Genomic DNA, 112,959 nt, shown 5'->3' with positions numbered 1-112,959 from the left:
TGGCGGGAGGTGGGTCGGGCAGCACGAAGTCCCCCTGCGGGAGGGCGAGTCGCACGATCGTGCCGGGCGCGAGGCCGTTGACGAGGTGGTCGGAGAGGAAGCCCTCCGGCATCGCGCGCACAGTGATCGCCAGGGTGCGCCCGGTGCGCTTGGGCGCTGAGCTGACGGAGTACGAGCGCCAGTGGAACTTCCCGCCGATCTGGACGCCGATGCCGACGTACTGCCCGGGACGGTGCTGGTAGCGCCAGCCCCACCCCGGCCGGATCACCAGGGTCGCGGCGTCGTCCGTCTCGCGGACCACCGCCTCCACCCGCCCCCGCAGCTCGCGCGAGGACCACAGCGGGTTGATGAGCTGGAGGTAGTCGTCGGGGAGGAGAGGAGTCGTGAGGGTGTCGAGAGCCTGGCGCGCACGCTCCCAGGTGATGGTCTCCTGCGTCACCGAACTGAGTGAACTACTGTTCACTCAGTTCGTCAACCAGGTGGACGTCCGGGTCGTCGCGAGCGTCAGGCGTAGAGCTCGTCGATCTCGGTGGCGTACTTCTCCGCGATCGGACGCCGCTTGAGCTTCATCGTCGGCGTCAGTTCCTCGCCGCCCGGCTCCCAGACCGTGGGCAGGATCGTGAACTTCTTGATCTGCTCGACCCGGGCCAGCTTCTCGTTGGCCTGGTCGACGCCGGCCTGGACGTAGGCCACGACGGTCGGGTCGGTTGCCAGGGCCGCGGGGGAGGCGTCGGCCAGCCCGGCCTTCTCGGCGAAGACGGCGGCGGCGTCGGGGTCGAGGGTGACCAGGGCCGTGATGTAGGGACGGTCGTCGCCGATGGCGACGACGCTGAGGACGAGTGGGCAGGCGACCTTCACGGCGCCCTCGATGTTCTGCGGAGAGAGGTTCTTGCCGCCGGAGCTGATGATCAGCTCCTTCTTGCGGTCGACGATGCGGACGTAGCCGTCATCGTCGATGGTCGCGATGTCGCCGGTGTGCATCCAGCCGTCGGCGTCGATGGCCTCGGCCGTCCGCTGCGGGTCGTTGCGATAGCCCTTCATCACCAGCGGGCCGCGTACGAGCAGCTCCCCGTCCTCGCCGAGCGAGATCTCGGTGCCGCCCGGGACGACCTTGCCGACCGTCCCGATCCGGACCGCATCCGGCGGGTTGATCGTGACGACGGCGGAGGTCTCCGACATCCCCCAGACCTCCAGGACCGGGATGCCGAGACCGAGCATGAAGGCCAGGGCGTCCGGTGCGATGGCCGATGCGCCCGTCGCGGCGACCCGGACCCGCTCGAGGCCCATCCGCTCCCGCAGCTTGCTGAGCACGATCTTGTCCGCGACGGCGTGCTGCAACCGGAGCGGGAGCGGCACGGGCTTGCCGTCGGACCTGAGCCAGGCGACCTTGGTGCCGGTCTCGATCGCCCAGTTGGCGAGCTTGCGCTTCTTCTCGTTGGGCTCGGCGGCGAGCGCGGCCTCGATGCCGGCCTTGACCTTGTACCAGACCGCCGGCACGGCGCCGAAGAACGTCGGCCGCACGCCGGGCAGCGTCGCGATGAGCTGCTTGGGGTCATCGACCGTCGTGATCTGGATGCCGTAGCGCAGGTTGCTGTAGTGGGCGCCCCACCTGTTCGCGATGTGTGCGTCGGGCAGGTAGGAGACCAGGCAGTCGTCGTGGCTGAGCGGGAAGTAGCCATCCAGCGCGTCCATCTCCGCCATCAGGTTGGCGTGGGTGAGCTCGACGCCCTTCGGTGGACCGGTCGTTCCCGACGTGTAGATGAGGGTGAGGACGTCGGAGGGCTCGACCGCGCGCCAGGACGCCTCGAAGTCGAAGTCCGCGCTGCCGGCCGCCTCGAGCTCGGCGAGGGTCATCGCTCCGTCGGCCTCGCCGTCGACGACGACGAAGTGCTGCACCTGGCCGGACTCGTTCGCCTGCTTCAGGCGGTCGAGGAACTGCAGCTCGGTGATCACGACCGTGTTGCCGGCGTTGCCGAAGAGATAGGCGATCTGCTCGGTCGCCAGGGTGTTGTAGATCGAGAACGGCGTCGCTCCGGCATGCAGGGCGCCGGTGTCGACCACGTGGAACTCGGGGCGGTTGGTGAGCATGATCGCGACGGTGTCGCCGTGGGCGACGCCGAGGCTCGCGAGTCCGCCGGCGATCGCGCGGACGCGGTCGGCGTACTGCCGCCAGGTGATCTCGAGGCTCCCGTCGGCCGCGCGCAGGGCGACGCGGCCGGGGGACTGGGTGGCGGTCTGCTGGAAGGCGGTGCAGAGGGTGCGCCGGTCGGTCGCCATGGGCGGGGACTCCTCGGGTCGGGTGGGCTCAGGGGCCGAGACCGTGATGTGGGTCACGGGACGCCCATCCTTGCACGGGTGTGTGCAGATCCGCAGGGGTTGACCACCGCGGGTCCACAACGGCGGACGACGGGACTTCTCTCCACAGGCGGCTTCGTTCCATGGCCGCCGGGAGGCGCCGACTCCCTACGGTCGCCGGAGGCCGGCAGATCGCCGGTCCACCCACCTCTCGAGGAGCTGTCATGTCACCTGATCGCACGGATCGCCGCCCCGCCCGCCACCTCTGGCCGATCCTCGGCCTGCTTGCCGGTTCCGTCGGCGCCATCGGCGTCTCGGTGCTCACCCCGGCCGGAGCGTCCTCGCCGCAGCAGGCGCTGGCTGAGCGGCCCATCATCGTCGGCGTCGAGGGCGACGCCGCCAACGGCTTCGGCATCGACCATGCCGATGGCACGTCGCTCTATCCACCGACCGACTCCGAGGCGATCGCGGAGTGCGGGGAGTACGACACCCGGGCGCAGCGCATCCGGTGTCGCGTGGAGGTCCGCACCTGGTATCGCGACCTCGGCGACCTCCAGCGGTCGCTGGCCTGGGTGCGTGCCAACGAGTGAGGCCGCACCCGGTCGGAGGGGTGTGACACTTCTGGCGCCGCCGTCGCTGACTCAGTGATGACCACGCCACGAGACCCCGCGCTGACCCGCAAGGACGCCGAGAGGCTGATCGCCGGCCACCCCGTCGGGCGACCACACCTGGAGCAGGCTCTGGATGCCGTGCGCGCCGACGCGAGCTCCGTCGGCGGGGCGGCGGACGCGGTCGCCACGGCGCGCGAGGCGCAGGCGCTCGCCGCGTTCCGCGCTGCGTCGCCGGACCGGGCCCGGGGGCGTGCCGGCGGCCGCCGGGCGGCGCTCGTCGCAGCTCTGTCCAGCAAGGTCGTCGTCGCCACGGCGCTGACGGCCACGGCCGTGAGCGGCACGGTCGCGGTGACGGTCACCGGCGTCCTGCCCGGACCCGCGCAGCAGTCCGAGCGGGCCCCGTCAGCTCCGGCCGGCTCGACCACGCCCGCGCCGACGTCGGGGCCGGGAGGCACGGACCCGGTGCCGTCGGTGCCCGCGCTTCCGACCATGCCCGCGTTGCCGACACTCCCATCGGAGGCGGCAACGCCGCCGGTCGACACGCCGCCACGCGGCGGGATGCCGAGCCCGGGCCGACCGTCCGACCTGCCGTCGGGTGCGCCGTCGTCCGTGCCCACCGGTCCCGCTTCTCCCGGCGGCCGTCCCACGGACATCCCCTCGGGCGGACCCACCTCCCGCCCGTCCGGCGGTTCCAGCGGCCGCCCCGAGCAGGCAGCGACGTCGCGGCCGGCGGACATCCTCGGCGCTGACGCGGCAGGCCGCTGGTGAACGCGCTGCTCGACCGGCTGGACGACCTGCCGCTCGGCCTGCTCCTGGTCGGCGCAGCGATGGCCTGGGTCGCGGTCACCGCGCTCCTCGCCCTCCCGGTGCGCTGTCGTCGTCTCGGCTGCGCGGGTGCCGTGCTCGCCTCGGGCCTTGCGGCTCATGTCGTCGCGATGCTGGTCTGGGCCGACCGCTCGGTGTGGCTGCCCGTCGCGGCCACCGCGCTCGCGCTGGCGGCCGCCGGGGCGTCGTACGCCCGTCGACGGCCCGACCTGACTGCTGCGGGCGCCTTCGCCTGGGTGGTCTGGCTGGCCTTCGGTGCATTGATGCTCGTCTGGGGTGTGCGCTTCCTGGCGGGCTTGTCACTGAGCACGCCCTCCACGGCGCTGCTGTGGTCGGCGCTCGCACTGTCGATTGTGACGGTGCCCTCGGCCGTGGTCACCACCCGCGAGGGCTGGGAGCCGCTGCTGCAGGGGCGTCGTCACGACGACCGCCGGCGCCGTCCGCCACGCATCGCCCGCTTCCCGAAGGTCTCGATCCACGTGCCCGTGCACGCAGAGCCACCGGAGGTGGTCATCGCGACCCTCGACCGGCTGGCGCGCCTCGACTACCCCGACTTCGAGGTCCTCGTCGTCGACAACAACACCGAGGACCCGGAGCTCTGGCGTCCAGTGGAGGAGCAGTGCCGCCGTCTGGGGGGACGGTTCCGCTTCTTCCACGTCGACGGCATCACCGGGGCGAAGGCGGGAGCACTCAACTGGGTGCTCCCGCACGCCGATCCGGCGGCGGAGCTGATCGCTGTCGTCGACGCCGACTACCACGTCGAGCCGAGCTGGCTCCAGGACACGGTCGGGCACTTCGCCGAGCCGCGGATGGGCTTCGTCCAGGCGCCCCACGCCTACCGGGGGCACGAGGGCTCGCGGTTCGCGACGTGGGCCAACTGGGAGTACGCCGTGTTCTTCCGCACCGGCATGGTCAGCCTGGACCGGCACGGCGCCGGTCTCACCGTCGGCACCATGTCGCTGATCCGCACGTCAGCACTGGTGGAGGCCGGCGGGTGGGCCGAGTGGTGCCTGACCGAGGACTCGGAGCTGTCCATCCGGATCCACGCCCTCGGCTACCACTCCGTCTACCTCACGGAGCCCTACGGTCGCGGCCTCGTGCCGCCGACCTTCGAGGCCTACCGGCGCCAGCGCTTCCGCTGGACCTACGGTCCGGTGCAGGAGCTGGGAAGGCATGGCCGGCTGTTCCTGCCGTCCTTCCTCGGCGGCCGCGGCAGCGAGCTGACCCGCTCCCAGCGGCTGCACCACGCCAACCACGGCATCGACGTGGCAGGCATCGGCGTCAGGGCGATCGCACTCGGTCTGGGCGTCGCCGGCGCCGGGTCGATGGTCATCCACGACGAGGTCGTCCGCATGCCCTTCGAGCTGTGGCTCGGTGCGACCGCGTCGCTCCTCGGGAGCTGGGTGCTGCGCCTGCTGGTCCACCGGCGGGTCGTCGGCGCGTCCCTGGGACAGGCCGTCGGAGCCACGTTGGCCTTCGCGTCGCTCTCGCTGGTCATCACGGTGGCGAGCCTGCGTGCCACCTGCGGCGTCCCCGCGCAGTGGCATCGCACCACCAAGTTCCGGCCGCGGAGCAGTGCCCTGCGTGCCATCAGGGGAGCCTCGACGGAGACCCTGACGGGCAGCGCACTCCTCGCGCTCGGAGTCGCGTTGCTGACGAGCGCCTCCGGAGGGAGCGGCCTCGTCGTGATGGTGGCGATCGCGCTGTTCGCGAAGGGCCTGGTCTTCCTGAGTGCGACCGCCATGGCCCTGATGGCCGACCGCGACCTCCGTCGGGCCGTGGTTCGTCCGCAGGTCGAGTTCGAGTCCGTGGCAGCCTGAGGCACCACTTGCTGGACCTGGCGCTCTCGGGCGCGACCGTTGGAGAAACTGAGGCATGACCCGCTCGCCTGACGACGACGGCCAGGCCGACGTCAGGGCCGCGCAGGCCGGCGATGAAGCCGCCTTCGCCCGGCTCTACCGGGCGACGCACCCGGGTCTGCTGCGCTATGTGTCGGCGCTGTCCGGCGCCGACGCCGAGGACGTCTGTGCCGAGGCCTGGGCCCAGGCGTGCCGGGACCTCGGCCGCTTCCGCGGAGGCACCGACGACTTTCGCGCCTGGATAGCCCGCATCGCCCGCAACCGGGCGACGGATCTCCACCGCGCGCGAGGGCGACGCCCCGCGGAGTCTCTGCCACCGGACGCGATGCCGGACCGGCCGGCCGACGCGACGACCGACGCCGCGGCTCTCGAGGCGATGGACACGGCGCGAGTGCTGAGGGCGCTCGCGACACTGCCACCCGATCAGGCCGAAGCGGTGCTGCTGCGGGTGGTCCTCGGCCTGGACGCGAAGCGAGCCGGAGCCGTCCTGGGGAAGCGGGCGGGGGCGGTGCGGACGGCGTCGTACCGAGGCCTTCGCACTCTCGCCGCCACCTTCGACGAGGACGCCTCCAGCTGAAGCGAAGCGACTACTCGGCCCGCGCCGTGCAGGTATGAAACCCGACCGAATGCGTACCCTTGTCCGGCTTCGCCCGGGGTGGTTCGGTCGGAGGCATGGTCAAACTGGCGATCGTCTACTACCCCAGCTACGGCACCGCCCACGCGATGGCTTCCCGACTCGCCGAGACGGCCGAGGGCCTCGGCGCCGAGGTGCGTCTGCGCCGGGTTCGGGAGACCGCGCCGGACGAAGTGGTCCAGGGCGTCGACGCCTGGGCCGCCCACGCCGCATCGGTGGCCGACCAGCCCGTGGCCGAGCCGGAGGACCTGGCCTGGGCGGACGCGGTGATCATGGGGTCGGGCACGCGCTACGGCCATGTCACCAGCCAGCTGCAGGCCTTCATCGACACCCTCGGCCCGCTGTGGCAGGAGGGGGCGCTGGCGGACAAGGTCTATTCGGCCTTCACGTCGAGCTCGACCGTGCACGGGGGACAGGAGTCGACCATCCTCGCGATGCACACCACCTTCTGCCACCTGGGCGGGATCATCGTCCCGCCCGGCTACACCGACCAGGTCAAGTTCGACGACGGCAATCCCTACGGTGTCGGCGTGGTCACCGGTGGCGACGGAGGTCTGGGCGACACCGCCACGGCTGCCCTCGACCACCTCGTCACACGGGTGCTGGCGGTCGCCGGCAGGTTGTCCGACTGACGTCGAACGCCGGGCCGGGGCCGGCCCCGGTTGCGGCGAGCTGCGCGTTCGCGCTATCAAGATCCCCTGGGGGCACGAGACATGGGGTCTGAGCGATGCGCGTGAGCAGCACTGTCCTGAGAACGTGGGCGCTGCGTGGCGCCGCGGCCTTCGTCCTGGTCCTCCTCGTCGGGGCCTGGGCCGTCGGTCTGGCCCGCAACGGCGACGACGACGGACCGGCGCGGGACGAGACGGCGCCGGCCGCCCCGGACAGCTCGCTCGCACCGGTGGCCGAGCCGACTCCGGACAGCATCGCGTCGGAGCCGTCGACGACTGCCTCCGACTCGGGCGAGCCGTCGGAGACGAGCACGACGAGCGCTGCTGCCGAGGACTCCCCGGACACGGTGCCCGTCGTCGACCGGCCGGATGATCCCGATCGCGCGGGGCCGCCGACTCCGGCATCGACCCCGCGGCCGTCGGATCGCCCGACGCCGCGGCCCACGCCCAGCCCCACTCCGACGCCGACGAACCCGCCGACCCAGGACTGCGTCGAGCTGCTGGACGCACTCAACTGCGTGCTCGCGCCGATCACCTCGCGCCCCTGAGCCCTGCGCCGGCGACAGGGTCCGGGCGGGTGACGCTCAGCCCTGGGGCAGGCCGGCGCCGTCGCGCTGGAAGGCGAGAAGGTGGCTGTTCTCGTAGTCGATCCGCTCGGACGTGCGCTCGAGCTCGCGGAACATGACCTTGAGGTGCCGCACTCCAGCAGCCGACTGACGAGTGATCGCCTCGGCGAGCTCGAGCGCGGCGGCCTCGGCCGCGTCCGCCGGCAGGACCTCTCGGGCCAGACCCAGCGCAACGGCCTGCTCGGCGCCGATCGGCCGACCGGTGTAGATCAGCTCCTTGGCGCGGCTGAGGCCGATCAGCTGGGTCAGTCGCGCCGGCCCGACAGGCACGCCCAGGCGCGCGCCGGCCCAGGCGAGCTTGAGGTTGTCACCCACCACCCGCAGGTCGCAGCCGGCGATGATCTCGGCCCCGGCACCCACACAGTTGCCGACGGCCACCGCGATGGTCGGCACCGGGACCTCCTCGACGAGCCGATAGGTCTCCGCGAAGGCCTCCATCCGGGCCACTCCGCCGGCGGCATCAAGCGCCTCCCCGACGTCGGCGCCGGCGCAGAACGCGGTGCTCGACGTCGTGGAGAGGACGACCACGCGGAGGTCTGCATCGCTCGACAGCTCGCTCAACGCTGTGTTGAGCAGACGGAGCGTGGCGGTGTCGAGCGCGTTGCGCTTGCCGGGGCGGTCGAGACGCAGGATCTCAACGCCCTCCCGGCGTTCCCTGGTGAGGCTCATGGGGTCGAGTATCGCCCCGGGAGGGATCGACCGTGATGCCGGCCGGGGGTCGACCACGATCCGATCTGGGCCTCGGACTACGAAGCCCACGAGCAACGCATCCGCGGCGCCCTCGCCAGCGTGGCGATCACCGTCGCGCACATCGGCTCGACCTCGGTCCCGGCGTTGCCGACCAAGCCGATCATCGACGTGCTGGTGACCGTGCCCGACGCCGACGCCCAAGACTGCAGTCATCGAGGAGATCAAGGCCCGCGGCCGGTCCCTCAGGTGAGCGTGAGCGAGTGGAGGTGACGCGGGGCGCTCGTGCGTCGACGCCCTTGTGCAAATGAACAAGATGAGGCGGCGGCGCTGGACACGATGGGGGTGACCGTGACGCAGGCCACATGCTTGGGTTCTGGTATGTCCCGGAATTCCCTCTCCACCAGGCGGTCGCGGTCATGAGCGTTCTCGACCAGGTCATCAACAAGGCCCAGGCCACCATCCCGATGCAGCGGCAGATCCAGGGGATGCACGCGTTCCAGAGGGCCAAGAAGCGGGTGCTCGGCGACCAGCAGCCGGTCTTCGTCGAGGACGCGATCCCCGGCGTCGACGACGTCGCCTTGACCGAGATCGACATGAGCAACCCGTTCATGTGGAGGCAGGGCTCGTGGCGTCCGTACTTCAAGCGTCTGCGGGACGAGGCGCCGGTGCACTACCAGGCGAACAGCCCCTTCGGGCCCTACTGGTCGATCACCCGCTATGACGACATCGTCGCCGTCGACAAGGACTTCGAGACGTTCTCGGCCGAGCCGCAGATCGTCATCGGCACGCCGCCGGACGGCCTGGACATCGAGATGTTCATCGCGATGGACCCGCCGCGTCACGACCAGCAGCGCGGTGCGGTCCAGGGCGTCGTCGCTCCGCAGAACCTCGAGGAGATGGAGGGGCTGATCCGCTCCCGGGTGGCGGAGGTGCTCGACGACCTGCCGGTCGGCGAGCCGTTCGACTGGGTGGACAAGGTCAGCGTCGAGCTGACCGCGCGGATGCTCGCGACCCTGCTCGACTTCCCCTACGAGGAGCGACGCAAGCTCGTGTACTGGACCGAGGTGACCGCGGCCAGCGCCTCCGCGACCGGCGGTGACAGCGATGTTGACGAGACGTGGCGAGCTGCCGCCGACATGGCGAAGAGCTTCAGCGAGCTGTGGCACGACAAGGCCGCCCGCCTCGCGGCGGGAGAGAAGCCCGGCTACGACCTGATCACCCTCATGCAGATGTCGGAGGACACCAAGGACCTGATCCACCGGCCGATGGAGTTCCTCGGCAACCTCATCCTGCTCGTCGTCGGCGGCAACGACACCACCCGCAACTCGATGACCGGCGGGGTGCTCGCGCTCAACCAGTTCCCGGACGAGTTCGCGCGCCTCAGGGCCGACCCCGGGCTGGTCCCGAAGCTGGTCCACGAGATCATCCGCTGGCAGACGCCGCTCGCCTACATGCGCCGGATCGCCACGAAGGACACCGTGCTCAACGGCCAGTTCATCCGCAAGGGCGACAAGCTGGTGATGTGGTACGCCTCGGCCAACCGTGACGAGCGGACGTTCGAGAACCCCGACGACTTCGTCATCGGTCGCCCCAACGCACGCAACCACCTCTCGTTCGGCATCGGCGTGCACCGCTGCATGGGCAGCCGGCTGGCCGAGATGCAGCTGAGGATCCTGTGGGAGGAGCTGCTGGCGCGCTTCGACGACATCGAGGTCGTGGGGGAGCCCGACTACCTCCAGTCGAACTTCGTCCGGGGCTACACCGCGATGCAGGTCGTCCTCACGCCGAAGGGGCAGCAGAGCACCCGCCGCCGGCCTGCCCTCGCGACCCGGCCCGCCGTTCCCCAGTCCACGCGACTCGGCTCCCGCGACGGCTGGGTCACGGGCACCACGGAGACCGAGGTCGACCTGCAGGTCGCCGCTCGCCGTCAGGTGGCCGAGGGGGTCGTCGAGCTCACGCTCACCGACCCAGCAGGGACAGCGCTCCCGTCGTGGACCGCCGGCGCCCACATCGACCTCGTCCTCGACTCGTCGCTGACCCGGCAGTACTCCCTGTGCGGCAGCGCAGCCGACGAGTCGTCGTGGAAGGTCGGCGTACTCCTCGACCCGGACAGCCGGGGCGGCTCGGCGCACGTCCACGAGAAGCTGACCGAGGGTGCGACCGTGCGCGTGCGGGGCCCGCGCAACCACTTCCCGCTCGTCGCGTCGCCGCGCTACCAGTTCATCGCCGGCGGCATCGGCATCACGCCGATCCTCGCGATGATCGAGGCGGCCGAGGCGCGCTGCGCCGACTGGACGCTGTTGTACGTCGGCCGCTCCCGCGCGTCGATGGGCTTCCTCGACGTGCTGGAGGGCAACGACCGGGTGACGGTCTGGCCCAGCGACGAGAAGGGCCGGTTCGACCTCGCGTCGGTGCTCGGGACCCCGCAGCCGGACACCCTGGTCTACTGCTGTGGCCCGGAGGCCCTGCTCGACGCGGTCGAGGACGGCTGCGAGTCGTGGCCGGACGGCAGCCTGCACCTCGAGCGGTTCGTGGCCAGGAAGGTCGAGGCGTCCGAGGACGCGCTGGACTCGTTCGAGGTGGAGTGCTCGCGCTCGGGGGTGACCGTGACGGTGTCGGACGGGGAGACGGTCTTCGACGCGATCGAGAAGGCCGGGGTCGACGTACTCGGCTCGTGCATGGAGGGCATCTGCGGCACCTGCGAGGTCGACGTGGTGGAGGGCACGCCCGACCATCGGGACTCGATCCTGTCGAGGTCGGAGCGCGAGCGCGGCGACACAATCATGCTCTGCGTCTCCCGCTCGCTGTCGAAGAAGCTGGTGCTGGACGTATGACGAGCTATCCGAAGGACTGCTGGTACGTCGCCGCCACCCGCGACGAGCTCGACGAGGTCGGCAACGACTTCCTCGCCCGCCGCATCGCCGACTGCTCCGTCGTGTTCTTCCGGCTGTCCGACGGCTCGGTCGCGGCGTTGGAGGACCGGTGCGCGCACCGCCCCTACCCGCTCTCGGCCGGCCACCGCGAGGGCGATCTCGTCGTGTGCGGCTATCACGGCTGCACCTACGACGCGACGGGCCGCTGCGTGCGGGTGCCCTCCCAGGACACCCCGCCCTCGGGGGCCCTGGTGCGCGCCTTCCCGGTCGTCGAGCGTGGTCCGTTCGTCTGGGTCTGGACCGGCACGCCCGGCGGCTCGCGCCTGCGTCCTCCGCCCGCCACGCCGTGGCTCCACGGTGATGGCTGGAGCAGCGTGGGGGAGCGGCGCGAGGTCGCGGCCAACCTCCTGCTGCTGCACGAGCACTACCTCGACCTGACCAACGTCTTCGCGATGCACCCCGAGATGGTGCCGCCGGGCATCGAGGCGCTGCCGCCGCTCGAGGAGGTGGAGGTCTCCGAGGTGTCGGTGTCCTACGTCCGCGAGTTGCCCAAGGCACCCCTGGCGCCCTGGGAGGCCGCGGCCTCCGGGCTGGACAGCGCGGAGTCGTTCGGGCGGAGGGAGACCGGCACCTTCGTCACGCCGGGCCTGCACCAGCAGACCTACACGATCACCGGCTCCGACGGCCCGGTCTTCGAGCTCGTCCGCACCCACGGCTTCACGCCGGTCTCGCCACGAGCAACCACCGTCTTCCTGCAGATCTCCTGGCGCGGTGATGCTGTCTCGCCCGACGCTGGCGCCCAGCTGGCCGCCGTCTTCCACGAGATGGCCGACCGCGACATCGCCGTCCTCGAGACCGTGCAACGCTGCCTCGACGAGGACAGCACGCCGCGGCGCTACGTCAACGTCAAGGCCGACCGCGCCGCCGTACGCGCGCGCCGGATCCTGACCTCGATGGTGGAGGACGAGCGGGGCCGCTAAAGGAGCAACTCGTCCAGGCGGCTGCTGTTGCTCAGCCCCCGGCTTCCTGCGCCTCCCACAACGCCTGGTTGCGGTCACCCTCCGGAGGCTGGACGGCGCGCTCGTCGGCGCTGGTCACCGTCTGATCGATCGCGACCTGCTCGGGCAGCTGGGTGAAGTCACGTCCCTCGGTCATGCCTCCATGGTGCCACTCGGTCCTCGGGGCGGCGGCGCCTGGATTGGTTGAGAAGTCGGCCGCCGTCCAGACCGGCATCGTTGACGGACACCTTCGCCTAGGCGAACATGTATGTCATGTCGTTGCTTGCCGTCTCTGAGGCCGCTGAGCGTCTCGGTGTCTCGACGCGGCAGGTCCAGCACCTCGTCGCGCGGGGTGAGCTGCGCTCGTTGGCCAGGGGAGTGGTCGACGAGATGTCGGTGGAGCGGCTGCTGGCCGTTCGCCGGGGTTCGCACACGAGGGCGTGGGCTGAGGCGACGGCATGGGCCGCCGTGGGTTTGCTGTCTGGACGCGAGGCGAGGTGGCTGGGGCAGAGTCAGCGGTCCCGGCTCAGGGGACGACTCCGCCGGCTCGGGGCCGAGGAGCTGGTGGAGCGCGCGCGTGGGCGGGCCAGCGTGAGCCGGTACGTCGCGCACCGCAGCGCGGAGGAACGGCTGCGCGCTGAACTGGTCGACACCTCGTCGACGCCCGCGCGACTTGGGCTGGCGGCGACGAACGCGATCGACGGCTACCTGGCCACGACCGACGTGAAGGCGGTTGTTTCGCGCCATGGTCTGATGCGCGATGACACCGGGAGCGTGACCCTTCGCGCGACCTCCATGGATCTCGATCTGGTTCGCGACCTTGTCGGCGCCAGCGATGTCCTTGCTGCGCTTGACCTGGCCGAGTCCCTCGATGTCCGCGAACGCCGAGCCGGACTCGACGCGCTTGATCGAGCGCTGGGGGAGTTCCGTGGCTGATCGGCCGACCATCAACGTCACCACGCCCGCCGGTGGTTGGGGCGCGCCGTGGCCGAACGTCGCCGAGATCGAGGCGGTGCTGTCCCATGACAAGTGGACGCTCGTCAGCGGCCTGATGGCTCAGCTGCACGGCATCCACGCGGGCATCGATGCCATGCGCCCCACCAACGACGTCGACATCGTCCTCCACGTCGAGACCACCCGCGGCATCGCATCGGAGACCGCCAGGGCGCTCGAGTCGCTCGGCTACGAGCTCGCGCCTTCGATCGACGAACGCAACAGCACCGCCCATCGCTTCAAACGAGGGGAGTCGATGGTCGATGTCGTGACCAGCGGTACCGACGTGGTTGACGTCCTCGTCGCTGATCACGCCGCACCGCGAGTGGTCGAGAAGCTTCGTGGACGGACGATGGTCGCCATCGAGGGCGGCACCCAGGCCCTCCGCAGAACGATCAACGCACGGCTCCAGATCTCTGCCGGTCGTACCACCACGGTGAGCGTGCCGTCGCCGTTCGGTGCGGTCATCCTCAAGGCCGCCGCCTATCAGGCCGACTCGCGCGATCGGGAACGTCATCTCCAGGACGCTGCGCTCTTGCTCGCGGTCATCGACGATCCCTACGCCGAGCGAGAGCAGTTCGCCGGATCGGATCGTTCCCGCCTCCAGGCGTTGGCCCGCGCACTGCCTGCCGCCGCCGCCCGATGGCGGGCGCTACCGGCCGCCGCACGAGTCAGCGGCCAGACCGCGCTTCGCATTCTCAACGCCTTGACCAGCGGCGGGGGCGTCACTCGCGGCTGGAATGGGCTAGATCGGGCTGACACCGGTTGGCGCAGCAGTCCCATCAGCAGTCCCCAACGCTCCGTGCCGATCTGGCATCTGCGCTGTCGACGGAGCGAGCCAGCGAGCGGCTGCCGCCAGTTCGCTGACGGAGGTCTGCGATCCATCCGACGGTGGCGCTGGCGAGGATGATCCAGATCGGGACGAGCATGAAGGCGAAGATGGCGATGAGCTGGGCCACGACGGCTCCTTCGTGATGTCAGGCCCGAGCTGAGCGCTGAGCTGCGGTGGACGGGGCCGGGGCGCTGGTGTCGGTCGCCGGCCTGTTGGACGCGAGGTACCAGGTGAACAGGACGCAGAAGACGATGTCGCCGGCCACGACCGCCGCCAACCGTCCGTTCACGTCGCCCTCGACGAGGTTCGAAATCACGATCGACACGGCCAACACCTTGCCGGCGAGGCCCAGCCAGACGATGTCGCGATGACGCTCCGGCGCCGCGGCGGCAATCCAATATCCGACGCCGAAGATGCCGACGGCTGCGATCCCGACGTACTCGAAGGTGGTTCCGGTCGGGGCCCCCTCCAAGCCGGCGCGGTCGGCGAGTCCGAGGACGGGAAGAAAGAGGAGAACGGCCCCTGCGTTGAACAGCGCGGCGATGCGGAACAGAAGGCGAGCGGTTGGTGCGGACATCGTGACCTCCGGGATCAGGACTTGGCGAGGACGTGGACGGCGACGGCGGCTTCCTCGACGCCGACCAGGCCGCCGCCGTTCTCCTGGACGGCGAATCGAGCGCCCTCGACCTGCCGGGCGCCTGCTTCGCCGCGGAGCTGGGTGGTGAGCTCGTAGAGCTGACCGATGCCGGTGGCGCCGAGTGGATGACCCTTGGACTCGAGACCGCCGGAGGGATTGATCGGAATGCGACCCCCCAGGGTCAGCTCGCCCCGCTCGGCGGCCGGGCCGCCCATGCCGTTCGGGACGAGACCGAGGTTCTCGGCCTGGATGATCTCGCCGATCGCAGAGGCATCGTGCACCTCCGCGACGTTGATGTCGGCCGGCCCGATCCCGGCGTCGGCGTAGGCTTGCCGAGCCGCCCTACGGCCCACGCTCTGCTCGAAGTCCTCGGCATCGCGCCCCGTGAAGCTGAGAACCACGCTGGCCGCGACCCGGACCGCTCGCGAATGGTCGGCGCCGATCCGGCGCAGCCCCTCCTCGGTGCACAGCACGACAGCTGCGGCGCCGTCTGACATCGGCGCACACATCGGTAGCGTCAGCGGGTAGGTGATCGGAGGCGCGGCGAGGATCTCGTCGACGGTGTAGGGCATTCGGAACTGCGAGAACGGGTTGTGCACGGAGTGCCGATGGTTCTTGGCCGCCACCGCGGCGATTTGATCCGCCGTCGTGCCCCAGGTCTTCATGTGGTGGCGCGCCAGCGCGGCGTACACCGACATGAATCGGCTGTACGGCCTGTCTGACTCCGAACCCTCCGGTGGGACGACGCCGTTGCCCAGGCGGATCAGGGTCTCGTAGTTCTCCTCGGCGCGGGAGACGTCCCAGCCTCCCTCGAAGAGCGCCAAGGTCCGGGCCTTGTCGGGGATGTTCATCTTCTCGGCGCCCAGCGCCAGCGCGACGTCGGTGGTTCCTGCACGCAGGCTCTGGGCCGCCAGGTGGACGGCTGTGCTGCCCGACGCGCAGGCGTTCTCGACGTTGAAGATCGGGATGCCTTCGATCCCGATCCTGCCGAGCACCACCTGGCCCGGGATCGACACCTGGCCCTGCAGCGGCCCGTTCGTCACCCCGGCGTAGAAGGCTGCTCCCAGGTCCTTCGTTTCGCAATCGGCATCTGCGAGGGCCCCCCGGAGCGCTTCGCCGGCGAGGTCGTCGATGGTCCGCCCGGGATGCCGGCCGAAGACGGTCATCGCGATTCCGGCGATGTAGATGTCCGTCATGTCGCTCAGCCGAGCCGCGCCAGGACGGCGGGGAAGCGGTTCGGCAGGGCTCGGGACAGCCAGAAGATGCTGCGCGAGTACTTGCCGGTGAGGATCCGGCGGCGGCCGCGTTCGATCCCGTCCAGGATGTCGCTGGCAACCACCTCCGGTGGCGTGACCAGCATCTTGACCGCAGCCGCGGTGATGGCGACCTCGGCTTCGCCGGCGTTCACCGTGCGTCGCCCGGCTCGTTCGATGTTCGTCTGGATGCCACCGGGATGCACCAGCACGGCGCGGACGCCGGTCCCTGCGAGCTCGGACCACAGGGCCTCGGTGAGTCCCCTCACCCCGAACTTGGAGATGTTGTAGGCCGACTGTCCGGGGTAGCCCGCCAGTCCGAGGATGCTGGAGATGTTGACGATCCAGCCCTCACGCTGGGCCAGCATCGTGGGCAGGAAGGCCTTGCTGCCGACGACTACCCCTCGCAGGTTGATGCCCAGCAGCCAGTCGATCTCGTCGAGCTCGGTGTGGTCGAGGGTCCCGATCAACGTGGCGCCGGCGTTGTTGAAGACGAGGTGGACGGTGCCGAAGTCCTCCAGCACCTGCTGGGCGTGCGCCGCGAAATCCTCGGCGCTGGAGACGTCGAGCTTGTAGGCGCGGGCCTCAGCACCCGCACACAGCGTACGGGTCTCCTCCGCCGCGGCGCCGTCGATGTCGGAGAGCGCCACCCGGGCGCCTCGACGCGTCAGCTCGATCGCGAGTGCCCGGCCGATCCCCGAGCCCGCACCCGTGACGACGGCGACCTTTCCTTCAAGCGAGGTCATGAAGAGACTCCTGTTGCTGATCGACGGGGCGTGGCGGCGGACTGGCGGGCGGCGTGCGGGCCAGGTGCCTCCGGAGAGGCCGGGAAGCCATGCGGTCATCGGAGCTCCTCTCAGATGGCGCGCGCCGCGCCGGCCCAGTAGCGGTCGCGCAGGTCCTTCTTCAGCACCTTGCCGACCGCGCTGCGGGGGAGCGCCTCGACGAAGTCCACGCTCTTGGGCGCCTTGACCGACCCGAGCCGGCGCTTGCAGAGCTCGATCAGCTCCTCCGGGTCGAGGGTCTCTCCGGGATTGAGCTCCACGACGGCCTTGACCGCTTCCCCCCACTGCTCGTCCGGGGTGCCGATGACCGCGCAGTCCTGCACCTTGGGGTGCGACCAGATCACCTGCTCGACCTCGCTCGGGTAGACGTTGAAGCCGCCCGAGATGATCATGTCCTTCTTGCGGTCGGTGATGTGCAGGTAGCCCTCGTCGTCGAGGTGACCGATGTCGCCGGTGTGCAGCCACCCGTCGACGATCGTCTCGGCGGTCTGCTCGGGCGCCTTGTAGTAGCCCTTCATCACCAGGTCGCCGCGGACGCAGATCTCCCCGGACTCGCCGGCCTTCAGCACCCGGTTCTCCTCGTCGAGGATCTCCACGCGCACCAGCGGGCTGGGACGCCCGACGGACGACAGCCGCTCGTCGGAGCCGACCTGCCCGTCCCGGAAGTGCTCCGCGGGCGGGAGGAAGGCGATCGACGCCGGAGCCTCCGTCTGTCCGTAGCCACCGGCCATCACCGGGCCGAAGACGTCGAGGGCCTTCCGGAGCTTCTCCACCGACATCGGTGCGGCGCCGTAGAGGAAGTACTTCAGGCTCGAGAAGTCGACGCCCTCGATGCCGGGCGCCTCGAGCAGCCGGTAGATGACGGTGGGTGGCAGGAACAGCTCGGTGACCTGCTGCTTGACCAGCTGCTGGAGCATGAGGTCGGGCTGCGGGCTGGTCACCACGACCACCGTCCCGCCCCGGGCGGTCGTCGGCAGGGAGAGCGCTCCGGCCGTGTGGGTCATCGGTGCGGCGGCCAGGTTCACCGGCCGCTCGTCGGGAGCGTAGGGGAAGGCCATCAAGAAGTGCGCGATGAAGGTCTGCCAGCTGCGGTGGGTGTTCATCACCCCCTTGGGCGTGCCGGTGGTGCCGCCGGTCGGGGAGATCGAGATGACGTCGTCGAGGTCGACGACGAGCGCCGGATCGGTGGTCGACTGTCCCTCCAGCCAATCGTCGAGGGAGATCGCGTCGTCCACGTCAGCGTCGATGCACACCCAGCGCAGGACCTTCGGCAACTGGTCGCGAAGGGTGGCCAGCAGCGGCGCGAACGCGGACTGGAAGAACACGATCTCGCAGTCGAACGCGTCCAGGATGCGCTGGTTCTCGTCCGCCGAGTTGCGGGCGTTGACCGGGATCCAGGTCATGTTCGCCCGCCACAGGCCGAGGGTGCACAGCCAGGCGGTGACGTCGTTGGCCGCCCACACCGCGCCCTTGGTCCCGCTGGGCAGTCCGTCCGCGAGAAGCGCGTTCGCGACGCGGCACGTGAGCTCGCCGGCAGCCTGGAAGGTGACGCTGCGCTCATCCTGGACGAAGGCCACGCCGTCCGGGTCCGCCCGCCAGCCGCGGTCGAAGAAGTCGATGACAGCCATGGTCACAGCTCCTTGACGGAGGCGCGCGCGAGTCCACGCTGCTCGAGGAACCCGAGCAGGTAGCGGTGGCCGAACGCCTTGCATCCGGAGGTGAAGCCGACAGCGGCTGTCTCGCCCTCGATGAGCTTCATGACAGCAGCGGTCTGCAGGGCTCCGGTCGTGATGTACGGCGCCACGCTGGACACGCTCGCCCGCACGCCTGTGAGCTGCCCGCGTCCGATGGCGATGTCGACCGAGCGGTTCAGGGTGGTGCGCTCGCGAGGCGGCATCGACGGCGTCGTCGACGCGACCACCTGCGCGATCGCGGCGTCCTGGGCCTCGATCGGGAGGTGCTTGAGCTCGGCCTCCCAGTGCTCGACGAACCCGAGCACCATGCGCATCGCCGGGTTGTCGTAGAAGCTGGTGAGCGAGCTGCAGTACCGCACCCGCGAGTCGTCCTGGTAGAAGATCGGGAGCGAAGTGCCACCCCAGGGCAGGGCGAGCGTCGGCTTGAGAAGCTCCGGCACCGAGATCTCGAAGTGGTCACCCGCGCCCCACTCGACGAGCTGGTTGTCCCACAGGTGGTGCTGGGGGTGGCGGAACGTCTCGAAGATGGAGGCGGTGGAACCGATCGTGACGCCCGATCCCTCGCGGGGCCCGCGGCAGATGCTGGCCGTCTCCAGCGAGTCGATGCCGGGCGTCTCGAGCGTCAGCTCGGCTGCGATCTGGGCGATCGTGTGCATGTAGGACAGCGAAGGGCAGAGCACCAGGCCGGCATCGGCGTAGGCCTGGCCGAACTGCGCGCGGATCGCCATCGCGTAGCCCTGCTCGCCCGTCGTGTCGAGGTGGTGGCACCCGGCCTGCAGCGCTGCCTCGATCGCCACCGGCCCCAGGGTGCCGAAGGGTCCGACCGTGTTGCAGACGACCTTGGCGCCGGTGAAGGCGGCCGCCAGAGAGGCGACGTCGTGCTCGGCCTCGACGATCTCGTAGGTGGCGGACTCGAGGCGGACGACCCGCTCCGCCATCATTTCCTTGATGCGGCCCGTGTCGCGGCCCACCGCGGTGAACGGGATGTTCTGGTCGATCAACCAGTCCATCACCAGCATGCCGGTGTAACCGCTTGCGCCATACACGACGACGGGGTACTTGGCCATCTCGGAACTCCTGTGCTCTGTGGGATCCGCCTCTCGGATCGTTTCGAGCGTAGGGACAGGAGGCCCTCGGAGTTTTGTCCCCGAGCGCCAGCCATTTGTGATCTGATGACACCCGTGTCAGTCGTCCCGAGAAGCACGAGCGAGCCGTATCTCCGGGGGTGGGTGGTGGCGACCTTCGCCGACCTCATCGAGGAGCTTGGAGGCGACCCGCAGGACTACGAGCGGCGCTTCCACGTCTCGCTCCGCTTGACTGATCAGGGCAAGGAAGCCATCCCGGCAGCGCCACTGCTGCGCCTGATGGAGGCGGTCGCCGAGGAGCTCTCGTGCCCCGACTTCGGCATCCGTGTCGGCCTCGCCCAGGGTCAGGACTCGATCGGGCCGGTGATGGTCGCGGCGTTGAACTGCGCCAACGTCCGCGACGCCTACGCCTCCGCCATCCGCTACTTGAACGGTCTCTTCTCCGCCTTCGACATCGCCTTGGTCGACACCGCGGGCGGTCCGCGCACCGTCTACACGTTGAAGGTCCCCGGCGAGAGCCGTCAGTTCCAGCAGTGGAGTCTCGCGGTCACCACCAAGATCCTGCCCATCCTCGCTGGTCCCTCGGCACGCCTGCGCGGCGTCTACTTCTCGCACGCACCGCTGCTGGATCAGGAGTACTACGACGAGGTCTTCGGATGCCCGGTCCGTTTTGCCGAGGCCGCCTACGGCGTCGACTACTTCGCTGCCGACATGGAGCGCAGCATCCCGCGGAACAACCCGGAGATCCGGGCCATCATCAGCGACTACCTCGACGGGATCATCGCGTCAGCCGGGCTCTCCCTGGAACACCAGATCTTGGGGCTCGTCCGAGAGCTGCTCCCGACCGGCGGATGCACCCTCGAGGTGATCGCGGACCACCATTTCGTGAGCGTGCGGACAATGCAGCGTCGCCTTGCGGCGCAGGGCCTCATCTTCGAGCGGCTGGTTGACGACGTACGACGGGAACAGGCGTTGAACTACCTCCGCGACCCCGCCCGATCGATCTCGGAAGTCGCCGGGCTGCTGGGTTACGTGGAGCAGAGCTCGTTCTCGCACGCCTTCCGTCGGTGGAGCGGGACGTCGCCGCGCTCATGGCGAGCCGAGAACTGCCGGCCACGGGAGGCGTGATCAGGAAGCCGGCCGCTGCGAGCCCAGCTCTTCGATGAAGGAGGTGACGCGCACGTCGAAGCGCGCCGGGTGCTCGAGCATGGCGCAGTGTCCGGTGCGGTCCCACACCTCGAAGTGGGAGCCGCGGATGAGCTCGTGGAGCTCGTGCCCCATTTCGACAGGGAGCAGCGGGTCCTGGCGGCCCCAGACAACGAGCGTCGGTTTCCGGATGCCGGGTGCGCGGACCCGTGCGTCGTAGTCGCTTCCGGCATCGAGCGCCGCGGCGAAGCCGTGCGCGCCGAGACCGTCGAGTGCTGCCGAGAGCAGCTCCGGAGGAACGGACCGGGCGTCGAAGAACACCTGGCCACCCAGTAGGACGCGCGCCAACTGGCTGCGTCGGAGCGCCCAACGACAGACCGGTCGCCGCAGCAGGCGGTTCACTAACCTCGCCTGCGGGATGAGTACCCGCTGGTGCCGCCAAGAAGTGAGGGGGAGCCCGCCGGAGGACACCAGCACCGTCGCCGTCACGCGGTCGGGGCGGACGAGGGCCGTCTCCATCGCGAGCAGCCCGCCCATCGAGTTCCCGACGATGGTCGCCTCGAGCACGTCGAGCTGGTCCAGGAGCTCCACCAGGGTCGCGACGTACCGGGCGACACTCACCTCCCCGGCGTACGGCTCGGAGCCGCCGAATCCCGGCAGGTCCAGTGCGATGACCCGGTGGTGTCGCGCGAGCCCGGGGATGTTGGCCTCCCAGTTGCGCCAGGTGCCGCCAAGCCCGTGGATCAGCAGGAGCGGAGGCCCGGAACCGACATCGACGACACTGACGCGGCCGTGCTCCAGCACCCGCTCGCTCGGCGTCACTGCGCTGGCTCGGCCGGATCGACCCGGGTGCGTGCCCAGTCCCGCAGCTCGGCGAAGGAATGTTCGAGGGCCGACGCGAAACCAGCGGCATCCGGCACCACGTCCGGATCGGAGCTGACCGCGACGAACAGGGTCCCCAGGTAGGAGATCATCACCAGGTTCAGGCCGTGGCGCGGCATGGTCGTTCCGCTGGGAAGCACTTCGACCAGCTTCCGGCCGCGCAAGTAGTAGGGCGTGCCGGGTCCGGGCACGTTGGAGATGACCAGATTGTGGGCTCCGGGGTTGAGCAGCAGCAATCGCTGGACCTGCTCCATGATCGTGGGCGGCGCGAAGCCGCCCAGGTTCATCAAGCGTTCGAGCGCGACACCTTGGCCACCTCGCAGCTCCTCGACCTCCGCTGCGACCAGCGCCAGTCGCCGCTCGGGGTCCGTCTCGCCGACCGGCAAGACCGGGTAGATCGCCGATACCTGGTTGCCCAGCACCCCTCGGTCCGGGTCCAGCCGGACCGACACCGGCACCATGGCGCGCATCCCCGCCGTGATCGGCTCCCCCTGCCGCTCGAGGTAGCGGTGCAGGGCGCCGGTCGCGGCGGCGAGGACCACGTTGTTGAGTGTGGTCCCGACGAGGTTCTTGGTCTCCCGCAGCTCGGCCATCGGCAGCCGGACCCAGTCGGTCCGGCGTCGGGGCCCGCCCGGACGGTTGATCAAGGTGGTGGGGACGGCACCGGAGACCCCGGTCAGGGTGCCCAGCGTCCGCGCGCTCTGGACCGCGTCGTCCCACAGATCCCTCGGCGCTCGGGAGCCGCGGAGCAGTCCGGCGAGGACACGGCTGGAGTGTGCGGCCAGGTCGGAGAGGCCCGAGACCACCAGCTCAGCCTGCGACGGCACGTGGCCCGGACAGGCCGGCTCGGCGACAGGGCGGTCCTCCTCGGGTGAGGAGGAGAACATCATCCCCGAGATGTCTTGTGTCGCGACGCCGTCGACCATGCAGTGGTGGACGCGGTGGATGACGGCGAAGTGGTTCGCGGCGAGACCCTCGACCAGCCACATCTCCCACAACGGTCGGCCCAGGTCCAACGGCCGCTGGAGGAGACGGTTGGAGAGTGCGCGCAACTCCTCCTCGCCTCCCGGGGACGGCAGCGCCGTACGCCGGAGGTGGAAGTCCAAATCGAACCTCTCGTCGTCCACCCACGCCGGTCGACCGAGGTTGAACGGCACTCTGACCACCCGCTGCCGGAACCGCGGCGCCCCCAGAAGGCGCTGCTCAACGGTCTCGCGGAACTCCAGCGGTGTCGGTGGCTCGCCTTCGAACACGTAGATGACCTGGATGTGGCTGCCGTGGTCGGCATCCTCGATCGCCAGCATCGATGCATCCGTTGGTGTGAGGTGTTCGACCATAGCCACCGAGCCCTTTCCCTGTCGCCGGTCCAAGCGCTGTGCCGGACGCCTCGACGGTAGGGACCGAACAGCAGCACCGTCTTGTCGACGTACGCCTAGTACTTGTGATCAGGCGCCACGAGTCTGCGGGCTACACGGCGCGTTCCTGGACCCCGCCACCGATCGGGTGCCCGAACAGTGCCTTCGAACCTACGTGCGTGCGCGCCTCACTCCACGCCCGACGTCGACGCCGTCGTCGAGGCCATCCCGTGCCCTTCAGTGCCAGAGCGCCTCAACGCCGTCGATCCTCAACAGCTGATCGAACTGTTGTGCACCCCAGCTGCGCCCCACAAATGCCAGTGGCGGCTGAGTCTGCGGAGTTTCCGCAGGTCAGCCGCCACTACCGGCGCCTCAGGAGACTGAGTTCGATCAGATCTCCTATATCTAGGGCTAGATGTCGTAGTAGTGATGTCACTTGCCTGCTGACCTGCGCAAACTCTGAAATCTCGGTGGCCGAGGACACAACGGGGCCACGCGCCGATCACTCTCCGTTCGGTTCGCTCGGGCGCTCGCGGCGCGAGTTTGGCAAACGGGAAACCTGGGGCACGCGCGCATCAGTCCCCGTCATCGTCCCCATCCTCGTCGCTCGGGATGTCCGGCTCGTCAGGGTCACTCGAGGCGGGATCGATCTGTTCATCTGCCGGCGTTGCATGGCCGAACACCGCATCGACCGCACGCTTGGTTCGCTCGGCGCCGTCCTCGATGAGGTGGGTGTAAGTCCGGAGCGTGAAGCCGGGGTCAGCGTGGCCCAGGTACTCGCTGAGGGCCTTGATCGACTCGCCTTCGTGCAGGGCAGTGCTGGCGAAGAAGTGGCGGAGCGCGTGGCACCCATTCGCTCGGATCGGCTCGACGTCGACGGCGATAAGTGCCGGCTTCCAAAGGAAGCTGTTGAAGTAGTTCCGGCCCAGAGCCTTCTTTTCGCGCGAGTGGATGAGCAGAGAGACAGTCACTGGTCGGCCGGTGCTCGTCTCCCACGGCAAGGTCACGTCGACCGGGGGCCACTTCGTCATGTGGAGGTTGATTGCTTCGAGGACCGCGTCGGGGAGTGGGACCTCCCGGGTCTTGCGGCCCTTCGGGAGCCCGAAGATCTGCTTATTCGAGGGCAGGAGCTTCACCTGGCGTCGTACGTGGACTTCGCCGCGCTCCAAATCGATGTCCTCCGGCGAGAGGCCGAAGATCTCCCCTTGGCGAAGGCCCAGCCCTGCGCCAAGCCAGACCACGAGCTGGTAGCGCTCGGGCAATTGATCGCGTACCGCGAGGACGCGCTCCTTGGGCCAGGGGGTCACCTTGCGGCGGTCGAGCTTTGGCCGACGGACGGACTTGGCTCGACAGGGGTTAGCCGAGATCAGCGCATCATCGACCGCGGCGGTGAAGACCGACGAGACGTTGGCGAAGATGACTTGTCGGTACGTCGGCGCGAGGTCCCTCAACGAACTTACCCATGACTGGATCGAAGAGGGCTGGATGTCGTTGAGAAAGCGCTGGCCGAGCGCGGGGTACGCGTGGTTGCGGAGGCGTGACTCGACTGCGACGAACGTTCCTTCTTCGAAGGATTGCGCCTTCAGCCAGCGCTCGGCGTAGTCCTCGAACCGAACCTTGCCGGCGTCCGGGTCGATGTAGGAGCCCCGGACGATGTCGGCGGATACCGTCGCAGCGAACCGATCGGCGTCGACCTTCCGCTTGAAGCTCTTGCTGCGCTGCTTGCCGTTCGGTCCCCACCAGCGCACGCGGTAAGTACGGATGACCTCGCCGCTCCGTCCCTTCCGCTCCCGGCGCTCAACCGACGCCATGGTCGACCGCCAGGTGTTCCTCGAGCCACGCGCGAACCGTCGCCGGGTCGTACCGGAGATGCTTTCCGACGCGGTAGGCCTCAGGTCCGCACCCCTTGTGTCGCCACTGGTAGAGCGTGGCGACCGGGATGCCGAGGAACTCGGCCACCTCGTCGGCGGAGAGAAGTCGCTCCATCTTCCGCCGCGCGCTGGGGACGCCGCGCTTCGCGTTAGAGACCTGGGACATCGGACTGAGCTCCCTTCGCTGGCGGACGGTGGATGAGGGCGGCGTGGAGGTCAGCTCGGCTTGCTCCCGGCGACGAGGCGGAGGGCTCTTCCTGAGGTCGCAAGTGCTCGCGGGCGGTCCGGATGACCTGGAGGTCAGTTGCGCGTGCGACGGGCACGAAACGTTCGCGGACCGGGTGGACCAAGCGCCCGTCGCCGCTTACGAGCCGAGGGACGGTAACGCGCTGGACGAAGGCCCCTCGCTCGACTCCTGATTCGAGGATGTCGGTGATGCGGGAGTCGATCCGCCAGAACAAGGCCTGGAAGCCACCGAGCATCCTGGGCTCGACAACGAACTCGTGAGGCAGCGCCTTCAGTCGGCTGACGGCGTTCGCGGCTTCGCCGGCGGCGGCCTTGCCGTTGCCGAGCCGCCCTCCGATGTTGCGTAGCTCGCGTTGGATGCGTGAGTAGGTCTCGGCGCGGGCCCTCCATTGTCCGGCGAGGTCAGGGTCGATTCGCTCGGCGTACGGCACGAGGCCGGCGCTGAGCAGTCGCTGGGAGTCGACGACCAGGCGCAGGTTCATCGCGTCGGGGAAGGACGTCAGCCTCACGAGGAGGTTGTGCTCGGCTTGGAGGACGCCGAGCACTCCCGGCCTTGCTGGTCCTCCGATGGGCTTGGTCCGCGGGCGCCAGCCTGTTTGGTCGACGCTGTAGTCGGGCTGTCCGAGGCTGACGTCCAAGGCCGTGGCGAGCGCCGCCCAGCCGAGTCGATCGCACCCGGCGAGGGGCTCCCATCCGGGGGTGTTGCGATACCGGCGGTCGAGGACGACGAGAGCCTGACTGATCGCCGCGACGTCGCCTGCGATGGTTCGCGCTTGTGCTGCGGTCAGGTGGATCGCCTGGTCGGGCGCGGTGTCGTGTTCGGCGAGCGCTGCGGCCCGAGCTGCGAGTCGCCAGTGCTCGACGACGGTGTTCGCGCTGGGAGTTGTGAACTCCTGGCTCGACGCAGGCCGTGTCGTCGCCTGCTCGCGAGCCGCCTCCAAGGCCCGAGCCAGCTCAGCCACCGCCGCGCCATGGTCGGTCGCCGCACGGAACGGGTCGGCCGGCTTCTGCGGAACGTTCGGGAATGTGAGAGGTCGCGCCGCCCCTATGGCCTGCGCGCACCAGACGAGAATGGTCTGCCGGTATCGGAGGATCTGCTGGCCGGCCGCCGCGCGCTCAGCGGACGAGTCGGCAGCGAGTCGGCGCATGATCCGGTGCTGGCGAAGCAGCGCAGCCAGCTCCGTGCGCATCTGCGCGCCGTTCTCGCCGTACATCAGCCGATGTCCAGGTCGTGTGCGTCGACGAGCATCGCGAGGATCAGCTCGACCGACAGTGGGTCGATGCCGTAGCTCTCGAGCTCTTCGATGGCGTTGCTCGCGACGGCGAGCAGGATGTCTCGGTCGTCGGTGAGGTCCTCGGTATTGAGTGCCGGGCATTCGTCGCCGTGCACCCGGTCGAGTTCGAGCAGTGCGCGCTCGTACGCGGAGGATGCCTCGAGTGTCAGAGCTCGGTCGGCGAGGGCCGCTACGTAGGACCTCGCTTGAGCGAGCGTCTGTGCGTGGGGGAGAAGCATCGTCACTCCTTCAGTGGGTCAGATACCGACCCTGAGCGGGCAGTCGTGACCGGCGTTCGCTTGCTCGGACTTCTGTGGATGAGTGCGAGCACGAGCTGGCCATAACGGGCTCCTGGACTCAGCCGATGAGTTGCTGGCTGGCGATCGCCGCGATCCGGCGCCTACGCAGGGCGTCCTCGCGGACGAACTCCGCGAAGTCCTTGTCCCGATTCGGGATCTCGATCTCGGTACCGGCCTGGGGCGCTGACTCGCCTGGCCACGGCGTCTGCCGCGTAGGCCGGTCGCGATCGAGCCGCGTGCCGCAGATCGAGACCCAATCCCGCAGGCGGTAGCGAGCATCGGAGAACTCGCGCATCCACGCGATGGGAGCCGACGGTGACGCAGACTCGTGGTAGCAACTCAGCCAGTGGCAGTGAAGCGCGGAGAGCTCCCAGACGAGCTCGTCGTGGCGGTGCCAGTACGGCGGCACGATGTTGGGCGTCAGGCCGAACGTGATCTTGAGCCACTTCACCCAGTGGTCGAGGTCCCGCCACTCGATCTCGGCCTGCTCGGCGTCGAGCAGGTTCCAGTTGATCGGGGCCGGCGGCCGCTCGAGCAGGTCGGTCACGCTGCGGTAGCTGTCACCGTCGTCCGGCTCGTCCGGGAACGGACTCATCGCAGTGTCCGGTCAGAGGCCGACGGCGGGTGGTTGCGGTACTGCGGTCAGGGGCCGGTCGGCGGCGTGGCGTCCGCGATGGACGACGTAGTCGGTCTTGTTGGCGTTGTGGCCGATCTTGCGCGCGACGAACTCCTCCTTGATCACGCTGCCCTCGCGGCCGTCGACCTCGTACTCGTGGACGTAGCCACTGGCCACGAAGGAGTCGCCCTTGCGGAAGCGGGCGTACGTCTCGCGGGCGGTGCTCTCGAAGGCGACCATGTCGTGGAAGGTGGGGTCGAGCTTCGTGAAGCTCCCGTCGACCTCCTTGCGCCACTGCTCGACGCCGACACGCATCCGGCAGCACTCGGCGCCGGCCTTGGTGAAGTGCAGTTCAGGTGTTGAGGCGATGAAGCCGACCAGGCTCATCTGAGTTGGGATGGACATTCTTGACTCCTTGACATGAACGGCGTCCCGATGGCGCCGCGTTCACGAGTCAGGTGTCCGCGGTCCACCAACGTCTTTCACGTCGCGTCGGCGGAAGGGTGCAGCCTGAGCCTCGGGGGGCGCGGCTCTTATTGGGGCACGCCGGCGGAAGCAGGGGGAGTACCCAGTGACTCCTCGATGGCATCCACTGCGAAGGCCGCTAGCACGGTTCTGAAGCCACCCACACCGCAGTGCCAACCAGTCTCCACTGGTTCTCGCTCCGCAGCGCGAGGGACACTGTTGTGCCGAGCCAGGGGTTATCGGGTCGCCTAGTTCTTGGCTTGTGGTCTATGCCCTGCCCGGTCAGGAGTCTGACTCGGGAAGGGTCTTGACCTGAAGCACCTGGGCAGCGGCCACTCGGAGGACCACAGTGCCGGGGTCTTACTCCGTCTGTCGAGCGTAGAAGGTCACGAAACGGCCCTCTACGCGGTGGAAGTCGGCCTCGACCTCGGTCTCCATGTCAACGTGCAGGGCCGGGCTTTTTGGGGAGTAGATGATCTCGTACCTCAGCAATGCGTCCCCTACTTCGTCTTCGACGCCGACTGCTTCGGGGTGGCGTCCACGAAGATCGGCCGGATGTTGTGTTTGTCCTGTCGGGCCGCCTCGCATGCGGCCTCAACCCGAGAGCGTCTGGTGCCTTCGCCGGTGTAGAGGTGATCGGAGGTGAACCCGACACACAGCAGATAGCCGCAGTTGACCTGCTCGGAGACGAGGTACTGCGCGAGCTGGCCCGCGCCGGTGACCAACCGGGTGTGATCCATGTGCTTGACCTCGATGAGCGCACGGAACTTGCGACCGCGGCTGAAGTGGAAGTCGACCAATCCCCTGCCCACGTCCAGTTCGCGGCTGACTTGGACATCCTTCTGATCGCAGTGCGCGCGGAAGAACACGTTGGCGATCGCTTGCGTGATCTCCTCAACCACGTGCTCCCCGGTGCGCCGCTCCCAAAGGGCCTTCCATCCACCCTGCTGCTCTACAGCGTGAGCGAACTGTCGCGCCAGTGCGCCCACCCAGGCGCAGAAGTCGTCCCCCGGCTCGCCGAGGAGTTGATCGACAGTGGACAGTCGAAACAGGTCCATCCCGACCTCGGGGTAGCGCACGACGCCGTCCGGGTCGGACTCCACGTCGTACGGCTCGCGCGTGCCCTCCTGCTTATCCAGGAATGCTTCTGCGACCTCGGGGTGCTTCCACGTCAGGTCTCGGATCGCCTTGACCTTCTCGGCGCGGGTCAACTCCTCGAAGGCATCGAGGTTGAGCGCCGTGCGCAGGCTCTCGGCCTCTTCGGCGTATTCCGCCCAGCTGTAGAAGTCCTCGTTGGGATCGTTGAGTTTGCGGAGCCAGCGCTCCGGTATCAGGAGGACGCCGGTCGCCTTGCCCGTCGCCTCCGTTCGTGCCGGATTCAAGGGCAGTCGGATCTGCTCCTCGATCCACCGACCGGGCTCCATCCAGCGGGCGCCTTTCACCGTCACTTGCTCCATCGGGATGTTGTGCCGCTTCGCAACGTCCTGCGTGTAGGCGATCAGCTCCTGCTTGACGATGTTGCAGAACATGTCGCTGATCAGGTCGAAGGCAACCCCCGGCACGAACAACCGGAACACTTCGATGTGGGTGACTGGCGTGTCCGGATGGTTCTGAGCGAGTTGCTCCAGCGCCGCGACCATCTGTGCCGCGATGCTGAAGCCAGTCCCGTGCCCTGCCGGTGATCGAGTCGCAACGCCAAGGCAGAACTCCTGTGGTTCCCGGCAACGCAGGAACTTCACGGCTGGGTCCCTCGATGGTTTCGCCGCGCGGTGGGTGCGCTGCGCCAACTGGTGGGCAACGCGGAAGAAGTCGAACACGCGGTCTCGCAGCCCGCTCCACCTCGGGTCGGCGTCTGCGAAGGCGAGGTACGGATCCGCCGCGAGCATGGTGTCCTGGCCGAGAATGGGGTCGAACCAGTCGTCTGCATCAGATCGCTTGATCCCGTAGTGCTCGCTGAAGCGCATGTGAATGACCCTCACTCAGCCGAAGCGAAGCTTCGGCCGGTCCTCAGAAGCCGCCTGAATGACTTCCTCTGCAACCTCGGGAGCGATTCGTCCAGCGGTGAGGATGCTGTCAAAGTCGAAACCGCTATCGGTGATGACCTGTCGAGCCATGCCGAGCACCTGCGGCGATTCGGCGGGACCAAGCGGCCCCGGTTCCGGGTTGCCCCAAGCGGAGAGTTGCTGGTTGGCCCGCCGATAGGAGGCGTTTGATAGCTGACCGAGGGTATGCGCACGGAACACGAGGGCGCGAAGGCTGACTCCCCAGTGGCGCTTAAGGTCATGGAAGGTCGGCCAGTCGATCCGGCGTGGCAGGTCGTTGATGATCTCGTCGCGGGGCATCAGCAACTCACTAGCGAACCGATGCGCCTGATTCTCGACCAGTTTCGATCCCGGCTCCGTGTCGGGATGGAGAATCAAGTGCCCGAGTTCGTGAGCGGCGTCGAACCGGCTTCGCGCCTTGTCATCCTTCACTGGCGACAGGAATACCAGCGGTCTACGACCCGTGTACGTGGAGAACGCATCGACGGCCGTGTCCGTGCCACTTGGCAGACGAAGGGCGATGACCCCATTTGCCTCAATCGCCTGGACCACCGACGGGATCGGCCCCTGCTCGATCCCCCAGGTCTCACGGGTGATGCGGGCGGCTTCAGCGATGTCGTCGTCCGACAACTCATCGGGCAGTTCGAGGTCAGGAAGCAGGACTGGGGGAAGGTCGACGTACGCCCCGATCAGGTCGACCAACTCCAGGCACAGTTCTCCATAGGCAAGCGCCTGCTCGCGAGCAGCGGCCGAGGTGGACCGTAGAGATCTGAAGTGGGCCCCAGACGCTGGCAGCAAGGTGAGAGGCCGCCCGGCACCGAAGAACTCCCGGGGCAGTCCGAGTTGAAGACAGATTTGAGCGAGGACTCCCTGCGTGGGCTTCGAGATGTCCTTCTCAAACTGAGCGATCGCCGTCGGCGTGACTCCAACCTCCCGAGCCAGTGTCGTCTTCGTCTTTCGCCTTAGTCTCCGTGCAACGGTCAGTCGAGTCCCGTCGAAGTCAGAGCCTGCGGCGGGAGGACGCGAGGTGCGCGTCACGCCAGTCCTTCCTGGGGGCGGCGCTTGAGAGTGACCTCGGGCGTGACAGCGGGCCGCTCGTCAAAGTTCGGTCCTCGGTCGGGTGTCGTGCTCGCCGTGACGCGGTTGTGCGGCTCGTCGTCCCACCAGAGCAGCTTCCGTGCAATGAACGGCGTGTCGCCAAGGACGGGGACGCCGAGCCAGCCCGCGGTGAGCGCGGCGTCAGCCTCGCCGGCCCAGAGCATCATGTAGTTCCGAACGACTCCCGGAGAGCCGGTGTGCGGGAATAGCCCGTCCGACTCAGCGTGGCTCCGGTACCGGAGTACGCGAGAGCTCTCGGTCGCGATGGCCCGACGGATCTGGCTGTCTTGGTCCCAGTCGCCGATGCGATCCCACCTGGGGGAGCGGCCCTCTGCGAACGGGAGCTTCATCGTGACGACCCGGGCGCTCGCGGAACTGAAGGTGAGCACGTTCCGCGGGGTCCAGACGCGGAGCCCGTCGATGTCCCAGTGATCATCATCGGCCTCGAGTTCGTCATGGCGGAACCGTCGGATGGCCCTCGTCTTGAGGTTCTCGGAGCATTGGATACCGAGGGTCATGGGGGTGTCGCCGAGCTCATCTGGCTCGTAGCGGTCCAAGTTGGTGGAGTAGACATCCTGGACAAGTCCGCGCCATGCGGCAATCAGTCCGGCGGCGGAGCACGCCTCAACAGTTGCTTCGAGGGCCTGGTCGGCCGCCACCTGCGCTTGGTGCATGAGCATAGTCAAGCACACATGCGCCTCAGGTGGACGGAACGCCACTCCGGACGCGCAGCGCGCGTTGAAAACTGAAGTAAATCGGGAAGGTGGCCGATTCCCGGGCACCGATCGGAGGGGAGTCAAGACATGCGGACGTGCGTCATTTGGTGCGGAGTGGGCGACCATCAATGCGATCGGTACACGGACGGAGGGCAGAAACAATCGGCGGAGTGCTCCGGAGCAGTACGAGCCCGGTCCCGAACGGAAGCGTCCGGATCCGCTCCGGTGGCATCACAGCGACCCGGCGCGTCGACCGCTGGAGCGAGCGCTGGCCGTAGTCACCGATGCTCACGGTGTCGGTGCGCTCCTCGCGTTCGCCGATGAGGACCGATAGCTCCTGGAGATCCCTGGAGGCTGACGCGCCGCCAAGGATGACCTTGACGATGCTCGCGTCCCAGATCGTGCTGGCCGCATGTTCGCCCCACTTGTTGCGCGCCTGTGCCAGCGACTGGAGGACGGGCATCGTCGTGATGCCGGTGCCGCCTCCCTCGGCCATGAGGACGGGAAGCGAGGGCAGCGGTGCGAGGTTGCCGATCTCGTCGAGCGCCATCAGCACGGGAGGGTCCAAGCGTGCGCCCGGTGACGCGGCGGCGAAGTGGCGTGCGACTTCGGTGAGGTCTTCCATGAACGCGGCGACGAGCGGCCATGAGGCACCTGCGCCGGCTCCCGTGGCGAGTAGGTAAAGCGTGCCGTTCTGGGTGAGGAAGTCGCGTGGGTCGAACGCCTCGCCCGGCTCCGGGCTGACGGCATCCAGCACGGCAGGGTCGGCGAGGCAGGAGAGGGCTTGGGCGACGGCCATCCAGATGGAGTCACGGGTGCGCGGGTCGGAGCTGATCATGCCCTCGAGCGAGTCCGACCATCCTGCAGCGGCTTGCGGGTGACTGGCGAGGATGCCGACGGCGTCCATTGCGGCGGACGCGGACAGCGACCACTCGAAGAGGGCCCGAGTCGGTAGCTTCTCGAGCGCGGCGGCGTGGAGGAGTGCTTGGAGCGCGGAGCGGGCCTTGCCTTCCCAGAAGCCGCCAGACTCCGTGCCGCCGGAGGAGAGTCCGGTCGACGATGCCAGCCCTGAAGCGCGGATCATTGCGGTGAGGGGCTGTTCGCAGCCACGGATCGGCGACCATCGAACACCGCAACCGTCGACGGCGGGCAATCCCCCCGTGAGGTGTTGAGGGTCGAAGACGGCGACCGGCCCGCGCTCCCGCCGGGCGTCGATGGTGGCGGCGATGTTGTCTGGCCGTGTGGAGGTGGTGACGACGGCGCCCGGCGCGTCGAGGATGGCGTTGATGGCGAGGTGCAGTCCTTTGCCGGAACGCGGCGGACCGATCACGAGGATCGAGTCCTCGACCGACGCCCAGATCTCGCGTCCGCAACTGCGCCCGATCAGGTAGCCGACATCGTTCGCACGAGGGTGGCGGATCGAGGGGCGGAGGGTGGCGGCGCGCCGTACGAGGGCCTTCTTCGATGCGGTTGCATCGATTTCGCGCGCGGTTGCGATGCCTTGGATGCGGTGGGGATCTCGAGCCGCCCGGTGTCGGAGGCGAGCGACCAGTCTCCACACGCACGAGGCGAATGTCGCGAGGACGCCGAGGAACAGCGCCACTGCGGTCCAGTACGCGATCGCTGACAGCCCGGGCGCCTCGAACGCGCGCGCCGGTTGCCCTGGATCGGTGAGGACGCGCAGCCCGCTCGCGATGCCGACCCCGGGGGTGGCCGCACCCGTCGCAACTGCGGCGGCCGTTGCAGCGACGCGAAGCACGAGCGCCAGTGCGAACGCCGCCACCAGCCCGATGAGTGCGATGTTCACGAGCTCGTCGTTCGCACCGCGTGCAGCACGGGTCATGCCGGCGCCTCGAACGGGGTGACCGTGCGTGAACTCATCCCGAGGAGCACGAGCCCGCCGCGGGTTGCGGCGAGCAGTGCGGGCGGGAGGTTGAGGGACGCGTTGCCTTCGGCGTCGGCGTTCTGGCGTGCGACGACGTACGCCAGTGCGACCTCCTCGCCTGGCTGGAACCCGGCACCAGCGAGGGCCGGAGTTGACGCGTTGGGTGGCGGCTCCGCCGCCTCCGGTGCCGGGGCTTCTGGGGGAGTCGCGATGTCGGCGTATGTCGAGCCGTCGGCCTCGCGGACCTCGACGCGCACGGGCGCGCCGAGCTCGGACGTGATCTCGTCGATGACAGCGCGAAGGTCACCGCGAGTCCTGCACTGTCCGGAATCGCGCGTGACACCGTCGACGTCGACCGTCATGACGCCGTCGGCGTCGATGGCGACGTGAACAACGCTCAGGACGACGGGGATCTTCATAGCCCGAGGCCCGATCCATCGCGCCGCGCGGCGGTGACGACCGGAGCCGTCCCGGTCCGGCGGCTGAGGGCTTCGCGGTCGAGCCCAGGCGGATTGCCGTCGCCGACCTGCTGGGTGTCGACCTTGTCGAGAATGCCGAGCGCGGTCGCGCGGACGCGCTCGGCGGTCGACTGGACGACCTCGACCGGGTTCTTGCCGGGGACGCTTGCTGCCCAGGTCGAGACGTACGGCACCGTGTAGGACGAGGTGTCAAGCCCATGCGCGGCACCGACCATGAGTGCGACTGATTCTGCTTCCACCTCGGCGATCCCACGGTGCAGGGTTGCGTCGGCGGCGGACTCGGTCGACAGGGCGCTGTCAGGTGGCGCGTGGAGGAGAACATGGCCGAGCTCGTGGGCGAGCGTCTTCACCTGGGCCGCCTCGTCCATGTCCATGCGGATCGAGACTTCGCGGGAGAGGAAGTCGGTCAGGCCGTTGGCACCGCCGATCGCCGCGGCTGAGGAGAGGAGCCGGAGCTCGAAGCCGGCCGCGGTGATTTGGTCGGCCAGTCCGTCCCACAGCCCGGCTGGGGCCTCGCCCTGAAGTAGGGACGGGCGGGGGAGTTCGGGCACAGGGTCGCCTGTGGTCTGGGAGATGTCCCATACGTAGGTCGGCTTGACCCCGATCATGCGGGTGCGGGCGCACTCGCCAGACATCGGCTTCTCGTTGCGCGCCAAGCGTCGCCAGGAGTTCGGGTCGTCGGGCGTGAACGACGCGAACCGACCTGTGACCGGGGCGAGGATGCCGTAGCCGTGCTGGCCTTTCGCGACGCTGCGGCCCAGCGAGAGCCACTGGTGGAAACCGGCGACGTACCTCGGCGTCGGCTCGGGCACCCTGCCCTCCTTGTACGCCGCGAAGTGCTGCGCCGCGATCAGAATCGAGTTCCCGAAGCTGCGTCCGCGGAACTGCGCGGCGAAGGTCAGGGCGCGCCTCCAGTCCTCGCCGGTCACCAGCGCAGCGACGGACTCGGACAACTGCTTCTGGAGCGCCTCGAGCTTCGCTTCTCGGGCCGTTTGACCGCGAACCTGAGTGGTCATGACGCTGCTGTCTCTAGGCGCTTAGGTTCGATCGGCGGCATTGGAGGTCTGGATCCGCGTTTGTGCAGGTGACGTGGGTTCCCTGCCTCCTTGGACTTGAAGTGATTGGTCGTCACTGTGACTGACGGTTTCGGTGTAGCATCGACGCATGCTCGGCTCCTGTGAAGTCGGTATCTGATGGGTCTGGTGGCGCTGCCTGGTGGCAGTGCCGGGGATCTGGTGCTGTCGAGTGCGCAGGCGGCCGAGGACTTCGAGCAGGAGCTCGTGGACCAGTACGCGCTGGCGATGTCGGCGGCCGGCCTGAGTGACGGGCACATTCGAGCGACCCGCTCGGTGGTGATCGAGTTCGCCCGATCGCTGACCAAGCCGCTGTGGGAGGCGACCTGCGCGGACGCTGACGCATTCCTGGCTGATCAGCGCCGGCTGGGCCACAGCGTGGCCACCAGGGCCGGCAAGGCCGGGACCTTGTCGCTGTTCTACGAGTTCGTGCTGGCCCGCTACGAGGGCACGATCCGCCGTGCGACCGGCGTGCTGGTCGAGCAGCCGATCGACGAGTTCAACCGCCAGTCGGGGGCGTCGCTGGCCAAGGTCCGCGTCCCGCCCTCGGATGAGGAGATCGACTCGCTGTTCACCGCGTGGCGCGGCTCGATCCCGCAGGCCCGCAAGTACTTGCCCGCGGCCCGCGACTACTTCGCCGCCTCGCTGTGGCGTCGGCTGGGGCTGCGGATCAACGAGACCGTCATGCTCGACATCCGCGACTGGCGTCCCGATCTGGGCGAGTTCGGCAAGCTCCACGTCCGGTTCGGCAAGGGCAGCCGGGGGCGCGGGCACAAGCCGCGGCTGGTGCCGGCGATCAACGGCGCGGACCAGCTGATCGACTGGTGGCTGGCCGAGGTCCGCCACCAGTACGGTCAGGACTGGGACAACCCGGACGCGCCGATGCTTCCCTCGGAGCGGTTCGATCGTGACCTGGGGCGTTGTGGCCGCGTGGGCAGCAACGCACTGCGCCGCGGCCTGGCGATCCACGTCGATCAGTGGCTGCCGGCCTGGTCGGACCGGATGACGCCCCACGTGCTGCGGCACTACTGCGCCTCGTCGCTGTACGCCGTCGGCATGGACATCAAGGCGATCCAGGAGCTGCTGGGCCACCAGTGGCTGGCCACCACCTCGGGCTACATCCACGTGCGCAGCGAGCACATCGTGCACGCGTGGAACACCGCCAACGACCGTGTTGAAGCCCGTCTGGGACTCCGGACCGACTGACTTCCCGCGATGAAAGGAGAGGATCAAGATGCAGTGGAGCCTGCGGCTTCGGGCCGCCGAGCGAGGGATCTGGAAGTCAGCGGAACTACGGCGCATGCTGGCCGATGCCGGCCTGGAGATTAGCGCCGGGAAGATGTCGTCGTGGTGGGCGGGCACCCCGCCGACCATGCGCCTGGAGGAGCTCGACGTGCTGTGCGCGGTGCTCGAGTGCACCCCCAACGACCTGATGACCCCCGAGCCGGACAAGGTCGCCGCCCGCCGTGCCCGCGACGCCGAGGCCGCCAACGGGGGCAACGGGAACGGCGATGACAACCCGAACGGCGGCGGGAACGGCCCGGTGGTCAGTCCGCGGTTCGGCCAGCCGCGTTCGACCCCGCCGCTGTAGACCACGGCGAGCTCGACGAGTACGCACGGGACAAGAACTGCATGCCGGGACCAGGACCTGAGGCACCGTTGCGGCTGCCGCCGCGGTGCAACCGGTGTCAGGCCAACCCCGTCGCGTGGACGGCTCCGCGGGTCGACGTCTGCTACGAGTGCTTGCCCGGCGGCCCGTTCCCCACGCCGCCGTGCCGCTGGTGCGGGACGACCAAGGACTACTTCAGCCAAGGCCTGTGCAGCCTGTGCCACCCCCGCAGCCCGCAACGGCCCGGGGCCTGCAAGGGCTGCCTGGCGTGGGGCGTCTACCCGCGCCTCAACTGGACCTGCGGACCCTGCCGCTGGTGGCGCACCCACTACCCCGAAGGCGTCTGCGACTACTGCAGCCGACACATTCCCGTCGGACTGTCGGGCGCCTGCCGGCTGTGCGTCGAGCAGGCCCAGATGACCCAGGAGCCCGGACGGGCCCTCGACTACGCCGGCGCCAACCGGCACAGCCAACAACTGTTCTTGGCCAACATGCTGTTCAAGAAGCGCGTCACGCCGCGCCTCGCGCCCGAGCCCAGCCTGCGACCCGGGCCACGGGCACGCAAGGCGGCCACGGCGAGCGTGCGCACCGGCGAGGAGCCCTGGAGAAGCCGCTACAAGAACCAGCTGCCCTACCCCGCGGGGACCGGCTTCGACGACGAGACCTCGATCCAGCTCGCCCTGTTCGACATGACACCCGACCCCGAAGCCGTGCGCCGACGGGTCCTGATCGAAGACAGCGAGCTCACCCGCTTGTGCGCCGCGATCGTCGACCAGCACGCCGAGCGCTACGGCTGGTCGGTGCGCCAGCGCAACGACGTGACGAGGTCCCTGCGGCTGCTGCAGACCCTGCGCGAGAACCCCACGGCCAAGATCCGTGCCAGCGACGTGATGCAGCTGCCGCGCTACGACGGCAACATCATCTCCACCATCGACGTCCTCGACGAAGCAGGACTGCTCATCGAGGACCGGCCCAGCCGCGTCGAGCTCTACTTCGCCAAACGCGCCGCCGGGCTGCCACCAGTGATGCGCGAGCACCTCGAGCTGTGGCTCCACGTCATGCTCGAAGGCTCCGAACTGACCCCGCGGCAGGTGCCCCGCGACTCCCAGACAGTCCGCGTCCAGATCCTCGGCCTGGTCACCGTGGTCAACACCTGGGTCGCTGCTGGCTACCACTCCTTCGCCCAGGTCACGCGCGCCGACATCGTGAACGCGCTGGCGTCGCTGCCACCCGGTCGACGCCACGCAGCCGAACTCGCGTGCAGGTCGCTGTTCAAGACCCTCAAGGGCCAGCGCCTGATCTTCGCCAACCCGATGCGCGGCATGAAGCACACCCCGCTCGCCCGGACGACTCCCCTCGCGCTCGACCCCGCCGTGATCCGCGCCGAGCTCAACCACCCCGACCCCGTCGTCGCGCTCGCGGTGGCCCTGGTCGCCTTCCATGCCCTGAGCGGCAAGCAACTGCGGGCCGTGAGGCTGACCGACATCATCGACGGACGGCTCACCATCGGCGATCGCGTCATCCCGCTCGCGGCCCCAGTCCGGACCCGGCTGACGGCCTGGCTCGACCACCGCAACCAGCGCTGGCCCGGCTGCATCAACCCCCACCTGCTGGTCAGCAGACGCACCGCCCCACGGCTGGTCCCGGTCGGCCACAGCTTCCCCTGGCGTGGCATCACGCTGCGCCCCCAAGCACTGCGCGAAGACCGCATCCTGCACGAGATCCACGCCACCGGCGGCGACATCCGCCGCATCTGCGACCTCTTCGGCCTCAGCGTCGAAGGCGCCACCCGATACCTCAAGACCATCGAGCATCCCGACCTCACCGTCGACGGTGAACCGAGCCGAGGTTGAGCGCAGCAGCGACGGAGTGATGTCGTCAAACAAGATCATTGCCTCCGTGCCTTTCCCGCTCGGGCCGTGACAACTGGGCCAGGGACCTTGACTCCGTACCTAGGTCCAGGGTTCAGGATGGGGTCATGCGATCCAGTGAGCTGGCCCAGCGCGCCAGCGTGAACACCGAGACGCTGCGCTACTACGAGCGCCGCGGCCTGCTGCAGCCGCCACCACGGACTCCCGGTGGCTACCGCGACTACCCGCCCGCGGCTGTCGAACTGCTGCGGTTCATCAAGCGCGCCCAAGAACTCGGCTTCACCCTGGACGAGGTCGAAGAACTGCTGCACCTCAACGCCGGCGGGCCCGACAGCTGTGACGCCGCCCGAGAACTCGCTCAATCCCGGCGGGCCGACCTCGAGACACGGATCGTGGACCTGCAACGGATGCACGACTCCCTGACCGACCTGATCGCCACCTGCGAACTCCCGGCGGCCGACCGGGCTTGTGCCTTGCTGGACGCGATCGCGAAACCGACACCACACCAACGACCCGGAGCGGATCATGACTAGCTCGAATAGACAGCCCGCGGTGACCATCGAGGTCCTGCACGTTCCCGACTGCCCGAACCTGATACCGATGCTGGATCGACTCCGCGAGGTCACCGACATCCCAGCCACAACGCGCGAGGTCACCACTGACGCCGAGGCAGCCGCCCGGGGCATGACGGGCTCGCCAACCTTGCTGATCAACGGCGTCGACCCGTTCGCCCTGGGCACGTCTGGCGAATGCAGCATCGCCTGCCGGCTGTACCGCGACGAGAACAACCAGATCGTGCCCGCACCCTCAGCCGACCAGCTTCGGGCGGCCCTGACCCGAACCACCGACCCCGACGAGTCCGAACGCTTGTAACTTGTACCTAGGTCCGGATTTACCCCGGTCGGTCCCACCTGTCCGCCGTGCTTCTGGCCGGCCTGCTTCTCAACGCCACACTCGGTTGGTCCTGGGCCGACCCCATCGCCGTCCTGGTGATCGCCGCTGTCGCCGTCCGAGAGGGGCTGGAGGCCTGGCGCGGCGAAGGATGCGCCTGCGGCCCCACCCCGGCCAGCGAGAACCCCCTCGAGGCGACCCCCGTCCAGAACGGCGTCGACGACTGCTGCAGCGACCCCGCCGAACACCGATCGGAACAGAGCGCCACCGCCGAGCAGAAGACCGCGCAGGTTCCCCGAACCTGAGCTCCCACGTACGCTCTGAGCCCCGTGAATGCTCAGGTTCGCGTCAAAACCGTCAAATTTCATGCGAACTTCTAACCTGCCCCCGTCATGCGTCCGGTGGTGTCGAAGAGTTCGAGCTCGGCGGGGTGCATCTGGTGCTGGACGACGAAGGAGCGGTTCTTGATCCGCCACAGTCCTTGGCCGGTGCCGAGGGTGGGGATCAGTGACTGCTCCGTGCCAGTGAGCCCCAGCGCTGCCGAGGTCGCGCCGAGCTGGTCGGCTTCCTGGCGGTAGACGATGCGGGTCTCGGCGTTCGCGAGGAGTGACGAGGCGAGCGCGCGCATGGCGGAGCCGGAGTCGCCGACGTTGTCAAGGTCGGTGAGCTTGTGGAAGATCAGCATGTTCGCGATTCCGTAGTGCCGCGCGAGGCGCCAGTGGGCGTCCATCCGGCGCAGCAGTGCAGGGTGGGACATCAGGCGCCACGCCTCGTCGTACACGACCCAACGCTGGCCACCGCTCGGGTCGAGCAACGCCGATTCCATCCACGCCGACGCGCAGGTCATCAAGACCGAGATGAGCGTGGCGTTCTCGGTGACGCGAGACAGATCGAGGGAGATCATCGGGAGGCTCGGGTCGAACGCCACCGTCGAGGGGCCGTCGAAGAGCCCGGCGAGGTCTCCCGCGACGAGGCGCCGGAGTGCGTGGCCAACCAGTCGTCCGTCCTCCGTGAGGCGTCCGTCGGGGTCGTCGGCCGGATCCGGGGCCAGGAGCCGGTCGACGACCATCGGGAGGACTGGGACGTCGGCTCCGCGGACGGTGCGGTCGATGGCGATGTCGACAGCCGTGTGCTCGAGTGGAGTGAGCCGGCGTTCGAGCACGGTCTCCGCGAGGGCGCCGACGAGATCGCGGCGACGGGATGCGACCTGGCTGGTCCACTGGACGTCGTCGTACCCGGACGGACGGTGGCCCTCATCGAGAGGGTTCAGGCGGTTGGCCATGCCATGGCCCAGCGCAATGGCGCGCCCGCCGACGGCTTCTGCGACGGCCGTGTGCTCGCCCTTGGGGTCGCCAGGGACGTAGACGCGGCGACCGAATGAGATCGACCTCGTGTAGAGGCTCTTGGCGAGGCAAGACTTGCCGGAGCCCACGATGCCGGCGAGGACGAGGTTCGGTGCGGTGATGAGCCCGCGTGCGTAGAGGATCCAGGGGTCGTAGACGAAAGAGCTCCCGGAGTAGAGGTCCTGGCCGACGAACACGCCTTCGCTGCCGAGGCCGCCCTCGGCGAGGAAGGGGTACGCGCCCGCCAGGGTCGCCGAGGTGTCCTGGTGGCGTGGCACGCGGAATCGTCCGGGCGTCCGGAGGGTGGCGGGACCGTGTTCGCCGGCGCGGGGGAGCGTCACGGTCGCCCGCTTCTCCGCAGACAGTTCCTCGGCCTTGCGCTTGGCTTCGGCGCGCCGGGCTTCGCGGTGGGCGGAGAGGAGTTCGCGTGCCGCCGCCTTGCGGAGCCTGCGATCGTGCCGCCGTTCTCGTCCTGGTGAGACGAGTACGGCGGAGTGGAGCCGCCCGTCCTGCCACCCGGTCACAGCGACATCCCTGGCTGGTGCGTGGAGCGCTGAACTGGAGCGAATGACGGGTAGTCACGGACGTCGTAGGCGATCGTCGCCTCGATCTCGTGCGCCCGATCTACGCATTCGGCGATCTGGTGGATCATCTCGGCGGCGCGCTGAAGCTCCCAGGACTCCCTGTACGACGCTGCGCGCCCGGCGTTGGCATCGCCGTTCATCCACGCCTGCTTGCGAGTCGGCCCGTTGTGGAACTCGCCGAGCTGGTGCAGACACTGGCTCAGCGACGCGAGAGCGGAACTGATGGAACCCAGAACTGCGTAGATCGCGGTCGGGTCGTCGATCGTGCGCGTCGCGTGAGCAAGGCCGCGGACTGCTTCCCGGAGTTCGTCGGCGTCTGCGACCGGGTCGTCGAAGGTAGGCATCGGTGGCTCCTCGGTCGATGGGTTCTCATCGATGAGGTACGCGGGGCAGTCCGTCTCGTCGCCGCAGCAGCTGTCGACGGCCCACGCACCCTCTCGCGGTGGCACATCTCAAGGAACGTTGTCCGAGCTCCAACACGCTGAAGCGCTGGAGGCCCGTGAATATCCTGGCTAGTTGTCGCCATCTGGTCGGTTTCCCAAGTTGGCGAAACTCGCCTTGGTGACCCGGCGTAGGCTTAGGTTGACTGACCGGAGATGAGGCCTCCATCCGGACACCGCTGTGCCGGTCGAGAGGCGGACGTCATGTCGACGTCAAACGGTCCTATTCTCGTTCCTTGGGTTCCTACGCCGAGCCGTCTTCCGCTTCGGCTTCGCATGGCCGAGCACCCGGGCAAAGATCATCTGGACGGGGGTTGGTGGCCCCAGACCCGGGAGCTGGCCGTGGAACTGGCGGACTTGGTCGATCACTTCCCGGCGCAGTCCGGCCGGGTTGTCCGGGCGTTGGTTTCGCCGCCCGACTGGGATTCCACGCCGCGCGTGGTTCCGGTCACGGGTCGCTACGTGAAGGTCGGCGCGTTCCCACGCGACGATACCCACCTCATCCTGCTCAAGATGTCGGATCGGCGCACGCTCTACGTCCTGGTTGTTCCGCCCGGGTTCACTCCTGACCAGGGCGACGAAGCGCTCCGGGCGTCGGCCGAGGCCGGGAATGACCATACGGCCACCGAAGTCCTGCACGAGGTGGCCGGCCACCCGGACCTCGATCCCGGCGGACACTGGAGCGACGACGGCGGTTCGTGGTGGGGACCAGAGGCGGGTAAGTCTTCGTCGCGAACGGGTGCGTGACCGTGGGCTACCTGATGCTCTATGGGAACGGTTGGACCCAACGCTGGGCGATCGCCCCGGGGACGGAGGATCACATCCGAACCCAGATAGCCGAGATCGGCACCCCCGCCACCGGGCAGCTGACCGTGGTCGATCCCGGTTCGGATTCCGAAGTCACACTGTGGGTGGCGTGGGCGCTGGTCGCCGCCGCCGTCGTGCTTGACGGGTCGCCTCGATCGGTCGAAGACGGGGCATCTGGGCAATACGCGTGACGAGACTCCGCCACCGTGAACCCGAAGGGGTAGCAATGAAGTTCTTCATCGAGACGAATCTGGCAAGCAAGCCCGCATGGTGGCTGCTCGAGGACGACAATCGGGTCGTTGCCTGGGCCGGTCGGACGTACAACAGTCTCGCCTATGCGGATCAGGCAGCCCATGACTTCCGGGTGAACGCCGACGACCCCTACTACCGGGTCCGGTCCACGACCGGTGGTCGTTGGCAGTGGACCGCCTGGCGCCCGGAGGGGATTCGAGTCGCGGTGTCGGGAGACTGGTTCACCAGCGAGGCGGGTGCCCGCGCCGCGGCCCGACGAGTGCAGCAGCAGGCCTGCACCGCCATAGGCCCATGACCATGGGCGGCATCGTGCTACGTGTACGGCTCGTCGGCGGTGACAGCATGGATGTCACCTATGAACACCCCGATGAGGCAAGCGACGCCGAGGTGATTGACCACGTCCTGGCCACGCTGTCGAACGACTCGGGCGTCCTGCGCTGCGGGCACGGCGATCGGCTACTGGTGTTGTACGCGAGAGGCGTTTCTGCCGTGGAAGTAGGGCCACGGGGCGCCGTCCTGTGAACTCCTCATCCTCCGGCGCGCTGCACGATGCTGCTGCCGCGTAACCCCATGCGGATGAGGTGGCGCGGAAGCCGGGAGCGCGTTAGGACAGCAGGGTAGGGTGGAGTTAATCACCTGCCAGGCCGGACTCGCCGAGTCCGCGAGGGCAGATCGGAAGGTGGACGTCATGACGACGTCACCGACAGTTTCCCTTTCATCGCAGATGCCGGGCGAGCGCGTTGCGCTGCGACTCCGCCTCGACACCAGCTTCCAATCCGGTCCGCTGGACGGGGCCTGGTGGCCCCAGTCCCGTGATCTTCAAGTCGAAGCCGCAGACCTCGTGGATCACTTTCCCGATCTGATCGGCAGGATCGAGCGGCTGCTGTTCTCCCGACCCGACTGGGACGCGGTCAGCGGCGCCCCGAGCATGCACCGGATCCATGCCGCCCGCGGCAGGGTCAAGGTGGGCTCCTTCCCGAGCGACGACACCCACGTGATGATCGTGAAGATGTCGTCGGGGCAACGGCTGCGGCTGTTGGTCGTCCCCAGCGATACCGAGCCCGGGCTCGCATCGAGGGTCATGCAGCAGGCGGCTGACGATCGCAACACCGAGTCGCCCAGCACGCTCCTCGGCTTGTCCGGACCGGACCAGAGCCACATCGGGGACGCCGTCTGGGACGACCATGCGGCCAGCCACGCATAGGGGCTGTGTTCGTCATCGACTGGCGGGATCCACCTCGGCTGGCCCCTCCCGCCTGATGCGGGGAGTCAAGGGCGCCGGAGTTGGTCGACGGTCAGGACCCGATTGATCACGCCCTGGGCCACGGTCTTGACCGGCTGATTGTTGCGGCGGCTGTAGTCACGCATCAAATGGAAGGCCTGGTCCACGTCGATGCCGGCGCTTGCCAGCAGCACGCCCTTGGCCTGCTCGACCAGGATGCGACTGTTGAGTGCGGTCTGAAGCTGCTCGGCGATCAGCCCTGACTGGCGAACGGCACGCTCCTGCAGCAGGCCGATCGTGGCGATGTCGGCCAACGCCTGGCCGAGCGCGACATCCTCCTCGCTGAGGCGAGAAGCGCTCACGCAGAACAGGTTCATGGCTCCGACCACGGAGTCCCGCAGGTGCAGGGGGATCGCGTGCGCGGACGAGTAGCCCACCTCAGTCGCAGCGGCGGTGAACCGTGGCCACCGGGAGCGGGCTTCGGCAATCGCCACGTTGACGACCGCGCGACCGCTGTTGAAGCAGTCAAGGCACGGCCCTTCGTCGTTCTGGAGCTCGAAGAGTTCGAGAATCTGAGCCTGGTCGCTCGTCGAGGCGACCACGTGCAGGCTGCCACGCAGATCACTGAGGATCACACCCGCCGCGTCCGCATGGAGAAACTCGACACTTCGCTCGGTGAGCGTGGACAAGAAGTCCAGTGCGTCGAACTCGTCGACGAGCGTGTCGGCGAGCTCGACGAACACCTCGGTCAACCGTTGTTCAGCGCTCATGAGAGTGGCCTCTTATTGGTCTGACGAATGTCGCGGGCGGGTATGTCAGTCATCTTCGTCTTCTTCCAGAGGAATGCGAAGACGCCCCGCCAGCACGTCACGCGCGACTTCCAGGAAAGAACGCTCGCCGGCGAACGCATGGGCCCGAAGTAGCAGCAGGGCGTCCGCGAGACCGACCGACGCCTGAACCGAGAGAAACCCCGTCGCCTGGTGGACCTCGGCGCGGTATTCCAACGGCTCGCCCAGGTCGGGATAGAGCACTGATCCCGGCTGCATCTCGGCCTGCAGACGCAGAAGCACCACCAGCGCGGCATCGGCGTAGGCGAGGGCGCTCGCCATCTCCTCGCGATCAAGTTGAGCAGCGGTCGAGCGATACAGGCAGAGCGTGCCCAGACGCACGCCGCCCACCTGGAGTGGAAACGCGAACACCGCCCGCACTCCAGCGCCCACCGCCTCGGGTCCGAACCCCGGCCATGCCGACATCTCGCCGGCCGTCACCAGGTCGGAATGGAAGACGGGGCGCGCGAAGTAAGACGCGTTGACGCTCGGCCCCTCGCCCAACTCGAACTGGAGGTCCTCCAACTGGGCGGCGACCCCGCCCGAGGCTCCGACCACCCCCTGATGACCGGCATCGTTCATGAGCGCCATCACGCAACCGCTCAGGCCGAGTGCCGTTTTGCAGTCGACGCACAGCAACTCCGGGAGCGACCGCCCCGACCCGGCTGCGGCGTCGATCGCCGCGAGGATCTGGGCCGTGGTCTTCACGCTTCCACCGACCTCAGGGTCGGGGGAGTAGCCTCGAATCGAGGCCACCTCGGACCCCGGCGGCGCCATCTGCGAACAGTCGGGATCCTCATGTCCACCACCACTGGGTCAGCGCTTCCGCCCCTCCAGAGCGACTACAGCGAGCTGGTTCGGGAAATCCGGAGTCGAGGACTCCTCCAGCCTAGACCTGCGTTCTACGCCGTCCTGGGAACCCTCAACCTCGCCGGACTGGCTCTGGTCGTGGCGGGTCTCTTCCTTCTGCGCGACTCGTGGTGGGCGCTCCTGCTGGCCCCGGGGTTCGCGATCGTGTCCACCCAGATCGCGTTCTTCTCCCACGACGCCGCACATCGCCAGATCGCTCATCGTGGCCGGACCATCGCCCTGCTCTGCCTGGTGCACGGCAACCTGCTGAACGGGCTCAGCTACGGCTGGTGGATCGCCAAGCACAACGCCCACCACGCCCACCCGAACGACCTGGAGGCCGACCCCGATGTCGCTGTCGGTGCGTTCGTGTTCGACTCTGACCAGGCCAGCGCGCGCAGAGGAGCGGCCGCCTGGCTGACGCGGCATCAGGCCGGTCTGTTCTTCCCGACGCTGACGCTCGAGGCGTTCAACCTTCGGGTCTCGAGCGCGCGTTCGGTTCTCAGGCCCGGACTCCGCTACCGGAAAGTCGAGAGCCTCTTGCTGCTCGGTCACCTTACCCTGTACCTCACGTTGCTCTTGAGCACCCTCACTTGGATCCAGGCGCTGGTGTTTCTCGTGATCCACCAGGCCTTGTTCGGTGTCTACCTCGGCTGCTCGTTCGCCCCGTCGCACAAGGGGATGCCAGCGCTGACGCCGCAGCAAGCCGCGGACCCGCTGCTCCGTCAGGTACTGTCCGCCCGCAACATCCGAGGAGGACGATTCGTCGACTTGGCCCTTGGCGGCCTCAACCTTCAGATCGAGCACCACCTCTTCCCGAGCATGCCCCGTCCCAACCTCAGACGAGCCCAACCCATCATCGAGCGCCACTGCCGGGCCCGCGGGATCTCGTACTCGGAAACGACGCTGCATGAGTCGTACGGGCTGGCACTCCGACACCTGCACCAGGTGGGCGCCCCGCTACGCGGTGGGGTGTCGAGTTCAAGGTGACGCGGACGTCTCCTGCTCCCGCGCTCGGGGTCGGCCTGCCGCAGGAAGCTGATCCATTCCGGAGCCGACCGTCCCGGATCAGGCCTTGCAGTGCCTCAGAGCCGACGGCACAGCGGCAGCGCGGCCACCGCAAAGCCCTGAGCCTGTTGTCCCCAGACCCGCCGGGTCTCGCAGGATGCTTGAATCGCCGCCTGCTCGATCGCCGCGACAGCGCGCTCGAGTTCGTCGGCGTCACTGGCGCTGACGGCGACGAACCCGGTCGCCCGCAGCACCCCGTGCCCGGCGGTCAGGTCGGCCTCTTGCTGGAGGACGTCCTGGTACTCGGCGGCCTGCTGGGCGTCCTCGATCTGACCGAGCTTCTGGCGCTGGGCGGCGTCGGAGATGTACTCGGTCTTCTTCTTGCGGATGTCGCGGGCAGCGGAGTCGGTGCGCATCGGCGTGTAGAGCAGCGTGAAGGTGCGCCGGATCCCCGAAGACAGCAGCAGCGGCGCGAGGAAGCCGGGGTACACGAGCGACCGCGGCCACTCACTGATCCAGAGCACGCAGTGGTGCGCGGAGTCGCTGCGCAACGAGCCCCACGATTCGGTGACCGCGACGGGTCCCGCGGTGGCGAGGTCCCGGCCGATGTCGCCCTTGCGCTCAAGCGCGCCCGCGACGGCGGGGTCGTACGCCGACCGCAGGATCAGCGCCAGGTCGCCGGGCGTGAGCCATTCGCTGGGGGCGAGGTCGGCGGACCGGAGGGCGGCCAGCAGGGTCGCCATCTCCTGCCGGAGTACGGCGGCTGCCCCTCGCATGCCTCCGCCGGCAGCCCGGATCGCGCGCCCGGCAACCTTCATGTCCAACGAGATGGAAACGGTCGACGCGTGGCGCTCGCCCGCGGGTCCGGCGCGGTCGACCAGTTCGCCGTACGTCGTCGAGGCCCACGAGCCTGAGCGGTTGCCGTGCTGCTCCCACCAGTCCGCCAGGCCCTTGCCGGAGTCGGGCAGCGTCCGCTCCATCACCTGGACGGAGGCGATTCGCCCGGATCGGCAAGCCGTCGCGAGGACCCGGCCCCACGAGACGACTCGGCGTTCCTGCTCAGCTGGGTCGAGGAGCACGAACGCGGGATGGGAGACACCGACGATCGCGGTCAGGGTCGCCGCGTGCGGGTCGTGAACCATGACGGCCGCGGTCTCGGGGTCGACCCATTGACGCAGCCGAGCCGCGTCACCGGGCAGCGCCAGCGTTCCCGCGGGACGCGGCTTCACGACTCGACGGCGGTACAGCAGTTGCCCGCCCGCTGATCGCCAGAGCCAGCGCGCGCCGATCGGCGCCCACTCGATGAGCTTGCGCCCTCCGACACCGACGAATGCCAGCGTGACGAAGAACAGGATGATCGGGAAGGTCATCACCACGGCGCCGACGTACAGACCGATGATCAACGTGCCCGACGCGAGGCTGGCCATCACGAGTTGGGGCCCGGAGAGGCCCAGCAGGACGCCGCGCCGGGCCAGGCGCGAGAACTTGATCGGGGTCAGTTCTGGTTCGCCGGTCGTCGTGGCCACGGCCGATCACTTCTTCCCAGCGGTGTCGACCAGCGTCGAGTCCGCGACTGGCGGTGGGACTGTCGAAGGAGCAGCGGACTCATGCGCCTCTGCCTGTCCGGTCGCCTGGGCGGCGACGAAGTTGCCGAGCCGAGGACCGGCCGCTGCCGCCTCCTTCGCGACCACGACTCCTGCGGCAACCGCTCCGCCTGCTGCCGCCGCACCTCCAGAGGCAGCACCGGATCCGGCGCTTCCGCCGCCCCCTCCGCTCGACGGTCCGCCAGCGGATGGTCCCGTGGCCGCGGGAGAGCCGCTGGACGTCGTACCGCCGCCACCGCCTGCGCCGCCCCCGCCTAGGACCTTCGCCGGCTCGCTGCCGGTGCGGCGAGAGAGCGGGATCGGCATCGGCCGGTTGAGCGACGACTTGGCCTCCTGCTCGGCCGACATCGCGTGGTACATGTCGAAGCCCATGAAGGCGATGGCCTTGTAGGTCAGGTACGGCGCGAACCCGGCCATAAGCATGAGTACGACGCCCGCCATCGGCTGGCTGACGGACTCCAGGTCGGCATCGATCGGCGCCGAGACCTGGGCGGTGGCGAGCAGGAAGATCACCACGAGGACGACCTTCGACAGGATCATCGCGATCACGAACGTCGCCCAGCGGCTCAGCCACGTCCGGGTGTGGTCCCAGCTGGCACCCGCGAGCGCGATCGGTGCGAAGACGATCGCGATCAGAAGGAGGGCTTTGCGGATCAGAAGGCTGATCCACACCACCATCGCTCCGATGATGGCCAGGCTGGCCAGGAAGATCGTCAGGATCGCGCCAGCTCCTGGGGCGCTCAGGTTGATGGCACCGAGTCCGGCGGCGAGTACGGCGACCTTGTCGCCCATCTCGTTCATGTTGGTGCCGGCGGCGTTGACGATGCCGATGCAGAGCTGATCAGTGATCTCGAGCGCGGTCGCGAGGAGCGCGAGTGCGACGAACGATCCGAGGATCGACTTGGCGAGTCCGAGTGCGGCTCTGGAGAGTGCGGCTGGTTCGCGGCGGATCATGCCGCCGATGACCTGGAGCATGAAGAAGCCGAGCATCACGAAGACGCCGACGCCGAACATGATGTTGTAGACCTTCGTGTACTCGCCGCTGGTCACGTCGACGTACGTCGTGGTGTCGATGACCTTCCAGACGGAGGTGAACATCCACTCGGCCGCGCCGCCCATGCCTTGAGCGAGCCAGTCGAACGGCGCGGTGATGACCGCGCCGGCCGCGTCGCCGGCGGCGTTGCAGACCTCGTGGATCACCGGTACGTCGCAGACACCCATGATCGATTCCTCAGACCTGCTGGCCGACGTTCCAGAAGAAGTTCACGAGAGTCACCGAGGCGCCACAGACGATCGCGGCACCGAGGGCGACGAGTACGCCAAGCTTGCCCCGGCCGGCCAGGTGCGGGTTCGACGAGTTGGCTCCGAGCGCCCACACGATCGCCGAGATGATCAACGCGAGTACGGCCAGTACCAGACCGACCGTCATGGAGGCTCCGACGATCTTCTTGAGCTGGCCGATCCCCGGCAGGCCGTTGGAGTTCGGGTCGATCGAGATGTCGAGGGGGAGCAGGAGAGCTGTTGTGAGTAGGTCCATCGGAGGCTCCTTACGTCGGACGGGCGGACGCCTTAGAGGTGCGGGCCGATGTCCAGCAGCCAGTTGGCCCACGTGAGTGCGGCGCCCGTGATTGCTGCTCCGCCGATTGCGACGAAGCAGCCGAGCTTCGCCTTCTGAGCGGTGTGCCAACTGCCCGAGCTAGAAGCGATCGCCCAGGTTGTCGCCGAGATGACGAGCATGAGCACCGCGACGATCAGGCCATAGGTCAGGAGCGCGCCGACGATGGCGCGGAGGTCACCTGAGCCGCCGACTGCGCCGAAATCGGGGCCGATGTCTTGCGCAACTGAATGACCGATGGTCATGCCACCGAGGTGCTACGCGGCCTCCATGTGCCTCTCGGACGGATGCCGAGCCGTATGCTGCCAATCGTGGAGCCGAGCGAGGACCGCTTCCCGTATCACCGGCGCGCGGAGATGGCGCGGATCATCTTGGGCGCCGTCGAGGAGCGGGTCGAGCGTGGCCAGCCGGGCGATCGGATGGATGGTCTGCTAGCCGCGACCGAATGGGTCGGCGACGTGCTGATGGATGCTCTGGAGGACGCGGTGTTCACCACCGCGGGCGGCGTACTCGATGCCTTGGGCGCCGGCGCTGTCAGGGAGGATGCCGAGGCCGCTGATGCCAGCTACGCAGACGCAGGCTGGCTGATTCTCATCAAGGCGGCCGACTGGTCCGATGCCTCGAACGACCGCGACTCAATCGTTGCCTTGGGGGCCGAGACGCCTGAGGCTGTTGCCGCTGATGCCGGCTTCAATCGATGGCTCGATCGTTGCAGACCCGATCAAGAGCCTGAGATCGAAGATCTCGCAGAGGCCGGCGTCGTCGCGTTGGCGCAGATGTGGCCACACTTCACTCGCGCCACCACGGACCAGACCATTCGATGGTGGCTCGGACCGGATCCCAATCCGAATCAGGCGCCCGGCGGCCCGGAGATCCAGTGGAATCCGATCGCACGTCATCTGCTCGCTGCGATCGATGTTTGTCGCGGTTCGGATGGCCCGGATGTCGCCGCAATTGCACTGCAGCAGGCTGATGCGCTGCTCGTCTCCTGTAGCCGGGAGGCGGCGCTAGAGGTCGTGGAAGATGCATTGTGGGGCACGGCGGCCTGGGCCGAGGTGGAGTTCGACGAGAAGGCAGATCGGGTAGACGCCATGGACGCTGTGTTCCCACGTGCCGGGGAACTCTGGAAGGCAGTCGAAGCGGACTTGGCCCTAGCGGGCGGCTGGTACGAGGATCTTCAAGGCAGCTGTGACATCGAGCCTCTGAGCGCGGTCAAGGAAGCTCCAGCGCTGATGAGGTGGACTGGCTCGGATCGTTGGAGCGATGAGGGCGCGCGCTCATACATTGCTGCGGCGCTCGTCGTCTTCACTGACGAGCGGATCGACTGGGTGGTCGCGGACCGGTCCGACGACGAGGTGCTGGACCTGTGGGCGGACAGGTACAACTCGTTCCGAGTCGGCCCGCAACCGCGTCAGTGGCCGCCTGCGGTGCACGACGGATGATCACCGAGCGGCCCAGGCGTGTCCAACTCGCTTGGGCACCTGCCGTCTGCCCTGTTCGGAGGCTCGATAACTGATGGCTGGAGCAGCACTGCGTCGAGGTGTGTGGTTCAAGACCCAGCCGACTCGAGAGCCTTGGAGTTCCAAGAAGGTGCCGCCCACCGTGTTCTGGCACATGTGGAAGATCAGGCAGTGGCCTTATTCGCACATCAACAACGGCGACTTCTGCTACCTCGTGAGCTCCGGAGGGGCCGAGGCTGAGATCTTCGCCGAACTCGTGATCGACCGAGTTGTCCGACTGAAGTACTTCGGCCATGCTGCCGCCTGGGATGGCGTGAAGGGGGTTCTCGACGGTGCGCACTTCTCCGGACTCTCCCGTAAGAAGTTCCTCAGCCATCCTGAGACGGTCGACCGTCCCGTTGTCGGCTACCTTCTTGCTTTCGTGGGCTATCCGCTATCACCGAAGCCGCTAGGCATGACGCGCCCGGACTGGCTGCGCATCCAGCAGCAGGGGTGGGCCCAATACGACCTGCTCCGTTAGTGCGGCTGCGCCAGGCTCGCTGGTGGTTCGCTGCGGATCATGGTCGTGGAGCCGCTCAGGGCTGATGACCGCCATTAAGCCGGCGGATGGTCATGACCTCGCCCGCGAACTCGCCGATCGTCCCGTAGCGGACGACGTCACCGGTTCGCGGCGCGTGCAGGATTCGGTCGCCGCCGACGTAGATCGCGACGTGATGCGGGCCGCCGGCGCCGGGGTAGCTGAAGAAGATCAGGTCGCCGGGCTTCTTCTCGCCAAAGGGGGTGCCCGTGCCGGCGTGGATCTGGTCGCCGGAGTAGTGGGGGAGACGGATGCGTCCTTCGGAGGCTTGGTACGCGGCGTACAGGACGAGACCGGAGCAGTCGAAGCCACCGCCTGTCGGGCCCTCGAAGCTGCCTCCGCCCCAGACGTAGGGCTTGCCGAGCTGTGATGCGGCGGCCTTGATGAAGTCCCCAGCGAACCCCGGGGGTAGGTTCATCGGCACCTCGCCCGCTGACTGAGCACACGCGAGGTCGGTCGAGAGCGATACGCCGCTCAGCGTCGCCAGGACCTTCTCCGCGATCGGCTGGTTGACGGCGTACCGGTCGGGATAGGCCGAGACCTGCACGGCTTGGGCCGCAGCGCCGGGGTCCATCGATGCCCATCCGTCGATGTCGAGCAGGCCCCGTGGCGAGCCGTGGTTCGGGCCGCTGGGTCCGCCGTAGAAGGCACGGGATGACCAGACGGGGTCCATCAGGTTCTCGACGCTGCCCCATCCGGCGGCGGGGCGTTGCTGGAAGAGGCCCACGGAGTCGTGGTCGCTACCGTCACCGTCGTTCGGGATATCGCCGGAGTGGGGGTAGGCGCCGGTGTTCGACAGGACCCGAAGAGACGACTCGGTCAGCGCAGTCATGACCGCGATCATCTGGCCGCGGGCCGGGATGTTCTCGCTCTGGCCGGTGGCGATGATCGCCGCGGCCCGGGTGAGCTGCTGTTGGTTGAGGGTGACGGTCTCACCGTTGGTGTTCGTCGCGCTGAGGCTGTCCGACACCGGGCCGCTGACGCCGAGGCTCTCGGTCGCCTGACCATCCCACATGCAGCTGCCCGATCCGGCAGCCGCGGGGCTGATCAGCGTCGCGACGCCCAGGACGGCTGCGCCGGGGGCGAGGAGTACGGCGGCCGCCGCGCCAACCGCGAGCAGCTTGATACCCATGGCGTCGTCACCTGAGTGGGTTGTCGAGCTGCGAGAGCCGCAGGACGTGACAGCGATCGAACGAGGGCTCGCAAGCGACGAAGACGGTGAACGCGACTGGGTGCGACGACTCGGCGCCCTCGCCGTTCCACACGCCGCTTCGGTGCCGCGTGCCGGCAATTGTCACGGCCGTCGTGCCCGGTCGGGGGTGGCCGTGGGCTTGCTGGACCGCGGCGGTCCAGGACTCCGGGACGTACGCGTCGTCGATCTCGATCGTCTGCCGTACCTCCATCGCTCCGAGGTCGAGCCATTGGTCGACGGTCGGCAGGTAGGTCGCGACATCGGCGATCAGGCCGGGCGTCTCCTCGCCGGAGGGGTCGGCGTCGGCGAGGACGGCGGCGGTGTAGTCGGTCGGCAGGAAGCCGAGGCTGGTGTTCCAGTCGAACAGTGACGACGCGACGGCGCGTGAGTACGCGATCGGATCGCTCGTGTGGGGGAGCGCGCGATCTTTGAGCGTGACCACCGGAGTCGCCTCCTCCGGGATCGCCCCGACCTCTCCGGGCGGTGGAGGCGCCGGGGTGGACTCGGCGGGCTGGGGCCCACGCACGACTCCGTAGATGCCGACGGCGAGGGTCGCGAGGGTCAGGACGCAGCCGAGGATGACGGCGATCTGGCGCCAGGTGAGGTTGCGCATCGAGGCTCCGAGGTCGAGGTGGCGGACACTCGGGAGGTACGCCGATCAGGCCGACGCGGCCGCCGTACGTGCTTCACGGAGCTGGTCACGCAAGTCGATCGTCTCGGCGACGACGCGTTCGAAACGTGCCCAGTCATCGTCCTTGAGAGCAGCCGCAAGCTCCGCGACGTCGTACAGCGCGGTCCACCCTTCGAGCTCGGACCACATCAGCACGAACGACCGCGGACTGTGGTGCTTCGGTGCGCGCTTGGCCTTGCTCCGCAGAGCGCGTAGCCGCTTGGCGTTCTCTTCCTCTTGGACGCGCTTGAGCGCTTCGGCGGCCAGTCGGGCGACTTCGTCCTGCTCCTCCTGGGACGCCGGAGGGGGCTGGCTCGCCAGTTCGACGGCGGCCTTCACGCGCTTGTACGCCGGCGACACCGGTGCACCGCCTTCGATCTCACTCAGCATGTTGGCTGCGAACTCGCGCACTGACTCGCTCAGCGTCTCGTCCCTAGTGACCGACTCGATCCAGTTGATCTGCTCCAGTCGGTGGTATGAGTTCCCGCCGGTGGCTAGTTGGGCAGCGCGTGCGCGGGAGTCGCCGCACGGCTCCGGCGAATCGCCGGAGCCGGAGGCTCCGCCAGCGCGCCCGGCGCCGCCGAACTGCGTGGCGGCCATGCGGCGCTGGGCGTCCTCTTGCTCGAGCATCTTGATCTCGGCGTACAGACGCGCGGTCTCCACCGGGGAGAGCGGCTTGCGCTGCTCGTTCTCGTCCTGCTGGGCGAGCAGGTGCGAGAGCTGATCGGAGATTCCTGAGCGGACCCACACGTTCAAGGTGCGCCGCCCGAGCCGGCGCAACGCTTCGAGCCGACGCCAGCCGCAGATCAGGACGCCGTCGGGGGTGATGGTGACCGGCTGGAGGAGGCCGACCTCCTCGATCGACTTCATCAGCGCGTTCAGGTCGCCGGGGTCCTTGCGGTGGCGTACGCCGACGGTGATCGAATCGATCTGGCGCTCGAGTTCGATGTGGCCCTTGTCAGACATCGATCCTCCTGGCGACCTTCGGTGCGGAGTCGCGGATCTCCACGACGAGCCCGTCGTCGGCGAGCAGGTCGATGACCTTCCAGTCGCAGACGAGCATGGCGAGGACGCCGACGCCGGCCCGAGTCGCGGCAGCGGCCTTGTCCGGGTTGCCGAGCACGATCCGCAGCACGGTGGCCCAGGAGTCGCGGTCCAGGTCGAGGGCCACGCGGCCGGCCAGGTCACGCCGAAGGTAGGCGTGGGCGACGTGGCGGTCGCCGGCCTCCATCAGCCGTGTGGCGATGTAGTCGAGCGTGCAGGTCGCGCTGCTGCTCGGCCAGCCGAGGGCGACGAACATGCTGATCACGAGGTTGAGCGCCTCGAACGCTGTCGTTGGCGCTGTCTCTCCGGGCTCCAACCGCGGCGCGGCCCGGGCGGGGTCCACCGGCGACGGGCCTCGACTCTCAGCGAGGAGTTCGAGGAACCCCGTCTCGTCTTCGCCGAAGCGGCGCGCGTCGTGGTGACGCATGACCTCCCGCCTGCGCGCCTGGGCCGTCGAGCAGAGCAGCCCGGCCGCGCGCTCCTCAGCGATCAGGCTGACCTGGACGGCACGAGTGATGACGGCCCACGGGTCGTCCGCGCACCTCACCGCGCGCGTGCGCATTGCCTCGAAGGCGGCGTACGCCGAGTCTTCCGGCTCGCAGTTGTGTGCGCGCGCGAGCGATCGGTACTTGCGGATCGTGAACTGCATCAGCCGCTCCGCCTCGGGGTCGTGCCGCCAGGCCCAGTAGCCGACGCTGTCGCGGTCGTGCAGGCGTTGCAGGAGTGCGCGGAGTCCTTCGGGGGTGGCGAACGAGGCGTTCACAGTCCCAGTCCTTCCTGGCTTGGGGTGGGCGTCGCCGATCGATCTGGTCCGGGGTGGCGAAGCGTCTTGGACGTCGTGGCCGGCGTACGGCGCGCTCGTCGTACGAGCTCGGCCTGGAGGTCGATCCCGCGGCCGACCATGGGGCCGATGTAGGAGCCCAGCTCGGTGGGGCGTACCCAGGCGATCCGCTTCTGCATCTGCTCGCGTGCCGGCTGTTCGGGCCCGAGTGACGGATCACGGTGGCGTGCAAGCTCGCTGGCGGTGGGCTCGAGACCCTCGGCAGGGCCCGGGCGCTCCGGTGGCCGATAGCTGTGGCGGCGGTACTCGGCGTGCGTGTTCACAGGTGGATCCCTTCACTCGCTGGGGTAGGGCCCGGGCGGCTCCCCGGGCCCAGCCGGGTGGCAATGCGGAACGCGGAGTCAACCGTGGTCTCGATCTCGCGGTCCGGGAGCCCGGCGTACTGTGCCGCCGGCCCGAGCCAGCCCATGACTTCCGTGTGGCTCAGCCCGTTCTCGACCATCCGGCACGACGCCCAGAAGAGGGCGCGGTTACGGCCGCCCTCCGGCGTGAGCGCGACGGTTCGAGCCAGGGCGTCGGGGCGGCATCCCTCGGTGGGCATGCCGGGCGGTGGGGCAGTCCGCACCGGTCGCGGTGGTTCCAGGAATCGGCGGAGCGCGACCGCATCGACGGGCTTCGGAGGGTGCGTGGCGACGGCGATGACGTCGTACGACCGCTGGGCGCCGTCGATCGTGACGCGCGATGGAGGAGCGATGACGTAGCCGCCGTTGCCGCGGAAGTCGATGTGTGCCGCGGGGACCTGCCAGCTGCGCTGCTCCTGGCCGCGGACGTTCGGGTAGTAGGCGTGGAGCCCGCCCGAAGGCGTGCGCACCAGCCACGCCCAGTCGTTTGCGAAACCCTCGCTCCGCGCTCGTTCGAAGGCGTCGAACCCGCTCGCGCCGGGATGGACGTCGACATCGACGACGAGGACGCCGGTCGTTGCGCCTGTGGGTAGGCCGATGTTCGCGTCGGGGGTGCGTTGCCACCAGGCGTGGACGACGCGGGCGACGGAGGTCGCGTCGTGGAAGCCATTGGGCGTGAGCGGCTGCTTGCCGCCCGGGACGCACGGGAAGACCGGGATGCCGAGGTTGGCATAGCGCAGCGCGGCGGCCGCGAGCGTGGGCTCGTCGGCGACTCGCTGCATCGTCGACGCCGACCACGTCGGGATCGGGTTGTTGGGGTCGAACATGCCCCCGACGATGCGGTGTCAGGTATCCACGATTTCGGGATACCTGGCCGGATTCGGGAGGGGGATACCTGCGTTTCCGCAGGTCAGGAGGTATCCCTAAGTCGTTGCTATGAACCCCTTGACCGGACCGCCCATGTCACCCGGTCGCGGTGTTGGTCTCTCGATGGTGGCTCAGGCCGTTGGCATCTTCGTAGTCCCAGAGCGCCCACTCGTACCCGGCGATGTATGCGCTGTCGGCATCGCGGTGCTCCTCGAGCCAGCTGCGTCCGGCATCGACCGAACCGGTCGTCAGCGCGCTCGTCCGGCCCGCGTTGTAGCCCGCCATGTACTGCTGCTCCCCAGTTGTCGCCACAGCCTGAGTCGAACATATGTACGAACGTCGGTCAAGATGGAGTCGTGTCCGCGAATCCGCCGAAGAGCGATGCCTGGCCGCAGCCCAGGCGTTGGCGGCATTGCTGGGTTCGCCTTGATCGTCGGAACTACCCACCGCCCGCACCAGGGTTGATTCTCGACTGGCGGCGCGAGCGTGGGCAGTGGTTCGCGTGGGTGATCTGGGTCGACAACGGCGGCCTGCGGGAGGGCGTGCGGCAGGCGTGGCTGCCCCTGTCCGTGTTGCGGCCTGCGAGGAGCGACATCAATATCTGGAACGACGGGCCATGGCGCTAACTGGGTGTGTCCCATTTGGAGCGGAGAACGGAACAGGCCGTAGCCGGGCGTTGCTGCTCGGCGTCCTCGGCTGTCATGCCGGGAGTCGATACTGCTCAGGTGGAGACCTCAGCCCAAGTTGCCCAAGAGGCCAGTCCTGCACTGGTCGTGTTGTCTGGCCGCCCAGGTACCGGGAAGACGACGATCGCGCGTGAGGTGTGCCGACGCTTGGGAGCCTGCTACCTCCGCGTCGATGCTGCGGAGACTGCGCTCGCCAGGACGGGCGCTGCGGTCGGCGTCGGGGGCTATGCGGTGATACACGAGCTGGCGGTCTCGAACCTGCTGCTCGGCAACACCGTCGTCGTTGACGCGGTGAACCCTGTGCCGGAAGCGCGCATGTCATGGCGGGATGCGGCACGGCGAGCCGGAGTGCCCCTGGTGAACTTGGAAACGGTGCTGCCCGACCGGGAGGAGCACCGACGACGAGTCGAACGCCGCGTCGCCGACATCCCTGGTCACGAGGTCCCGACGTGGGAAGTGGTGCAGAGCGGAGAGTGGAGTGCCTGGGACGAAGGCCGCGACGGCCCTCGGGTCTTGGTCGACGCCACGGATACAGCCGCCGCGGTGGCCCTCGTGCTCGATGCTGTCTGCCGCCCGAACGGCTAGCACGAGCAGGCTCTCATGCGTGCCGCCCGTCGGCAGCCCCGTGGCTCAGCCTGCGAGCGGCTGTGCAGGACTGTGGGCAGGGGTGCGCGAGAGGTGGCGCAGTGTGGTTGCGATGCAGGCGACCTGGAGCCAGCCGGTGGCCGAGGTGGTGGTGTTCTCGAACGACTTCGCCAGCCGGCGGGCACGTCCGAGACGACCGTGGGCGACCTCGACGCGCCAGGCGTGCCGGATGGGGCGGAACACCGGCTGCTTGTCGTCCCAGCCGACCCGGCGCAGCTCAAGGTCGTAGTCCCGGCCGAGCTTTCGGGCCGCTGCCTCGGTGACGCCGCGGTCCACCAGGACCAGCTCGAGCCGGCCGGTGACACCCTGCTGGGTCAAGTGCTGCAACATCAGCTCCGTGGTCCGGTTCTCGTGGGTGGAGGCCGGGACGACCAGCGCACCCACGGGCAGTCCGGTCACATCGACCGCCACCACCCGCTTTGCGCCCTTGGTCCGGCCGTAGGGGCCGCCGCGGTCGTGGAAAGTGAACCCGCCGTTGGAGGACCCGCGTGCCAGATGGGTGTCGATGACCACCATCGACGGGGTCGCCTCGGCGCGGCCGTCGGCTTCGCGTGCGGCCTCATGCAGCACGGCCAACGCTCGCGCCCAAGTGCCGTTGCGGGACCAGCGGCGGAACTGGGACCACACGCGGGTCCAGGGCCCGAACGTCGCCGGCAGATACCGCCACTGGCAGCCGGTGTGGGAGATGTAGAGCATCGCGTTGACGACTTTCCGCAGACCAGCTCCGTGCTTGGGTCCGCGCTTGCCTGGAGGGTTGAAGACCGGCTCCAGCAGCGCCCACTGCTCGCTTGTCACATCGCTCGGGTAGGACATGCCGCGCACCGTGCTCGCTGGCCCGTGGGACGCAGTCGACCTCAAATGGGACACACCCAGTAAGGCGGCCAGCAGTTTGTGTCGGGGCCCGCTCATAGCTTGTCGGCCGTGAAGATCTTCTCGCGCATCGCCGCAGTCCTTTTGGCAACTCTGCTCCCGTTCACTGCCTGCTCGTCGGCCGACGACCCCGACAAGGCCGGGTCCACGCCTGCGGCGACACCTGACGAGGCCGCGCCGCGCAGCGGTACCGCGGAGGCGGCGCCTGGCGAGGAGATTGAGGTCAAGCCGCTGGCATTCAATGCCTCCGGGCTCCTGGGTGGCACCGCCCGCCCGCGCTTCGATGACGGTGAGGCCGGGGAGGTCTCTGTCGTCCAGGTTGGGCCGCTCGACACTGACCAGGGAATCCTGTTGTTCGCGTTCCGGAACAACACCGCCGAGGGCATCTCGCACGTCGACTGGACCGCGACCGCTCGCAGCGGTGGCTCCATCGCCGGGACCGGATCCAGCCAGGGCACCATCCCCGCCCAGATCGCGCCGGGCGAAGTTGGGCTGAGCTACATCTTTTTCGAGAACGCCGAGGCGATCCCCGGCAACGCTCAATACGAGTTCGCGGTCGAGACCAGCCCTGTGGACACGACCTCCTACAACACGGCGCCCTTAGCTGTGACCGAGGTGAACCTCGTCGGCGAGGCGATCGTCGGCTCTGCCACGAATGCGACGGGCGCCTCGACCGAAGGCCCGTACAGCGTCGCGATGTACTGCTTCGAAGGCAACGACCTGGCTTGGTACACGAGTTCCTTCACCGAGCAGGACGGCCCAATCGAGGACGGCGGCACCGCCACCTTCACCGTAGACCTCTACGGCGACAAGTGCGCGAAGTACGTCATCGGCGTTGGCGGCTACTTCTCCTGATCATCTGGCATCGGTTCGGCGGATTCTCAGAACCGCCGCTCAACATCCGGGTAGCGTCGTGCGCTGCATCAGGTCTGGAGGGGGAGGCAGGAGTGGGGCGAGCTGACTCTCGTCGCCGAAAGCGCAATGTCGCGCGCGACGAACTGCGGTACAAGCGCAAGTCCGTCCGCGTCCTCCGCCGAAGGCAAGACAGCGTGCGAGCCAAGTGGGAGGACCGCGGCTGGGAGTTCGAGGAGCAGCGAGACCGCAGGTTCAGGACGGACCTAGCCTTTAAGCGCGCCCTACCGGAGCCGCGCTGGCGCTTACGGATCGGCTTCGCCCTCGTGGCCCTGCTCGCCATTATCGGCGTGGTCGTCGGCGGACTGAAGTATCTCCCGCAGTACGAACCGACCGCCGCAGAACTGGCACAGGAAGACGCTGCGGTCGCTCTGCGGGCACTCCGCGGTGCGGACCTGGCGGCGCTCGGGGAGCACCTGGCGGCTCATCGAGGCAACCGGGACTTTGCGTACTACTTCGCCGCCCAGGCGACCCCTCGCGAACTCGGGGACGCGCTGGCCTCGGTGGCTGGCGTCAACGACGAACCGCTCGGTCCCGATGTCGACTCCCACGAGTACGACATCACCCTCACGGACCTGGCTGGTGTGCTTGCATTGGCGACCCACGGCACCGGAGACCGCATGCTGCCACCGTCGTGGACCGAGGACTTCGCCACCGCAACGACGACCCCGGAAGTCCTCTACGGCGCGCCCGATGAGAATCCCGACGCCGACGCCGACGCTGAGCAGCGCGCCGACCAAGACGTTGCCAACAAGCAGAATCTCCTCCTGCTCCTGTCGCGAGGGTATTGGTCAACGGAGTTTCTCGAGACGGTCACCGACGCTTACTGGACCTTCGACCGAGATGAAGGTGATGACGCCTGGCCGGGCGTAGTGGACGGCGATGCGAAGTACGCTCCAGCGCCGACCGGCACCTACCTGACCGACGGCATCCTTGCGCTCACCGCAGCACTGACCGCGAACCCGGAGGCCAGCGCGTGGGCCTTCACCGACTTCCAGCCGGGCACCGAGACGATCACGTACGACGATGACGATCACGCCATCGGCAAGTTCACGCACTATCTCTTCTTCGAGCACCAGTTCCCGGGTGGCTCCGACGAGGGCAGCGTTGGGATGACGGCGTCACTCACCGCGCTGTCCTCGGCCATCGATGCCACGAGTGATCCGTTAGGTGAGCCTGACTCGTCAGCCGGCAGCCCCATGGCTGACTCGCGGGTGTTGGAAGGCCTCGCGAACAGTCTGCAGGATCAGAGCGAGTGCTCGTGGAACCCGCTCGACTACGGCCACTGCGTGGTCGAAGCGGTCGAAGCGGCTTTTCACTGGGTTAAGCGCTGGGGGCACTCGGTGCTCAACATCCTCTCGCTCGCCACGTTCGTTCCCCCGCCGTTCAACGTCATCGGCGTCGGCGCAGCCGCCACCAACGCGACCTGGTACGCGATCGAGGGTGACTACACGAACGCCGGGCTGTCGTTGGCCGCAGCGGTCCCCGGGCTCGCTTTCACCAAGCTCGTGAAGGGCGTCAAGGCGACCAAGAGCGCTGGTTCGGCGGCCGCAGCCGAGAAGGCGGCGGCTCAAGCGGACGATGTCGCCCGAGTCGCGAACGAGATTCGGGCGAAGGTCGGCACCGGGAGCACGATCACAAGGCCTGTCACCACCGACTATCTGAGGTATCGACCGACCCTTCGAACTTCGACGAAGCAGCAGATCCGGGATGCCGCCCCAAAGAACGCCGACGGAGACTTCATCGACCCCAACACCGGACAGGTCGTTCCAGCCGGTGCGGCCGATATCGGCCACAAGCCCGGACATGAGTGGCGATGCATCAAGGAGAAGGCCTTGGCTCAAGCTTGGAGCGTTCAGGACTTCCTCGACCACATCAATGATCCGGAGCTGTACCAGATGGAGGATCCGGCCTCGAACCGCAGCCACCAGTACGAATCCGACGTGTGTGCGGTCTAGAGGCCATGACAACCCCCACGACCTCGCCGATGCATGCTGCAGTCATGGCCAGTGACTTGTCGACCCTCCAGGACCTTCTCGCGCGCGGCGAATCTCCTGACGTCAGCGACCATCTTGGGTTCACGCCGCTTCACTTGGCGGCCCAGCAATGGTCGGTCCCAGCGGCGGAGGCGCTACTAGGTGCGGGCGCGTCGGTCGACCCAGAGAATACGTTCGGCAACACACCCCTGTTCGTCGCCGTGTTCAACTCGAAGGGCCGTGGCGAGCTGATTGAACTGCTGCGCACCCACGGGGCTGACGCCTTGCACGCAAACAGGAGTGGGCAGACGCCGGTCGGACTAGCGCGGCTGATCGCGAACTACAACGTCGCGCAATGGTTTGCGGACCTTCCTACGTAGCCATCAGCCGGTTTGGCGCCGCGCTGGCGAAGGATGTCGCTGGCCCTCAAGGACTTGTGTGGTTCGTGGAGGTAGGTCGATCGGTCCATAGCCGTCATCGCTCCTATTCGTGACACCGTTACGCATCCGAGCGTCAGCTTCGTCGACGTTCCCTATTGCTCGATCAACAGCGATGCGGTCGAGGTTCGCGATCTCGTCGTACGGCGACGCGGCGAGGGTGACGCTGGACGCGAAGTCGGCAAGACCGAGGTCGCCAACGACCAGTGCGTGGGTGGTGACGATATGGCCGACATCGACGATCGCGGCGGTCATGATGTGGTCGAGTCGGTCGCCCTCAAGAAGCCATCCCCACCCGTCCTTGCGGAGGTCGGTGAACGGCTCTCCGCTGACGAGGTGCAGCGCGGCGATGAGGTCGGCCATCCCCTCGGCGCCGCGGCTCTGGCCGCGGGCACGGAGGCGCCTGAACAGGTCGAGATCGCAGAGAACCCCGTCGAGGGCGTAGGTCGCCGGGACGCCGTCCCGATGGGTCTGCTGCGCGCGGGGGAGGAACGGCTTGTCCGCCCGGCTCTGTCCGAGCCACTTCCGGATGATGCTCAAGTCCGACCGCGCCTTCTGAGGACGGATGCAGAGGTCCTCTGCGAGCTTCTCCGCGGTGACCCCGTTCGGGTGGAGCGCGAGGTAGGCGAGGAACTCGACGTAGTAGGGCCGTCGGTGGGCCGTGGCTGTCGCGTCGCCCAGGGTCCTGACCGTGACCGGTCCCAGCAGGGTGACCTTCGGCGCGACGGGAACCGGAGAATCCCATCGGGCGAGGTCCTCGTCCAGGTCCGGATCGGAGGCATGAATGGCCGCTGCGGCTTCCGGAGACGCGTTGGGGGCGAGAGTCTCGACGTCATCGACAGTCGTCGCTGCGCGGTCGGCATACACGTGGGTGTCGAGCGGCAGAAGTGACGATGCGCCCGCCTGCTGGCCTTCTGGGCGCGGTTCCGTCAGTTCGTCGACGAGCGCACCTCCGCTATCCGTCACGGTCCGTTCGTCGGCGGCACGGGGGACCGGCACCACCTCGGCATCCGTGGTGAGATCGACCAGCGCGGCACACGCCTCCGCCTCCGCGGCAGTCAGCCCCGCGGAAGCGAGATCCAGCTCAAGAGCTGGGATCCGCAGACGGCCCTCGGCGCTCAGGTGGACGTCGACGAACGGCGGGCACGGTTCTCCTCCGACGCTGACCAGAGCCAGGCCGGCGCGTCCCGGGAAGCCAACGAGGGCCCCGGCCAAGTGCGTCAGGCCCGGACCGTTGTCGCCGCCTGCGATGACCGCGGCGTGGAACTCATCCGGCTCTCCGATCGGGCTGGCGGTCGCGAGGTCGTCGGCCAGAGCGCGAAGGAACGCGTCATCTCCGGGTTCGTGGACGCGGACGAAGTCGCGATTGATCGAGGCCAGCTCTCCGCCGAGTCCCAGCGCCTCGATGTGCACGGGAGAGGCCCAAGGATTGACGACCAACTCCGCCATGAGGTGGCGAGCCAGCGCCGCGCTGCGATCGCTGTCCCCGGTCACTGCCAGCGCACGAAGCTCCTCGAGATTGAGCAGAGCCAGCGCTCCGTCGTCTGCCTGACCGACGCTGACCAGCATCGGGTACGGCGACAGCGCGTCCGGGGGCGGAGTCGGGACCGCCTCGACAGGGATGTGCCACGCAGCGCCTTCTCCGGTCCATGGCTTAGGGAGCTCAGCAAGCTCCGCGAGCGTCAGCACGATCCGGCTGGAAGAGAGCCGGACGGAGAGCAGGCGAGGTGCAGGGGCCAGGCCCCGGAGGGCCGCATCGAGTTCTTCGATCGGGTGGGCGGTAACGGCTCCGGACACCTGAACGGACTTCTCGACTGCGAGCAGTTCGTCCGGCGGCGGGGCGATGATCCTGCCGGGCCGGCGATAGCGCAGCTGTGTCCGCCGATGCTGTCGGAGCGCCAGCCAGAGCGACCCTGCCAGGAGTGCTCCCGCGCCGGCCAGTCCAGGGAGCAGCCACGTCGGGGTGATGTCGTCCTCGGCAGATTCGGGGGAAGCCTGCTCGGGTGCGGGTTCGGCTACTTCCGGAACGGGAGGAGTCGCGCGCTCGGTGGGAGGAATCGTCTCGGGGAGAGGTGGGTCCTGATCATGGTTCGGCTTCTGCGGCTCAACGGGATCCGACTGCCCCGGGATCGTGAGCTTCCAGCCGGGGAGGATGAGATCCGGGTCCGAGAGGTGGGCGCCGTTCGGCTGAGCAGTGTCGCGCGATGCTCGGAAGATCGACGGGTACCCGTCAGCGTCGCCCAGTTGGTCTTCGGCGATCTCGGAGAGGGTGTCACCGGGCTGGACGACGTACGAGCCGCCCGAAGGGTCGTCCGCGACGGGGACCTTGAGCACGGTTCCGGGCAGGAGAAAGTCGGGACGCCCGTCGAGGACGGCCTCGTTGAGGGCAACGAGCTCGACGTACCGCGTGCCGTCGCCGAGTCGCTCTTCGGCGATCTTCCAGAGGCTGTCGCCGCGCTTCACCGTGTAGCGCTCAGTCTGCGGCTGCACCGTCTGCACGTGCTCTTCTGCTACAGGATCTGCGGGCGCGTCCAGGGCGACTGCTACGTGCGGCTCGTCCGGCAACGGCGCGGCGACTGCAGCATGCGCCCGAGGCTGGGGCAGTACGGCGCTGACCGTGGGGACGGCGACGAACAGCAGCGCCGCGGCCGCGACCAAGCGGTCGGCGGCGAGCTGAGGAACCCCGAGACCTGGGAGGCGCGGCGTACGGATGCCGCGAGCCTGCGACAGGATCGAGGCGAGGAGTTGGCACGTGAAGACGGCCCACGCGATCCAGCAGATAGCGGTGATGACCTGGAGGGCGAGAGTGCCGTCGTCCTGAGCTGTCAGCCTCGACCACGTGAACGCGCTCGGGTCGGGGAGCGCGTCGATGGAGATGAGCACGACGGGCACCCCGACCACGAAGGCGACGAGGGTGAGGGTGGCCAGGAGGCCGCGTAGCCTGGAGTCGGTCCTGTTCATTGCTCGCTACCTCCGAGGGTGCGGACGAGTCGTGCGGTCGCGGTGCCGGTGACGTCGAGGCGGTTGATGCCGATGAGACCGAGGAACTGCGGGTCGTAGTAGTCCGTGACGGTCACGGTGATCGTGGTGCCGTCATTGATGGCCACCGTCCCGGTAACGCCCGCAGCGTCGAGGTAGCGCTGGGCTGCGGCACGCGCGGCGGCGGGGGAGATCGCGAGGTCGTGGCCTTGGATGGCGGAGCTTCCTTCGACCTCCTCGCCGCCGGCCCGTGCGGCCTGTGCGGCGACGTCGTGGGCTCGCTCGTGGGCGTGGACCTGGCCTCCGACGTCGACCGCCAGTCCGACGAGGAAGATCATCACGAAGCTGGACAGGGCCAGCCACACGGTGATGGAGCCGCGCTCGTCTCGGCGGCTCATCGTTCCCGCCAGGTGTCGATCGGGCTGGACATCGTCGCGCGCATTAAGCGGGATCCGGGGACTCCCGGAACGGCGAGATCGGACAGGTCGAGTCGGCACGAGACAGTCACGTTCACCGAGCCCGGAACGCCTGGTTGCTTGTCGAAGTCGCTTGTGTCGACGACGACGTCGATGGCCGAGCAGCCGATCTTCTGGTTGATGATGCTCGCGGTCGCTGCCGCGCGTGCATCGGCTCGGGCGACGTCCGCGTTGCGGGCGAGTGAGGCTGACCGGGCGGCGTCGGCGGCGGCGGACTGAAGCGCCTGATGGGTGGTCGCCGTACGGCCTCCGAAGATGACCAGGCCGACGAAGAGTGCGAAGGCGGGTACGCCGATCGCCGCCTCGATCGCAGCTGAACCGCGTTCGTCCCGGCGGATCACGGCGCCGTCACCTGCTCGACCGGCACGCTCGCGCTCTGGGTAATGCGGACCTTCCACCCCGGAATGACGCTCAGGGAGAAGCCGCTGACAGTCACGGTGGCAGTCGTCGCGGTCCGGTTCGCACTCGTCGAGGTCGCGGTGATGACGTCATCGCCACCGGCCTCGGCGAGGAAGTCGTTGGCGGCGCCGACCCCGTCGGACTCCCGGCCGTGCTCGGCTCCAGCGGCTCTGGCGCCCTGCTGCGCAGCAGCGATGGCGACCGTCTTCGCGTGGTAGTAGAGCGCTGCCTGCATCCCGAGAAACATGACCGCGAACAGTGCGGGCAGCAGGACGACGAGCTCGATCGAGACCGAGCCCCGTTCGCCGCGTCGCCGGCGGCGGCTACTTGATCTTGCCCGCTTCTGAGGTGACATAGTTCGTGACCGCGAGGACCACGATGCCGACGATGCCGATGACTGCGACGGCCCAGAGGACGTGCTCCATCGTCACCGACCCGCGTTCGCTGCGGCGGGATGCTCGCAGGTCGTCGTACTTGCTGAGTGCTGCGATCTGCAGCAGGACCAGAACCTTCAACATGGGGTTTCCTCCTGTGGATGTGTCCTTCCGTGTCACGAGTTCGTGAACATGCGAAGCAAAGAGGGCGCGACGAGAAGCGCCATGAAGATCACGCCCAGCAGTGAGCCGGGCATCGACATGCGCTCGCCGACGGCGTTCGCCTGGGCGAGTTCGTCGTTGAGCATTGCTGTGCGCATGGCGGCGGACCGGGCGCGCAGGGTGGCGTACACGCCGGCTCCTTCCTCGCCCGAGAGGCGCATGATGTCGGCGAAGTCGTCGAGCTCGGGCAGTCCGAGCTCCTCTGCCAAGGTGTGCAGCGCGTCCCAGGGCGGCAGTCCTGACCAGCGCGATCGTGTGAGCTCCTCGGACAGGCGCGTGAACACCCACGAGTCGCCGACCTCGGCGGCAGCCTCCATCGCCTGGCGGTGGCCGATGCCGTTGTTCCGCTCCAGTGCCACGAGGTCGATGTAGGCGCCGAGCGCGCGGGCGAAGTCGGCCCGTGCCTTCTTGGCGTCGTCGAGGGCGTTGTAGTTCGGGATGAAGAACATGACGGCGGCCAGCGCGAGCGATGCGACGGCCGGGAGTTGGAACGGGATGCTCAGCCCGAAGGCGTTGAAGAGCGTGACGAGGACCGGCGGGATGACGAGGCCGAGCCCGGCGAACATGAGCTTCTCGCCATAGAAATGCGCGACCGGGATCCGCAGCAGCGCGAGTTCGCGAGTCGGCGTCCGAACCCAGAGACCGGGCGGCAGGACACGCAGGCCCCACAGGCCGAGCCGCTCCTTGCTCGACCGCGCGGAATCGGAGGCGGTTGAACGCGGACGCGACGAGGACACCCGCTCGAGCGCATCCGCGAGGTCGGGCTCCGCGGGCAGAAGGCGTGCAACGAGAAGCACGAGGCCGAGGCCGACGAGGCCCCCGGCAAGGATCGCCAACTGCAGCCCGGTAATCATCGCGGCGCCTCCGCGACTGCGCGGGTCGCCAGGAACCGGGGGAGAGGCTTGCCTGCGGCCATGCGTCGCATCCAGATCAGGGTCGCGACGTACGCCGACAGGAGGAGCACGAGAAGCACCTGGCCCACCGGGGTGCGGTACGGCTCGACGTACGTCCCGGACAGTGCGAGTACGACGAGCACGCTGGCGCTGATCAACGTGACCCACCGCGCGGTCGCTCGCGGCTTGGCCCGGTCGGCCTCGACCTGGCGGCGCGCGCGAACGTCGGCGCCGACCGACTCGGCGAGTCCTTCGAGGACACTCGCAAGCCCGGCTCCGCGCCGGCGGGCGCCCAGGATCAGGTTGGCGGCGATCAGGTCGCCGGTCGCGTCGTCGAGTTCGTCGGCGAACGCGCGCAGAGCCCTCTCGGTGTCCCAGCGTGCCCGCAGCCGGGTCACCAGTCGGTGGACCTCATCGGCGATGGGCGCGGGCGTCGACCGCAGAGTGGCGACCAGTGCTTGCTCCAGGCCGATGCCGACGGTGAGGACTCCGGAGAGCGAACGCGTCCACTCCTCCATCGCTTCGAGACGTGCGATCTGCGTGGCGGCCGGCGGCGCGCTGAGCAGGATGGGCAGTCCGATGACGGCGACCGGCGCGATGACGAGCGCCAGGATCCAGCCCGTGATGAGCCATCCGACGAGGCCGAGCGCGCCACCGGCAAGAAGCAGGACTCGGGTTCGCCGGTTGAGGGCGCGGCGCCGACTGGCTGCGGTGGGCTCCCGCGGCGGAATCGCGGTTGGGCGCAGGCCGACGACCACCCCGAGGAGCCCCAAGGCGACGAGTCCACCTGCGAGTGCGGGAAGGATGGTGGTCATGTCCGGGCTCCCACCGGTTGACTCGCGAGGTACGCCGGGAGGTCGAAGCCGTGCTGCGCAAGCCGTCGGTACTCGTCGGGCAGGACATCGGGGACTGCGACGCCGGTGGCATCGGCGCGGAACACGTGGGTGGTCGCGTAGCCGGGCTCCTTCTCGCCCGGCGCGAGCGCGATGACCTCGGCGACCCGTCTGGTCCGCTGAGCCCCGCCCGGCACGACCTTGGTCTCCAGGCTCAACTGGACGATCAGGTCGACGGTCGCCGCGAGCTTGCTGGTCGCGAGACCCTGCGTGACGTGCGGACCCGCCTCCATAGCGCAGGTCACGAGCTTGCGTACGGCGGCCACGGCGTCGGCCGCGTGAGTGGTGGAGATGGACCCCGTGCCGGACTCCATCGCCTTGATCATCGCCCAGATCTCCTTGCCACGGACCTCGCCGACGATCTGCCGCGAGAGGTTGAAGCGGAAGGAGTCGACGAGTGCCTCGTCGAGCGTGAACTCACCTGACTGGCGCCCGTCGGGACCACGTTCACCCGATCCGGGCCGGGCCTCCCAGGGGATGACCACCTTGTGCCGGCCGAGCTCGTGGAGGTGCAGCTCGTACTCGGTCTCGAAGGTGCCGATGGCCTCGAGCTCGTCGATCTCGGCGCAGAGCGCACGGACCAGCGTGGTCTTCCCGGCCCCCTGGGCGCCGGCTACCACGATCGAGCACCGAGCCCGCACGGCAGCTCTCAGGAATGAGGCGACGACAGGCGTCATCATGTCGCGCTTGACGAGGTCGTCCAGCGTCACCCGCATCAGCCGATGCCGACGGATCACGACGGACGGTCGCGTGGTCACCCACGCCACCGCCGCCAGCCGCGAGCCGCCGTCGAGCCTCATGTGGAGGCTCGGCTGCGCCTCGGAGAACGAACGCGCGTTCACCTCGCTGCGCGAGGCAAGGAAGACGAGGAAGTCGATGAGCTCCTGATCGGAGTCGGCCACAGGCGGTCCGGGAACGAGCGTCCCGTCGATCAGCTCGAGCTGTACGTTGTCGTGACCGACGATGACGATGTTCTCGATCCGGTCGTCATCCACCAACGGCTGGAGGCGGCCGAGGCGGAAGAGGGAGTCGAACACGGCCTGGGCGGTCGCCTGCTGCTTCTTGGGACTCCACGAACCGAGGCCGGCGTCGACATCCTCCGCCATCGCAGACTCGATGAGGTCCAGCACGATCGAGCGGCCCAGCTCCTGCTGTGCCTCCTTGTCGAGACGGCCGCGGCCGGACTGGACGGCCTGGCTGAGCTGCTCGGAGGCCTGGGCGCGCAGTGTCGAGACGAGCGACCAGTCGACATCGGAGGTGGCAGGGGGCGGTGACGCGACGGTCGGGTCGAGACCGCTCGGCACCTCGTGAGGGACGCCGTTGGTCGTCTGGCTGAAGAGGGGCAGGCGCGTCAGGTCGCCGTACTCGTTGGCGAATCGGTAGGTCTCGGTCATGGCCGCGCCTCCTCGACGAGCGCGAACCGACCACGGGCGACGTGCGCCTGGACGGACTGGACCGCGGCCTGGAGCGCGCGGATGTAGGGACCGGTCTCGAAGTGTTTCGGCGGGGCCGCGCCGCGGTGGTACACGGCCGCGGTTGCCGGATCGTCCGGCAGGTCGGCGACGACCGGGATGCCGAGGACCTTGGCTACCTCGGAGGCCCGGTACGGCTGGCCCTCGGCGATGAGAAGCAAGCCGGGATGACGCCATCCGGTGGCGGGCTGCCGGACGGTCTCCGCCCACGAACGAGCCGCCGAGATCGCGGGCAGAGTGGCTCTGGTGATCAGGAGAGCCGCGTCGGCGGCGTCCAGCAGCGGGGTCGGCGAGCCCATGAGGCCGAGCCTCCCGGCGTCGACGATGACGTCCTGGCCGTTGTCATCCAGATCGCGGAGTGCGGCCGCCAACGGCTCCCAGACGTCACGCAGCGCCGTTGCCTGCGCGTGCGACCGGATGCCGGCGACAAGGGAGACGTTCGGGCTCAGCGGCCGTACGACGTCCCGCAGCGCGTCCGCCGCGCCGAGGGGTGAGAGGGCGAGCTCGATCAACCCGGCGTCGTACGGCGTCGTGCCGCGGAGGAATCCGGCGAGGACGCCGGATCCGCCGGTCGGGTCGGCCTCGAGGAGAAGGACGGGCCGAGGCCAGCTGAACGCCATGCCCACTGCGGTGGTGGTGACGCCGGGCGAACCGGAGGCCGATGTCAGGCACACGATCGCCATCACTGGGCTCCCGAGTCGAGGATCAGCGCGACGTTGCCGGTCGCAGCGCGTGCCGCGAGGACGCTCGCGTCGGCGTACGGCACTAGGACGTTGACGACGGTGTTGCCAGTGGTCTCGTCGATCGCTGTGTAGACGACCTCGGCGGCCGTGAACTGTGGCACGCCGGTTGGGGCATCGCCGTTGGCAGCAGGGGTGACGATGATGCGGACCTTGTCACCGCCGTGCATGGGGAGCGCTGGGACCTGGGCCGGGGTCAGCGAGATGCCGACGATCGACTGGCCCTCCGGTGGCATCGGCGCATCGGTCGTCGACTCGGTCGTGATCAGCCCACCGGCCGAGATGTCGAGCGCGGCGCGCTGGCCGACGATCTCGTCGTACGCCGAAGCAGGGAGTGGCTCCAGAGCCGGGTCGCGGCTGATCCGGATGCGCCGGATGTCGTCGGCGGTAATGACCTCGCCTCGATGGATCGTCTTCGTCGCAGCGAGGACCTCCTCGGTGCTGGTCGTCGCGTTCCATGCCCAGGCGCCGAGCAGGCAGCCTAGGGCGGTGACGACGACGGCGGCGACCACCAGTCCGGGCCGCCTGCGGAGCTTGGGCGGGGGAGTGACCGGGGGGCCGGCGTCGGGCGCGGTGCGGTGGGGGCCGGGCTTCCGGTCCTCTCGGGCAGTCGTGGTCACTTCGTCCCTCCCCGCGCAGCGCTCGTCAGTTCACGAGCACCTGCGCTTCGCCGATCCGGATCTGGGTCGAGCGGTTGAGGCCGTCGAGGCGGATCGTCCCGGTCTGGCCCGCGCCCGACCAGGTGATGACCCAACTCGAGGTCGCGGTGACGGTGTAGGCGTCATCGGTCTGGCCCGCGCTCGACTTCTTGTAGGTGTGGCCGCAGTCGGGGGAGTCCTTCCGCCCGAATTCCGGCTTGTACGGCGTGCCCGCCGTGTCGCAGACGACCTCGGTTCCGTCGCCCATGTCCCAGGTGATGTGCAGGACCTTCGCCGTCGCGGTGATCGTGATGCCGCCTGCCGACGCGCTCTCGGTGATCGGGCCGAAGGTCTGGCTGCTCGGTGCCTTGGCCCACATCCACACGGGCATGCCGACGAGTCCGATGCTGTCGGGACCGGGCTCGGGAGCGATGCCGATGTCTATCGCCCTGAGGTGCATGTTCTCGATCGCGATCTGCGCGACCTCTCTCGGTGTCGGTCCCGTACCCGAGTTCGGCGGCGGATCCTGCGTCCAGATCGTGATGAGCAGCCCGGTCTGCGGCTGGTCGCAGTAGTAGACGGCGCCGTCGCCGGGCTCATGGCCCTGCCACGACGGGTCACCCGCGGGCGGCTGCGGTTCGACGAGCGAGATGTAGCAGTGGTAGGCGTTCGACCAGTAGGCGCCGTTCTTCGTGCAGGGGACCGGACCGGGCGGTGGCTTCGTGATGCCTTGGCTGGTGCCGTCCCAGTAGCAGGCCGCGCCGCTGCCGGTGTCCTCTGGTCCGTCGTCGCCCGGCGTCCCAGGCGTGCCGGGATTGCCCGGGACGTGGATCCAGATCAGACACTCGCCGGTCGCCGGGTCGGTCTGACCGCAGACCGTGCCGTCGGCGTACGACGGTGCGGCGGCAAGGGCAGTGAGGCTGGCGGTGGCGAGGGCAGTCAGCAGGAGGCGAATCAGGAGGCCGCGCATGGCGTCTGCTTGAGGTCCTGGCCAGTCGCCACGCGCCATCCGCCGGTGGGGTCGGCGGCGTACTCGTAGTTCGCGACGGTGTAACGCGTCCACCCGGTGTCCGGGCGGTTGGGGGACACGATCGACTTGCCGCTCTTGTCGAGCACGTCGACCTTGGTGACGTCCCAGCAGACGTCAATGACGACCGAAGGCACCTTGCCGGCGTCCGCGTCGGAGTTGTCGAGGGTGACCGACTGGACCTTCAGCTCGCTGATGGCCGTGGTGCCGGTCTGGCGCTGGCCCTGATCGCGGTGCCGCTGTACAAGGGTCTGCACCGCATTGAGCTGCGCGCCGATCGCAACGGTCTCGAGCTTCTTGAGGTCGCTGGACGGATCGGCCCGGAGCCCATCGAGGACGGCGTAGTAGTCGGTCATTGCCGTCGTCGCATTCGCCGACGCGGCGTCGTTCGGAGATGTCGGAGAGTCGCTGGCCGTCGGATCCGTCGACTCAGCGGGGGTCGACGTGGCTGGCGTCGTCGGTGGAGGATCCGCGTCGTTGTCAGCACACGCCGACACCGCGGCCAACAGAAATGTGCCGGTCGCCAGGAAGGTCAACCCGAGTCGATTCTTCATGGGGGATCTTGCTTCCTCTCGCCTTAGGGCGATGAGGCGCGACGACGTCCCAGGGGCGGTGCGTGCATCGTCTGAACCTCATCGTAAGCCTGATTCACGGATCCGGACCCGACGTCTTTGCCCGGGTCGTTTCAGGGGTCAGGTGCTCGTCTCTGCCCAAGCCCGTCGTCGCACCTCAGCCCTCTGTCCTCTCTCCCGTCGCTCCTTCAGTCCCTCTCGGTCACCACGTCCTCTCACCTGCCCATCGCGTCCTCCGCCCTCGTCCCGTCCCGCTTCCGCCATTCCTGGACTACCGCCTCCTCGCCGTCACACGGTGTGCAGATCGAGGGGGTTGTGGAGAAGGACGCGCACCTGAGCGCTGTGGGACGGAAACGGCCGTGACGGTCTCGATGCGCCGGATGTCCGCGGGCAGCGGCTACCAGTACCTGCTGCGCAGCGTCGCGGCCGGCGACGGCAACCGGGTCCTGTCGACGCCGCTGACCCGCTACTACTCCGATGTCGGTACGCCGCCCGGCCGCTGGCTCGGATCCGGTGTCGGCGCATTCGGCGTCGGCCAGCTCCGCCCGGGCATGCACGTGAGCGAGGAGCAGCTCGCGCTGCTGGTCGGCATGGGCCGAGACCCGATCACGGGAGAACAACTCGGCCGCGCGTATCCGTCGTACAAGAGGCTCTCGGATCGCATCGACGAACGCGTCGCCGCTCTCGATCCGGAGATGACTCAGGAGGACTGCGCTGCCGAGACGACACGGATCGAGGCTGAGGAGACCGCGGCCGGTATGCGGCGAGCGGTGGCGGGGTTCGACCTCACGTTCAGCGTCCCGAAGTCGGTCTCCGTGCTCTGGGGTGTCGCCGACGCCGTCACCCAGGCGCGGATCGTCGACGCCCATCATGCGGCGGTCGCCGACGCCATCGCGCTGTTCGAGCGAGAGGTCGCCGCTACCCGTGCGGGCATCTCCGACGCTGACGGCGCCGTCGCCCAGGTCGACGTGGCGGGTGTCGCGGCCGTCGCCTACGACCACTTCGACTCCCGCGCCGGGGACCCGCAGCTCCACACGCACGTCGTCGTCGCCAACAAGGTCCTCACCGTCATGGACGGCCGCTGGCGCAGCCTCGACGGACGCCCGGTCTTCGCCTCGCGCACCGGCTTGTCTGCCCACTACGACGCACTCCTGGCGGACCGGCTGTCGCGCGACCTCGGCATCGAGTGGGAGCTGCGGCAGCGCGGACCCGACCGGAATCCCCGATGGGAGATCGTCGGCGTCACTGACGACCTGATCACCGAGTTCTCCAGCCGCACCCGCGAGATCGAGCTCAAGAAGGACGAGCTCATCGCGGAGTACGTCGCTCGCCACGGGCGGATGCCATCGACGAGGACGATCGTCGAGCTCCGGGCCCAAGCCACGCTCGCCACGCGCCCGCCGAAGGAGGTCCGGTCGCTCGCCGACCTCACCGCGGGCTGGCGGCAACGGGCCGCCAAGCGGTCGGGCGCCGAGCCCACAGGCTGGTCGCAGTCGGTGATCGGCCGAGACGGTGACCACCTGACAGCGGAGGACGTGACACTGGCTGCCATCGAGGCGATCGGCGCCGAGGTGGTCGCGGCGGTGGCCGTGAAGCGGGCTGTGTGGACGCACTGGAACCTGATGGCCGAGGCAGCGAAGCGGACGATGGATCTGAGGTTCGCGACGACCGAGGACCGCGAGGCCGTCCTCGGCCTCGTCGTGGACGCGGCGCAGGCACGCTCCGTCGTCCTCACTCCGCCGGAGCTCGCAGTGAGCCCGGTCCGGTTTCAGCGTGAGGACGGCACGAGCCGGTTCCGCCCACGGCATGGTGAGAAGTACTCCTCCATCGCAGTGCTCGAGGCCGAGGGGCGGCTGTTGGCACGCGCCGAGAAGGTGACCGCGCCAACGGTGTCCGTCGGCGTCGCTGGGCGAGCGTGCGGCAATGGCAAGGTCTCGCTGACCGATCAGCAGCGCCGCGCGGTGGAAAGCATCTGTCGCTCAGGGCGCCAGGTCGACCTCCTGGTCGGACCGGCTGGGGCCGGCAAGACCACGACCATGAGAGCGCTCCGCGCTGCCTGGATCAGTAAGCACGGGCGGGGGAGTGTCGTCGGGCTGGCGCCATCCGCCGCGGCCGCCCAGGCCCTGGCAGACGACCTCGGTGTCGCCTGCGAGAACACCTCGAAGTGGCTCCACGAGTACGACCGCGGCCGCACCGAACAGCGGCGCGGTCAGCTGGTGATCGTCGACGAGGCGACGCTGGCCGACACGGTGACCCTCGACCGGCTGACGGGGATTGCCGCGGGCGCGGGCGCCAAGATCTTGCTGGTCGGCGACCCCCACCAACTCCAGTCCGTCGACGCCGGTGGAGCCTTCGCACTTCTGGTCGATCGGCGCGCGGACGTGTCGGAGCTGAGGGAGATCCACCGGTTCGCCAACGACTGGGAGAAGGAGGCCTCCCTCGCGTTGAGCCGCGGCGACGTCCAGGTCATCTCGACGTACGGCCGCCACAAGCGGATTCGCGAAGGCCTCACCGACGAGATGGTCGACGCGGCGTACGTCGCCTGGCGCGACGATTGCGCTGCCGGGCGCGCCAGCATCCTCGTGACGGAGTCGGCGGGGGACGTCCGCGCGCTCAACGAACGCGCGCGGGCCGAGCGGCTGCTCCTGGATGGTGCGGTCGACCACCGCGAGGTCGACCTGGTCGACGGCTGCCGAGCCTCGGTGGGCGACATTGTCATCACGCGTCAGAACGACCGCCGGATCCGGACCATGCGCGGCGGGTGGGTGAAGAACGGCGACCGCTGGCTGGTCACCGACATTCGGCGTGACGGCTCTGTCCTGGTCAAGCGCCTCGATGGCCGCGGTGGGCGAGCGGTCCTGCCGCCGGAGTACGTCGCCGAGCACGTCGACCTCGGCTACGCGGTCACCGCGCATCGCGCTCAGGGCGTCACCGTCGACACGGCGCACGTCGTCGTGACCGCATCCACGACCCGAGAGAACCTCTACGTCTCGATGACCCGCGGCCGCGAGTCCAACATCGCGTACGTCGCCCTCGACCAGCCCGACGACAGCCACTCCACGCCGGAGGCGGATGACGTGACGGCCCGAACAGTCCTGTACGGCGTCCTCCAGCACAGCGGCGCCGACCTCTCGGCCACGCAGACCATTGAGGCCGAATACGAACTCCACGGTGGCATTGATCGCCTCGCGGCCGAACTCGAGACGATCGCCGCGGAAGCTCAGCACGACCGCTTCGCTGACCTGCTCAGCCGTTCCGGGCTGACCGCCGAGCAGCATGCCGCGGTCGTCGAGTCGACAGCCTTCGGTCCGCTCGCGGCGGCACTCCGTCGAGCCGAGGCCTACCACCACGACCTTGAAAGTCTGCTGCCTCGGGTCGTCGGACGACACGGGCTTGACGACGCCGATGACATCGCAGCGGTCCTCCGCTACCGAGTCGACAAGCTCGCAGCGACTCCGCCACGCGGCTGCCGGCTCCGTCCACGACTCATCGCCGGATTGATCCCCGAGCCGCTCGGCCCGATGTCAGCCGAGGACCGACAGGCGATCGACCAACGCAAGGAACTGATCGAGTCCCGCGCTCGTGCCCTTGCTGAGGAGGCCGTGGTCAGCGGCGAAGCATGGACTCGGCGACTCGTCGGGGACCATGGCGAAGCCTGGATTGAGGCGGCAACGACAGTCGCGGCGTACCGCGACCGCTACAAGGTCATGTCCGACCTGCCGGTCGGTGGCAGCACGAAGACCGACTCTCAAAGGGCGGATCGCCAGCGCGCCATTGCTGCCGTGCGAGCGCCCGCGTCGCCACCGTCTACCGGATGCTCGCCCGCCACGCGTTCGCCCGAACTGAGTGCCGCGTCGCGTCCATAGGTCGACTGGTGCCGCGGTCTTCCACAGGGCTAGCTGGGGCCAGCCTTGTCTGTCGTCGGACTGGCGTAACGAGGAGATACCAACTGTTTGGAGGCAGTCATGCTGATCCTTCTGGCCCTGCCCGTCATCGTCAGCGTCGCAGCGGTGCACCGCTACATCGCGCTCTACGCGCCGACCAACTTGCTTGTCCGTCACGTGCGAACTCGGGAGCCCCGCTGGTCGACCGTTGGTTGGGTTGCTGCCGTCGCGACTTGCCTGTTGTTGGTCGCGGACGCGCTGGCGGTCGCGGTAGCAAGCGGTGCCCCAGGCTGGCTCAACTTGGTTCTGCTGGTCGTCGCCTGGGACGCCATCAAGCTGGGCGTGCTGGCGGTCTTGACGATGGCACGGGCTTGGCTCCTCGGGGCGAATCGAGCTTGGCCTTGGATGCCGCGCCGCCGACCAACGTCAGCCCTCGGCAAGCTCGCGCAGGATGGCAGATGAACCTCGCGAGTTGACTTGGATGATGGGTCGGCCTCCGCGGTGGTCCTTGATGAAGTTCGTCGCGGCATGCTTCGCGGATGCCGCGACCATCACGAAAATATCGGCGTTCGCACTGAGCGCAGCCAACTGCTGACTGCCGTCATGGTCGGACGTCGTCCGTACGTCGATGCCCGGAATGAGCCGCCTAAGGACTTGAGCAGCGCGGGTAATCGCGGACTCCGTGAGTGAGTAGAGCACCACGACTGAACCTTCAAGATGCCGGTAGGGAGCAGCCGGGTCTGCAGTTGATGCCTCGATCTCGAAGTCGTCGGGCAGGCTGGTTGCCAGTTCTTCGGCGACCAACCGCAGTCCTTCAATGTCCGCGAGGCTGAGACTGGAGCGCACGGGCCTCAGCACATCCAATGCGGTGTAGAACAGTCGAGTCTTGGCGTCGAGCGCTTGTGGGCTGGCAGTTGCGGTCTGGAGCACGTCAACGGTCCAACCTGCTGTGACCGCCGAGGTGCCCGCCCGCAGAATGTCCTCCGTCCACAGCAAGGAAGCGGCCAGGGACTCCTTGCCTGCGTCAGCAGCGGCCAGGTACTCGAGCAGTGCGACCGTCTGAAGGCGGATTCCTGCGGTGTTCTTCTCGCTGACAGCGAAGCCTGCGAGCACCCGTTCGCAGAGTTGAGCCCCATCCTGGCCCGCGAACAGGGACGAATGCGTTGCCATGAATGCGCCGCCGTGGTCTCCGAGACGAGCTAGTGCCTCTTCGTCGAGCGACGAGAGGCAGTTGGCGACAGTCGCCTGGTCGAGCGGGGCCCAGTCGGCGCAGACGCTGAAATCGACGTCCATTCCCACCGCGTCGTTCGCTTGGAGGGCATCGAACCATCCGAGCCACCCAAGGTGTCGCTGCGGGGTTAGGAAGTGGGCGAGCCAGTCAAGATCGGCGCGCACAACGATGTCGTGTTCGCTGGACTCTGCCTCAAGTCCCGAGGCCTCGACGAAGGCCGCGACTTCACCGGCGAGACGCGGGTCCTCGAGTTCCCTAACGCATCCGAGCAGTAGCGCAGCCGTCGTCGTCGATGGCGGCTCGGCCAGACCAGCGACGATCGCCGCAGCGAACTCTCCTTCCTCGATTAGTCGGTGGAGTTCGTCGCGCGGTGTGACGTCTGGCTTCGCCGCGGGGGCTCCAGGAGGCGTCCGAGTTGGTTCAGCCTCAGGCGTAATCAGCAGGCGGAGCGTGTCCGCCAACGTCGGTGAGATGGTCTGAGCTTCATCGGCCAACCGCTCAAGAGTGGCAGTTGCGGCGCCGTTAAGTCTGGCGAGGACGAACTCGACAACAAGCGCCCGCCGACTCCCTGCGGTGCCTCCTGTTGTGAGTGTTCGGAGACCAGTGGGGATCCGCTCGGCAGCTTCGATCAGTGATTCTCCGTCGCCGGATGCGTCGGCCTCTTCTAGGTAGCGCTCGTAGACAGCGAACTGAAGCAGTCGAGTGATCCCGAGTGGGCGACGCAGTTGGAGGACGTGTTCCAAGTCCTGGTCGGCGAAGATCGCGGCAATGTCGCCAAGCCCGGCGTGAACGCGCAAGCGGAGGAACGCGAGGTTCGAGTGGTCGAGATCGGCGAAGGCTTCGAGTTCACGCAGGCATGCAAGGGCGATTCGCCGATCCTGAGCACCTATGGCGTGGCCTAGGTCGTCGAGCACCTCGACCGTGGTTCGAGGCGCGTCGAACTCAGAGCGGGGACGCTTCCAGACCAACTTCGAGAGAACGAGGAGTGCTTGGCGTACCTCGTCGCGAGCCGTCCCGCTGCCTCGAGGCAGTACCTCAAAGCGAAGCGGCGGCACGTCGTTGGCGGCGAGCGCCGTGTCAAACGGATCCTGCGGGTACAGCCGCCCTCGGCTCCTAGGCAGGTCACTGAACGTTGGCCCTACCCAGGCATCTAGGAGCGTGAGCAACTCCTTCTGCTCTCGCTTCGTAGGAGCGAACCCATACCAGTACAGGTTGCCCTTGGTCGACCTCGGAAGAAACGCGATCTGCCCGCGTCGAATGGCATCTCGCCAGTTCTCGATCGATGTCTCGTGCTCCGGTTGCAGGCGAGCGGGCTTGATGTCGTTGCCGGGGCCAAAGAACTCGTCATCCTGCATGACCGGCACCTTCGTAGAGAGCGTTGTAAGCGATCCGCGTCTCCGCAATGGCGTGGGGATCGCGCGTCAATGTCACGCCTTCTGCGTTGACGGCCTGTCCGAAGTAGGTGAAGTTCATCGAGCCCTGAAGGTGGAACCGGTCACCCAGGATGCCCTTGTCGTGCAACTTGGGATGGATTCGTACCGCTGGCTTGGCACCTAGGCCGCCGACGTTTTCGAGTCGCTGCCGAGCAATGATGTTGCTCTCGACGTCACGTGTCAGGACGCGGACGTCGCTCCCACGACGAGCCAGTTCGATCAAGACCTCGGTCAGGCGAATCCATCGTGATGGGAGACCCGGCAGCACAGTCTTGAACTGGCCCGCCGTGTTGTCGATTACGTCAATATCGGAGATCCACGGCGACAGGACCCACAGTTGCCCGGAAGGGACCAGGAGCTCTGTGACCAGCAGGTTCTGCATGAGGTCATTGAGAACTCGCGTCTGCCCGCGGCCCCCAGTCGTAATCCGTCTCACGCCGACACCTCGGCCAGTTCGAGGGCGACGACGACGTCGCCGTTCGCCCGGTGGTCGATCTCCACAACTCGCGGATAGACATTGAGGTATTCGGTGACTACGGGCTCGACGCTGACGTCCACGAGCAGATCCGCGAGCTCTCCGGCCTGACCGGGAGTGGCTAGGACCTGCGTAGACCCCGTGCGCGCCAGGGCTTGCCGAACTCGTACACGGAAGTCGCCGGTGAGCGGGAGCGGGGGATCGCCCGCGGTAGCGAGAGACCGCAGCAGGTCGGGTGCTGCGGGCGGGTTCTCGGCAAACGGATTCCACGCGTTCAGTTGTTCAGCACGGAGTTGCCATCCGCGTGGCCACAGCATGCTCTGCACCGCATCCATTCGCTGGCGCTCGCCGCCTCCACCTGCGAGGACGAGACCAGGATCCAAGTCGACGCGATCACGCATCAGATACGCCCAGGTGCGAGGTGGGATCTCGACGCCGAGCCGCCGCTCTTCTGCCTTCCACTCGGTGGTTACAGTTGACAACGCCAAGTCCGTTGCTGGGGTCGATCCTGGCCGCAGAACGCGACTCGCAAGCGACGACACCACCGACTGTTCTGCGCCGTAGATGCCGGATCGGCGAAGGCCATCCCGGATCCGACCGAGCGCCTCGATGCGGCTTGCCTGATCAGGCGCAGTCCGAAAGTCGTTGACGAGGCCAGACCACGTTCCGTCGGTCGTCGTCAGATCGATAACGCGCTGAAGATGGCCGTCAACGAGTTCGTATGTACTGGGCTGTGTAGCTCGAAGGATAAGCCGAAGGAGTCGTCGAGGATCGGGGCGGACGCGCGCTCCGAGGGCCTCTATGAATCCACCGCCCCCGATCGACGATTCCGACAGCCAGATCTCCCCGACTCGCGGTCGGCCGTCGGAGTCATATCCGGGTTCGATGTCAACGATGACGCTTTCAGGATCGTGCTCCGGGCAGATCTGTCTGGCTGCAGCGAGCGTCGCGTGCCCGAGAGTCGAAAGCGTCCGTTCGCGGAGCCATCGATTGAATGCTGTGGGCTCAGGAGACCAGTACTGCGGTGCCAGTGCGTCGAGACGGGAGGCGATGGCCGGGTTCTTTAGTGCCTCCTTGAGTCGGGCGCCCATTCGTGACAGCACCGCGGACTCTGACTCGATCACGCTCGACGCCCGGAACATGGCGTCGAGGGTTTCCTCCAGTTTGTCGTCGAAGGAGTCATGGATCGATGTGTACGCCTCCGCGAGGGTGATCTGATCCCGTACTGCCGTCGTGAGCAGCATGGCCTCGAGGCACTGGTGAAGCCAGTCGATTCGGAAGCTATTCAGGAAGCTCAGCAACTCACCATCATTGAGCAGGACGTGCTTGAACCAGGCACTGCGCAGCCCGGGCATGAGGTCGTCCGGGACGGCGATATCCGCCGGCAGGTCGACTCGGATGCGCAATCCGTCCACGTCAAAGGTCGACCCCATCGCTGCCGGCTCGCCATGAAGCGCGAAGCGAGATCGCACCCGCTGCTCGCTGCCGTCCTCGAGGTTGAGGGTGGCATCAGCACTCACGGCCGCACGATGGACGTTGACGTGCGCGTTCTGAGCATGCAGAAAGAAGCGCGCGTCCTTGATCAGGCGCCCGACAGGGTCGGCGCGTGGCACACGGATGATCAGGCCGGTCCCCGTTTCGATGAACTGCGACCTCCATTGCATCGTCGCGTTGGACGAGTCCTTCACCGTCTTCGGCGGCAGTTCGAGTAGCACCCGATCGGGACGAACCACCGTGGTGGTCGTCGGAACGCCGTCGATGTCGATGGTGCAAGGCTCCTCGATCCCAAACAGGGGCAGGATCGTTGTGAGCTCAAGTACCGGCTCAGCAATGCCGATCGGTACGGGGATCCAGTGGCGGTGCTCGAGATTCCTTGTTGCGAATCGGCGTGAAACCCGGCCTGGCGCGTACTCGCGGAGCATCTGGCCGAGTCCCATCGGCTGGAGTTCGCGTTCTGTATCCCGATCCGACTGGGGCGGAATGCTCACGAAGGCCTCGGGTAACGCCAGTTCGCTGAACAAGTTCATCGGGAAGAAGTCGGGCAGGGGATTGCCGCCCATGAGATCGCGAAACTCGTGGACTCGGGTGACATCGGCCACGCCCCAGTTGTGCTGGAGGCGGCGACGCAACGTCGGGATCGCCTGGAGCAAGAGTGGCCTTGGCGGATGCCACAAGACCTCGCTGGCCTCTGCGTCGGACAGGCCGAGTGCATTCTGCACCCACGTGCGGAGGCTGCGCTGGCGGTCAGGATCGCGGAGGGCTTCGTTGAGGATCTCAACGGCCTTGAGTTGAGTTTCGCGGCCCGGCTTGGCGAAGCTCTCGGCCGGCTTCTGCCCGAGGGCGGTCCAGCCGATAGTAGTTCTCGGGATGCCCTGTTGACGGAGTTGCGTTGTCAACCAATCGACCATCGCGATGGTTGCTTGCATGCGTAGTACGGCTCGGTTGCGGATCGGCAGCACGAGATCAGGGAGCACTGGGTCGAACAAGGTGTCCCACGACTCGTACGTCGCGCGGTCGCGGCCGTAGTCAGACAGCACGACTACGGTGTACGGCCGCATCGTCCGCTTGCGTCCCGCGCGCCCTTTCCGCTGAAGGAAGGCGGCGACTCCGCGGGGTGCCTTGTGCTGGAGAACCACACCGACATCGGGGTCGTCGAACCCGACCTCGAGAGACGCGGTTGCAACGATCAACTGGCTGTCGGCCGTAACGCCTGCGTCCTGTGAAGTGGTTCGGCTCACCCGAAGACCGTCTCCGAGCGTCGCGAACTTGTGGCCGATCGCAATTGGCAGATCCCAGAGTTGGCCGGCACGACGCTGTTGCGTGACGTCCCCTCCATTGGCGTTCGAACGCAGTGACGCTAGAGGAGGTTTGAACGACTTCGTCTTTCCGAAGGCGTACCGCTGCCCCTCGGCGTCGAGGAGGTATGAGAACAGGCGATTCGTGACGTCGAGATCGTCTGTGAAGACGAACGCCTTCGTTCCGTACACACCCGACGAGATTCTGGTTGCCGGCTCATCCTGAGTTCGTGGGAGCAGCATCGCAGCCTGGATGGTGGAGGACAGTACCGACGCGCCACTGGTGGGATCGCTACGGAGCGCGAGCAGGTACTCCGCGCCCTCGTACTCCAGTTCTTCGGCTTCTGGGGTGATGCTGGTGACGAGTTCGTCGTCGACTCCGGTCAGATCTGCCATGTGACGGATCGGGTTGGACAGGGTCGCAGACAGGCCGACGAAGGCGATGGGAGCTTGAACGCTGTGGTGCCAACGGCGGAGCACCATGGCGGCCTGGGCGCCGGTGGTGCCGTCGTAGGTGTGAATCTCATCGAGGAGCATCATCCGAGGCTTCTTGCTGACCGGTACGTCGATGCCCAGAGGCCGTGTGAGATTCAGATCGGAGAGTCCGCGATTCAGCATCTCGGTCGTCACGAAAAGCAGGTCCGGAGGTGAGCTCTGCATGGATTGGCGGGTGAGGACAACCTGGTCCTGTCCGAACGAGCGCCGGCAGGTCCCGCACACCAGTCGTTCGACTCCGGCGTCGATGTCTTCGTTCGGCCAGACGAGTTCGCCTCCACATTGGGCGAAGCCATCGCCGGGGCAGCGCATCTGTGGCGAAGCCATGCCGTGAGCGCGACGTCCCCACCCTCGATAAGGAAGCCTGACGTTCTTCGCATTGGTGGGGGTACTGCCGTAGAGGGCGCCGATCGTCATCGATCGTCCAATGGACCGCTTCCACAGATCGTCGAGTCGGCAGGAGTGGGCGAACGCCGTGTCAAGCTGATCCTTCAGCAGTTCGGTCCGCGGGTAGACAGCAAGTGCGCGAGTCCATGCGGAAGGGTTGGTGATACCGGCCAGATAGCTGAAGGCAGGAAGGTAGAACGCGTTTGTCTTTCCGCTTCCCGTTCCAGCTCCGACCACGGTGGCAGTTGTGGTCTGACTCTGCAGCGCCGTCAAGATGTGCCTCGTAGCGCGGACCTGGAACCCGCCTAGGAGGTCATGTTTGCCGTCGCGTTGCGTCATGACCTCGACCACGTTGCGATATGCGTCGACGGGGCCGGCTGCCCCCTCGATGGCGGCGGTCCACGGGTGATCCCGCTTTGGGTAGAACCGGGGACGGCGTGCGTACCGGAAGTCGGAGATCAGGTTGGTTCCCGATTGCCACGGCTGGCCGAGGAACGTTTGCCGGAGCCGCGCCACTAAGCGAATGGTCTCGCCATTGCGGGTGCGCCAACGGGCAGGTGACGAACTGGAATCGTGGACCAGCAGAGCCTGCGTGGTCATCGCCTCGATGATGTCGTCGGCGCCCAGGTCCCATTCGTGGCTTGCGGTGAGCTCGTCGCTGATCACCTTGCTGAGCTCGTCGGTGCTGAAGCCGCCGTCGACGACTCCCCAGCACAGCAATGGATCCTCGAGCGACTCGAGTCGGTCAAGGATTCGGGTTAGCAGGGCTGGCGTCATCGCAGCCTCACCTGGAAACGGTCGAGGATGCCGAGCGCCCGGAGCTTTTCGAGTCGTTCTGGCGTGAACCAGGTGAGCGGGACCCCAGACGGCTCCTGAGACTCCACGATGCCCTCAGCGATGTCGGCGTCCACGACCTTTCCGATCTGTTCGCCGCAGCGGTGGATCGACTCGATTGCGTCACGGTATTTCTGGACCGCACCGCGGTCCGGGATCAGCCTGCTGGTGATCGCGAGTAGGTGGCCGCGCGCCGTTTCCAACTCATCGCGAATCGCCTCGACGTCAACTCCGCCCTGTGCCAGGGCGTCGATGAGATCGCCGTTGATCGCCGGTGGAGGTTGGCTCACGTATGTCTGCCAGGTGCCTGCTACGAAAGCGCGCAACTGGTTGGTGTACTTCTCGGCCGAGCGGACGCGCTCTTTCGCGAGGTCAAGGTTCTGGTCGATGCCTAGCGTTGGCAATTCGGCCGCCAGGGCACGGAGACCGTCAGCTACCTGGGCGGCATCCTGTTCACGACCGTCAGGCAGATCGACATCGAGTTGGGCAACTTCGCTCAGCGCGATGTTGAGCGCGGGCAACTCCTCCAGAGCCGGGGCGAGGCGGGCACTGAGTTCTGCGAACTGTCCTGTCCGGACCTTGACCCGGTGCTCGTCGTTGGCGACGTCGGCGCAAGCGCGCAGATCCTGGATCGTGCTTCGCAAAGTCATGCGAGCTCCTCCGCTCCAGATGGATCTTCGGTTGCTGGGCTTGAGATCGAGTCGGCTGTGGCGATGAGATCCGCGACCAATTGGTCGCGGGCCTCAGCGTATTCGCGCTGCACGTCAGAGGGACTGCCGTTGCCGAGGCTGTGCTCGAGCAGGCGGACCGTTTGGGTTGCCATCCGGAGCCATGCACCTGCTCGTCGTGCGGGCTCATCCCAGTCTCCGTTGAGGACCTGCAACTTCTCGTCGTGTGAGAGTTGATCCCAGCGGCTCAGTTCGGCAAAGGCGGCCTCGACCTTCCGTTGGTCACCGGGCTTGACGGACTTGGCTGCGGCCTGGAGGTCGCCGGGGTTGATTCCGCCTGGCAGCGCGCCGGCGGAGGCGCGCTCGTTGACGAGAACGAGAAGTTCCCCCGCGACGTCGGCGAGATCCCCGCCGAGGTCGGACAGGTCGGGTACAAGGTTCGAAGCTTCCGCGTGCAACGAGTCGATCGATGCCAGTCGGGCCTCGATGGTCGCGACCGACGTCTTGATCAGGTCAGGTGTCGAGTCGGGCCATGGCGCTCCAATCGCTCCGCTGCGGACGACCTTCGCTAGCTTGCTGAGGTCCAGCGCAAGGGGCTTACCAGAACCCTGGCTGTAGGAGGCGTGACGCAGCAGTCGCTGCTGGAGGTGGCTGCGGCCGACTCGAGTCACGCTATTCCCGCTGCCGGCGCCGTCCACGAGGAAGCCGTGGAGGGACCGGAGCCCAGGCCTCAGCTCGAGATCTGTCCGTGCAGGAACCGGGGCGAACAGAGCCCGGATCCGACTAGCGGTATCGGACTTGAACGCGTCGGGGACTCCGAGGGCTCGCGCCATGCTGAGGAGCACTTCCACGAGCCTCGCCAGTTCGGTGTTCTCGTTGGGGTGCCGCGGGGGGAGAAGTGCAGCGCCAACCCGCGTTGCCCATCGGTCGATGGCAGTCTCAGTAAGCCTCTGCAGACGTTCTCCGTCAGGCACTTCCGCCCAATTGTTCTTGTAGTTTGCCCATGCGAGTGCCCGCAGTGCCCGCATGTCGTCTGGGTTCGATCGGTCCATCGGCAAGACAGCGCCAGCGATTTTCGCCTGGTTGAACTCGACCATCTTCGCTTCGAACCCTGGTGCGAGGGCCTTGTCGTTGCTCCACAGGCTGTCGCCGCCGTACCCGTCCTCGAACGCGAGTCGCTGGCGCACAGCTTGAAAGACGATGTTCCGAAGGTCGTTGATCTCGCCTTGCAGGATGTTGCCGGTTGCGAGCCAGCCATCGACGGCCTTGACCAGCGGGGGATCCGCCGCGACTGGTTGTGGCGTCGGGGTGGGAGTCCGCGGACGCTCGGTCGGCGGAACTGGACTCGGCTCCACGATCGCCTTCTCCGGATCGTTGAGTCCGGCGACTGGCGTAATTTCAAAGGCTTCATGGATGGTCGGCGCGAGATTCTCCGCACCCGCCCCGGAACCCCAGAATCGGACGAGTCGGATGCGACGTTCGGAGAGTTCCTCGTCTCCAGGCGACCGCAGTTTGAACTGGTCCTCGATGTTCGCCAGGCGGTCGCTTGCGCCGGTCCGAAAATCATTGGCAAAGCCGTCGCTCGGGAATCGACCATTGTTGATCTCGGCCTCATCACGATGCAGGACCGGTCGAAGGACCCGGGTTAGCACGTCGCGAGCCACGAAGCTGCCATCCGCCGATTGGCTCTTGATGGCCCGGTCGAGCGCGGCGGGGTTGAACGGGAAGAGGCCGTAGCCGTCAACCTGCCCGAACGACGAGTGGCACTGCGCGTTGACAGGGCACTGTTCGCAGGCGTTGGGCACCTCATCCCCGCGCGCATGGGCAGTTTCGAGCTCAGCAGCCCCGACCCGAACGGCGTTGAGGTATCGACTAGCGAACCCGGACGGCTGGAACGATCCATCGATCCCGTCGGGTAGATCGAGGTCGAAGACCCGGTACGTCCTCGTGTAAACCGTCTCCGGCATCTGATTAATGAAGTAGCCGGTGGTGACAGCCATCACAACTCGCATCGGACACAGTCTTTGCGCCTCGGTGGAGATGAGGGTGATGGCATCGATCAGTCCGCCCTGGATGCCTTGGAAGATCGAGAAGTCTTCGATGAGCACCAGTAGTTCCAGGCCCTGCTGGTCCATCTCGACCCGGACGTCTGTGAGGATCTGCTTGAGATCGTCGCCTCCCACGCCGAAGACCTCGCTCACGGACGGACCGAGTTGCTCGTTGATCATTCGCGCGGCGAGTTCACGGAACGAGAGTTCGCTCGTCAGCGCGCCGGCGACCTCGCGAGCGGCGTGACCGGCGCGGTTCACGTCGTCAACGGAGAGGTTCAGATCGTCGGCGGTGAAGCCAAAAGCGTCCTCCTTGTCTTCGTCGCCCTTCCCGGACAACTTCTCACGCACCAGGCGGGCAATAGGCCCGTTCTGGTCGAGTAGGCGGCTACGGAAGACGTCGTCGCCAAAGAGAGCCGGAAGGCCACCGGGGGAGGCGAGGTACGCACGAAGTTCGATCTCCTCGGGCGAGCCGTCGGCGCGGTTCCCGCGCGTCTCGATGTTGACCGCAAGAGCGTTGCGCAGTTTCAGTTGCGCGGTCTTTTCATCCGCTGCGGCATCAACCGCGGTCGCCACCTTTGCCCGAAGCTCGTCGGCCCGCTCGCCGCTTGCATGCTCAAGGATCAGTTCGAGGATCCCCCGGAGCGACATCCGGTGCTTGGGGACGAAGATCAGGCGCGTCGACTCCTTCGTTTCCAGATGAGCCCGTAGCCACCGGACGAGGTGGGATTTGCCTGTACCGGACTTGCCGAGGATAGGAATGATCGGCTGGTCCGCGGGCTGCTCCTGCACCGCGCGGAGCAATGCTCGCTCATCGACCACGGCGCCGCCGCGGGCGTTGTCGACCTGATCGCGCTGGGTGATCGGGATGGTGCTGTGCGTGGCGAGGAAGACGCCGTCGGAGGTGCTTTCCGCCTCGACGGGAATGATGGCGGAAGCCTCACGCGCGCTCCAGCAGGCCGCTGGGAGTGTGCCACGCCAACTCACTTGCTTCCTCCGGTCTTCACGATGGCGTGCGCCTGGCGCGCGGCGTCGAATCGGGAGAGGCGAATGCCTTGTGCATCAGGAAGCGTCTCGAATCGGATCCGACCGCGCTCCTCGAGAATGCGCAGTGCCTGTCCAATCGAACTGTCCGCGCAGTCGGCGTTGATACCTGGGTCTGGGTCGACACCGAGCAGAGACACCAGCCCGGAACGCATCGACCCGCCATGAAGGACCGGGATGGCCTGTCCAATGCGCGCCAGGAGTTCATGGATCGGGAGACGCTCCGAGGGCACGGTTCGCAGGACGTCCGCGACCGCGGCAACCGGTAGTGGAACGACGCCGTTCCGGTCCTTCATAACCGACGGGGTCGCCAAGCCGAGCGCAACAATCCATCGGGACGCCGCCACCCATCGCGTGTCGTTGACGATGGCCCACGATTCACGATCGGTTGTCCCGAACTGCTCAGCTTGGAGCGTTTGCAGGTTCTCGGTCCATGACAGCGGTTGGCCCAGCGCGTCCTGAGCCATCACCCAGGTGAGGGCCCGGTTAAGGTCGCGAGCACCACTCGTGTGGCCGTCGCCAAGTTGCGTTGCCCAGACGTCGCCATCCCGCCCGAGGTCGAAGACTCGGGATTGAAGGACTCGACGAAACTCCGGAGCGTCGAAGTGAGACTTCGGGGTCGGGACCTGCGCGCCCAACCGGAGTGTTCCGTCAGGATTCGTTTCCAGAACGTTGATCGCGCGCAGCGAGGAAATTGTGTTCTTCATTCCGCCCGCAGCCTCGGCGCCGGGATTAAGGCCTTCAGGCTTGAACGCGGCGACAAGGTCCTCCTCCGTTGGAGAACGCCGCGCATCGAGGAGGTAGTTCACGATGGCGCGGCCGAGACCCGGCAGTGTGCGTGGCGGGTTGAGTACTGCCATCACAAACTCCTAAGGAAGTACGAAAGTGTCCAATGCGGGAAGCGAATGCTCTTCACAGGTTGGCCGGGATACTGGGGGTCCGGGGTTTCTTCCGGCAGCACGACGATCCGAAGTGCACCAGTCTGGCCGGCGAGCCAACTCAACTGCGGCGGATCGGTCCGGTCCAACAGGATCAATGTGGGGATAGGGAACGTTCTGGGCGGACCCGCGACGATCTGTTCCACCGGGACCAGTCCCTCGGGTGCAGAGCGACCTGCGTCCACCACTCCGGGCAAGCCGGCCAGACCTGCAGACGCCAGAATTCCTCGGACGCCGTGTGTCACGGCCTTCGTGACGAGTTCGGCGAGGTGGATCCGGAGCTCTCCCTCTAGATAGGTCACCACCAATGTCCGGCCACTGGTGGCCATCGACGCAAGCTTCGGACTTACCTCGCGGTGCAGCAGGGGGAGGGATGCTTCTTGAACAACGGGTCGCGCTGCCCGCAACGACGGCTCGTGGACGTGCGCGGAAGCGGGGCATCCCGAACACGCGGGTGCGACGACCTGGTGAGCGCGCATCGGTCCGACGTCGTCGTACGCATATTCCTCGCTCAGGATTGAACCCCAGCATTCATCCAGCCTGAACATGCGCTCGATGCGGTCGCGCGAGTCGGATTCTGAATCACGGATCTCCCGTCGGACTCTGTCGATCGCACGCAGGACGGTCGCCTCATCAACATTCGCAATGCCCGGGCGAATGCGCACGGTCGCATGCTTCACGTATGCCGACCAGGCAGCATCGACTCGGATCCGCCAATCGGCTTCCGATTCGTCCTCGGCGCGCTCCAGGGCAGGCGGGGGAGTGTCGACAATGTCGAGTACTCCAGCCCGTTGCAGGAGAACCAGAGTGTTGCGATTCCACAGTTGGTTGCTATCGGAGGCGTACTGGAGCCAGGGAGGAATGGTGCTGGTGTCCACGACAAGCTGCCGGCGCGAGGGGTCGTCCGAGATGCGAGCCGAGCGCATTGCATCCCAGCGTCCCCAACTCTTCTTGTCGCCGAGAACGGTCGCGTTCTCGATGGCGCGTCCCTCCTGGGCATCGGTACTGCTCGGCATCCAGATCGACACGGCTGCGTGCCCATCACGCCCACCGCGTCCGACTTCTTGGTAGAAGCGGTCGACGGAAGCCGGCACGCAGGCGTGGATGACCGTACGGACGTCGCTTTGGTCCACGCCGAGCCCGAAGGCACTGGTCCCCACCACCACGTCAACGGAAGTCGGGCCGGCATCGCCCGACCATGCCCTCAGGATCTCGAGCCTGTCGTCGGCGTGCACATCGCCATGGAAGACCGCCGTGCGACCAAATCCCGCCTCTCGGAGTCGAACTGCGAGCGTGTCGGCCGACTCCTTCTTGGTCGTGTAAACGATCGCGGGTCGCGGTACGTGGTGGAGCGCTTCGACTACTCGGTCGAGTCGCGATTCGTTGGAGACCGGCGGCGCAAAGAGGTAGCGGATCTCCGTGCGCAGGTACGTCGAACCTACGAACAGGGAGGTGTCGTCCCCCGCGAACAGTTCGTCGTTCAGCAACAGGCTCTGTCGTGAGAGCGTCGCTGTCAGAAGTACTACGTGCGGCGGTGCTACCCCTTGAGCCCGTGCGACCTCTCTCAGTTCGGCGATCAGGGAGGCAACGACCTGAAACTCGGGTCGGAAGCTCAGGCCCCAGGTACGTACGAGGTGGGCTTCGTCGATCACAACGTGGCTCAGTTCGCCCCGGGCAGCCAGGCGCCGCAGAGTTTCCGCCAGACCGGTGACCAGAGTCTCAGGCGAGGTAAAGAGAACCCTCTGCGTTCCTTCGCGCAGACGCTCCCTGATCGCTTCCTTTTCAGTCGCCGGACGATCGCCGTAGTAGGCCATTTCCTGAGGGAGGCCCTGGTTTGGAAACCGTTGATGAAGTTGGCGCTCCTGGTCGAGGGCGAGCGCGACCGTCGGGACCACGATGACTGTCACGCCCGTACGAGCCAGCAGGCCCGGCGCGATGCCTACCAAGGACTTACCTGTTCCGGTGGGTAGGACTACGTGGAGTGTGCTGCCTGCAGGTGCAAGGGCTGCCGCCCGGACGGCGCTCGCTTGGCTTCGCGAACGGTAGGTACCAATGCCAGCAATCGCGGCCACGGACGGGTCTACGGGCACAGCCATGTCGTGGCGGGCAGAGGTGGATACCACGCCCTCCGGACCGTCGAAGTTGTCGGGGCTTGTGCAGGCCAAGTCGATCCAGCGCCCGTCGCCGTGGAGCCAGTCAGGAGCCCAATCTGGGCCAAGAGCGACGCGGTGCTCGTGTAGCCCGAACTTGGTGACTTCGAGGTTGGCCCGGCGAAACGTCTCAAGCGGCAGGCCGCGGGCGTCGAGGCGAAGGATCAGGTAGCTGTTGGAATGCCCTGTTGTCCCTCGGCGGTGACGCAGTACCTGGCCGAGGAGCGCGGCGATATCACCCGCGATCTCGGCTCCCGGCACATCTGAGAACCATGCATCCACCAGTCGGCGGTGGGGCCCGGTCAGAAGGTCACGGCTGCTCGTGGCACCAGCGAGGTTCGCTGTCGCCAGGTTCCACTGATCGGTCATGTCAGCTCGTCAGGGCTCGGCCGGAGAGGACCACAATCCCCGTGCTGTCTAGCCGCAGGGAGGGTGCGGTCACGGCGGCGGCCATGGCACGCGCGATGACTTCCTCGCGCTGGATTTCCTCCTGTAGACGGACGAGTTCCGATCCTGCAGTGCGCATGGCCCGGAGTCGCAACTGTGACAGCCTCGCTGACGCATCACGTTCGGCGATGGCAGTGGCTCGTTGGACCGCCGAACGAACGTCCTCGCGACTGCGGATGAGATGTTGGGCTGCTCTTTCCGCGGATCGCCAGGACTCACCCCAGTGGTGTTCGGGGATGAGTTCGTAGGCGTCCTGGATCCTTACGCGGTTGAGCGAGTAGTCACCGCCGGCACGAGTGGTGCCCGGCTTCGCGTATGGGGCGCCGAGCGCGTCAAGATGCGGCTGCGAGGTCAACTCCTGCGCGCCGGCTGTCATCCAGACGCTGACGATCATGGGCGGGAAGATCCCATCGGCCCGCCGCGTAAGCGCGAGTTGGTCGATACCGGCAGTCACCGTCACGAGTTCGCTACGCGGGTCTCTTGAGGAGGGAACCTCGAGTGGGTTCGCCTCGACGGCGTAGTCGAATCTGTAGAGCGGGGTGTCCTCACGGGGCCACTCGGGCATCCAACGCCACATGCCGAACGCTCGGCCACGATCGTCGTGCCAGAGGAAGTCGCTGACGGCGTCGATGAACGGGTCTCCGTAGCGGTAAAGGTGGACGTCCTCGCACGAGAGGGCTACCTCCCGAATGAAGGTTCCGACGTGGCCCTTCAACGGAAGGAAGTCGCGAACGAGGCGCGATGCCGGGATCAGCGGAATCTGCGCTTGCTTCCCCGGCAGACGGCCGAGCGACTCGTATCCGCCCAAGCCCCTGGCGGGGTTGCCTCTCCGCTCGAATCTAAGGTTGCCCGCCGCGCTACTTGCTGCGAGAAGGTTGTCGCTCACCTGGGCGAATGTTGACGCATTGGATTCCACGTCAGCGATCCGCGCGTAGACGGAGCGCTCGTCGACGCTCGTCTCCAGGCTGTCGAGCGCGTCTTGTTCGCGGACGCGCTCGATCTCCGCGTCCAGCATCTCTCGCACCCGCGCGACCGCGGAGGGGACACCATCGAGCCCCATTTGAAGGAGGATGTGCCACGCCTCGTCCGTTGCGTTGTCGACGGCTTGCTGAAGGCTGGCGACAGAGTTGTCGAAGATCCCGAAACCGTCTTTGAGGATGCGCTCCCAGGCGCCGGAGTAGGTGTCATCCGCGTGTCCCGAAACGACATACGACCGCCACCCTCCGGACCCTTCGGGCGACCACCGGTCGCAACGGCCGATGCGCTGCTCGAGACGGTTTGCTGATCCCGGAAGTCCCAGATGCACCAGAACATTCGCGAACTGGAGGTTGCGACCCTCTTCGGCCGATGAATCTGCGACCATGACGGCGGCCTTACGGATCGCCTCAAATGAGCGCACCGAGCGGTCGTTCTCCTCACTACTTTGGGTCGTCACATGGCAGAAGACAGACTTGGCGCCGAAGACGTCCTTGAGCTCCTCAGCCAGTTCGGTTGCCAGTTCAGCTGTGGGGCAGAAGACGACAGCACGCTCGTTAGACGTCATGAGATCGCTGAGCGCGTCAGCGAACGGGCGGCTGATGGTGGCCCGTCGGTCCGCGTAGGCCACGTCCTGCACGATGCGCTTTAGCGCGGCGATTTCGTCAGCGGATAGCGGCGCGGCGGCGCGCTCCGCTGCCCACTTCTGCAGGGCACTCGGGTCAAGGCTGGCAGCTGTGGCCTCGGCGAACGCACGCCCGGCTAGGGTCATCGCCGCTGGGTTGCCTTCTGCCGACGCCAGGGCCTGTTCGCGCCATCGGTCGAGAGCCTCTACAACGTCGTCGCGCAGTGTCGACTCCAGGGAAAGTGGCTCAGGCGCGCGACGACCGGACACCCGATAGGTGCCCTCCAGTGCCGTAGTACGCCGGGTCCGGAGCATGCGCCGGTGTACGCGGTACACCTCGGCAATGTGTGTGCGCAGCGCCTGGATGAGGGATGCCGTCTCGTCCTTGTCTTGAGTAGCCACTGACTCGCGGGCGCGCGCAACCAGGTCGCGGACTTCGGCGTCGTCGGGGAACGAGGCCTCGATCTCCGCCAGGCGCCCCTTCAGAAGGACCCCTGGGAGGCTGGGTTGCAGCCCGAGAAAGACCCGTCCCAAGCCTGCACGAGCCTCCAAGCGCGATCGAAGTTGCCCCGCAGTGGTGTCCGCATAGACCGCCGGGTCAAGCAGTTTGAGCATCGCGAGGAAGGCGTCTTCGTTGTGCAGGGCTGGTGTCGCGGAGAGCATCAGTAGGCGCGGACTTGCAAGGGCGATCTCACTAAGCCGCTGGAAGCGGAGGGCGAGGTTCGGATCCTCGCTAACTGACATTCGTGCAAGGTTGTGTGCCTCGTCGACTACGACTAGATCTGCTGCATCCCACGCCGCCGGCTCATCATCGCGACTGAGGCGGACGTTAGCCCTGGTGAAGTCCTGCACGCGGAACTTCTGCGTCAACTCTCGCTTCCACTGGTCGACCAGGAACGGAGGCAAGATCAACTGGACGCGCAGGGTGGGGTTGTCCAGCAGCATCTGGCGGATGACGATCCCCGCCTCGATGGTCTTGCCTAGGCCGACCTCATCGGCCAGGAGATAGCGCTGGACCGGGTCCTGCAGGACGCGCCAGGCGGTCTCGACCTGGTGTGCGTGAAGTTCAATGCAACTCGACAGCACGGCTCGCATGCCATGAGCCGCAGAGCGCTGCTGAAGGATGCTGCGCAAGAAGGGAAGTCGCAGTTCAGCGAGCATCGGCGACTCGAGCATGCCGGCTTCCCCGAAGCCGACCGGATCCGCCAAGGGCTTGTTCCAGCGAACGTAGAGTCGCTCCTCCGGAACGAAGCCCTCCCATTCGTGTCCCCGAACGTAGATGTCGTTGTGCTCATTCGTCTCGATGACGCGCCCGGAGCGCCACCGGTTGTCTCGGTCCTGCCAGAAGACGCGAAGCTCAGGGGACAGGGTCAGCCGGGTGAGGCTAGCTCGAGGTACTGCCTCCCGGTAGCGGTGCGATGCGGCGGGACCGGGCGCATCGAAGTACTCGAGCACGAGGTTGTCGCCTTCCCGTGCCACGAGCTTGCCGGGGCCGAAGGTGTTGGCCGAAGACACCAGCAGATCACCGCGACTGAGTGACTTCGTTCGACGTCCCGCGGCCGGTACCAGCGCGGACTGAGCGGCCGGCTTCTTGCGTGGCTGGCGCGGCTTCGGCGCATTGCCTTCCGCGTCGCGCGATCCACGGCAGCGCGGAAATTGCGAGCAGCCCCAGAACGCTTGCCCGGCATTGCGTCCGCGGGAAGCGAACTGCATCACCATCGGAGAACCGCACAGGGGGCACATCACCCCAGCCGTCATGCCGATCCCCGCTTCGCCCTCACCCCACAGAGGCTAGTAAAGAGGTCCGACAGTTGGTGGGTGGTTGGGGCAATCCGGCGCTTGAATGTGTCAGCGCAGAGCGCGGAGCAAGTGGCTCGTCAGGAGTCGCACGTCGTTCGGCGTGTTCTGGATCCCGTTCCAGCGCCGCGCTTGCTCGGGGCCGAAGTCCCACGTCCCGGATGTCCAGGCGCAGTGTGCCCGAAGAGATTCGATCTTCTTCTCCAGATTGAGCCCGGGAAGTTCGGCGGCAGGCACCCCATCGGTCAACTGATCCATTACGTAACCCATGGCCTGGATGCCGGCGCCATGCGTGAGCCGCGACTTCGTGGGAGGCAGGTCCCAAGCCTCCGGGAACGTCACCGCTACCACGGTCCAGAAGTAGTTGAGGTGTAGGAGCATCTGGTCGACGTCACCAGTGCCGTCGATCGGGTCGCGGTACTGATACAGGGCGCCGTCGTACAGGCTGTTCTCGATCATCTTCAGGACACTGTTGTCCTTGATGTAGCCATTCGCCATCGTCGGCGTGGCGATACGAGTCGCAAACGGCTGGCCATCAGCACGGCTACCGAAGTTCAGTGCTGCGAGGACACGCGCAGGGAGCTGCTTCTTGGCGTATGCGGTCGGGAGGTGTCCCTGGGTGTCGGGCAGCAGTTCGTGGATGAGCCCCTTAGGCAGTGGCTTTGTGTTGTTGACGAGGATGAACTGTGAGCGCTGTTCAGCTTCTCCATGTGCGATGAACCCAACGGCAGCCACTGCGAACTCCGCCAGGTCCGCGTCACGGATTGCCGCGCTGCGCTGCTGCCCATCGACCAGCCACGCGGGCTTCTGGTCATCGGGGAGCGACTCGTCAACGGGGATCACGAGCTCGCCCGGGGTGACGTAGTCAAGGTCGCTTCGGGTCGCCGACGGCTCGAAGGTGACCCTCTCGTCGAATGCGAGTACGACGGCGTTCGGCAGCATCGCTCCGTCTGACTCGAGGTACCGCCGGATGGCTCGAATGTGGCTGAGGACCTCCGGACGCTGGTAGCCCTGAAGTTCGGTGTCGTCGCGGTGGACGCGGCTCACCGTCGTGAAGTCGTGGATGCGCTTGCCGTCGACCCCGAAAGCGTAGATGGCCTGCTCGCCCTGGCGGATCTTGAGGGCGGGGAGTCGGATGTCGTAACGGTCGGCCATGGGCGAAAGCCTAGGTCCTGACTGCTGGCCTCCGTGGAGCCGTCCCGGGGGAACGGTGGATAAGTCTCGACATACGCTCCTGTAGCACTGAAAGGTTGTGAAATCCGCGCCGCTTGTTGCGCTCGGTGCCACGGAAGATGGCGATCTCGACCCCGTGCTCCCGGCAGATCGTGCAGGGGCACCGACGCCAAGGGGCGGCTTCGAGGGTCTCGTCGTACACCTTGAGGTACGACTTCTTGCTCTGACACACGACTTCGTACTCGCCGAGGGCGTCAAGGCACGCCCGACGACTGGCGCTGCTCCCGTCGAAGGCACGAAGGGCTCGGAGCGCCTCGCGCTCGGCGGTGAGCGCGTCCTTCTGGCTGACGGCGCCCGAGAGGATCGCCCGCTTCAGCGTCGGGTTGCCGTCGACCTGAGGTACACGGATCGCGACGTAAGCGCGCTCGCTGGTGTGGTAGTTCTTCCGGTCATCCATGAAGGCCTGCCGGAAGGCCGAGGTGCTGTCGAAACTGGTGACGCCCAACTCGGCGAACTGATCCATGGCGTCGATCCGGGTGATCCCCAGCAGGTGCAGTTCAGTTCCTGGCGCAAGCACCGGGTAGATCTGGGCCAGGCAGGCCAGGATCTGGTCAGTTTTGAGAGGCACCATGCCGCCCAGCGCGATGCGCTTGTATCCCATGCCTTGGAGAGCGCGGACGCTGTCCGCGTAGCTCGCGGGGCTCCAGCCCTGTGCGGCGCCTACCGGCTCGACTCTGCTGTGCCGATTATTCGTCAGAGAAATGAACTCTTCAGCCAGTCGGAGCGTGAGCTTCTGACGCTCGACCCACTCCGGATCTGCCGTCTTTGGCGTGGCACCGGGCTCGTAACCAAAGATGACATGGTCTGTGCTCACGCCCGCATCGAACCCACACTCCTCGTAGAAGTCGAGGGTCTCGCCGACTGTCACGGGAGGGACAGGCTCGTCGATGTAGTTGAACGCGCCGTTGTCACCCAGCGTCTCGACACCCGGGGGCAGGCGGAAGAACCGATGGACTCCCATCCGGTAGAGCCGGGCCCGCTGCGCGCTCGAGTACTTGCCGGCACCCTTGATCGATCCATCGACGATCGACTTGCTGACGAGGATCCCGTGGTACGGCGCCTGGGACAGGACCTCATGGGCGTACCGGTCGTCGCGCTGGCGCACGCGGTGAGGTGGATACTCATCCCGGACGAAGTCGTAGGAGGGGCTGACGAGGTCTTGGCTGTCGGGAAAGTAGAACTTCACTTACGTCCCGTCCGCTCAGCAAGGTAAGTCCGAACGAGGTAGTTCGACAGTGCGCTGATGTGTCTAGGCGTGTTCTGCAGGTCGTTCCACGCAACCCCGAGGTCTTCCCACGTGCCGTCTGTCCAGCGGCATCTCGGTGCGATGAGCGCCAACTCGGCTGCGGCGTGTTCCCGCGCACGTGGGTCGTCGTCGCGAACGTGCGTCATCACGCGATCCATCAGTCGTCCCATGGCTCGGATGCCGACGCCATGCATCAGTCGGCTCGCCGTCGGGCTAGCTCCCCACGCCTCGGGGAAGGTGTCATGAACAGCGCCCCAGTAGGCGAGGAGTACACGACGGATGCCTTCGGTGTCGGTAGTCCCACTCGCAATGTTTCGATACGGGAACAGGACTCCTGAAGGGGACTCCACAGACTCGCGGATTGCTTCGACGAGGCTGTTGTCGGTGACGACGGTTGCCTTTTTGTCGTCAGCCGGGGTGGACGCACGGCGGATGATGCCGTGGAAAGGCGATTCCGGGTCGTGGTTGAGCATGTCGACGAGAGCCGACGGCAGTTGTCGGGTTGCCATACGGGCCGATGGAACGCGAGAGATCTCCGGGAGGAGTTCGGTGACCAGCCCGGTCGGCAGCGGCTGAACGGTGTTGACCCGCAAGAACTGCTCGCGCTGAAGCTCCAGGGTGGGCGCGACGAAGCCGGCGACGGGCACGGGGAGCCGTCGGTTCCTTGTTCGCGAGAGGGCGAGACTCCGCTGCTGGCCATCGACGATCCAGGCGGGGCGGGGGCCATCGCCGTCGGGCGCCAGGGGAATTTCAATCGTCCCGGCGACCGCCAGGCCGTCCGTGGTGGTCGGGCCACGACTGGACTTGAACTTGACCTCGGCCGGCAGGGCCAGGATGAGGCCGTTCGGGAAGATGGGATCCTCCGAATCCAGGTACTCCTGGATCTGCTTGACGTGCTTCTGCTTCTCCGGACGCTGGTACCCGATGAGCTTGCCTGCCTCGTCGCGGCTGATGCGCGCGACGTCGGCGACCAGATCGACCTCCTCCGCTGCCAACGTGAAGAGGTAGAGCGGCGTGTCTTCGCTTTGGAGAACCTTCAGTGCCCGCCGTGTCAGCCACTTGGGATCTGTCATCGCGCCACCGCCTGCTGGAAGAGAGTTGAGAACCGTCGCTGCTCACATGCCATGCCGGCTTCGCGAAGAACCTTGAGCGCGTTCGTCTTCGAGACACTGGGCTGTTGGGCACGGAGTTCGCTGATGAAGTCAAGGACGGCTGAGTCTGACAAGGGCTTGCGATCGAAGACCTCGCGATGGCGCTTCTCCTGCGTCCACGCGTGCCACCTCTGCCACGCTGCATCGGCGAATGGATCGTCTCCGCCCGACAAGTTGAGCCACTGGACTGCAGAGCGGACGTTGAGGCTAGTCACCGTGCCCCCGAGGGCACGACGCAACGATCGATCAGCTGGAACGCGCACTCGCTCACTGACATCGCTTGATCCGCCGAACACCAGCAAGTCACGCGGCTCAGTACGGGCGAGTAGATGCCGGCTAATGGCGCGGGAGTAGGCCTCTGACAAGACCCAGATCGCGCGCCCTCCGGGAGCGATCTCAGCGTGGGGGAGTTCGGTCCACCATGCTTGAGCCTCCAAAGCAGAGGCGCCGACCGAGTCCGCGTGCCCTGCGCTGAAGGTTGCGGAGTAGGCGGGGGCCAGCGTGGATGCGCGCTGCAGGCCGAGCCCGGCCGAGGCTACGAACATGTCGGGTTCGTAGCCGAGAGTCGCGGCTCTGAGTGCCATGGTGCGGACCTGCGCCCAGGTCTCGCCGCTGTAGAGCTCCATGAGCGGACGTCGATCCGTTGCCCTCGCGAGAGCTTGGCGCCAAACCCGGGCACGTAGCGGCACCTCTTCCTTGGGAAGATGGCGGACCATCAGATCGTCGACGGGGGTCGCTGACTTCCTGTCTGTGCAGGTGACGATGATCGTCAGTTTCTGTCGCGACATGGCCTCACAAGCTCCGAAACTACGTGTTCGTTCCAGCTACTCTATCGTGTAGTTTCGACTGTGTGAGGGCGACCGGCCTGATCGGACCGATTGAAGAGGGTGTTGGACATGACGCGGAAGGCCATCGTCCTGCTGAGCGGGGGCCTGGACTCGACAACCGTCCTCGCGATCGCGAAGGACCAAGGTTTCGAACCGTACGCGCTGAGCTTCCGTTACGGCCAGCGCCACGAGATCGAGCTCGCGGCCGCGCAGCGTGTTGCTGAGGCCGCAGGGGTTGAGCGGCACGTCGTGTGCGACATCGACCTGCGTGTGTTCGGTGGATCAGCGCTGACCGCCGACGTCGCGGTGCCGAAGCACGACTCGGCCGACGAGATCGGCGACGATGAGATCCCGATCACCTACGTCCCGGCGCGCAACACGGTGTTCCTCTCATTCGCCCTGGCCTACGCCGAGGTCGTGGGTGCCACTGACATCTTCATCGGCGTCAACGCCCTGGACTACTCCGGATACCCCGACTGCCGGCCCGAGTTCATTCAGGCCTACGAGCGGATGGCGAACCTCGCCACCCGCGCGGGCGTGGAGGGCAACGAACTCAAGATCCACACCCCGCTGATTGACCTCACGAAGGCGCAGACGGTCGAACTAGGAACGCGCCTCGGGGTGGACTACTCGCTGACGTCCTCGTGCTACGACCCCGACGACCAGGGTCGCCCATGCGGCCACTGCGACTCTTGCCTGCTTCGTCTCAAGGGCTTCGCAGAAGCGGGCCTTAGCGACCCCCTCGAGTACCAGGACGCGCCGGCGTGACCTACAAGGTCAAGGAGATCTTCTACACGCTCCAGGGCGAAGGCACGCACGCTGGACGTCCAGCTGTGTTCTGCCGCTTCAGTTCCTGCAACCTGTGGACCGGTCGGGAGGCAGACCGCGAGCGCGCGATCTGCAAGTTCTGTGACACCGACTTCGTCGGCACAGATGGCGAGGGCGGCGGAAAATTCGCCGACGCAGAGGCGCTTGCCGAGGCTGTGGCGGCGAAGTGGCCGATGAACAGCGGCGGGCGACCGATGGTCGTCTGCACCGGTGGGGAACCCCTTCTGCAGTTGGACGTCAATGCGATCGAGGCCTTCCACGCGCGTGGGTTCTATGTCGCCGTTGAGACGAACGGGACAATCGCTCCGCCGCCCGGGATCGACTGGCTATGTGTCAGCCCGAAGATCGGCTCCGAACTCATCGTCGAGAAGGGTCAGGAGCTCAAATTCGTCGTCCCTCAAGGCGGTGTCGACCCGACAGCCTTCGAGCACCTCGACTTCGAGAGCTTCCGCGTTCAGCCGATGGACGGCCCCGACGTCGTAGCCAACACCGAACTGGCCGTGAAGTTCTGCCTGGACCACCCCCTTTGGCAGCTCAGCCTGCAAACGCACAAGCACCTAGGAATTCCGTGACCTACAGCTCTGAGATCTACCGCGAGTTCACCTTCGAGGCCGCGCACCGGCTGCCGAACGTCCCAGAAGGCCACAAGTGCGCTCGCCTGCACGGCCACTCGTATCTCGCTGCGGTCCATGTCTCTGGCCCTGTCGGAGAAGACACCGGCTGGGTCCAGGACTTCGGCGACATCAAGGCAGCGTTCAAGCCCCTCGAGGAGCAGCTCGATCACCACTACCTCAACGAGGTTCCTGGACTCGAGAACCCGACGAGCGAGGTGCTCGCCAAGTGGATCTGGGATCGACTGATCACTGACCTGCCCAACCTCACCGAGGTGCGTGTGCGCGAGACCTGCACCTCCGGCTGCATCTACCGCGGGGAGTAGTCACATGGCACTGCCGGACATTCAAGACCAGGTCGACGAGCGCGGGATCGAACTGCACCGAGTCGGGATCGCCGGCGTGCAGTACCCAATCCGCTTCAACGACGGCTCCACAGAGCACTCGGGCATCGCAACGTTCGACGTCACCGTGACTCTTCCCGGGGACCGCCGCGGCACGCACATGAGCCGAATGGTCGAGGTCATCCACGACGAGCTGCAGGATCTGGAGCCGGAGAGGCTTCCGCAGGCCCTCAAGGTGGCCGCGGACCGACTCGACGTCGACAGGGTCCAGGTCGGGGTGAAGCTGCCGATCGCGTTCCTGGTCCGAGCGCCAGCTTCCGACAAGGAGGCGTGGCAGGTCTGCGATGTCGAGTTCTCGGCAACGCACAGCGCTGACCAGACCGAACTCGCAGTCACCGTCGGCACGGACGTGACTAGCCTGTGCCCCTGCAGCAAGGCCATCAGCGACTACGGCGCCCACAATCAGCGCAGCCGGGTACGACTCACGACGATGGGTCGCGACGAGGATGTGTATCCGGTCGATGTAGCGACTGCCTTCGCGATGATCCGCTCGATCGGCTCGAGCCCCGTGTACCCGCTAATCAAGCGCCCCGATGAGCGCGTCGTCACCATGGAGGCCCACGACCACCCGGCTTTCGTCGAGGACATGGCTCGCGACCTCTCCCAGGCCTGCCGCGAGCGCGGTATCGCCCACGTCGTCAGCGTCCGCAACTTCGAGAGCATCCACAGCCACGACGCGGTCGCCAGTTTGGTCTGGGCGCCCGCGTTGGACTGAAAGCAAGGCAACGGGGGGTAGGCATGGGGGACCAGCTGGATGAGGCGCTGAAACATCGCTTCATCTATGTGCCGCGAGGAACCAAGCAGGACACGCTGCAGCCAGGCAAGATGCTCGGCCTCGCCATCGCCCGGGAGCTCCGTTTGCCGTTGACGGTCCTCTCCGTGCAGAAGGATGGAGCGACCCACCACCCGGAACTGGCCAAGCACAGGATCGTGACCGAGCGCAGCGGCTCAGTAGCTGATGGTGGGGTCGTTCTGGCGTGGTGTCCCCGGCACAAGACGATGGAGAAGATCCAGCACCTGGAGAAGAGCGTGGTGGTGCTGGTCGAGTGGATTCCTGGGGAGATGGAGGCTTGGGCGAAGCTCAAGCAGGCGTACAACATCGTCACCGATGAGGTCATGGGAATCGACATCAGCGCGGAGGCCGTTGAGGTCCTGGAGCGGATCGTGTTCGAGGGATATAAGGGCTGGACCGACAGCATCTCCGAGCGGATGGTTCGCAGCTTCGTTGATGACCTGATCGAACTCGGGGCCTACAACCGCGACCTCGTACTGGCCTATGCGAGGCAGACGAAGTACGAGTCGAGCGTTCAGCGGCTAGAGAAAATTCTCGATTCGTACGATGCGGCAGCGCGCCATTCCAGTGCTCGTCGGTCCCGGTTGGAGTTGTAGCCGCCGCGGTTTAAGGTCGGCGGCGCGGCGCTCTCTCGAACGGATCGAACCGCCTCGGCGCTAGGGCTAGCCTCGCTGCATGGACGACTTCGAGGAGGTGTGGGATCGCATTCGACGCCACGCCGGCGCGGAATTCCACACGGTACAAGGGTTGCCCTTCACCTACGAGATCCCCGGGAACTACCTCGTGATCACGCGCGACGGCGAGCGGATCAACCGCTCTCTGTCCAAGACCAACTTCCGTAAGGCGGCCGCGCAGATGCCGGTCGATGGCCCGGCGGGGCTGAGGGCACGCCAGGGCGCGTCGTACACGTGGGCGATCTTGAGCGACAGCCGAATTTGCGCCGGCTCCTGGTGAAGAGCCGGCGCGTCGCAGCCAATCGCGGGAGACGCTGAGAACTAGGGCCGGGTTCGATCTTGACAGGATCTGGGGGCACAACTGTTTGCCCGCCCTCGTGGGACACACTGGGGCCACACGCGGACGAAAAACGACCCCTGACGATGGAAGACGTTGGAAGGTGTCTTCGCAGGTCAGGGGTCGTTTTCAGGAACTCAGCCGGTGGGCATCACCCACGCGGGACTAAATGTCGTAGTAGAGCTCGAACTCGTGCGGGTGCGGTCGCAGTTGCACGGGCGCGATCTCGTGCTCGCGCTTGAAGTCCACCCACGTCTCGATGAGGTCGGGGGTGAACACGTTGCCCACGGTGAGGAAGTCGTGGTCGTCCTCGAGGGCCTCGAGCACGGCACCGAGCGACGTGGGCACCTGGGCGATCTCAGCCATCTCGTCCGGCGGGAGCTCGTAGATGTCCTTGTCGATCGGCGCGGCCGGCTCGGTCTTCTTCTGGATGCCGTCGAGGCCGGCGAGCATCAGGGCAGAGAAGGCGAGGTAGGGATTCGCCGACGGATCGGGGAAACGGGTCTCGATGCGCTTGGCCTTCGGGTTCGTGCCCGTGATCGGGATCCGGACCGAGGCGGAGCGGTTGCGCGAGGAGTAGACCAGCGAGATCGGGGCCTCGTAGCCGGGGACCAGGCGGTGGTAGGAGTTGACCGTCGGGTTGGTGAACGCCAGCAGCGCCGGTGCGTGCTCGAGGATGCCGCCGATGTACCAGCGGGCCATGTCGGACAGGCCGCCGTAGCCGGTCTCGTCGTAGAAGAGCGGCGAGCCGTCCTTCCACAGCGACTGGTGCACGTGCATGCCGGAGCCGTTGTCGCCGAAGATCGGCTTCGGCATGAAGGTGACCGACTTGCCCTGCTCCCACGCGGTGTTCTTGATGAGGTACTTGAACTTCATCACGTCGTCCGCGGCCTTGAGCAGTGTGTCGAAGCGGTAGTTGATCTCGGCCTGGCCGGCGGTGCCGACCTCGTGGTGCGCGCGCTCGACCTGGAGGCCGCAGGCCTCGAGGTTCTTGACCATGTCGGCGCGCAGGTCGCTGTAGTGGTCGTAGGGCTCGACGGGGAAGTAGCCGCCCTTGAGCCGCGTCTTGTAGCCGAGGTTGTCGCCCTCCTTGCCGGAGTTCCACCAGCCCTCGACGGAGTCGATGTGGTAGTAGCCCTCGTTGACTCCGGTGGAGTAGCGGACGTTGTCGAAGATGTAGAACTCGGCCTCGGGCGCGAAGAACGCGGTGTCCGCGATGCCGGTGCTCGAGAGGTAGGCCAGCGCCTTCTTCGCGATGTTGCGCGGGTCGCGCGAGTAGGCCTCGCCCGTGATCGGGTCGTGGATGAAGAAGTTGACGTTGAGCGTCTTGGCCTTGCGGAACGGGTCGATGTACGCCGTGGTCGGGTCCGGGTAGAGCTGCATGTCGGACTCGTTGATGGCCTGGAAGCCGCGGATCGAGGAGCCGTCGAAACCGAGGCCGTCGTCGAAGACGGACTGGTCGAAGGAGGACACGGGCACCGTGAAGTGCTGCATGACGCCGGGCAGGTCGCAGAAGCGGACGTCGATCATCTCGACGCCCTCGTCCTTGATGTACTTGAGCAGCTCTTCGCTGTTGTTGAACATTCGTTCCTCCTCGGCGGCGCCTCGCGTGCGCGGCCATCGGTCAGCCAGTGGCGAGAGCGCGCCGACCCGACGAACGAACGTGAACGAACCGGCGTCGCTCCTCCGGCAACCTATCGAATGGCCCGTTGCTCGCGCACCACCCCCATGTTTCAGCCATGTAAACATCCCCGGGACGCCGACTGCCCCTGCCCCGGCGGGGGTCAGGGGCAGTCGGAGAGACCGGGCAGGCTCAGCGGATGAACAGCATCTCCTGGTAGGTCGGCAGCGGCCACAGGTCGTCGGCGATGAACGTCTCGATCTCGTCGGCGGCGGCACGGATCTGCAGCATGGCGGGCAGCAGGTTGTCGCGGTAGTACGCCGCCTCGGCGAGACCCTCGAGGTCGTGCTCGCCGGCCTTCGCCGCGTCGAGCGCGGCGATCCCGGAGCGCAGCGCCGCGATCATGTCGGTCACGGTCTGCAGGTCGCCCGTGTCGGGGTCGATCCCGGCTGCCTTCAGCGCCGCCACGTTGGAGGCGAGCTCGGTCTGGTAGCGGACCGCTGCCGGGAGGATCGTGGTCTTCGCGATCTCACCGGTCAGGTTCGCCTCGACGTTCACCGTCATGACGTACTGCTCGATGCCGATCTCGAAGCGGGACTCGAGCTCGGCCTCGTTGAACACGCCGTAGGTCGAGAACAGCTTCTTGGCCTCCGGGCTGACGTACTCGGGCAGCGCGTCGACCGTCGTCCGCAGGTTCCTCAGGCCACGAACCTCGGCCTCGGCGTGCCATTCCTCCGAGTAGCCGTTGCCGTTGAATACCACCGCACCGTGCTGCTCCATCACCTTCGCGAGGACCGACTGGACGGCGGCGTTGAACTCGGTGCCGGCGTTGACGGCAGCCTCGATCTCCGTGGCGAGGTAGTCCAGCGCCTCGGCCATGATCGTGTTGATGATGACCATCGGCGCCGCGACCGTCTGGTTCGACCCCGCGGCGCGGAACTCGAAGCGGTTGCCGGTGAAGGCCATCGGCGAGGTGCGGTTGCGGTCGCCCGCGTCCTTCGTCAGGTCGGGCAGCGTGTCGACGCCGACCGAGAGGACGCCCTTCTGCTTCGACGACGTCGCGCCACCGGCAGCGATCTGCTCGAAGACGTCCTGCAGCTGGTCGCCGAGGAAGATCGAGATGATCGCCGGCGGGGCCTCGTTGGCGCCGAGACGGTGGTCGTTGCCGGCCGACGCGATCGACAGGCGCAACAGGCCGCCATAGAGGTGGACGGCGCGGATCACGGCGGCGCAGAACACCAGGAACTGCGCGTTGTCGTGCGGGTTGTCACCGGGGCTCAGGAAGTTGCCCTGGTTGCCGTTGCCGAACGAGAAGTTCACGTGCTTGCCCGAGCCGTTGACGCCGGCGAACGGCTTCTCGTGGAAGAGGCACTCGAACCCGTGCTGGTTGGCGATCGACCGGAAGGTCGACATCAGCAGCTGCTGGTGGTCAGAGGCCAGGTTGGCGCGCTCGAAGACCGGGGCGATCTCGAACTGGCCGGGCGCAACCTCGTTGTGACGGGTCTTGGCCGGGACGCCGAGCTTGAACAGCGCGCGCTCGGTGTCGTGCATGAAGCCCAGGACGCGCTCGGGGATGGCGCCGAAGTAGTGGTCGTCGAACTCCTGGCCCTTCGGCGGCTTGGCACCGAAGAGGGTGCGGCCGGCGTTGAGCAGGTCGGGGCGGGCGTTGACGAAGGAGGTGTCGACCAGGAAGTACTCCTGCTCGGGACCGCAGTAGGACACGACGTTGTCGATGTCCTCGTGGCCGAAGAGCGCGAGGACCCGCTGGGCCTGCTCGGACATCGCGTTCTGCGAGCGCAGCAGCGGGGTCTTGTGGTCCAGCGCCTCACCCGTCATCGAGACGAAGATCGTCGGGATGCACAGCGTGTTGCCGTTGGGGTTCTCGAGGATGTACGCCGGCGACTGCACGTCCCAGCCGGTGTAGCCACGCGCCTCGAAGGTGGCGCGGATGCCGCCGTTGGGGAACGACGACGCGTCGGGCTCACCCTGGACCAGCGTCTTGCCCTGGAACTCCCAGATCGCCGTACCGTCGCCGACCGGCTCCATGAACGAGTCGTGCTTCTCTGCGGTCAGGCCGGTGAGCGGGTAGAAGACGTGCGCGTAGTGCGTGACACCCTTCTCCATCGCCCAGTCCTTCATCGCGGAGGCGACGATGTCGGCGACGGCCGGGTCGAGCTTCTCGCCCTTCTGGATCGTCGCGGCGACCGACTTGAACACCGACTTGGGGAGTCGCTTCTGCATCACCGAGAGGGAGAAGACGTTCTCGCCGTAGATGGCGCCGGTCTTCTCGGCGGTGTCGAAGAACGGGGCCGGGGCCACGTTGGCCTCGATCTCGCGGATCGCACCGAGGCGGGTCGGGTTCGCAGTCATTCGGGGACTCCTCGTCGTAGCGTGTGCGGTCTTGCGCGTCGGCGTGACCGGCTCAGAGGAGAACGTAGGCGGACCAGATTTCCCCGGGTTGCCCTCATGTTTCAGGCATGTAACAGGTTTTCCGGGGCGCCGGATACGGTGGCGCCGTGATCGAGACCGCCTCCTGGGGCCGCCGCATCCTCGCCCTGCTCGTCGACTGGCTGCTGTGCACCCTGGTCGTCGTCATCTTCGTCGGCCTCGAGGAGTACACGACCCCGGGCTCGACCGCCTCGGCCGTCGTGCTGGCGGTCTACCTGGCCGAGTCCTCCCTGCTCACGTGGCTCGCGGGCGGCTCCGCCGGCAAGCTCCTCACCGGTCTGTGCGTCATCCCGGCCGACGGTCGGCTCCGGCGGCTCAACCCGCTCAAGGTGCTCATCCGCCAGGTGATGGTGCTGCTGGTGATCCCGCCGCTGGTGTTCCGCGCCGACGGCCGCGGCCTGCACGACCTGTTCGCCGACACCGCCACCGTGACGTTCGACACGCTGCGGGAGCTGTCGGCCTGACCGCCGGTCAGTAGCCGACGAGCGTGGGTCGCGCCTCGATCGCCCGCAGCGGCTGGCCGGCGCCGTCGATGGTGACCGTGCCCGGGATCTGGCGCCACGCCCCACCGCCGACCCGGAAGCGGCCGGCGTAGGTCGTCGAGAGGCTCGGCCGGTACGTGCCCTTGAGGCCGTAGCTGTGGGTGACCCGCAGGGCCGGGTACGGCGCCCCGGGATCGCTCGTCGCGAGCGACTTCCCGTCGCCGAAGTCCCACGTGTACGTCGCCGGCGTCGCCTCGAGCGTCACCTGGCGCCCGAGCAACGTGACCGTGCGGGTCAGCGGCTCGGTGCTCGTCGTGTAGAAGTTTGTGTCGAAGTTGACCAGCGTCAGACCGTCCGGCGGCTGGATCACCAATGTCCCGGCGGGGAGGTCCAGGCGGGCGAAGGCGGTACGGACCGCGCCGAGGGTAAGGACAGGTTCGGCTGTTCCGCCGGCGCAGAAGTAGACAGCCGCTTCAGCGACGGCGATGGCCTCGCTGGCGCTGCATCCGAACGTGCCGAGATAGATGGCGGGGTCCACCGGTTCTGCCGATACCCCTCGTGTTTCTGACAACGAACCGCCGTCGTCAGGGGGAGTCCCGCCTTGCGCGATCCCGACTGCTGCCACCCCGCCGCCGGTGCTGTAGCCCGAGTACTCGGGCTCCTCGTCTGACCACGCCGCGACTGGCGACCCCAAGATGAGGAGACAAGCAACCGCGGCGATCCACTTCATCGTGGCTCCAGGACATCGGTCCGCCATGCGTCCTCGGTCCAGAGCAGATAAGCGAGAAAGCGACTCGTCTTCGACTTGGAGATCTCTCGCGTGCCGTCGGGCCGGTGGATGACCTGTTCCGCGTTGCGCACGCTGACCGCGACTTCGAACCCGTAGAAGTTCTGCCTGTTCGAGGCTAGCTCGACCACGCGGTCGATGGCCACGGTGTATTCGCCTCCGACTGCACTGCCGCCGTCGTAGATCTCTGTGATCGCGCCGACGGCGCCCCAACAACCGTCGCACGTGGAACTCGAGAGGGACGAGAGCGCCTCGACGTCCCCGGTCAGCTGCGCGTAGTTGATGAGGTCCCAGTAATACGTGATGAACGCCCGCGCGCCCGCCTCGGTCGCCTTCGTGGCGGCGTCGGGCAGCGGGGGCTCCGTGGGGGTGGCGACGGCGGAGGGGGAGGCCGACGGGGTCTCGACGGTGCCGCTGGGCGTCCAGGTCGCCATCGGATCGCCGGGCTCGTCGCCGTCGTCGCTGCACGCGGCCAGGAGCAGGGCGAGGGTCGCCAGCGTGGCGGCGTACGCGAGACGCATGGGTCCTCCCGAGATGACGAACGCCCGGACCGGGGCGCACAGGCACGCTATCCCGGTTCGGGCGCTCGGGGCCACCAGCGGTGGCGGGGCTGTGGAGGAGGGGTCAGCGGCCGCGGAGGTTGCCGCGCTGGCCCTTCATCGAGGTCGGGACGGGGCCGCGGGGGATCGGGACCTTGGGGCGCTGGGCGTCGAGGGCGCGCAGGCGCTGCTTGATCTCGGTGATCTCGGCCGGCTTGACCTGGCGGCCGAGCTTGCGGACGTGGTTGACCAGCTTCTTCAGCGGGACCTGGCCCTCGTCGGTGCCGACGGTGACCTGGTGGACGGGGTAGTCGCCGGCGACACGCTCGTGCTTCTTGACCTCGCTGGTCAGCAGCGCCTTGAGGCGGCCCGGGTTGCCCTCGCCGACCAGGATGATCCCCGGTGGGCCGACGACGCGGTGGACCATGTCCTGCTGCTTGGTGAAGCCGACGACCTCCTCGATCGACCAGCCGCGACGCAGCAGGGTGAGGGCGCGGGCGGCGGCGCCGAGTTGGCCCTCGAGACGGGCGAACGCGGCCTTCTGGGCGCGGCGGCCGAAGACGATCATCACGGCCAGCAGACCGATCAGGAACGACGCGACGCCGCCGAGGATCCAGGAGAGGACGCTGTCGTTGTGCGGCAGCACCACACGGAACAGGAGCAGGCCGAGGCCGGCGAAGATCACGAAGGAGCCGAGCATCCACCAGCGGATGGCCGGGTCGACCTCGCGGGACATCCGGTACGTCTCGAGGATCTGCCGGCGGCGGCTCATCTTCGACGGGTCGAGAGGGGTGTTCGACATGGGGTGCTGCAGTCTCCTCGGCGATCGTTCGTCAGGACGTCACGCGGACGTGGCGGCCGCTTCGCGCGCGGCCATCGCCTGACGATACAAGCGTCCCGCCCGGTACGACGAACGCACCAGTGGTCCGGACAGGGCACCGGCGAAGCCGATCTCCTCGGCCTCGGCCTGCAGCTCCACGAACTCCTCCGGCTTCACCCACCGCTCGACGGGGTGGTGGCGCGCAGAGGGACGGAGGTACTGGGTGATCGTGATGAGGTCGCAGCCCGCCTCGTGGAGGTCGCGCAGTGCTTGCGAGACCTCCTCGCGGGTCTCGCCCATGCCGAGGATCAGGTTGGACTTGGTGACCAGCCCGAACGTCCGCGCCTGGGTCAGCACGTCGAGCGAGCGCTCGTAGCGGAACGCGGGACGGATCCGCTTGAAGATCCGCGGCACCGTCTCCAGGTTGTGGGCCAGCACCTCGGGGCGGGACTCGAAGACCTCGGCCAGCAGCTCGGGGCGGCCGTTGAAGTCGGGGATCAGGTTCTCCACCCCGGTGCCCGGGTTGAGCTCGTGGATGGCGCGCACCGTCTCGGCGTAGAGCCAGGCGCCGCCGTCGTCCAGGTCGTCGCGGGCGACGCCCGTGATCGTGGCATAGCGCAGCTCCATCTGCTGCACCGACTCCGCGACCCGGCGGGGCTCGTCACGGTCCAGCGGCTCCGGCCGACCGGTGTCGATCTGGCAGAAGTCGCAGCGACGGGTGCACTGGTCACCACCGATGAGGAAGGTCGCCTCCCGGTCCTCCCAGCACTCGAAGATGTTGGGGCAGCCGGCTTCCTGACACACCGTGTGCAGGCCCTCGGACTTCACCAGCTTCTGCAGGGCCGTGTATTCCGGCCCCATCTTCGCGCGGGTCTTGATCCAGGAGGGTTTGCGCTCGATCGGGGTCTCCGCGTTGCGGACCTCCAGACGCAGGAGCTTCCGGCCGTCGGGTGCTGCGGTCACCCGATCAGCCTACTCCCGGCCCGGTGGCCGGTCCGCATCGCGACGAGGGCCGGGACCGACGGTCAGGGAACGTCGCGGCGGCGGAACGAGAGCAGCGAGACGGCGCCTGCGGCCACGACCGCCGTACCGAGGAAGCCGACGCCCTGGGCCAAGGTGACCTCGCGCTCCTCGGTGCAGTAGCCGTAGTCGCCGCCCATCTCCTCGATCTCCTTCGGGCTGCACTCCACCTCGGCGTAGTAGGTCGTCCCGTCGGTGATCACCGCGGCGACGTTGTAGGCGGGGTTCCAGCGACCCTCGACGCCGAGCGCTGCCAGCAGGATGCCACCGGCCAGGGCGATGCCGAACAGGATGCCCAGCGTCGCGACCGTGCTCCTGAACAGCATGGTCAGCGCGAAGCCCAGCAGCGCGGCGATCCCGGCGAGGAGCGCGGCGCGCCATCCCATCTGCAAGCAGTCCATGAGCACGCCGTCGCCCAGGCGGTCACGCGAGCGGGCGACGGCGCCCAGCACCAGCCAGTACGTCGACAGCACCACGGCCGCCAGGACGAGTGCGAAGCCCGACACCACGATGGCCTTGGCGGCCCAGACCCGGTGGCGGCGAGTCTCGAAGAGCAGCTGGTTGCTGACGGACCCGCTGGCCCAGTCGTGACCGGTGAAGGTGGTGCCGAGCAGCATCATCGCCATGGCGACGATGAGGGTGACGGCGATGCCCGTGCCGGCGTCACGCTCGTTGGCCAGGTCGAGCTGCGGCGAGTAGAGATACTGATCGACGGTCGGGGTGAAGTCCGCGAGGCACCGCTCCTCGACCTCGGCATCGGAGAGATCGGACGGATACCCCGCCCAGCCCTGCGGGTCGGCGATGCACTCCTCGATGTTGTCCTTGACGTAGCCGTTGGCGATGTCCAGCTCGACGTTGCGCTCGGCCTCGGCGATCTCGGCGTCGGACGGCGGCAGGGTGTCGATGACCAGCACCACGCCGATGATGGTCGGCACGATGATCGCGGCCGCGGCGAGGAGGAGGATCGCGCGGCGGTGCAGCAGGCGGGCCAGCTCGGTGCGCAGCAGTCGGGCGAACGAGTTCACTGGTCGGCCCCCAGCCGCTCGGTGTCGGTCAGGGCGAGGAAGAAGGTCTCGAGGTCGGGTCGCAGGGGAGTGAGCTCGCTGAGCCACAGGTCGGCATCACCGAGGACCTTCGTGATCGCGGAGGCGTCGTCCGCCTCGACCCGGATCGCACCGGCCTCGGCAACAGCCGTCATCCCGGCTCCGGCCAGCACCCCGAGTGCCCGCTCCTGCTCCGGTACGACGACCCGGTGGGCCGTCGTACCGCCGAGGAGGTCGTCGACGTTGCCGGAGGCCAGCAGACGGCCGTTGCCGATGATGGTCGCCGACGTGCACACGTGCTGCACCTCGGCCAGGATGTGGGAGCTCAGCAGCACCGTCACGCCGGCCTCGCCGAGCCCACGGATCGTCTCGCGGATCTCCCGGATGCCAGCGGGGTCGAGGCCGTTGGTCGGCTCGTCGAGGATCAGCAGCGCCGGGTCCTTCAGCAGGGTCGCCGCGATGGCGAGCCGCTGCTTCATGCCCAGCGAGTAGCCCTTGTAGCGGTCCTTGTCGCGACCGGTCAGCCCGACGGTGGCGATGGCCTCGTCCACTCGCGTGCGCGGTGCGCCGATCACGTCGGCGAGCAGCTGCAGGTTGCGGCGGCCGCTGAAGTTCGGCGAGAACTTGGGCGACTCGACGACCGCGCCGACCCGGCCGATCACGTGGGGGAGTCGGTCCGGCACGGGCTCGCCGAAGAGGCGCATCGTGCCGGCAGAGGGGCGCGCGAGACCCAGCAGCATGCGGATCGTCGTGGTCTTGCCCGAGCCGTTGGGCCCGAGGAAGCCGTGCACGCCGCCCCCGGCCGGGACGGCCAGGTCGAGGCCGGCCACGGCCACCCGCAGCCCGCCCTTGCGTGAACGGAACTCCTTGCGCAGCCCGCTCGTCTCGATGACGAGATCGCTCATCCGCCCCTCCTGGCATCCGGTCGGCCAAGTGCCG

The 112,959-nt window shown here is 67.5% G+C and carries 109 protein-coding genes and 2 pseudogenes (1 of these 111 cut by a window edge); 40 read left to right on the top strand and 71 right to left on the bottom strand.

The window, feature by feature from the left end; all coding sequences use genetic code 11:
* A protein-coding gene (locus E9934_RS06735; RefSeq protein WP_136562121.1) for a ferredoxin reductase crosses the window boundary here: on the bottom strand, positions 1-439 show its 5' end (the start). It extends 638 nt beyond the left edge of the window; only the first 439 of its 1,077 coding nucleotides appear in the window; its start codon is at positions 437-439; its stop codon lies beyond the left edge, outside the window.
* Between the two features lie 65 nt (positions 440-504).
* On the bottom strand, positions 505-2,334 hold the full coding sequence (locus tag E9934_RS06730) for an AMP-dependent synthetase/ligase (RefSeq protein ID WP_202977218.1): 1,830 nt from the start codon (positions 2,332-2,334) through the stop codon (positions 505-507).
* Positions 2,335-2,519: 185 nt separating this feature from the next.
* Here E9934_RS06730 and E9934_RS06725 point away from each other — a divergent pair, with 185 nt between their 5' ends.
* The 6 genes from E9934_RS06725 to E9934_RS19895 all read left to right on the top strand — a co-directional run bounded on the left by E9934_RS06725 (position 2,520) and on the right by E9934_RS19895 (position 7,440).
* Complete coding sequence (locus E9934_RS06725) at positions 2,520-2,885, top strand: hypothetical protein (protein ID WP_136562120.1); 366 nt, start codon at positions 2,520-2,522, stop codon at positions 2,883-2,885.
* Between the two features lie 57 nt (positions 2,886-2,942).
* Positions 2,943-3,674, top strand: coding sequence for a hypothetical protein (locus tag E9934_RS06720; RefSeq protein ID WP_136562119.1), 732 nt, complete (start codon positions 2,943-2,945; stop codon positions 3,672-3,674).
* Positions 3,671-5,551 (top strand): glycosyltransferase family 2 protein, encoded by a 1,881-nt coding sequence (locus E9934_RS06710; RefSeq protein WP_158294947.1) that lies wholly within the window; start codon positions 3,671-3,673, stop codon positions 5,549-5,551. Before E9934_RS06720 ends, E9934_RS06710 begins: the two co-directional genes overlap by 4 nt.
* A 55-nt stretch (positions 5,552-5,606) precedes the next feature.
* A complete protein-coding gene (locus E9934_RS06705) occupies positions 5,607-6,167 on the top strand; it encodes an RNA polymerase sigma factor (protein ID WP_136562116.1) in 561 nt (186 codons plus the stop codon).
* Between the two features lie 95 nt (positions 6,168-6,262).
* Complete coding sequence (gene wrbA, locus E9934_RS06700) at positions 6,263-6,856, top strand: NAD(P)H:quinone oxidoreductase type IV (protein ID WP_136562115.1); 594 nt, start codon at positions 6,263-6,265, stop codon at positions 6,854-6,856.
* Positions 6,857-6,957: 101 nt separating this feature from the next.
* Entirely contained in the window at positions 6,958-7,440 is a 483-nt protein-coding gene (locus E9934_RS19895) for a hypothetical protein (RefSeq protein WP_193556876.1), read from the top strand.
* 36 nt (positions 7,441-7,476) lie between these two features.
* Here E9934_RS19895 and E9934_RS06690 read toward each other — a convergent pair whose 3' ends face one another.
* On the bottom strand, positions 7,477-8,187 hold the full coding sequence (locus tag E9934_RS06690) for an enoyl-CoA hydratase/isomerase family protein (protein WP_136562114.1): 711 nt from the start codon (positions 8,185-8,187) through the stop codon (positions 7,477-7,479).
* 60 nt (positions 8,188-8,247) lie between these two features.
* On the opposite strand from E9934_RS06690, the pseudogene E9934_RS06685 reads away from it, so the two are divergent.
* From E9934_RS06685 to E9934_RS06675, 3 genes and pseudogenes are all read left to right on the top strand, one after another.
* Positions 8,248-8,478, top strand: a pseudogene (locus E9934_RS06685) (GrpB family protein); the annotation flags it as partial.
* Positions 8,479-8,624: 146 nt separating this feature from the next.
* The gene (locus tag E9934_RS20180; protein WP_136562112.1) at positions 8,625-11,042 is read left to right on the top strand and encodes a cytochrome P450/oxidoreductase; all 2,418 of its coding nucleotides are present in this window, start codon (positions 8,625-8,627) and stop codon (positions 11,040-11,042) included.
* Positions 11,039-12,061, top strand: a complete 1,023-nt coding sequence (locus E9934_RS06675) for an aromatic ring-hydroxylating dioxygenase subunit alpha (protein ID WP_136562111.1) — start codon at positions 11,039-11,041, stop codon at positions 12,059-12,061. The genes E9934_RS20180 and E9934_RS06675 overlap by 4 nt, the downstream gene beginning before the upstream one ends.
* Positions 12,062-12,092: 31 nt before the next feature.
* Here the strand turns inward: E9934_RS06675 and E9934_RS19550 are convergent, their stop codons facing one another.
* The gene (locus tag E9934_RS19550; RefSeq protein WP_158294946.1) at positions 12,093-12,236 is read right to left on the bottom strand and encodes a hypothetical protein; all 144 of its coding nucleotides are present in this window, start codon (positions 12,234-12,236) and stop codon (positions 12,093-12,095) included.
* Between the two features lie 116 nt (positions 12,237-12,352).
* Here E9934_RS19550 and E9934_RS06670 point away from each other — a divergent pair, with 116 nt between their 5' ends.
* Positions 12,353-13,015, top strand: coding sequence for an excisionase (locus E9934_RS06670; RefSeq protein WP_136562110.1), 663 nt, complete (start codon positions 12,353-12,355; stop codon positions 13,013-13,015).
* A complete protein-coding gene (locus tag E9934_RS06665) occupies positions 12,951-13,982 on the top strand; it encodes a hypothetical protein (RefSeq protein ID WP_193556875.1) in 1,032 nt (343 codons plus the stop codon). The genes E9934_RS06670 and E9934_RS06665 overlap by 65 nt, the downstream gene beginning before the upstream one ends.
* Before the next feature lie 67 nt (positions 13,983-14,049).
* Here E9934_RS06665 and E9934_RS06660 read toward each other — a convergent pair whose 3' ends face one another.
* From E9934_RS06660 to E9934_RS06640, 5 genes are all read right to left on the bottom strand, one after another.
* Positions 14,050-14,481 (bottom strand): hypothetical protein, encoded by a 432-nt coding sequence (locus E9934_RS06660; RefSeq protein WP_136562109.1) that lies wholly within the window; start codon positions 14,479-14,481, stop codon positions 14,050-14,052.
* A gap of 14 nt (positions 14,482-14,495) precedes the next feature.
* Complete coding sequence (locus tag E9934_RS06655; RefSeq protein ID WP_136562108.1) at positions 14,496-15,737, bottom strand: thiolase family protein; 1,242 nt, start codon at positions 15,735-15,737, stop codon at positions 14,496-14,498.
* A gap of 5 nt (positions 15,738-15,742) precedes the next feature.
* Entirely contained in the window at positions 15,743-16,540 is a 798-nt protein-coding gene (locus E9934_RS06650; RefSeq protein WP_136562107.1) for an SDR family NAD(P)-dependent oxidoreductase, read from the bottom strand.
* A 110-nt stretch (positions 16,541-16,650) separates the two neighbouring features.
* Positions 16,651-18,207 carry an AMP-binding protein gene (locus E9934_RS06645; RefSeq protein ID WP_136562106.1) on the bottom strand — a complete coding sequence of 519 codons (1,557 nt, stop codon included), beginning with the start codon at positions 18,205-18,207 and terminating at the stop codon, positions 16,651-16,653.
* Positions 18,208-18,209: 2 nt separating this feature from the next.
* The gene (locus E9934_RS06640) at positions 18,210-19,340 is read right to left on the bottom strand and encodes a saccharopine dehydrogenase family protein (protein WP_136562105.1); all 1,131 of its coding nucleotides are present in this window, start codon (positions 19,338-19,340) and stop codon (positions 18,210-18,212) included.
* A gap of 165 nt (positions 19,341-19,505) precedes the next feature.
* Between E9934_RS06640 and E9934_RS06635 the strand changes: the two genes are divergently transcribed.
* Positions 19,506-20,486, top strand: a complete 981-nt coding sequence (locus E9934_RS06635; RefSeq protein WP_158294945.1) for an AraC family transcriptional regulator — start codon at positions 19,506-19,508, stop codon at positions 20,484-20,486.
* Here the strand turns inward: E9934_RS06635 and E9934_RS06630 are convergent, their stop codons facing one another.
* From E9934_RS06630 to E9934_RS06565, 14 genes are all read right to left on the bottom strand, one after another.
* The gene (locus tag E9934_RS06630; RefSeq protein WP_158294944.1) at positions 20,487-21,326 is read right to left on the bottom strand and encodes an alpha/beta fold hydrolase; all 840 of its coding nucleotides are present in this window, start codon (positions 21,324-21,326) and stop codon (positions 20,487-20,489) included. It lies immediately after the preceding gene.
* Positions 21,323-22,723 (bottom strand): WS/DGAT/MGAT family O-acyltransferase, encoded by a 1,401-nt coding sequence (locus E9934_RS06625; protein ID WP_136562103.1) that lies wholly within the window; start codon positions 22,721-22,723, stop codon positions 21,323-21,325. Before E9934_RS06625 ends, E9934_RS06630 begins: the two co-directional genes overlap by 4 nt.
* Before the next feature lie 593 nt (positions 22,724-23,316).
* Complete coding sequence (locus tag E9934_RS06620) at positions 23,317-24,552, bottom strand: tyrosine-type recombinase/integrase (protein ID WP_136562102.1); 1,236 nt, start codon at positions 24,550-24,552, stop codon at positions 23,317-23,319.
* Complete coding sequence (locus E9934_RS06615; protein WP_136562101.1) at positions 24,539-24,778, bottom strand: helix-turn-helix transcriptional regulator; 240 nt, start codon at positions 24,776-24,778, stop codon at positions 24,539-24,541. The genes E9934_RS06620 and E9934_RS06615 overlap by 14 nt, the downstream gene beginning before the upstream one ends.
* A complete protein-coding gene (locus tag E9934_RS06610) occupies positions 24,762-26,072 on the bottom strand; it encodes a hypothetical protein (protein ID WP_136562100.1) in 1,311 nt (436 codons plus the stop codon). Before E9934_RS06610 ends, E9934_RS06615 begins: the two co-directional genes overlap by 17 nt.
* A complete protein-coding gene (locus E9934_RS06605; protein ID WP_136562099.1) occupies positions 26,072-26,371 on the bottom strand; it encodes a hypothetical protein in 300 nt (99 codons plus the stop codon). The genes E9934_RS06610 and E9934_RS06605 overlap by 1 nt, the downstream gene beginning before the upstream one ends.
* Positions 26,372-26,489: 118 nt before the next feature.
* Positions 26,490-27,026, bottom strand: coding sequence for a hypothetical protein (locus tag E9934_RS06600; protein WP_136562098.1), 537 nt, complete (start codon positions 27,024-27,026; stop codon positions 26,490-26,492).
* 12 nt (positions 27,027-27,038) lie between these two features.
* Complete coding sequence (locus E9934_RS06595; RefSeq protein ID WP_136562097.1) at positions 27,039-27,452, bottom strand: single-stranded DNA-binding protein; 414 nt, start codon at positions 27,450-27,452, stop codon at positions 27,039-27,041.
* A gap of 560 nt (positions 27,453-28,012) precedes the next feature.
* Positions 28,013-29,476: a hypothetical protein gene (locus E9934_RS06590; RefSeq protein ID WP_136562096.1), complete on the bottom strand. Its 1,464-nt coding sequence runs from the start codon at positions 29,474-29,476 to the stop codon at positions 28,013-28,015.
* A 15-nt stretch (positions 29,477-29,491) separates the two neighbouring features.
* Entirely contained in the window at positions 29,492-30,592 is a 1,101-nt protein-coding gene (locus tag E9934_RS06585; protein ID WP_136562095.1) for an XRE family transcriptional regulator, read from the bottom strand.
* A complete protein-coding gene (locus E9934_RS06580; protein ID WP_136562094.1) occupies positions 30,589-31,326 on the bottom strand; it encodes a hypothetical protein in 738 nt (245 codons plus the stop codon). The genes E9934_RS06585 and E9934_RS06580 overlap by 4 nt, the downstream gene beginning before the upstream one ends.
* Before the next feature lie 142 nt (positions 31,327-31,468).
* Entirely contained in the window at positions 31,469-33,211 is a 1,743-nt protein-coding gene (locus E9934_RS06575; RefSeq protein ID WP_136562093.1) for a type IV secretory system conjugative DNA transfer family protein, read from the bottom strand.
* Positions 33,208-33,672, bottom strand: coding sequence for a hypothetical protein (locus tag E9934_RS06570; protein ID WP_136562092.1), 465 nt, complete (start codon positions 33,670-33,672; stop codon positions 33,208-33,210). The genes E9934_RS06575 and E9934_RS06570 overlap by 4 nt, the downstream gene beginning before the upstream one ends.
* Positions 33,669-34,748, bottom strand: a complete 1,080-nt coding sequence (locus E9934_RS06565) for an ArdC-like ssDNA-binding domain-containing protein (protein ID WP_136562091.1) — start codon at positions 34,746-34,748, stop codon at positions 33,669-33,671. Before E9934_RS06565 ends, E9934_RS06570 begins: the two co-directional genes overlap by 4 nt.
* Before the next feature lie 186 nt (positions 34,749-34,934).
* On the opposite strand from E9934_RS06565, the gene E9934_RS06560 reads away from it, so the two are divergent.
* The 6 genes from E9934_RS06560 (at position 34,935) to E9934_RS20025 (ending at position 39,481) form a co-directional block, all read left to right on the top strand.
* Entirely contained in the window at positions 34,935-36,011 is a 1,077-nt protein-coding gene (locus tag E9934_RS06560; protein WP_238694809.1) for a tyrosine-type recombinase/integrase, read from the top strand.
* Between the two features lie 28 nt (positions 36,012-36,039).
* Positions 36,040-36,396, top strand: a complete 357-nt coding sequence (locus E9934_RS06555) for a helix-turn-helix domain-containing protein (RefSeq protein ID WP_136562089.1) — start codon at positions 36,040-36,042, stop codon at positions 36,394-36,396.
* A 41-nt stretch (positions 36,397-36,437) separates the two neighbouring features.
* A complete protein-coding gene (locus E9934_RS06550) occupies positions 36,438-38,267 on the top strand; it encodes a hypothetical protein (protein WP_136562088.1) in 1,830 nt (609 codons plus the stop codon).
* 125 nt (positions 38,268-38,392) lie between these two features.
* Positions 38,393-38,818, top strand: a complete 426-nt coding sequence (locus tag E9934_RS06545; protein ID WP_136562087.1) for a MerR family transcriptional regulator — start codon at positions 38,393-38,395, stop codon at positions 38,816-38,818.
* Positions 38,819-38,837: 19 nt separating this feature from the next.
* A complete protein-coding gene (locus E9934_RS06540) occupies positions 38,838-39,158 on the top strand; it encodes a hypothetical protein (protein ID WP_136562086.1) in 321 nt (106 codons plus the stop codon).
* Between the two features lie 47 nt (positions 39,159-39,205).
* Positions 39,206-39,481 (top strand): hypothetical protein, encoded by a 276-nt coding sequence (locus E9934_RS20025; protein ID WP_202977217.1) that lies wholly within the window; start codon positions 39,206-39,208, stop codon positions 39,479-39,481.
* Between the two features lie 71 nt (positions 39,482-39,552).
* Here E9934_RS20025 and E9934_RS06530 read toward each other — a convergent pair whose 3' ends face one another.
* Complete coding sequence (locus E9934_RS06530; protein WP_425576958.1) at positions 39,553-40,797, bottom strand: ATP-binding protein; 1,245 nt, start codon at positions 40,795-40,797, stop codon at positions 39,553-39,555.
* Between the two features lie 242 nt (positions 40,798-41,039).
* Positions 41,040-41,447, bottom strand: a complete 408-nt coding sequence (locus E9934_RS06525; protein WP_136562084.1) for a hypothetical protein — start codon at positions 41,445-41,447, stop codon at positions 41,040-41,042.
* A 372-nt stretch (positions 41,448-41,819) separates the two neighbouring features.
* Between E9934_RS06525 and E9934_RS06520 the strand changes: the two genes are divergently transcribed.
* From E9934_RS06520 to E9934_RS06500, 5 genes are all read left to right on the top strand, one after another.
* The gene (locus E9934_RS06520) at positions 41,820-42,290 is read left to right on the top strand and encodes a DUF5994 family protein (protein WP_136562083.1); all 471 of its coding nucleotides are present in this window, start codon (positions 41,820-41,822) and stop codon (positions 42,288-42,290) included.
* A 2-nt stretch (positions 42,291-42,292) separates the two neighbouring features.
* Positions 42,293-42,541 (top strand): hypothetical protein, encoded by a 249-nt coding sequence (locus E9934_RS06515; RefSeq protein WP_136562082.1) that lies wholly within the window; start codon positions 42,293-42,295, stop codon positions 42,539-42,541.
* Between the two features lie 35 nt (positions 42,542-42,576).
* Positions 42,577-42,897 (top strand): hypothetical protein, encoded by a 321-nt coding sequence (locus E9934_RS06510; protein ID WP_136562081.1) that lies wholly within the window; start codon positions 42,577-42,579, stop codon positions 42,895-42,897.
* Positions 42,898-42,899: 2 nt separating this feature from the next.
* Positions 42,900-43,124: a hypothetical protein gene (locus E9934_RS06505; RefSeq protein ID WP_136562080.1), complete on the top strand. Its 225-nt coding sequence runs from the start codon at positions 42,900-42,902 to the stop codon at positions 43,122-43,124.
* Between the two features lie 166 nt (positions 43,125-43,290).
* Positions 43,291-43,806, top strand: a complete 516-nt coding sequence (locus tag E9934_RS06500) for a DUF5994 family protein (protein WP_136562079.1) — start codon at positions 43,291-43,293, stop codon at positions 43,804-43,806.
* A 65-nt stretch (positions 43,807-43,871) separates the two neighbouring features.
* On the opposite strand, the gene E9934_RS06495 is transcribed toward E9934_RS06500, so the two are convergent.
* Both E9934_RS06495 and E9934_RS06490 read right to left on the bottom strand, forming a co-directional pair.
* Complete coding sequence (locus E9934_RS06495; RefSeq protein ID WP_136562078.1) at positions 43,872-44,594, bottom strand: GAF and ANTAR domain-containing protein; 723 nt, start codon at positions 44,592-44,594, stop codon at positions 43,872-43,874.
* A gap of 45 nt (positions 44,595-44,639) precedes the next feature.
* Positions 44,640-45,359 (bottom strand): GAF domain-containing protein, encoded by a 720-nt coding sequence (locus tag E9934_RS06490; protein WP_158294942.1) that lies wholly within the window; start codon positions 45,357-45,359, stop codon positions 44,640-44,642.
* Between the two features lie 90 nt (positions 45,360-45,449).
* Here E9934_RS06490 and E9934_RS06485 point away from each other — a divergent pair, with 90 nt between their 5' ends.
* Entirely contained in the window at positions 45,450-46,490 is a 1,041-nt protein-coding gene (locus E9934_RS06485; protein WP_136562076.1) for a fatty acid desaturase family protein, read from the top strand.
* 95 nt (positions 46,491-46,585) lie between these two features.
* On the opposite strand, the gene E9934_RS06480 is transcribed toward E9934_RS06485, so the two are convergent.
* From E9934_RS06480 to E9934_RS06465, 4 genes are read right to left on the bottom strand one after another with little or no spacing between them, the layout of a single operon-like run.
* Positions 46,586-48,034, bottom strand: coding sequence for an SCO6880 family protein (locus E9934_RS06480; RefSeq protein WP_136562075.1), 1,449 nt, complete (start codon positions 48,032-48,034; stop codon positions 46,586-46,588).
* Between the two features lie 6 nt (positions 48,035-48,040).
* Positions 48,041-49,333 carry a TrbL/VirB6 family protein gene (locus tag E9934_RS06475; RefSeq protein WP_136562074.1) on the bottom strand — a complete coding sequence of 431 codons (1,293 nt, stop codon included), beginning with the start codon at positions 49,331-49,333 and terminating at the stop codon, positions 48,041-48,043.
* 10 nt (positions 49,334-49,343) lie between these two features.
* A complete protein-coding gene (locus tag E9934_RS06470) occupies positions 49,344-49,649 on the bottom strand; it encodes a DUF6112 family protein (RefSeq protein WP_136562073.1) in 306 nt (101 codons plus the stop codon).
* Positions 49,650-49,681: 32 nt separating this feature from the next.
* A complete protein-coding gene (locus tag E9934_RS06465; RefSeq protein WP_136562072.1) occupies positions 49,682-49,972 on the bottom strand; it encodes a DUF6112 family protein in 291 nt (96 codons plus the stop codon).
* A 66-nt stretch (positions 49,973-50,038) separates the two neighbouring features.
* On the opposite strand from E9934_RS06465, the gene E9934_RS06460 reads away from it, so the two are divergent.
* The gene (locus E9934_RS06460) at positions 50,039-51,169 is read left to right on the top strand and encodes a hypothetical protein (protein ID WP_136562071.1); all 1,131 of its coding nucleotides are present in this window, start codon (positions 50,039-50,041) and stop codon (positions 51,167-51,169) included.
* 73 nt (positions 51,170-51,242) lie between these two features.
* The gene (locus E9934_RS06455) at positions 51,243-51,707 is read left to right on the top strand and encodes a hypothetical protein (RefSeq protein WP_136562070.1); all 465 of its coding nucleotides are present in this window, start codon (positions 51,243-51,245) and stop codon (positions 51,705-51,707) included.
* A gap of 55 nt (positions 51,708-51,762) precedes the next feature.
* Here E9934_RS06455 and E9934_RS06450 read toward each other — a convergent pair whose 3' ends face one another.
* The 7 genes from E9934_RS06450 to E9934_RS06420 all read right to left on the bottom strand — a co-directional run bounded on the left by E9934_RS06450 (position 51,763) and on the right by E9934_RS06420 (position 57,004).
* Positions 51,763-52,896 carry a C40 family peptidase gene (locus E9934_RS06450; protein ID WP_136562069.1) on the bottom strand — a complete coding sequence of 378 codons (1,134 nt, stop codon included), beginning with the start codon at positions 52,894-52,896 and terminating at the stop codon, positions 51,763-51,765.
* Between the two features lie 7 nt (positions 52,897-52,903).
* Positions 52,904-53,569, bottom strand: coding sequence for a hypothetical protein (locus tag E9934_RS06445; RefSeq protein WP_136562068.1), 666 nt, complete (start codon positions 53,567-53,569; stop codon positions 52,904-52,906).
* 45 nt (positions 53,570-53,614) lie between these two features.
* Positions 53,615-54,592, bottom strand: a complete 978-nt coding sequence (locus tag E9934_RS06440; protein ID WP_136562067.1) for a ParB N-terminal domain-containing protein — start codon at positions 54,590-54,592, stop codon at positions 53,615-53,617.
* Positions 54,585-55,433: a serine/arginine repetitive matrix protein 2 gene (locus E9934_RS06435; RefSeq protein WP_136562066.1), complete on the bottom strand. Its 849-nt coding sequence runs from the start codon at positions 55,431-55,433 to the stop codon at positions 54,585-54,587. Before E9934_RS06435 ends, E9934_RS06440 begins: the two co-directional genes overlap by 8 nt.
* Positions 55,430-55,774, bottom strand: coding sequence for a hypothetical protein (locus E9934_RS06430; RefSeq protein ID WP_136562065.1), 345 nt, complete (start codon positions 55,772-55,774; stop codon positions 55,430-55,432). Before E9934_RS06430 ends, E9934_RS06435 begins: the two co-directional genes overlap by 4 nt.
* A complete protein-coding gene (locus E9934_RS06425) occupies positions 55,771-56,679 on the bottom strand; it encodes a bifunctional DNA primase/polymerase (protein WP_136562064.1) in 909 nt (302 codons plus the stop codon). The genes E9934_RS06430 and E9934_RS06425 overlap by 4 nt, the downstream gene beginning before the upstream one ends.
* Positions 56,680-56,815: 136 nt before the next feature.
* Positions 56,816-57,004, bottom strand: a complete 189-nt coding sequence (locus tag E9934_RS06420; protein WP_136562063.1) for a hypothetical protein — start codon at positions 57,002-57,004, stop codon at positions 56,816-56,818.
* 440 nt (positions 57,005-57,444) lie between these two features.
* Here E9934_RS06420 and E9934_RS06415 point away from each other — a divergent pair, with 440 nt between their 5' ends.
* Positions 57,445-57,990 (top strand): P-loop nucleotide/nucleoside kinase family protein, encoded by a 546-nt coding sequence (locus E9934_RS06415; RefSeq protein WP_202977216.1) that lies wholly within the window; start codon positions 57,445-57,447, stop codon positions 57,988-57,990.
* Between the two features lie 45 nt (positions 57,991-58,035).
* On the opposite strand, the gene E9934_RS06410 is transcribed toward E9934_RS06415, so the two are convergent.
* Positions 58,036-58,863 (bottom strand): IS5 family transposase, encoded by an 828-nt coding sequence (locus tag E9934_RS06410; protein WP_158294941.1) that lies wholly within the window; start codon positions 58,861-58,863, stop codon positions 58,036-58,038.
* A gap of 108 nt (positions 58,864-58,971) precedes the next feature.
* Here E9934_RS06410 and E9934_RS06405 point away from each other — a divergent pair, with 108 nt between their 5' ends.
* The 3 genes from E9934_RS06405 to E9934_RS06395 all read left to right on the top strand — a co-directional run bounded on the left by E9934_RS06405 (position 58,972) and on the right by E9934_RS06395 (position 62,188).
* A complete protein-coding gene (locus tag E9934_RS06405; protein WP_136562060.1) occupies positions 58,972-59,775 on the top strand; it encodes a hypothetical protein in 804 nt (267 codons plus the stop codon).
* A gap of 194 nt (positions 59,776-59,969) precedes the next feature.
* A complete protein-coding gene (locus tag E9934_RS06400) occupies positions 59,970-61,790 on the top strand; it encodes a GH-E family nuclease (protein ID WP_136562059.1) in 1,821 nt (606 codons plus the stop codon).
* 5 nt (positions 61,791-61,795) lie between these two features.
* Positions 61,796-62,188, top strand: a complete 393-nt coding sequence (locus E9934_RS06395) for an ankyrin repeat domain-containing protein (RefSeq protein ID WP_136562058.1) — start codon at positions 61,796-61,798, stop codon at positions 62,186-62,188.
* Between the two features lie 3 nt (positions 62,189-62,191).
* Here the strand turns inward: E9934_RS06395 and E9934_RS06390 are convergent, their stop codons facing one another.
* The 12 genes from E9934_RS06390 to E9934_RS06335 are packed head-to-tail and all read right to left on the bottom strand — an operon-like array spanning position 62,192 to position 72,714.
* Positions 62,192-65,206: a LysM peptidoglycan-binding domain-containing protein gene (locus E9934_RS06390; RefSeq protein WP_136562057.1), complete on the bottom strand. Its 3,015-nt coding sequence runs from the start codon at positions 65,204-65,206 to the stop codon at positions 62,192-62,194.
* Complete coding sequence (locus tag E9934_RS06385) at positions 65,203-65,622, bottom strand: TadE/TadG family type IV pilus assembly protein (RefSeq protein ID WP_136562056.1); 420 nt, start codon at positions 65,620-65,622, stop codon at positions 65,203-65,205. The genes E9934_RS06390 and E9934_RS06385 overlap by 4 nt, the downstream gene beginning before the upstream one ends.
* Complete coding sequence (locus tag E9934_RS06380; protein WP_136562055.1) at positions 65,619-66,041, bottom strand: TadE/TadG family type IV pilus assembly protein; 423 nt, start codon at positions 66,039-66,041, stop codon at positions 65,619-65,621. The genes E9934_RS06385 and E9934_RS06380 overlap by 4 nt, the downstream gene beginning before the upstream one ends.
* On the bottom strand, positions 66,038-66,454 hold the full coding sequence (locus tag E9934_RS06375; RefSeq protein WP_136562054.1) for a TadE/TadG family type IV pilus assembly protein: 417 nt from the start codon (positions 66,452-66,454) through the stop codon (positions 66,038-66,040). The genes E9934_RS06380 and E9934_RS06375 overlap by 4 nt, the downstream gene beginning before the upstream one ends.
* On the bottom strand, positions 66,423-66,617 hold the full coding sequence (locus E9934_RS06370; RefSeq protein ID WP_136562053.1) for a hypothetical protein: 195 nt from the start codon (positions 66,615-66,617) through the stop codon (positions 66,423-66,425). Before E9934_RS06370 ends, E9934_RS06375 begins: the two co-directional genes overlap by 32 nt.
* Before the next feature lie 32 nt (positions 66,618-66,649).
* Positions 66,650-67,531: a type II secretion system F family protein gene (locus tag E9934_RS06365; RefSeq protein WP_238694807.1), complete on the bottom strand. Its 882-nt coding sequence runs from the start codon at positions 67,529-67,531 to the stop codon at positions 66,650-66,652.
* Positions 67,532-67,545: 14 nt separating this feature from the next.
* Positions 67,546-68,403 carry a type II secretion system F family protein gene (locus tag E9934_RS06360; protein WP_136562051.1) on the bottom strand — a complete coding sequence of 286 codons (858 nt, stop codon included), beginning with the start codon at positions 68,401-68,403 and terminating at the stop codon, positions 67,546-67,548.
* Entirely contained in the window at positions 68,400-69,875 is a 1,476-nt protein-coding gene (locus E9934_RS06355; protein WP_136562050.1) for a TadA family conjugal transfer-associated ATPase, read from the bottom strand. Before E9934_RS06355 ends, E9934_RS06360 begins: the two co-directional genes overlap by 4 nt.
* The gene (locus E9934_RS06350; RefSeq protein WP_136562049.1) at positions 69,872-70,636 is read right to left on the bottom strand and encodes a hypothetical protein; all 765 of its coding nucleotides are present in this window, start codon (positions 70,634-70,636) and stop codon (positions 69,872-69,874) included. Before E9934_RS06350 ends, E9934_RS06355 begins: the two co-directional genes overlap by 4 nt.
* Entirely contained in the window at positions 70,636-71,313 is a 678-nt protein-coding gene (locus tag E9934_RS06345) for an SAF domain-containing protein (RefSeq protein ID WP_136562048.1), read from the bottom strand. The genes E9934_RS06350 and E9934_RS06345 overlap by 1 nt, the downstream gene beginning before the upstream one ends.
* A 25-nt stretch (positions 71,314-71,338) precedes the next feature.
* Positions 71,339-72,301, bottom strand: a complete 963-nt coding sequence (locus E9934_RS06340) for a hypothetical protein (protein ID WP_136562047.1) — start codon at positions 72,299-72,301, stop codon at positions 71,339-71,341.
* Positions 72,286-72,714 (bottom strand): hypothetical protein, encoded by a 429-nt coding sequence (locus tag E9934_RS06335; RefSeq protein ID WP_136562046.1) that lies wholly within the window; start codon positions 72,712-72,714, stop codon positions 72,286-72,288. Before E9934_RS06335 ends, E9934_RS06340 begins: the two co-directional genes overlap by 16 nt.
* 587 nt (positions 72,715-73,301) lie before the next feature.
* Here E9934_RS06335 and mobF point away from each other — a divergent pair.
* The 3 genes and pseudogenes from mobF to E9934_RS06325 all read left to right on the top strand — a co-directional run.
* Positions 73,302-74,330, top strand: a pseudogene (gene mobF / locus E9934_RS20560) (MobF family relaxase); the annotation flags it as partial.
* Positions 74,331-74,513: 183 nt separating this feature from the next.
* Positions 74,514-76,796, top strand: a complete 2,283-nt coding sequence (locus tag E9934_RS06330; RefSeq protein ID WP_238694805.1) for an AAA family ATPase — start codon at positions 74,514-74,516, stop codon at positions 76,794-76,796.
* Positions 76,797-76,895: 99 nt separating this feature from the next.
* Complete coding sequence (locus E9934_RS06325) at positions 76,896-77,276, top strand: hypothetical protein (RefSeq protein ID WP_136562044.1); 381 nt, start codon at positions 76,896-76,898, stop codon at positions 77,274-77,276.
* On the opposite strand, the gene dpdD is transcribed toward E9934_RS06325, so the two are convergent.
* The 12 genes from dpdD to E9934_RS06265 all read right to left on the bottom strand — a co-directional run bounded on the left by dpdD (position 77,241) and on the right by E9934_RS06265 (position 99,574).
* Positions 77,241-79,400, bottom strand: a complete 2,160-nt coding sequence (gene dpdD / locus E9934_RS06320) for a protein DpdD (RefSeq protein ID WP_136562043.1) — start codon at positions 79,398-79,400, stop codon at positions 77,241-77,243. The two genes, E9934_RS06325 and dpdD, sit on opposite strands and share 36 nt — an antisense overlap.
* Positions 79,390-79,914 (bottom strand): phospholipase D-like domain-containing protein DpdK, encoded by a 525-nt coding sequence (gene dpdK, locus E9934_RS06315; protein ID WP_275106617.1) that lies wholly within the window; start codon positions 79,912-79,914, stop codon positions 79,390-79,392. Before dpdK ends, dpdD begins: the two co-directional genes overlap by 11 nt.
* Positions 79,911-84,407 carry a protein DpdJ gene (dpdJ, locus tag E9934_RS06310; protein WP_136562041.1) on the bottom strand — a complete coding sequence of 1,499 codons (4,497 nt, stop codon included), beginning with the start codon at positions 84,405-84,407 and terminating at the stop codon, positions 79,911-79,913. The genes dpdK and dpdJ overlap by 4 nt, the downstream gene beginning before the upstream one ends.
* Positions 84,404-85,114, bottom strand: a complete 711-nt coding sequence (locus E9934_RS06305) for a hypothetical protein (protein ID WP_136562040.1) — start codon at positions 85,112-85,114, stop codon at positions 84,404-84,406. The genes dpdJ and E9934_RS06305 overlap by 4 nt, the downstream gene beginning before the upstream one ends.
* Positions 85,111-88,167 carry a protein DpdH gene (gene dpdH, locus E9934_RS06300; RefSeq protein ID WP_136562039.1) on the bottom strand — a complete coding sequence of 1,019 codons (3,057 nt, stop codon included), beginning with the start codon at positions 88,165-88,167 and terminating at the stop codon, positions 85,111-85,113. Before dpdH ends, E9934_RS06305 begins: the two co-directional genes overlap by 4 nt.
* Positions 88,164-89,084, bottom strand: a complete 921-nt coding sequence (dpdG, locus tag E9934_RS06295) for a protein DpdG (RefSeq protein WP_136562038.1) — start codon at positions 89,082-89,084, stop codon at positions 88,164-88,166. Before dpdG ends, dpdH begins: the two co-directional genes overlap by 4 nt.
* Positions 89,084-91,681: a protein DpdF gene (gene dpdF, locus E9934_RS06290; RefSeq protein ID WP_136562037.1), complete on the bottom strand. Its 2,598-nt coding sequence runs from the start codon at positions 91,679-91,681 to the stop codon at positions 89,084-89,086. The genes dpdG and dpdF overlap by 1 nt, the downstream gene beginning before the upstream one ends.
* Before the next feature lies 1 nt (position 91,682).
* Positions 91,683-95,078, bottom strand: a complete 3,396-nt coding sequence (dpdE, locus tag E9934_RS06285; RefSeq protein WP_158294940.1) for a protein DpdE — start codon at positions 95,076-95,078, stop codon at positions 91,683-91,685.
* 129 nt (positions 95,079-95,207) lie between these two features.
* Positions 95,208-96,311 (bottom strand): DGQHR domain-containing protein DpdB, encoded by a 1,104-nt coding sequence (gene dbpB / locus E9934_RS06280; RefSeq protein WP_136562035.1) that lies wholly within the window; start codon positions 96,309-96,311, stop codon positions 95,208-95,210.
* A gap of 10 nt (positions 96,312-96,321) precedes the next feature.
* Positions 96,322-97,575 (bottom strand): tRNA-guanine transglycosylase DpdA, encoded by a 1,254-nt coding sequence (gene dpdA / locus E9934_RS06275; protein WP_136562034.1) that lies wholly within the window; start codon positions 97,573-97,575, stop codon positions 96,322-96,324.
* On the bottom strand, positions 97,572-98,708 hold the full coding sequence (gene dbpB / locus E9934_RS06270) for a DGQHR domain-containing protein DpdB (protein WP_136562033.1): 1,137 nt from the start codon (positions 98,706-98,708) through the stop codon (positions 97,572-97,574). The genes dpdA and dbpB (E9934_RS06270) overlap by 4 nt, the downstream gene beginning before the upstream one ends.
* On the bottom strand, positions 98,705-99,574 hold the full coding sequence (locus E9934_RS06265; protein WP_136562032.1) for a hypothetical protein: 870 nt from the start codon (positions 99,572-99,574) through the stop codon (positions 98,705-98,707). The genes dbpB (E9934_RS06270) and E9934_RS06265 overlap by 4 nt, the downstream gene beginning before the upstream one ends.
* A 108-nt stretch (positions 99,575-99,682) precedes the next feature.
* Here E9934_RS06265 and queC point away from each other — a divergent pair, with 108 nt between their 5' ends.
* From queC to E9934_RS06235, 6 genes are all read left to right on the top strand, one after another.
* Entirely contained in the window at positions 99,683-100,381 is a 699-nt protein-coding gene (gene queC / locus E9934_RS06260; RefSeq protein WP_136562031.1) for a 7-cyano-7-deazaguanine synthase QueC, read from the top strand.
* On the top strand, positions 100,378-101,013 hold the full coding sequence (gene queE, locus E9934_RS06255; RefSeq protein ID WP_136562030.1) for a 7-carboxy-7-deazaguanine synthase: 636 nt from the start codon (positions 100,378-100,380) through the stop codon (positions 101,011-101,013). The genes queC and queE overlap by 4 nt, the downstream gene beginning before the upstream one ends.
* Positions 101,010-101,378, top strand: coding sequence for a 6-carboxytetrahydropterin synthase QueD (gene queD, locus E9934_RS06250; RefSeq protein ID WP_136562029.1), 369 nt, complete (start codon positions 101,010-101,012; stop codon positions 101,376-101,378). Before queE ends, queD begins: the two co-directional genes overlap by 4 nt.
* A 4-nt stretch (positions 101,379-101,382) precedes the next feature.
* The gene (locus tag E9934_RS06245; RefSeq protein WP_136562028.1) at positions 101,383-102,171 is read left to right on the top strand and encodes a GTP cyclohydrolase I FolE2; all 789 of its coding nucleotides are present in this window, start codon (positions 101,383-101,385) and stop codon (positions 102,169-102,171) included.
* Between the two features lie 23 nt (positions 102,172-102,194).
* On the top strand, positions 102,195-102,845 hold the full coding sequence (locus E9934_RS06240) for a hypothetical protein (RefSeq protein ID WP_202977214.1): 651 nt from the start codon (positions 102,195-102,197) through the stop codon (positions 102,843-102,845).
* A 79-nt stretch (positions 102,846-102,924) separates the two neighbouring features.
* On the top strand, positions 102,925-103,203 hold the full coding sequence (locus tag E9934_RS06235; protein WP_136562027.1) for a hypothetical protein: 279 nt from the start codon (positions 102,925-102,927) through the stop codon (positions 103,201-103,203).
* A gap of 222 nt (positions 103,204-103,425) precedes the next feature.
* Here the strand turns inward: E9934_RS06235 and glnA are convergent, their stop codons facing one another.
* Both glnA and E9934_RS06225 read right to left on the bottom strand, forming a co-directional pair.
* Complete coding sequence (gene glnA / locus E9934_RS06230) at positions 103,426-104,844, bottom strand: type I glutamate--ammonia ligase (RefSeq protein ID WP_136562026.1); 1,419 nt, start codon at positions 104,842-104,844, stop codon at positions 103,426-103,428.
* A 229-nt stretch (positions 104,845-105,073) separates the two neighbouring features.
* Positions 105,074-107,251: a glutamine synthetase III family protein gene (locus E9934_RS06225; protein ID WP_136562025.1), complete on the bottom strand. Its 2,178-nt coding sequence runs from the start codon at positions 107,249-107,251 to the stop codon at positions 105,074-105,076.
* Between the two features lie 146 nt (positions 107,252-107,397).
* Here E9934_RS06225 and E9934_RS06220 point away from each other — a divergent pair, with 146 nt between their 5' ends.
* The gene (locus E9934_RS06220; RefSeq protein ID WP_136562024.1) at positions 107,398-107,793 is read left to right on the top strand and encodes an RDD family protein; all 396 of its coding nucleotides are present in this window, start codon (positions 107,398-107,400) and stop codon (positions 107,791-107,793) included.
* A 7-nt stretch (positions 107,794-107,800) separates the two neighbouring features.
* On the opposite strand, the gene E9934_RS06215 is transcribed toward E9934_RS06220, so the two are convergent.
* The 6 genes from E9934_RS06215 to E9934_RS06190 all read right to left on the bottom strand — a co-directional run bounded on the left by E9934_RS06215 (position 107,801) and on the right by E9934_RS06190 (position 112,925).
* Positions 107,801-108,349, bottom strand: coding sequence for a PKD domain-containing protein (locus E9934_RS06215; protein ID WP_136562023.1), 549 nt, complete (start codon positions 108,347-108,349; stop codon positions 107,801-107,803).
* Between the two features lie 188 nt (positions 108,350-108,537).
* Positions 108,538-109,194: a DUF6318 family protein gene (locus E9934_RS06210; protein WP_158294939.1), complete on the bottom strand. Its 657-nt coding sequence runs from the start codon at positions 109,192-109,194 to the stop codon at positions 108,538-108,540.
* A gap of 28 nt (positions 109,195-109,222) precedes the next feature.
* The gene (locus E9934_RS06205) at positions 109,223-109,939 is read right to left on the bottom strand and encodes a DUF4191 domain-containing protein (protein WP_136562021.1); all 717 of its coding nucleotides are present in this window, start codon (positions 109,937-109,939) and stop codon (positions 109,223-109,225) included.
* A gap of 39 nt (positions 109,940-109,978) precedes the next feature.
* A complete protein-coding gene (lipA, locus tag E9934_RS06200) occupies positions 109,979-110,920 on the bottom strand; it encodes a lipoyl synthase (protein ID WP_136562020.1) in 942 nt (313 codons plus the stop codon).
* 62 nt (positions 110,921-110,982) lie between these two features.
* Complete coding sequence (locus tag E9934_RS06195) at positions 110,983-112,002, bottom strand: hypothetical protein (RefSeq protein ID WP_136562019.1); 1,020 nt, start codon at positions 112,000-112,002, stop codon at positions 110,983-110,985.
* On the bottom strand, positions 111,999-112,925 hold the full coding sequence (locus E9934_RS06190; protein ID WP_136562018.1) for an ABC transporter ATP-binding protein: 927 nt from the start codon (positions 112,923-112,925) through the stop codon (positions 111,999-112,001). Before E9934_RS06190 ends, E9934_RS06195 begins: the two co-directional genes overlap by 4 nt.
* Between the last annotated feature and the right edge of the window lie 34 nt (positions 112,926-112,959).

It is taken from the genome of Nocardioides caeni (assembly GCF_004912195.1).
GTDB classification, from domain to species: Bacteria; Actinomycetota; Actinomycetes; order Propionibacteriales; family Nocardioidaceae; genus Nocardioides; species Nocardioides caeni.
This window is presented reverse-complemented; position numbering and strand designations above follow the sequence as displayed.

Excerpts from the sequence above, each read along its gene's own strand:
- E9934_RS06725 (WP_136562120.1), top strand. The coding sequence starts at position 2,520 with ATGTCACCTGATCGCACGGATCGCCGCCCCGCCCGCCACCTCTGGCCG.
- E9934_RS06720 (WP_136562119.1), top strand. The coding sequence starts at position 2,943 with ATGACCACGCCACGAGACCCCGCGCTGACCCGCAAGGACGCCGAGAGG.
- E9934_RS06705 (WP_136562116.1), top strand. The coding sequence starts at position 5,607 with ATGACCCGCTCGCCTGACGACGACGGCCAGGCCGACGTCAGGGCCGCG.
- wrbA (WP_136562115.1), top strand. The coding sequence starts at position 6,263 with ATGGTCAAACTGGCGATCGTCTACTACCCCAGCTACGGCACCGCCCAC.
- E9934_RS06690 (WP_136562114.1), bottom strand. The coding sequence starts at position 8,187 with ATGAGCCTCACCAGGGAACGCCGGGAGGGCGTTGAGATCCTGCGTCTC.
- E9934_RS20180 (WP_136562112.1), top strand. The coding sequence starts at position 8,625 with ATGAGCGTTCTCGACCAGGTCATCAACAAGGCCCAGGCCACCATCCCG.
- E9934_RS06675 (WP_136562111.1), top strand. The coding sequence starts at position 11,039 with ATGACGAGCTATCCGAAGGACTGCTGGTACGTCGCCGCCACCCGCGAC.
- E9934_RS19550 (WP_158294946.1), bottom strand. The coding sequence starts at position 12,236 with ATGACCGAGGGACGTGACTTCACCCAGCTGCCCGAGCAGGTCGCGATC.
- E9934_RS06670 (WP_136562110.1), top strand. The coding sequence starts at position 12,353 with ATGTCGTTGCTTGCCGTCTCTGAGGCCGCTGAGCGTCTCGGTGTCTCG.
- E9934_RS06665 (WP_193556875.1), top strand. The coding sequence starts at position 12,951 with ATGTCCGCGAACGCCGAGCCGGACTCGACGCGCTTGATCGAGCGCTGG.
- E9934_RS06660 (WP_136562109.1), bottom strand. The coding sequence starts at position 14,481 with ATGTCCGCACCAACCGCTCGCCTTCTGTTCCGCATCGCCGCGCTGTTC.
- E9934_RS06655 (WP_136562108.1), bottom strand. The coding sequence starts at position 15,737 with ATGACGGACATCTACATCGCCGGAATCGCGATGACCGTCTTCGGCCGG.
- E9934_RS06650 (WP_136562107.1), bottom strand. The coding sequence starts at position 16,540 with ATGACCTCGCTTGAAGGAAAGGTCGCCGTCGTCACGGGTGCGGGCTCG.
- E9934_RS06645 (WP_136562106.1), bottom strand. The coding sequence starts at position 18,207 with ATGGCTGTCATCGACTTCTTCGACCGCGGCTGGCGGGCGGACCCGGAC.
- E9934_RS06640 (WP_136562105.1), bottom strand. The coding sequence starts at position 19,340 with ATGGCCAAGTACCCCGTCGTCGTGTATGGCGCAAGCGGTTACACCGGC.
- E9934_RS06625 (WP_136562103.1), bottom strand. The coding sequence starts at position 22,723 with ATGGTCGAACACCTCACACCAACGGATGCATCGATGCTGGCGATCGAG.
- E9934_RS06620 (WP_136562102.1), bottom strand. The coding sequence starts at position 24,552 with ATGGCGTCGGTTGAGCGCCGGGAGCGGAAGGGACGGAGCGGCGAGGTC.
- E9934_RS06615 (WP_136562101.1), bottom strand. The coding sequence starts at position 24,778 with ATGTCCCAGGTCTCTAACGCGAAGCGCGGCGTCCCCAGCGCGCGGCGG.
- E9934_RS06610 (WP_136562100.1), bottom strand. The coding sequence starts at position 26,072 with ATGTACGGCGAGAACGGCGCGCAGATGCGCACGGAGCTGGCTGCGCTG.
- E9934_RS06605 (WP_136562099.1), bottom strand. The coding sequence starts at position 26,371 with ATGCTTCTCCCCCACGCACAGACGCTCGCTCAAGCGAGGTCCTACGTA.
- E9934_RS06600 (WP_136562098.1), bottom strand. The coding sequence starts at position 27,026 with ATGAGTCCGTTCCCGGACGAGCCGGACGACGGTGACAGCTACCGCAGC.
- E9934_RS06595 (WP_136562097.1), bottom strand. The coding sequence starts at position 27,452 with ATGTCCATCCCAACTCAGATGAGCCTGGTCGGCTTCATCGCCTCAACA.
- E9934_RS06590 (WP_136562096.1), bottom strand. The coding sequence starts at position 29,476 with ATGCGCTTCAGCGAGCACTACGGGATCAAGCGATCTGATGCAGACGAC.
- E9934_RS06580 (WP_136562094.1), bottom strand. The coding sequence starts at position 31,326 with ATGCACCAAGCGCAGGTGGCGGCCGACCAGGCCCTCGAAGCAACTGTT.
- E9934_RS06575 (WP_136562093.1), bottom strand. The coding sequence starts at position 33,211 with ATGACCCGTGCTGCACGCGGTGCGAACGACGAGCTCGTGAACATCGCA.
- E9934_RS06570 (WP_136562092.1), bottom strand. The coding sequence starts at position 33,672 with ATGAAGATCCCCGTCGTCCTGAGCGTTGTTCACGTCGCCATCGACGCC.
- E9934_RS06565 (WP_136562091.1), bottom strand. The coding sequence starts at position 34,748 with ATGACCACTCAGGTTCGCGGTCAAACGGCCCGAGAAGCGAAGCTCGAG.
- E9934_RS06555 (WP_136562089.1), top strand. The coding sequence starts at position 36,040 with ATGCAGTGGAGCCTGCGGCTTCGGGCCGCCGAGCGAGGGATCTGGAAG.
- E9934_RS06550 (WP_136562088.1), top strand. The coding sequence starts at position 36,438 with ATGCCGGGACCAGGACCTGAGGCACCGTTGCGGCTGCCGCCGCGGTGC.
- E9934_RS06545 (WP_136562087.1), top strand. The coding sequence starts at position 38,393 with ATGCGATCCAGTGAGCTGGCCCAGCGCGCCAGCGTGAACACCGAGACG.
- E9934_RS06525 (WP_136562084.1), bottom strand. The coding sequence starts at position 41,447 with ATGCCTACCTTCGACGACCCGGTCGCAGACGCCGACGAACTCCGGGAA.
- E9934_RS06520 (WP_136562083.1), top strand. The coding sequence starts at position 41,820 with ATGGCCGAGCACCCGGGCAAAGATCATCTGGACGGGGGTTGGTGGCCC.
- E9934_RS06510 (WP_136562081.1), top strand. The coding sequence starts at position 42,577 with ATGAAGTTCTTCATCGAGACGAATCTGGCAAGCAAGCCCGCATGGTGG.
- E9934_RS06505 (WP_136562080.1), top strand. The coding sequence starts at position 42,900 with ATGGGCGGCATCGTGCTACGTGTACGGCTCGTCGGCGGTGACAGCATG.
- E9934_RS06500 (WP_136562079.1), top strand. The coding sequence starts at position 43,291 with ATGACGACGTCACCGACAGTTTCCCTTTCATCGCAGATGCCGGGCGAG.
- E9934_RS06495 (WP_136562078.1), bottom strand. The coding sequence starts at position 44,594 with ATGAGCGCTGAACAACGGTTGACCGAGGTGTTCGTCGAGCTCGCCGAC.
- E9934_RS06485 (WP_136562076.1), top strand. The coding sequence starts at position 45,450 with ATGTCCACCACCACTGGGTCAGCGCTTCCGCCCCTCCAGAGCGACTAC.
- E9934_RS06475 (WP_136562074.1), bottom strand. The coding sequence starts at position 49,333 with ATGGGTGTCTGCGACGTACCGGTGATCCACGAGGTCTGCAACGCCGCC.
- E9934_RS06470 (WP_136562073.1), bottom strand. The coding sequence starts at position 49,649 with ATGGACCTACTCACAACAGCTCTCCTGCTCCCCCTCGACATCTCGATC.
- E9934_RS06465 (WP_136562072.1), bottom strand. The coding sequence starts at position 49,972 with ATGACCATCGGTCATTCAGTTGCGCAAGACATCGGCCCCGATTTCGGC.
- E9934_RS06455 (WP_136562070.1), top strand. The coding sequence starts at position 51,243 with ATGGCTGGAGCAGCACTGCGTCGAGGTGTGTGGTTCAAGACCCAGCCG.
- E9934_RS06450 (WP_136562069.1), bottom strand. The coding sequence starts at position 52,896 with ATGGGTATCAAGCTGCTCGCGGTTGGCGCGGCGGCCGCCGTACTCCTC.
- E9934_RS06445 (WP_136562068.1), bottom strand. The coding sequence starts at position 53,569 with ATGCGCAACCTCACCTGGCGCCAGATCGCCGTCATCCTCGGCTGCGTC.
- E9934_RS06440 (WP_136562067.1), bottom strand. The coding sequence starts at position 54,592 with ATGTCTGACAAGGGCCACATCGAACTCGAGCGCCAGATCGATTCGATC.
- E9934_RS06425 (WP_136562064.1), bottom strand. The coding sequence starts at position 56,679 with ATGTTCGACCCCAACAACCCGATCCCGACGTGGTCGGCGTCGACGATG.
- E9934_RS06420 (WP_136562063.1), bottom strand. The coding sequence starts at position 57,004 with ATGGCGGGCTACAACGCGGGCCGGACGAGCGCGCTGACGACCGGTTCG.
- E9934_RS06410 (WP_158294941.1), bottom strand. The coding sequence starts at position 58,863 with ATGTCCTACCCGAGCGATGTGACAAGCGAGCAGTGGGCGCTGCTGGAG.
- E9934_RS06395 (WP_136562058.1), top strand. The coding sequence starts at position 61,796 with ATGACAACCCCCACGACCTCGCCGATGCATGCTGCAGTCATGGCCAGT.
- E9934_RS06390 (WP_136562057.1), bottom strand. The coding sequence starts at position 65,206 with ATGAACAGGACCGACTCCAGGCTACGCGGCCTCCTGGCCACCCTCACC.
- E9934_RS06385 (WP_136562056.1), bottom strand. The coding sequence starts at position 65,622 with ATGAGCCGCCGAGACGAGCGCGGCTCCATCACCGTGTGGCTGGCCCTG.
- E9934_RS06375 (WP_136562054.1), bottom strand. The coding sequence starts at position 66,454 with ATGTCACCTCAGAAGCGGGCAAGATCAAGTAGCCGCCGCCGGCGACGC.
- E9934_RS06370 (WP_136562053.1), bottom strand. The coding sequence starts at position 66,617 with ATGTTGAAGGTTCTGGTCCTGCTGCAGATCGCAGCACTCAGCAAGTAC.
- E9934_RS06360 (WP_136562051.1), bottom strand. The coding sequence starts at position 68,403 with ATGACCACCATCCTTCCCGCACTCGCAGGTGGACTCGTCGCCTTGGGG.
- E9934_RS06355 (WP_136562050.1), bottom strand. The coding sequence starts at position 69,875 with ATGACCGAGACCTACCGATTCGCCAACGAGTACGGCGACCTGACGCGC.
- E9934_RS06350 (WP_136562049.1), bottom strand. The coding sequence starts at position 70,636 with ATGGCGATCGTGTGCCTGACATCGGCCTCCGGTTCGCCCGGCGTCACC.
- E9934_RS06340 (WP_136562047.1), bottom strand. The coding sequence starts at position 72,301 with ATGCGCGGCCTCCTGATTCGCCTCCTGCTGACTGCCCTCGCCACCGCC.
- E9934_RS06335 (WP_136562046.1), bottom strand. The coding sequence starts at position 72,714 with ATGACCGACTACTACGCCGTCCTCGATGGGCTCCGGGCCGATCCGTCC.
- E9934_RS06325 (WP_136562044.1), top strand. The coding sequence starts at position 76,896 with ATGCTGATCCTTCTGGCCCTGCCCGTCATCGTCAGCGTCGCAGCGGTG.
- dpdD (WP_136562043.1), bottom strand. The coding sequence starts at position 79,400 with ATGCAGGATGACGAGTTCTTTGGCCCCGGCAACGACATCAAGCCCGCT.
- dpdJ (WP_136562041.1), bottom strand. The coding sequence starts at position 84,407 with ATGACGCCAGCCCTGCTAACCCGAATCCTTGACCGACTCGAGTCGCTC.
- E9934_RS06305 (WP_136562040.1), bottom strand. The coding sequence starts at position 85,114 with ATGACTTTGCGAAGCACGATCCAGGATCTGCGCGCTTGCGCCGACGTC.
- dpdG (WP_136562038.1), bottom strand. The coding sequence starts at position 89,084 with ATGGCAGTACTCAACCCGCCACGCACACTGCCGGGTCTCGGCCGCGCC.
- dpdF (WP_136562037.1), bottom strand. The coding sequence starts at position 91,681 with ATGACCGATCAGTGGAACCTGGCGACAGCGAACCTCGCTGGTGCCACG.
- dpdE (WP_158294940.1), bottom strand. The coding sequence starts at position 95,078 with ATGGTGATGCAGTTCGCTTCCCGCGGACGCAATGCCGGGCAAGCGTTC.
- dbpB (WP_136562035.1), bottom strand. The coding sequence starts at position 96,311 with ATGGCCGACCGTTACGACATCCGACTCCCCGCCCTCAAGATCCGCCAG.
- dbpB (WP_136562033.1), bottom strand. The coding sequence starts at position 98,708 with ATGACAGATCCCAAGTGGCTGACACGGCGGGCACTGAAGGTTCTCCAA.
- E9934_RS06265 (WP_136562032.1), bottom strand. The coding sequence starts at position 99,574 with ATGTCGCGACAGAAACTGACGATCATCGTCACCTGCACAGACAGGAAG.
- queC (WP_136562031.1), top strand. The coding sequence starts at position 99,683 with ATGACGCGGAAGGCCATCGTCCTGCTGAGCGGGGGCCTGGACTCGACA.
- E9934_RS06245 (WP_136562028.1), top strand. The coding sequence starts at position 101,383 with ATGGCACTGCCGGACATTCAAGACCAGGTCGACGAGCGCGGGATCGAA.
- E9934_RS06240 (WP_202977214.1), top strand. The coding sequence starts at position 102,195 with ATGGGGGACCAGCTGGATGAGGCGCTGAAACATCGCTTCATCTATGTG.
- E9934_RS06235 (WP_136562027.1), top strand. The coding sequence starts at position 102,925 with ATGGACGACTTCGAGGAGGTGTGGGATCGCATTCGACGCCACGCCGGC.
- glnA (WP_136562026.1), bottom strand. The coding sequence starts at position 104,844 with ATGTTCAACAACAGCGAAGAGCTGCTCAAGTACATCAAGGACGAGGGC.
- E9934_RS06225 (WP_136562025.1), bottom strand. The coding sequence starts at position 107,251 with ATGACTGCGAACCCGACCCGCCTCGGTGCGATCCGCGAGATCGAGGCC.
- E9934_RS06205 (WP_136562021.1), bottom strand. The coding sequence starts at position 109,939 with ATGTCGAACACCCCTCTCGACCCGTCGAAGATGAGCCGCCGCCGGCAG.
- E9934_RS06190 (WP_136562018.1), bottom strand. The coding sequence starts at position 112,925 with ATGAGCGATCTCGTCATCGAGACGAGCGGGCTGCGCAAGGAGTTCCGT.